Raw genomic sequence first — 114627 nt, forward strand, 5'->3', positions numbered from 1 at the left:
GGCGATCCGGCCGTCGCGGACGTCGACCTGGAAGACGCTGTCGACCTTGCCGTCGACGAGGGCGATGAGCGCCGGGGCGCCGTTGACCTCGGCGAAGCGGTGCTCGAAGGTCTCCTCGGCACCCTCGGCGACGGCGACCAGGAAGCGGCCGATCTTGTCGGCGGTCTCCATGATCCGCAGCGGTGCCTTGGACTTGCCGCCGCTGTCGCCCACGAGCCGGACGTCCGGGGCGAGCAGGGCGAGCAGTCCCTCCAGGTCGCCGTTGGCGGCGGCGGCGAGGAACCGCTCGGTGAGGTCGCGGCGTTGGGCCGGGTCGACGTCGTACCGGGGGCGGCCCTCGTCGACGTGCTTGCGGGCGCGGCCGGCCAGTTGGCGGACGGCGGCCTCGCTGCGGTCCAGGACGGCGGCGATCTCGGCGAAGGGGAAGCCGAAGGCCTCGCGCAGCACGAACACCGCGCGTTCCAGCGGGGAGAGGGATTCGAGGACGACGAGCAGGGCGAGGGAGACGGAGTCCGCGAGCAGGGCGCGTTCGGCGGTGTCGGGCACGGCGGGGCCGAAGTCGGTGACGATCGGCTCGGGGAGCCACGGACCCACGTAGGACTCACGGCGGGACTGCGCCTGACGGAGCCGGTCGAGGGCGAGCCGGGTGGTGATCCGTACGAGGTAGGCGCGGGGCTCGCGGACGCCGCCGCGGTCGTCGGCGGTCCAGCGCAGCCAGGCGTCCTGCACCACGTCCTCGGCTCGGCGGCGCGTCCGAGCATGCGGTAGGCGACGCCGGTGAGCAGGGCGCGGTGTTCTTCGAAGACGTCGGTCGGGTCCATCAGTGTCTCGGTCGGCACTCCCCCATCCCAACCGACCCGCGGATCCCTGTCCAGTTCCGGCCGCGGGTCTTGAACTCGAGGCTACTCACCGGTAATTGTTGCTGACAGGGTGTCTCGGAAGTGTCCGTACGACAGGGAGCTGCCATGTCCGCACAGATCTCGTTCGCCGTGGAGTCCACGGGCGGACCGCGCACGGTCACCGTGACGTACGAGCGGCGGGGCACCGGCGCGCCCCTGCTGCTGCTCCACGGGATCGGGCACCTCTGGCAGGCCTGGGAGCCGGTGATCGACGTCCTGGCGACCGAACGCGACGTCATCGCCGTGGACCTGCCGGGCTTCGGCGCCTCCCCCGCGCTCCCCGAGCCGCTGGCGTACGACCTGAGCACGGTCGTGCCCGTGCTCGACGCGTTCTGCGCGGCGCTCGGCGTCGAACGGCCGCACGTGGCGGGCAACTCGCTCGGCGGTCTGCTCGCCCTCCAACTCGGCCGCGAGAAGCTGGTGCGTTCGGTGACCGCCCTCTCCCCCGCCGGCTTCTGGTCGGAGGGCGAGCGGCGCTACGCGTTCACGACGCTGCGCGCGATGCGGGGCGCGGCGCTCGCGATGCCCGTGCCCCTCATCGAGCGCCTCTCCCGCAGCGCGGCCGGCCGCACCGTCCTCACCAGCACCATCTACGCGCGGCCCGGGCGCCTCTCACCCGACGCCGCGGTCGCCGAGACCATGTCCCTGCGTGCGGCCACCGGCTTCCACCAGACCCTGGCGGCCGGACGCACGGTCACCTTCACCGACGACGTCCCCGCCGTGCCGGTCACCATCGCCTGGGGCAGCCGGGACCGGCTGCTCCTGCGCCGTCAGGGCGTGCGCGCCAAGCAGGCCATCCCCGGCGCCCGCCTGGTCCGGCTGCCCGGCTGCGGCCACGTCCCCATGAACGACGACCCCGCGCTCGTCGCCCGGGTGATCCTGGACGGCAGCGCCGGCTGAGCCGTCGTCGGCCCGGCCGCCCCCGAACAGGCCGGTGCCGAGGGCCGCTCCGGCCCCCACCAGGAGGCTGCCGGCGGCCTGCGCCGGGCCGAAGGAGCCGTGCGCGACCGCGGCCGCGGTCAGCGCCGCGGCCACCGGGATGGCGCCGGTGAACAGGGTGGCCCGCTCCATGCCCATCCGCTGGACGCCCATGTAGAAGAGGACGAATCCGACGACCGTCGCGAGCGCGGCCTGCCACACCAGCGCGCCGGTCTCCGCCGCCGTCGGCACGCGCAGGGCGGCCGTCCCGTCGGCGAGGAGCGCGAGCGCCGCCGACTCGACGGCCGCGAGGCCGCACACCACCGCGGTCAGCAGCTTCGGGCCGAGCGGGCGCAGCACCGGCACCGCGAGGACGGTGAAACCCACCTCGCCCGCGAGGGCGGCCACCGACCAGCCGAGACCGGCCGCGTCGGTGCGGCCCCAGCCCTGCACGGTGAAGGCCCCCGCGGCCACGAGCACCGCCCCGTACAACACGGCCCGGGTGGGCCGGCGGCCGTCGGTCAGCGGCACCAGGACGGCGACCACGACGGGGGCGCAGCCGACCAGGACGCCGGGCACGGCGGGCTCGGCGGTGCGTTCGGCGGCGAGGACGGCGAGGTTGAAGCCGACCATGCCGACGGCGGCGAGCAGGGCGAGCCGGAGCCACTGCCGGACGGTCAGGACGCGCAGCGGGGCGAAGCCGCCCCGGCCGAGCAGCGGCAGCAGGAGCAGACAGGCGGCGCCGTAGCGCAGCGCCTGGCCGCCCGCGTACGGGTAGGCGCCGAGCAGGCTGTTGGCGGTGAAGGAGGCCCCGACGAGGGCGTAGGCGACGGTCACGAGGAGCGCGCCGCGCAGGGAGTTCGCGTTCATGCCTCCGACGCTAGGAACCGAACGGCCGCTGGTCGGGGTCCACTTGCGTGGCGCCATCGGGGACCACTTCCCCAACGAGCCGTCCACCACCGAGCCATGGCCACCCTCGCCTGCCTCCGGCCATGGCTCCCCTGGCTTCCGGACACGACCTGAAGCCGAAAGGGCGCCAGGCCCGGAACTTCGGCCCGGGCGCCCTTCCGTCCGTGCGTGGGCGTCAGGGCGCGGAGGTGGTGTTCGCCGCGGGTGTGCCGGCGAGGATCATCTCCTCCACCGCTTCGTACCGCATGCGCTCGTCGGCCGGGTCACGTTCGTGGAGCACCGTGCCGAGCCAGCCCGCGAGGAAGCCCAGCGGGGCCGAGAGGATGCCCGACGTGGTGAACGGGAACCAGTTGAAGTCCTGGTCCGGGAAGATCGCCTGGGGCGATCCGGACACCAGGTTGCTGCCGGTCATGAGGATGAACGCGGAGGCGCTGCCCACGACGAGGGTGCAGAGCAGCCCCGTACGGGAGTAACGGCGCCAGAAGAGGCTGTAGACGAGGGCCGGTGCGACCGCGGACGCGCCGATGCAGAACGACAGGGTGAGCAGCGCCTGAAGGTTCAGATGCCGTGCACCGGCGGCGATCGCGATCGCCACGAACCCGACGCCCGCCGCGGCGGTCCGGGCGATGGCCATCTCCGCGGAGCCCTTCGGTCGCGCCTTGCGGCGCAACCCGTGCGTGACGACGTCGTGCGCCAGGGTGTTGGCGCAGGCGAGGGTGATCCCGGCGACCGAGGCCAGAAGGGTGAGGAAGACGGCCGTCGACACGGCCGTGAACAGCAGGGTCTCGACGGTCGTCGGGTCCGTGCCCATGACGGCCTGGCTGACCATGAGGAATGCCGTCTTGCCCTGCGGGTCGCCGGCGACGATTCCCTGGTGGCCGACGATCGCCGCCGCGCCGAAGCCGATGACGGCGATCAGCAGACAGGTCACGACGACGGTCGAGACGGCCCAGGACATCGAGCGCCGCACGGCCGCCGCGCTGCGCGCGGTGAACATGCGCATGGTGATATGCGGCAGCACCGCGGCGCCGAGCACGACCGTCAGCTGAGTGCTGATCATGTCGAGCGCGTCGCCGCCGAACTGCAGACCGGAGGCGAGATAGGCGTCTCCCGCCCCGCTGCCGCGCTTGGCCGCGTCCAGCAGGGAGGGCAGGCTGAAGTCGAAGCGGTTGAGGACGAGCGCGGCGATCGCGAGGGACGCGCCGAGCAGGGCGACGGTCTTCACGATCTGGATGAAGGCGGTGCCCTTCATGCCGCCGATCGCCGCGTACGCGATCATCAGCAGGCCCAGGAACACGATCGCCCCGGTCTTGAAGCCGTCGGAGTCGAAGCCGAGGACGACGGAGAGGAGATCGCCGGCGCCCGCGAGCTGGAAGACCACCAGCGGCAGCAGTGCGGTCAGGGTGACCGCAGCCGTGGTGATCCGCACGGCGGGGCCGGGGTGTCGCCGGGTGAAGACGTCGCCGATCGTGAACCGGCCGGCGTTACGCAGCGGTTCGGCGAGCAGGAACATCATCAGGACCAGCGAGAGCACCGTGCTCAGGGCGAGCGTGACGCCGTCGTAGCCGACGAGCGCGATGATGCCGATGGTGCCGAGCACGGTGCCGGCGGAGATGTAGTCGCCGGCGATCGCGAGGCCGCTCTGCACGGGGGAGAGCGAGCGGTAGCCGGTGTAGAAATCGCCCAGGTCGTCACGCTCGGGGCTGGTCATCACGCACAGCAGCAGCGTGACGGTGATGACCGCGATGAACGCCAGCAGCGACATGGTCTGGGCCTCGGAGCTGAAGCCGGTCATGCGCGCGCACCTCCGGTGGGCCACACGGGACGGCCGGAGTGGCTCTGGCGCTCCGGCCGGGGCGCGGCTGCCGATGCCGCCTGCTCGGCGCGTTCGCGGAGCGCCGCGGCGAGCGGGTCGACGCGGTTGCGCGCCATCCGCTCGTACAGCGCGCTCGCAGCCAGCGCCACGGGCAGCTGGAGGAGCCCCAGAACCAGACCGGTGGTGAGACCACCGGTGATGTTGCCGGTCATCACCGAGGGGGCGTAGCCGGACAGGAGAAGGAAGAGGACGAAGTAGCCGAGCGCGGTGAAGGTGGCGACGCGGCGGAGCCTGCGGTAAGCAGATCCGAGCCGGCGCAGGTCGTCACGATCGTGGGCGGCGGCGGGCGGTTGCGGCTGGGGGGAGGCGCCCCAGGGCTGCTGCGCGGAGTCCCAGCCCTGCGGCAAGGAGTCCCATGTCCGCGGGGCCGAGTCCCAGGCTGCCGGTGGATCGGTGTCCCAGGAGGGCGATCCACCCTCCCTGGACCGCGACGCCGCGTCGTGACGGTGCCACCCGGCATTCTGGTGCCGGGGCGGGGGCGGCGGGTCGGGGAAAGGCTGGTGGTATGACATCGATCTTGCTCCTTGCCGCCCCGGGGGGAACGGGCGGGTGGCGCTGGTGGTCCGCGTACGTTACTCATGGGTAGGGCTCTCGCGTAAGGGGATTCCGACCGCTCGGTATGTCGGTTCGGTGACGATCCTGTGCGCGTTGGCGACGAAACCGGCGGAAACCCCCGCGTGAATCGTTCCGCAGGCCGTGGGCGACTCTCGGGCCGCCGTCCCCGGGACCGGTCGCCGAGGGCACCGGGCTGGAGCCGAGGGCACCGGGCCGGACCGGGAGGAAAAGCGCTCCGGATGCGCCGACCGGAGCGGTCACTGTCGAGATTTCCGCTGCCCCGGACCGGTCCCGGATCGGCGCACCCCCTTGTACTCACTTGCCCCCTTCGGCCCCGGTCCGGCCCCCGGGTAGGCTCCGCGCCGGACGGTCCGGCGAGCGGACGAGGGGGGACGGGACTCATGCGCGGGCATCCGGCCTGGGAGCTGCTGCTGCCCGCGGCGGCGGCGCCGCCGCGGCGGCGCGGGCGGTCGTTGCGGGAGGCGCTGCGTGAGGCGGTCCGGACCGGCCGGCTGGCGCCCGGCACCCGGCTGCCGTCGAGCCGGGCGCTCGCCGCCGACCTCGGCGTCTCCCGGGGCCTGGTGACCGAGGCGTACGAGCAGCTCACCGCCGAGGGGTACCTGCGCAGCGACCGGGGGTCGGGCACCTGGGTCGGCGGGGTGGCCCGGGCCGCGGCGCCGGGCGTGCGGGACCTGGCGCCACGCCCGCCGGGCACGCGGGTCGACTTCCGTCCGGGGACGCCCGACCTGTCGATGTTCCCGAGGTCCGCGTGGGGCGCGGCCCAGCGGGCCGTCCTGGCCGAGCTGGAGCACCGGCAGCTCGGCTATCCCGATCCCCGCGGCCTGCCCGGACTGCGCAGCGCGCTCGCGGCGCTGCTGGCGCGCCGGCGTGGGGTGGTGGCCGATCCCGAGCGCCTGGTGGTGTGTTCGGGGGTGGCGCAGGCGACGACGCTGCTCGGCTTCGCGCTCCACGCGCGCGGGCTGCGGACGGTGGGGGTGGAGGATCCGGGGAGCCCGGAGCACGGCAGGCTGTTCGCCGCGACCGGCCTGGAAACGGTGTGGCTGCCGGTCGACGAGGAGGGTCTCGTACCGGGTCCGCTGGCCGCGTCCGGGGTGCGGGCGGCGGTGGTGACACCGTCCCACCAGTTCCCGTCCGGGATCGCGTACACGGCGGGGCGCCGGGCCGCACTGCTCGACTGGGCCCGGTCGGTGGACGGCTTCCTCCTGGAGGACGACTACGACGGGGACTTCCGCTACGACCGCGCGCCCGTGGGCGCGCTGCAGGGGCTCGATCCGGAGCGGGTCGCCTACGCGGGCTCGGTCAGCAAGTCCCTCGCCCCCGGGCTCCGGCTGGGCTGGATGCTGGTGCCGGAGGCGCTGCTCGACGAGGTCGTGGAGCGCAAGCGGACCATGGACCTCGGCAATCCGGCCCTCGACCAGGCCGTGCTCGCCCGCTTCGTGGCGGACGGCGGTTACGACCGTCAGCTGCGGCGCTGCCAGCGCGCCTACCGCGAACGGCGGGACGCCTTGGTCGCGGCCCTGGAACGGCACTTCCCGGGCACGGAGGTGACCGGCATCGCCGCCGGACTGCACGTCATCGCGCGCGTGCCGCCCACGTACGGTCCCACGACGCGCTTCCTGGAGCGGGCGCGCGCGGCGGGGGTGGCGCTGCGCCCCCTGGAGGACTACGGCACGGCCCGCTTCACCGACACCGACCCGGTCCACCTGGTCATCGGCTACGCCCATCTGACGCCGGGTGACATCGCCCGGGGCATCGGTCTGGTGGCGGAGGCGTACGGGACGGGGCGGGGGCGGGACGGGGGGTAGGGGCGGGACGGGGACGGGACGGGGGGTAGGGGCGGGACGGGGGCGGGGCCAGGACAGGGGGCGGGCCCAGGACGGAGGGCGGGCCCAGGACGGGGGGGCGGGGCCGGGACAGGGGGGCAGGGCCGGGACAGAGGGACAGAGCCGGGACACGGGCGGGCTGTGATGGGGGTGGGGCCGTGGCGGGAGCCGGGCCGGGGGCGCCCCGGCCCGCAAGCTGAGGCCGGCCCCTGGGGCGCGGGAGCGGTGGGCCCCGCCGACATCCTGAAGTGCGGGAGCTGTGCGCCCCGCCCGCATTCTGACGCCGTCTCACGGGCGCCGCAGCGGTGCGCTCCGACCCCCGTCGTGATGCCGGCCGGCGTCACCTCGTCGGCGCCCGGGCGTTGTTCACGCGGGGTTGGGTTGCGCGCCTTCCCCGGGCGCTAGGCATGGGTGCGGTCCGTCCGATCAGCCTTGGAGGCGCTTCGATGTCCCAGCCCATGCCCGGCCCGTCACCCGCCCGCCGTACGGTCCTGCGCGGATCGCTCGCCGCCTCGGCCGCCGCTCTGACCGTCGGCGGCGGCGCGTTCGCGAGCCCGGCGTTCGCCCTCTCGGGGCGCCCGTCGGCCGCGTGGGGCGTGCAGACCGGTGACGTCACCGCGCACTCGGCCCTGCTGTGGGTCCGTTCGGACCGGCCGGCCCGGATGATCGTGGAGACCTCGGCCGGCGAGTCGTTCCGCCGCGTCCGCCGCCACTTCGGACCGCTCCTGGGCCCCGAAACCGACTTCACGGGCACCACCGCGCTGCGCGAGCTGCCCGCCGGGGAGCAGATCCACTACCGCGTCACGCTCGCCGACCCGGACGACCCGCGCCGGACCGGCGAGCCGGTCGTCGGCACCTTCCGCACCGCTCCGGCGCGGCCCCGGGACGGGGTGCGCTTCCTGTGGTCCGGCGACATCGCCGGACAGGGCTGGGGCATCAACCCGGACATCGGCGGCTTCCGCGTGTACGAGGAGATGCGCCGGCTCGACCCGGACTTCTTCCTGTGCAGCGGCGACACGATCTACGCGGACGGGGTCATCCAGCCCAGCGTGACGCTGCCCGACGGCCGGATCTGGCGGAACGTCACCACGCCCGAGAAGTCGAAGGTCGCCGAGACGCTGGACGAGTACCGCGGCAACTTCCGCTACAACCTCCTCGACCACCACGTACGCGCCTTCAACGCCCAGGTGCCGTCGATCGTGCAGTGGGACGACCACGAGGTGCGCAACAACTGGTACCCCGGCCAGATCCTCGACGACTCCCGCTACACCGAGAAGAACGTCGACGTCCTCGCGGCCCGCGCCTCCCGCGCGTTCGCCGAGTACTTCCCGGTCTCCACGCTGCACGCGCGCGCGGGCGAGGCCCGGTCCGAGGGCCGGATGCACCGGGTGGTGCGCTACGGGCCGCTGCTCGACGTGTTCGTGCTGGACATGCGGTCCTACCGCAACGCCAACTCGCCGGGCCGGCAGGCGGACGACACCGTCGGCATCCTGGGCGCCGAGCAGCTGGAGTGGCTCAAGCGCGAGCTCGGCCGGTCCCGCGCGGTGTGGAAGGTGCTCGCCGCCGACATGCCGCTGGGCCTGGTCGTCGCCGACGGCGCCACGGACTTCGAGGCGGTCGCGCAGGGCGACCCGGGCGCTCCACTCGGCCGCGAGCTGCAGATCGCCGAGCTGCTGCGGTTCGTCAAGCACCGTCGTATCACCGGCACCTTGTGGCTGACGGCCGACGTGCACCACACCTCAGCGCAGCACTACGCGCCGGAGCGCGCGGTCTTCCAGGACTTCGCGCCCTTCTGGGAGTTCGTGTCGGGCCCGCTGGCCGCGGGCGCCTTCCCCGCCAGCCGGCTGGACGCCACCTTCGGCCCGGAGCGGGTCTTCGTGCGGGCGCCGGAGCGGGCCAACCTGTCGCCGATGGAGAGCCCGCAGTACTTCGGCGAGGTCGACATCGACGGCGACAGCGGGGAACTGACGGTCCGCCTGCGCGCCGAGGGCGGAACGGTGCTGTTCTCGCAGGTGCTCCGGCCGGGTCGCGTCGGACAGTAGCCGGGCGGGGGGCCGGGGGCCTGGGGACCGGCCCCAAGGGCGTGGCGGCCGAACGGCGCGGTGGCCCCGCGGGCCGGCCCGAACGGCCTGGTGGGAGGGGATCCCGGCCGATTGTCAGTGCCCGGTCCTACGGTCGTTCCCATGACGCGATCCGTACAGGCGCTCGCCTACGCACGCCCGTCCGCCCTGGAGCCCGTGGGCTCCGGGCGGCTGCTCGGCCTGGAGACCTCGGGGGGTCTCACGCCGCGAGGCGCCGAGGCCCATCCCCGGTTCTTCTCCGGCTTCCTCACCTCGCCGCAGGTCGCCGCGCGGGGGCTGCTCGCCGTGGCCGACGTGGCGGCGGCGCGCTACCACCAGCGGATACGGCCGGGTTCGCTGGACCCGGTGGTGACCGGGAACGGCGACCGGCTGCGGTTCGAGTCCTTCTCGGGCTGCGGCGGGGTGTACGCCCGGCTCGACGTGCTGAGCGCGGGTCTGGACGGGTCGGAGACCGGACACGGCACGACGAACGTGGACGTCAACAACCCGTTGCGGGAGGCGCTCTCGCGGCTCACGGGGGACGATCCGCTGCATCTGCGGGTCGGTCCGGAGGAGCTGGCGGTGACCACGCTGGACGGCCCGGTCGTGGAGAAGAAGGTGCCGTTGCCGGACCGTTGGCTGCGCGGCTTCGCGGAGGCGCAGGTCTCCTCCGCCGGCTTCGACCTGCGGGCCGAGCTGTCGGGGGCGGAGGCGGTCCGCTTCCTGCGCTCGCTGCCGCGCTCCCCGGCACGGGGCCGGGGCCCGCTGTGGGTGGTGCAGTCGGGCCGGACGCTGCGGCCGACCACGCGGCCGGTCGCGGGGGCGGTGTGCCTGGCGGGGCCGGACCGGCTGATCGCCCTGGAGCGGGTGCTGCGGCACGCGACGGCGCTGCGGGTGTACGGGCCGGTGCCGGACGGCAGGCCCGCGCCGAGCGCCTGGGAGGTGGAGCTGTCGGGAATGCGGCTGACGTTGACCCTGTCCCCCGACCCGGCGCGCGGTTTCTCCGGCGAGGGCGGCGTGCTGGAGGCGCTCGCCACGGAGGAGGCGGCCCAGGACGCGGAGCTGATCTCGGTGCTGCTGGCCTGGGAGCCGCGGATCGACCCGGCCGACCTGGCCGAGCAGTCCGGACTCTCCGTCGACCGGGTGCGGGCGGCCCTGACCCGGCTCGGCACGGCGGGACGCGTGGGCTACGACGTGGCGGACGCGGCCTACTTCCACCGCGAACTCCCCTACGACGCGGACCGCGCCGAACGGCACAACCCGCGCCTGGTCGCCGCCCGGAGGCTGGTCACGGAGGGCGCGGTGGCCCTGGACGGCCTGCTGGCCTCGGTGACGTCGGGCGAACGGCGCTATCAGGTACGCGAGTCGGAAGGCGGGCGGCTGAGCTGCACGTGCACCTGGTGGGCGGAGTACCGGGGCCGTCGGGGCCCGTGCAAGCACGCGCTGGCGGTGCGGATGGCACGGCGGGGCGCCGTGGCGGAGACGACGGGGGTCGCGGCATGACGAACGTGATGACGACGGGTACGACCGGGCCGGCGAGGACGGCGGAAGTGACGGGGGCGCCAGAAGTGACAGGGGCGACGGGAACGACGGCGGCGACGGAGATGACGGAGGGCGCGGCCGGGGAGCTGCTGGCGGCCGTGCGCGCGGGCCGGCACGGAGCGGTGCCGGGGCTGCTCCGGCGGCTGGACGCGGCCGGCCGCAAGACGGTCCTCACGGAGCTGAAGGAGCTGCGCAAGGAGGTGCGTGGCTGGGACTGGAACCGGTGGAACGAGCAGGTGGAGGCGCAGCGCGCGCTGCGGGTGGCGGGGGCCGGGTGCCACACGGGCGCCGCCGCGGCGGCCGCCTGGATCGCCTCCCGTGACCTGGCGGGCTGGGGGCGGAACGCGAGCGACGACCTGCTGGAGGTGCTGGCGGACCGGGAGCCCGCGTGGCTCGCGGACGTGGCACGGCGGCTGGCCGAGCGGCCCGCGGTCGCCGACGACGACTACGGACTGGTGCACGGCCTGGTGGTGCGCTCCGGCAGTCCGGCGCCGGCCACGGAGGCGTATCTCCGCGGCTGGACCCGTGAGATGACGGACGCGCGGCTGCTGGAGCGGCTGCGCTCCGACCCGCAGACGCCGGTGCTCGTGCCCCGCGTCCTGGAGCTGACCGAGACGCCGGACCGGCTCACCTGGTCGGTGGGCCCGGAGGCGCCCACGCACTGGCCGACCGCGCTGAAGACGCTCGCCGACGAGGGCGTCCTGGACCGGGCCGTGCTGGTCGAGGGCTGCGTCGCCCGGCTGCTGCGCGGCGGGCGGCCGCGCGACCTGCGCTTCCCTCTGACGCTGCTCCAGCTGCTCGGGACGACCGGCGAGGAGCGGCGCGGGCGGGTGCCCGACTGGCTGGGCATGGTGGCGGACGCCCCGTCGCCGGTGGCGGCGTACGCGCAGGAGGTCCTGGCGGAGCTGGCGCTCGACGGCGGGCTCACGGTGCCGCAGCTGGCGGAGATGTCCGGCGCCGTGCTGTTCCGCACGGAGAAGAAGCTGGTGCGGGCGCAGTTGACGCTGCTCGGCAAGGTGCTGCGGCGGGAGCCGGGGGCGGCCGAGGAGCTGCTGCCGGTGGTCACCGACGTGTTCGGGCACGAGGACACGGCGATCCAGGAGCGCGGCCTCGCCCTGGTGGGACGTCACCTGGCGGGGGTGGACGAGCGGGTGCGCGAGGAGCTCGCCGGTGCGGCCGAGCTGTTGAGCCCGGTGCACCGGGCGGCCGCGGTGGAGCTGTTCGGCGGGGCGGCGGTCGTCGACGCCGGTCCGTACGAGGAGGTCCTGCCGCCCGTGCCGGAGCCGCGCCCCCTCGCGCCGGCGGCGGAGACGGTCGCGGAGCTGATGGAGGACCTGGTCACCCTGGCCCGGAATCCGTACGAGTCCGTCGAGGACTTCGAGCGGGCCCTGGACGGCGTCGTCCGCCATGCCTACCGGGACCGGGAGGCACTGGCGGCGGCCGTGCGGGAGACCTTCGCGGGAGAGTACTGGCTGGAGCGCCAGGATCATGTGGTCCGGAGTTCGGAGGGCGTGCTCACCGTCCTCGCCGCGCTCGTCGGCGGGGTGCGGCCGGCCCAGCTCGACATCGCCCGCAGGCGCCGTTTCCAGGCGCCGGGGTGTGCGCACGAGGCGCTGAACAGGGCGGTCGACGTCCGCTCGTGGGAGGTCGCGTGGCTGATGGCCACGGCGGCGCCGGTGCCGTTCCTGCTCGCCACCCCCACGCTGCACACCGGGGCCGTCGATCCGCTGGTGCTGGTGGAGCGGCTGCGGGAGTACCGGGACGCCGGGGTCGAGCCGTTGCCGGTGGATCTCGCCCAGGCGCTGCTGCGGGTGCGGAAGGCCGACCCGTCGGCGGCGCGGGCCGCGAGGGAGGCGGCGGGGCTCGGCACGAGGGCCGGTGCGCGGCTCGCGGACTGGCTGACGGCGGCGGAGTCCCTCGCCCCGGGGCTGCGGTTCCTCGCCAGGAGCGAGGACAGCCGGTCGAGTTCGTGGTGGCTCGCGGACCGGCTGGTGCTCGCGGTACGGGAGCACCGGACGATCAGGAAGGAGTTCCCGCCCGCGTTCCACTGGCTGGGGGCGGAGCCGACGGAGTCCGCGCGCGGGTGCGGCAGGTATCACTGGTCGGCGCTGCGTCCACTCTGGCCGGGGGTGCTGCCGGACGACCGGGAGACCCTAGGGGCCTGGCTGCTGCCGTCGCTGGCCGGCGCGGCCGAGTGCGAGGAGCGCGGTGCGGCCTGGGGTCTCACGGCGCTCGCCGAGGCGGACGGTCCGGCCGGTCCGGCCGTCCATCTGGCCCTGGCGATAGGACTCGGCTGCCGGCACGCGGAGGACCGGCTGACCGCCGTGGACGCGCTGCTCGTTCTCGCGGCGCGGGGGGACCTGGATCCGGCGCTCCTCGCCGCCCGGCTCTCCGACCTGGTCGCCGAGGGTACGGTGAAGCCGAACCGGCTCGCGGACGCGGTCCGTACGGCGGCCTCGACGGGGGCGTACGCCACGGTGTACGCGGTGCTCGCCGCGCTGCTTCCGGGTCTGTTCAGGGCGCCGAAGGCGGTGCACGGGACGGGGGAGCTGGTGGCGGTGGCCGCCGAGTGCGTGGAGCGGTGCGGGGCCTCGGGGGAGCCGGCGGGGCTCGCGGAGACGGCGGCGCGGGCGGGTTCCTCTCAGCTGGTGACGCAGGCACGTCGACTGCTTGCCGCACTCGGACAGAACGCCGATCAGACTCCTTCAGAAGGGGCCGAAATCGGTCACTAGGCGCCCAGATCGGCACTTAACCCGTCGGTCACAAAGCGTTCGTGATCACGCAACACCGCTGGGTCACAGTGAGGTCATGACCGACATGACGCCCACGAAGAACGCCCGCCGCGCCCACCACTGGCGGCACGACCTGATCGAGCTCGCGGCCCTGTTCACCGCCGTGGTGGTGGCCGACACGATCGCCAAGACGGTCGTCAAGGGACACGACGGCCCCTACCTGCTCGTGTTCTCGGCGATCGCGCTGGTCGCCACCGCCGCGTTCCACACGTGGTGGGCCCGTCGGCACAGCCATGCGCCGCCCGCCGACGATCCCGGCGGCAGCGGGGACGCCCCGCTGCCGCCGGCCGTCCGTTCCGGCGCCGACTCCACCCCCGTGTCGGCCGGCACGGTCCTGTGGCGGATGCGGACCACGGTCCGCGACACGCCGGGCAGCCTCGCCGCACTGTGCACGGTGCTCGCCCGCCACGGGGTCGACATCCTGACCCTGCAGACCCATCCGCTCGCCGAGGGCACCGTCGACGAGTTCCTGCTCCGCGCGCCCGCCGCGCTCCAGACGAGCGAGCTGACCCGGGCGATCGCCGCCGCCGGCGGCAGCGACACCTGGACCGAGCGGGCCGACGCCCACGACCTCGTGGACACCCCGACCCGGGTGCTCGGACTGGCCACCCGCACCGCGCTCGACGCGGCCGAACTGCCCCTCGCCCTGCGCCAGCTGCTCGGCCGCTGCACCATCCACTCCGTGCCGCCGGTCTCCCTCAGCGGCCGGCCCACCGGCGAACCCGCCCCCGTGGAAGGGGTCCTCGAGGAGAGGGTGATGCGGCTGCGCGACCCGAACGGCGGCACGATCGTCGTCGAGCGGCCCCATCTGCCCTTCACCCCCACCGAGTTCGCCCGGGCCCGCGCCCTGGTCGAACTCGACGCCCGGCTCGGTCCGCGCATCCCCCGCAGCAGCGACGTGTTCACCCTGCCCGAGGGCAACGAGATCACCGTCCGCCGCGCCGACCAGCGCGACCTGGCCGCCGCGCGCGCCATGCACGACCGCTGCTCCGCCCGCACCCTCGGCCGGCGGTACCACGGCCCCGTCGGCGACGCCGACCGCTACCTCGACCACCTGCTGAGCCCCCGGTTCGGCCGCACCCTCGCCGTGCAGACCGCATCCGGCCGGGTCGTCGCCCTCGGGCACCTGCTGTGGGACGGCGACGAGACGGAGGTCGCCCTCCTCGTCGAGGACGACTGGCAGCGGCGCGGCATCGGCTCCGAACTCCTCGGCCGGCTCGTGGCCCTGGCCGAGGAGGCCGGCTGCGACAGCGTCTACGCGGTGACCCAGTCCTCCAACACCGGCATGGTGGCCGCCATGCGGGCGCTGAACCTGCCCCTCGACTACCAGATCGAGGAGGGCACCCTGGTCATCACCGCCCGCCTGACGAGCCGGCCGGCCGCGACGCCTGGCACGACCCCGGCGGCCGCCCCGCAGAAGGCGCCGGACACCTCCGTGAACGCCGCCACGGACGCCGCGGCGCCCCGCCGGACCGGGCGCTGAGGGCCGCCGCTCCCGCGGCGGAGGGGCACCGGGCGGTGACCTGGAGAGCACCCCGAACGGTTACCCGGCGGTAGCGCGAAATCGCCCTGCCGAGTTCGGCCATTGGCCGGTTCCGGCGGGCCGGACACGGGCGAAGCCCCCGTTCCTCGCCCGTCGCGAGATGACGACGCCGTCCTCGGACACCCGCTGCGACGGAATCCGGCCAATCTCCGGCCGGGGGCGACGCCCTGTCATCCGGCCGGGTCGGGCCGGTCCGGCGGGAACTGATCGGGCCGCGCGCCGGGCGGGCAGGGAACCGCCCGGCGTCCCGGGCGCTCCGCTCTCCCGGCGGGCCCCACGCCCCTCGGCCCGGGCGCCCGCCGCGAACCCGGCCGACCTGCGGCGACGCACGCCGGTCGGGTCCGCCGTGCGGCCCGGGCCGGCTTGGGTGGAGCCCCGTCCGGACGTCGGGCGAGGGGCGTGCGGAGCACCGCCCGCGCCTGTTCCGGGCGCTCACTTGTCAGCCGAGTGAGCTCGGTCGTGGTGACGAGCGGACCATGGACGGGTCAGGATGAGCGTCATGCCAGAGACTTCCCGCACCGCACTTCCCCGCCAGGTCGCCGACGACTACGTCGACGCGCTCATCGAACTCGACCCGATCACCGGTACCTTCCTGGGAGTCCACGAGAGCGCGGGACGGCTGCCCGACTTCTCCCCCGCCGGCCAGGAGGCCCTCGCCGAGCTGGCCCGGCGCACGCTCGCCCGGCTCGACGAGGCCGAGCGGCTGCCCGGCGCCGAGGACGAGGCGGAGCGGCGCTGCGCGCGGCTGCTGCGGGAACGGCTGTCCGCCCAACTCCTGGTGCACGAGGCGGACGAGGGCCTGTGTACGGTGAGCAATCTGCGCTCGCCCGCGCACAGCGTGCGGATCTCCTTCACGATGCTGCCGACGGCGACCGCCGCGGACTGGACGGCCGTCGCCGCCCGGCTCCGCGCGGTCCCGGCCGCCCTGGAGGGCTACCGGGCCTCGCTCGCGCTCGGGCTCGAACGCGGCATGCGCGGCGGCCCCCGGGCCACCGCCACGTTCGTCGGGCAGCTGACCGAGTGGGCGGGCGCGGGCGGCGCGGGCCAGGACGGTACGCCCCGGGGCTGGTTCGAGGGATTCACCGACGGCGCCGAGAAGGCCGGCGACACGGTCCACGAGGAGCTGCGGGCCGAGCTCGCGGCGGCGGGCGCGGCGGCGGACCGGGCCGTGGTGGCGCTGCGGGACTGGATGCGCGACGTGTACGCCCCCGCGGTGGCCGGCGCCCCCGACACGGTGGGCCGCGAGCGCTACCGCCGCTGGTCGCGCTTCTTCAACGGCACCGACCTGGACCTCGACCAGGCCTACGCGTACGGCTGGTCCGAATACCACCGGCTGCTGGGCGAGATGAGGCGCGAGGCCGACCGGATCCTGCCGGGCGCCGACCCGTGGGAGGCCCTGGCCCACCTCGACGAGCACGGCACCCACATCGAGGGTGTGGACGAGGTCCAGGCCTGGCTGCAGCAGCTGATGGACGAGGCGATCAAGTCGCTGGACGGCACCCACTTCGAACTGGCCGACCGGGTGCGGCAGGTGGAGTCCCGCATCGCACCGCCGGGCGGCGCCGCGGCCCCGTACTACACCGGCCCCTCGGAGGACTTCTCGCGCCCCGGCCGCACCTGGCTGCCGGTGGACGGGCAGACCCGGTTCCCGGTCTACGACCTGGTGTCGACCTGGTACCACGAGGGTGTGCCGGGCCACCACCTGCAGATCGCGCAGTGGGTGCACGTCGCCGACCGCCTCTCCCGCTACCAGGCGACGATCGGCAAGGTCAGCGCCAACACGGAGGGCTGGGCGCTGTACGCGGAGCGCCTGATGGACGAACTGGGCTTCCTGCCCGACCCGGAGCGGCGGCTCGGCTATCTGGACGGCCAGATGATGCGGGCCTGCCGGGTGATCGTCGACATCGGCATGCACCTGGAGCTGGAGATCCCGGCGGACTCCCCGTTCCACCCCGGCGAGCGGTGGACGCCCGAGCTGGCGCAGGAGTTCTTCCAGCGGCACAGCAGCCGGCCGCCGGCCTTCGTGGAGAGCGAGATGACGCGCTACCTCTCCGTCCCCGCCCAGGCGATCGGCTACAAGCTGGGCGAGCGCGCCTGGCTGCTCGGCCGCGCCAACGCGCAGGCGGCGCACGGCGAATCCTTCGACGCGAAGGCGTGGCACATGGCGGCGCTGTCGCAGGGGCCGCTGGGCCTGGACGACCTGGTGGACGAGATCTCGCGGCTCTGAGCGGGCCGGGGAGGGGGTTCCGGGCGGAATCACCCGCTCTCCCCCTCTTTCGCCTGTTCCGTATCGTGGGCGGACCCCGGGAGGCGCTTGCACTCCCGGGGTTTTTTCTGCAGGGTCACGCCCATGACCAGCGGATACATCCCGGACGCCACGGACTGGCGGATTCTCGATGCCCTCCAGGACCAGGGGCGGGCCAGCTTCGCCGAGCTCGCCCGGGCCGTGTCCATGTCGCCGTCGGCGGTGACCGAGCGGGTGCGGCGCATGGAGGAGGCCGGGGTCATCGCCGGCTACACGGCGGTCGTCGACCAGGAGCGCCTCGGGCTGCCGATCCTCGCCTTCATCCGGCTGCGCTACCCCAACGGCAACTACAAGCCCTTCCACGACCTCATCGACGCCACGCCCGAGGTCCTGGAGGCGCACCACGTCACCGGCGACGACTGCTTCGTCCTGAAGGTCGCCGCCCGGTCGATGAGGCACCTGGAGGAGATCTCCGGCAAGGTCGGCGCGCTCGGCTCGGTCACCACCAGCGTCGTCTACTCCTCCCCCCTCCCCCGCCGCCCGATCAGCCGCTGAGCCTGGCCGGCGGCCGATCAGCCGCTGAGCGCCTCCCCGCCGGTCCGCAGCCGCACCGCGGAACCGTGCCGGGCCTTGACCACCTCCAGCTGGGCCGGGATGCGGCGGCGCAGGTCGCCGACATGGCTGACGATGCCGACGCTGCGGTCGCTCTCGCGCAGCGAGTCCAGGACGTCGAGGACCTCGTCGAGGGTCTGGTCGTCGAGGCTGCCGAAGCCCTCGTCGATGAAGAGGGTGTCGAGCCGGACCCCGCCGGCCTCGTCGGTGACGACGTCGGCGAGGCCGAGGGCGAGCGCTAGGGAGGCGAAGAAGGTCTCGCCGCCGGACAGCGTCGCGGTGTCCCGCTCGTTGCCCGTCCAGGCGTCGACCACGTGCAGGCCGAGGCCGGCCCGCCGGCCGCCGCTGCGGGCGTCGGAGTGCACGAGCGTGTAGCGGCCGGAGGACATGCGCTGGAGCCGGGCGGTGGCCGCGGCGGCGACCTGTTCCAGGCGGGCGGCGAGGACGTACGACTCCAGGCGCATCTTGCGTTCGTTCTCGGCCGAGGTGCCGGCCGTGAGCCCGGCGAGCCGGGCCACCCGCTCGTACTCCTCGCGGAGCGGGCCGAGCCGGCGGACCTCGGCGTCGGCCTGCCGGGACAACCGGTCCAGCGCGCCGACCCGTTCGCGTACGGCGGCGAGCGCCGTGTCGGCCTCGCGCAGCACCCGCGCGGCGGCGGCGTGCGCGGCCTCGGCGGCGGCCGGGTCGGCGGGCGGCAGCGCGGCGGCGGCCGCGGTGGCGGCTTCGCCGAGCCGGTCCGCGACCGCGGCGGCCTCGGCCTGCCAGGCGTCCACGCGCTGCTGGTGGGCGCGGCGCTCCGGTTCGTCGAGGAGAGCGGCGGCGGCCTCGGCCGGGGTGGCGAAGCCGGCCCTGAAGGCGGCGTCGGCGAGCCGGTCGTCGGCCTCCTTCAGGCCGCGCGCCGCGAGCTCCGCGGTCCGCACGGCCTCGGCGGCCTCCGTCAGCAGCGCGATCCGCCGCTCCAGGAGCGTCGCGTGGGCGGCGACGCTGCCGGACTCGCCGCGGGACCGCGCCAACTCGGCCTCGATGGCGTCCTGCTGCTGCTCGAGTGCCTCTCGTCGCGAGGTCCGCGCGGCCACCCGGGTCTCGGCCTCGCGCTGCGCGCCCACCCGCTCCTCGTGCTCCCGCTCGGCCCGGGCGAGCTCCTCACGGGCGGCATGGGTCCGGGCGGCGAGCGCGTGCGCCTCGGCCTGCTCGCGGGCGAGCTCGTCGACCACGCGCGCGAGCTCGGCGACGGTGGGCTCCTCGGGGGCCGCCTCCGCGTCCACGGCGCCGGTGCCGCTCTCGCCCGTCGCCCGGCCCGCCGTCGTCTCCTGGCGCGCGGTCTCCCAGGCCTCCGCGGTGGCCGCGACGGCGGTCTCCGCGGCCGTGCGGGTCTCGTCGGCCCGGGTGTACGCGGCGTAGGCGGCGTCCTCCGCGGCGCGGTCGACGTGGTCGGCCGTGGCGCGGGCCGGGTCGGGGTGGCTGGCCGAGCCGCAGACCTGGCAGGGGGTGCCGGGTTCGAGGGCGGCGGCGAGCTCGGCCGCGATGCCGCGCAGGCGGCGGGTCCGGACGTCGAGCCAGTGCTCGTGGGCCTCGTTGCGGCGCTCGCGCGCCTCCGTCAACCGGGCGCGGGCGGCGTCGAGTTCGGTGGCGAGGGCGTCGCGGCGGCGGGCGGCGGCGAGGCGGCGGCGGGCCGGTTCGAGGCGGCCGGCGAGCTGTTCGGCGCGGGCGGTGGCCTCCTGGGCGGCCTCGACGCGCCGCTGGAGTTCGGCGCGGTGCGGCTCCCAGTCGGCCAGCCAGGCGGCGGCGTCCTGGAGGAACTCCTCGTCCGCGCGCGCCTCGCGGTCCAGGGCGGCCCGCTCGGCGGCGATCTCCGCGCAGCGCTGCTCGGCGCGGCGGGCGGCCTCCAGGCCGCCGAGTTCCTCACGCAGGCGCCGCTCCACCGTGGAGAGGTGTTCGGCTCCGGCCTCGGCCAGGTCGGGGGGCAGTACGGCGCGGGCGCGGTCGCGGGCCTCGTTCGCGGTCCGGAGGGCGCGCTCGGCGTGCTCGCGCAGGCCGAGCGCGGGGGCGACCCGGTCGGCCTTCAGGGAGCGGTCGAGGGCGGTCTGCCAGGCGTCGCGCTCCGGGCGGCGGGCGGCCAGCTCCTCGCGTCGGCGCAGCGCGTCGGCGTGCCGGGCCTGGCGCTCGGCGAGTTCGCGCGCGGCGTCGAGCGCGGCGCGGGCGGCGGCCTCGCGCCGTTCGGCGGCGGCCAGGCGCAGTCGGGCGATGTCGTGGGCCTCGCGGGCGTCGGTGCGGGCGAGTGCGGCACGGATCTGCACGGCCTCGGCGAGGCCGGGCTCGCCCGGGCGCTGCTCCGGCGGCGCGCCGCGGGTCCCGGCGGCCTCGGCCATCCGGTGGGCGAGGGCGAGGAGCCGCTCGTCGCCCTCCCGGACCTCGTGCTCGGCGGCCCGGCGCAACTCGGCCAGGCGGTCCTCGACGGCCGCGAAGCGGCGGGTGTCGAAGAGCCGGCCGAGGAGTTTTCCGCGGGCCTCGGCGTCGGCGCGCAGGAAGCGGGCGAAGTCGCCCTGCGGCAGCAGGACGACCTGGCAGAACTGGTCGCGGCTCATCCCGAGGAGCTGGGTGATCTCCTCGCCGATCTCCTGGTGGGAGCGGCTGAGCCCCTTCCAGGTGCCGGTCCCGGCGTCGTACTCGCGCAGCGTGCTCTGGGCCTTCTCCGTCGTGAAGCCGCCGCCGCGCTTCTTGGGGCGCAGCTGCGCCGGGCTCCTGGTGATCTCCAGGCGCCGCTCCCCCACGGTCAGTTCGAGGGTGACCTCGGTGGTGGTGCCGACGGGGGCGTGGTCGCTGCGCAGGACGGTCCCGGGGCTCTGGCGGGCGCCGGGGACGGCGCCGTAGAGGGCGAAGCAGACGGCGTCGAGGACGGAGGTCTTGCCGGCGCCGGTGGGTCCGTGCAGGAGGAAGAGCCCGGCCGACGACAGCGCGTCGAAGTCGATCTCCTGGGGGGTGCCGAAGGGCCCGAAGGCGGAGATCGTCAGGCGGTGGAGCCTCACCGGCCGCTCACCTCGCGCTCCGCCGCGTCGACGCGCACGGCGTCGAAGGCGCCGTGGAGGACGGCGCGCTCCGCGCCGTCGGGGCCGGCGCCGCCGCGTACGTGGGCCACGAAGTCCTCCGCGATCTGCTGGTCGCTGCGGTCGCGCAGGCGGGTGGCGTAGGAGAGGAGCGGGTCGTCGTCGGTGCGCTCCGGCTCGAAGACCAGGTTGAGGGTGTGCGGGAAGCGTTCGGTGAGCCGGGCCATGGGCTCGGCGGGCCGCACCGGGTCGGTGAGGGTGGCCTCCACCCAGGCCTCCTCGTGGCGGGTGAGCGCGGGATCGGCGAGCAGGTCGTCGAGCCGGCCGCGGATCCGGGCGAGCGGGCGGGGCACGGGGCAGTCGACGCGTTCGGCGGTGTCGACCGCGCCGTCGGCTCCGAGCTCGATCAGCCACATGGTCTTGCGGTGGGTGGTCTCGGAGAACGAGTAGGCGAGGGGCGAGCCGGAGTAGCGGATCCGGGGGGTGAGGGTCTGGCTGCCGTGGAGGTGTCCGAGGGCCACGTAGTCGACGCCGTCGAAGACTCCGGCGGGGACGGCGGCGACGCCGCCGACGGTGATGTCGCGCTCGCTGTCGCTGGCCTCGCCGCCCGCGACGAAGGCATGGGCGAGGACGACGGATCGGGTGCCGTCGGGCCGGGTGGCGAGGTCGGCGCGGACCCGGTCCATGGCGGCGGCGAGCACGGACTCGTGCGCGGCCTTCTCGGCGCCGAACCGCTCGCGGACCAGGGCGGGTTCGAGATAGGGCAGGCCGTAGAGGGCGACGTCGCCGTGGGCGTCGGTGAGCAGGACCGGGGTGCCGATGCCGGCCGGGTCGGTGCGCAGGTGGATGCCGGCCCGCTCGATGAGGCCGGCGCCGACGCCGAGGCGGCGGGCCGAGTCGTGGTTGCCGGAGATCATGACGGTGGGCACGCCCGCCTCGGCGAGCCGGTGCAGGGCGGTGTCGAAGAGCTCGACGGCGGCGAGCGGGGGCACGGCCCGGTCGTAGACGTCGCCGGCCACGAGGACGGCGTCCACCTCGCGCTCGCGCACCGTCGCCACCAGGTGGTCGAGGAAGGCGGCCTGGGCGTCGAGCAGGGCGACCCGGTGGAAGGAGCGTCCCAGATGCCAGTCCGACGTGTGCAGAAGCCTCATGATCCGGGAGCGTATCGGTGGGGTACGACAGCGCGGGTGGCGGTCGGCGCCGTCTCAGGCATCGCCGTACGCCTCCCCGCCCAGTTCGAAGCTCGCCTCGCCGGCCGTCGCGTCGGCGAGCCAGGCCGTGAAGTCCGTCACGTCGGCGTCGGGCAGTCCGATCTCGATGGTGACGGCGGCGCCGTAGCTGACCTCCCGCACGGACCGGCCGGTGGACCGCAGGTCGTTCTGGAGCCTGCCCGCGCGGTGGTGGTCGACGGTGACGGTGGCGAGCCGGTAGCGGCGCCGGGTGACCGTGCCCAGCGCGTCCAGGGCCTCGCCGACGACTCCGCCGTACGCGCGGATGAGGCCGCCCGCGCCGAGCTTCACGCCGCCGTAGTAACGGGTGACGACGGCGGCGACGTAGCGCATCTCGCGGCGCAGGAGCATCTGGAGCATGGGGACGCCCGCGGTGCCGCCGGGTTCGCCGTCGTCGGAGGCCTTCTGGACGGAGGCGTCGGCACCGATGACGTACGCGAAGCAGTTGTGCGTGGCGGTCGGGTGCTCGCGGCGGATGCGGGCGACGAACGCCTGCGCCTCCTCCTCGGTGGCGGCGGGCGCGAGCGCGCAGATGAAGCGCGATCGGTTGATCTCGGTCTCGTGGACGCCCTCGCCGGCGAGCGTGCGGTACTGCTCCTGCATCCCGACAGCCTATGCGCCCGGCCGGCCCGCTCCGTCCGGGGCGGGTCCCGCGCGCTGCCGGTCCGGGCCGGGAATGACCGACGGTCACGGATCGTTCACCAGGACGACCGCGTGGTTCACGCACGTACGGATGTCACGGAAGGCAGCGGCACATGAGCGTCGAGACCAGGACCGCCGAGACGGAGTCGGAGACCGTCCGCAGGATCCTCACCGAGAGCGGCGACACGTGGGCGATCGTGGGCCTCTCCGGCAACCGGGGGCGGGACGCCTACAGGATCGCCGCCCTGCTGCAGCGCTTCGGCAAGCGGATCGTGCCGGTCCATCCGAAGGCGGAGACGGTGCACGGCGAGCAGGGGTACGCGAGCCTGGCCGACATCCCCTTCCCGGTCGACGTGGTCGACGTCTTCGTCAACAGCGGCCTGGCGGGCGCGGTCGCGGACCAGGCGGTCGCGATCGGCGCCAAGGCGGTCTGGTTCCAGCTCGGCGTGGTCGACCCGGAGGCGTACGACCGGACCCGGGAGGCCGGCCTGGACATGGTCATGGACCGCTGCCCGGCCATCGAGATACCGAAGCTCAGCTGACGCCGGGCGGCTCCGGGGCGGGCTCGAGGCCGAGCCCCTCCAGGACGACGGCGCCCGGCAGCTCGGCGAAGGCCTTGCCCGGCAGGATGATCTTGCCGCGCCGCCGCCCGCTGCCCACGAGCACCCACTCGGTGTCCACGACGGTGGCGTCCACCAGGACCGGCCAGCCCTCGGGCAGGCCGAGGGGCGTGATGCCGCCGTATTCCATGCCGGTGTCCCCGGTGGCGACGTCGATCGGCGCGAAGCGGACCTTGCGGGAGCCGAGCTGCTTGCGGACGGCCCCGTTGACGTCGATCCGGGTGCCCGAGCGCACCACGCAGGCGGCCAGGGTCGTGCTCTCGCCGCGCTTGCCCGCCACGATCACGCAGTTCGCGGACTCGTCGAGCAGCCGCTGCCCGTAGTGCTCGACGAACACCGCCGTGTCGGCGATGGCCGGGTCGGTGTCCACGTAGAGGACGGATTCGGCGGGGACGCTGCCCCGCCACGCGCGGACGGCCGCGGCGACGGGCGCGGTGAGCAGGTCGAGGCGGTCGAGGGCGGGTCGGACGTCGGTGAAGTCTCCGATGGGTGCGCGCATACCGGCACGCTAACAAGTCCGCGCCGGAAGGCGGCTGTTCGTCTCAACGGGCGGGCGGTGCCGTACGGGCAGGGGGGTGCGTGGGCGGTGCCGTACGGCCAGGGGTGCGCGGACGTGCGTGGGGTGCGTGGGCGGCCTCAGCGGGCGGGCGGGATGGACACGGCCATCGTCATCTCGACCGTCTCCTCGCCCTCGTTGCGGTAGGCGTGCGGCACGTTGCTCTCGAAGACGGCGGAGGTGCCGGCCGGGATGAGGTGCTCCGCGCCGTCCACGACGAGGGTCAGCGTGCCCTCCGTGACGTGCAGGAGCTCGGTGGTGCCGTCGGGGTGCGGGTCGGAGGCGCTGCCGTCGCCGGGCATCAGGGTCCAGTGCCACAGCTCCAGCGGGCCGCGGGCCTCGGTGCCGGCGAGCAGCGTGGTGTGGCTGCCGGTGGAGGTGGACCACATGCGCACGGCCTGGTCCGGCGGCACCAGACGGACGTGCGAGCCCTGCTCGTAGTCGAGGAGGGTGGTGATCGAGACGCCGAGCGCGTCGGCCAGCTTCACGGTGGTGCCGACGCTCGGGTTCGTGCGGGCCTGCTCGATCTGGATGATCATGCCGCGGCTGACCCCGGCCCGGGCGGCGAGCGCGTCGAGGGTGAAGCCGCGCTCGTTGCGCCAGCGCTTCAGGTTCCGGGCGAGCGACTGGGTGAGCTGGTCGAGGTCCGACACATTCCGTCCAATATTGTGAATGACAGAGTTCAACAGGCTGTACTACCGTGTGGTGCACCCGATTGTTCATTGCACTGTACTGCGAGGCACCACCGATGACGGCACTGACGGCGTTGTTCGCCCTGGCCACCAGCCTGCTCTGGGGTCTGGCCGACTTCGGCGGGGGGCTGCTCACCCGGCGCTTCCCGGCCCTGACCGTCGTCGTGGTGTCCCAGAGCATCGCGGTCGCCGTCCTCGGCACCGTCGTCCTCGCCACCGGCGCCCTGAGCGAGGCGGGGCCCCTGCTCTGGTACGCGGTCGCGGCCGGCGCGGTCGGCCCGGCCGCGATGCTCGCCTTCTACCGGGCGCTCGCGCTCGGCCCGATGGGCGTGGTCTCCCCGCTCGGCTCGCTCGGCGTCGTCGTGCCCGTGGGCGTCGGCCTTCTGCTGGGCGACCGCCCCGGCCTCCTCCAGTTCGCCGGCATCGCGGTGGCGATCGTCGGTGTGGTCCTCGCGGGCGGCCCCGAGCTGCGCGGCGCCCCGGTACAGCGCCAGGCGGTGCTTCTCACGCTCGTGGCGGCCTTCGGCTTCAGCGCGGTGATGGCCCTGATCTCCGAGGCGTCCACCAGCCTGACCGGGCTCTTCCTCGCCCTGTTCGTGCAGCGCGTCACCAACGTGGCCGTCGGCGGCGGCGCCCTGTGGCTTTCCGTCCGGCGCGGCGGCCGGGTGCTGCCGGAGGACGGCGGCGGGGTACGGGGCGTGGTCGCCGCTGTGACGATCGCCGCGGTCCTCGCGAGCCTCTACCCGGTGGTGACGGCGCTGGCCGCCCGCGGCGTCCTCAAGGAGCGCCTGAGGGCGGTGCAGGCGGCGGGCGCGGGTCTGGCCTTGGTGGGCACGGTCCTGCTGGCCACGGGCTGACGGGACCGGACGCTCCGGGGGTCGGCGGCGCCGCATCCTCGGCCGCCTGCCCGCCCGCGCCCGGCCCTCGGCCCGCGAGCCCGCCCGTCCCGCACCCTCGGCCAGCGAGCCCGCCCGTCCCGCACCTTCGGCCCGCGAGCCCGCCCGTGCCCGGCCCTCGAGCCGGGCCGGTTTCAGCCCTCCCGGGCGGCCAGGTCGTGAGCGCCGTCGCGACCGGCGACGTCGGCACGGCTGACGTCGTCACGGCCGACGCCGTCACGGCCGGTCGGACCGTCGGGTCCGGGCGCGCGGTCGAGTTCGTCGAGCGCGCCGAGCGCGTCCGGGTCGAGCGCCGCGAGCGCGGCCAGCTGCTCCGGGGTGATGCCGTCCGGGATCGGCCTCGGCGCGGGGGTGCGCAGCGGCGGCTGCCAGCCCTGCTCCGGGTCGTAGGAGCGGACCACCTTCGCGGGCGCGCCCGCGACCACGGAGTGGTCGGGCACCTCGCCCCGTACGACCGCTCCGGCGGCCACCACGACGTTCCGGCCGAGCCGGGCGCCGGGCAGGATCACGGCGCCCGTGCCGAGCCAGCAGCCGGGGCCTATCTCGACCGGTGCGGAGCGCGGCCACTGCCGGCCGATGGGCACGTCGGGGTCGTCGTAGCTGTGATTGGTCGAGGTGATGTAGACGTACGGCCCGCAGTAGACGTCCGAGCCGATGGTGATCGGCGCGTCGGCGATCACGTGGCTGCCGCGGCCGAGGACGACCCCGTCCCCGAGGGTGAGCACGGTGTCCTTGCCGAGGTCGAGGTCCGGCAACATGCCCGCGGTCAGCGTGACCTGCTCGGCGATGATGCAGCAGGCGCCGATCTCGATCCACGGCTCGCCGAAGACGGAGCCCTGGGGGAAGGCGAGCCGGGTGCCCTCGCCGATCCGGCGGAACCGCAGCCGTCCCGGGTGCTCGGCGGTGACCGCGCCGGCCTGCTGGATCCGGCGCCAGCCGCTCTGCAGGGCGCGGGCGACGACACGGCGTCGCCAGGCGGTCAGCGATGAGAACGTGTTTCTGTTCCGGGGCACCCGGACACCGTAGTCGGCGGTGTCGTCGATGATCGGTTCGGTGCGCTGTGATGTCCGTCATGGGCCCCGACTAGTCTTCCGCCCGAGGCGTGACGGAGCGAAGGAGCGAAGCGATGGCAGAAGCAGTGCCGGGGGCACTGATCAAGGGCGTCGGCGGCAAGGAGCCGAAGGTCGACCCGACCGCCTTCACGGCGCCGACCTCGGTCGTGCTCGGCGAGGTCACCCTCGGACCGCGCGCCAGCGTCTGGTACCACGCCGTGCTGCGGGCGGACTGCGGCCCCATCGAGATCGGCGAGGACGCCAACGTCCAGGACAACTGCACGGTCCACGTCGACCCCGGCTTCCCGGTGTCGATCGGCGCGCGGGTGACGGTCGGCCACAACGCCACCGTGCACGGCTGCACGATCGAGGACGACGTCCTCGTCGGCATGGGCGCCACGATCCTCAACGGGGCGCGGATCGGCGCCGGTTCCCTGGTGGCGGCGCAGGCGCTGGTCCCCCAGGGGATGGAGGTGCCGCCGGGCTCGCTGGTCGCGGGCGTGCCCGCGAAGGTGCGGCGCCCGCTGACCGAGGAGGAGCTGGCGGGCATCCGGCTCAACGCCGAGATGTACCTGCACCTGGCCAAGGGCCACGCCGAGGCCTTCGAGAACTGAGACCGGAGGGCGGTCGGCCTGGGGGGCGGCGCGCTTGGGGGCGGCGGACCGGCCAGGGGCCCGCAAGGCCCTGGCCCGTCTGCGGCTCTCCCTGACCGGCCGCCCCTCGCCGGGACGGCCGCCGGGACGGCCCCTTTTCGCCCGCCCTCAGTCGGCCGTGGCCTCGGCCGGGGCCGGGACCGGGGCCTCGGAGCGGGCTTCGGCCGCCGCCGCGGCCTTCTTGGCCCGGCTCTTCAAGACCAGCATCGAGGCGAGTCCGATGAGGACCGCGAGCACGAGGCCGAGCCACGAGAAGCGCTTGAGCCAGGCCTCGGCGACGATCCCCACGGAGTAGATGACGGCCGTGGTGCCGCCCGCCCAGAGGATGCCGCCGAAGACGTTGGCGATGAGGAACTTCCAGTACGGCATGCGCAGCACGCCCGCGAGCGGGCCGGCGAAGATCCGCAGCAGGGCGACGAAGCGGCCGAAGAACACCGCCCACATGCCCCACTTCTCGAAGGAACGCTCGGCGAGGCCGATGTTGGCCTCGCTGAAGTGCTTCGGGAACCTCTTGCCGAGTCTGCTCAGCAGCGGCCGGCCGCCCTTGCGGCCGATCGCGTAGCCGATGGAGTCGCCCACGACGGCCCCGACGCTGGCGCAGGCGCCGAGGACGTACGGGTCGATGTGGCCGTGCTGCGAGGCGAGCAGGGCCGAGCTCACCAGGACGATCTCGCCGGGCAGGGGGATGCCCAGGCTCTCGACCCCGATCACCACCCCGACCAGTGCGTAGACGGCGACCGCGGGGATCGTCTCCAGCCATTCCTGGACGTGCACGCGGGTTCCTCTCCCGGGTCGGCGATCGAATGCGGGCAGGGTACCGCGAACACGGTAAGCGGCCGCTAAGCGCCCACCCGGGCCCGGGCCCGCAGCCGGAGATCGCGGGAGGAGGCCCCGACCCACACCTCGCGCTCCCCGGTGCCGAGCACCCAGTCGTGCCGGGCCCGGTCCCACGACGACAGGGTCCGCGCGGCCACCGGCACGGTGATCCGGCGTCGCTCGCCCGGGGCGAGCTGGAGGCGCCGGTAGCCGGCGAGGAGGCGGCGCGGCTGGTCGAGGCCCAGGGCGGCGAGGGCCGGCGACGGCCCGGCGTAGACCTGGGCCACCTCGAAGCCGGTGCGGTCTCCGGTGTTGGCGACGGTGAAGGTGACGTGCAGCCCGTCGCCGTCGGGGACGACGCTCAGCCGCTCGTAGCCGAAGCTCGTGTACGAGAGGCCGTGCCCGAACGGGAAGAGCGGCGTGACGTCCTCGGCGTCGTACCAGCGGTGGCCGACGTGGATCCCCTCGCCGTACTCCTCGATGCCGCCCTGCCCGGGGTAGCGGCCGGGGTCGCCGGCCGTGGGGTGGGCGGTCTCGGAGCGCGGGAAGGTCTGGGTGAGCCGGCCGCCGGGGTCGATGTCGCCGAACAGCACGGCGGCGGTGGCGGGGCCGCCCTCCTGACCCGGGTAGTACATCTGGAGCACGGCGCCGGTGGCGTCCAGCCAGGGCATGGTGACGGCCGACGAGGTGTTCAGGACCACGGTGGTCCGCGGGTTGGCGGCGGTCACGGCCGCGACGAGGGCGTCCTGCCGGCCGGGCAGCGCGAGGCCGGTGCGGTCGCGGCCCTCGGTGGCGTCCTCGTAGGCGAAGAGCACGACGCTGTGGGCGACGCGGGCGGCGGCGACCGCTTCGGCGACATCGGCGGCCCGGTGGGCGCCACTGGTCGCGCGCAGCCGGACGACCTGTCCCCCGCCGCCGCCCCGGGCGGTCACGGTGAGGCGGTGGGCGCCGGCCGTGAGGCGGCGGTCGGCGCGGCGCAGCTGCAGTCCGTCGGCGGCGCGGCCGCCGATCCCGCCGAAGACGTACGCGCCGACGGTCCCGTTCGCAGGGAAGAGCTCCGCGCCGTCGAGGGTCACCGTGGGACGGCTGCCGCCGTAGTGGACGAAGAAGCTCCAGTCGTCGTCGGCCGTGGTGGTGAAGGTGCCGTCGTAACTCCAGGTCTCGCCGGCGGCGACGGTGACGGCGTCGAGCGGGTCTGCGGTCCCGGCGGGTGCCCCGGCGACGGGCAGCGGCCTGCCGTAGACGTCCTCGCCGAGCGCGTGGGTGACGGTGGCGTCGTCGCCGGCGCGGGCGCGCAGGGCGTCGAGCGGGCTGGTGGCGGTGTCGGGAACGACGTGGGCGCTGCCGCCGCCGCTGACGAAGGGCACCGCCCCGCTGGGGCCGATGACGGCGATCGAGCGGGCGGCCGGACCCGTGAGCGGCAGCGTCCGGCGCTCGTTGCGGAGCAGGGTGGCCCCGGCGGTGGCGACACGGCGCGCGAGGCGGGCTCCGGCCGCGGCGTCCCGCTCGGCGCGGGTGGCGGCGCTCTTCCCGTCGAGGAGGCCGAAGCGTTCGCGTACGGCGAGGACGCGGCGGACGGCGGTGTCGACGGCGGCCTCCTCGATGCGGCCGTCGCGCACGGCGCGGCGCAGGGCGGCGCCGTAGTAGGCGCCGCCGGGCATCTCCATGTCGCAGCCGGCCGTCACGGCGGCCACGGTGGAGTGGACGGCGCCCCAGTCGCTCACGACCCAGCCGTCGAATCCCCACCGGTCGCGCAGGACGGCCGTGAGGAGGGCGCCGCTCTCGGTGGCGTGGACGCCGTCGACCTTGTTGTACGCGGCCATGACGGCGCCCGCGCCGGCGGCGACGGCCGCCTCGAAGGCGCGGAGTTCGGTCTCGTGGAGGGTCTGTTCACCGGCCCGGACGTCGACCGTCATCCGGTCGCGTTCCTGGTTGTTGAGGGCGAGGTGCTTGACGGCGGCGATCAGGCCCTCGGCCTGGATGCCGCGGACCTCCTCGGCGGCGAGGTCGGCGGAGAGCAGCGGGTCCTCGGAGAAGGTCTCGAAGTTGCGTCCCGCGTACGGGGTGCGGATGAGGTTGACCATCGGCGCGAGCAGTACGTCCTGGCCGAGGGCGCGGCCCTCGCGCCCGAGGACGCGTCCGTAGGCACGGGCGAGTCCGGGGTCGAAGGCGGCGGCGAGCATGACGGGCGCGGGGAGCGCGGTCGCGGGCGTCCGGACCCGGACTCCGGCGGGGCCGTCGGCGAGGCGCAGCGCCGGGATGCCGAGGCGGGGGACGCCGGGCACGTAGCCGGCCTGCCCGAGTCCCTCGGGGTCGGTGGCGCCGTGCAGCAGGGCGGTCTTCTCCTCGAGGGTGAGCTGGGCGAGGAGTGCGTCGACCCGTTCGGCGGTCCGTGGGGCGACGGGCCGGCCGGTCCGCTCGGCGTGCCGGGCGGGTGCGGCGGCCGCTCCGGCGGCGCCCGGGGGGACGGCGGTGAGGGCCGCCGCGCCGGCGAGGGCGAGCAGCAGCCGGCGCCGGGAGACCCGGCGGGGGGCGGGAGCGGTGGCGGGCTCGTCGTGGTCCGGGACAGGTGCGTGGGGCACGGCGGCGCTCCTTCGAACCGGCACGATTCCGGCGATCATGCGTTGATCGCACTATGCGTGACGGTCCGTCCGTTTCCTCGCCGCCGTGCCGAAGGCGCCGCGCGGGCCGGGGGCGCCGCGCGAGCCGGGGGCGCCGCGCGAGCCGGGGGGCGCCGCGCGAGCCGGGGGGCGCCGCGCGGGCCAGAGCCGCGCCCTGCGGGCCACTGGGGCACCGCGCCGCGCCGTCCCGGGATCCGGGGTCCGGGATCCGGGATCCGGGATCCGGGATCCGGGATCCGGGATGAGGAGTCAGGAGTTGGGGCGCAGGGTCCAGACCACGGTCATCTCGCCGGTGACGGCGCCGTCCGCGCGGGTGATGTCGATCTTGACCGGGAACTCGGGGCGCTGACCGGCGTCGAGCTCGGCGACGACCTCGGCGGCCGGGCGGCCGAGGGTGGCGGTCGCCGTGACGGCGCCCATCGCGAGCTTCTTGTAGCCGATCTCGGCCCTGACGGCGAGCGGCACGGCGCGGCCGAGCTGGTCGCCGAAGGCGGCCAGGACGATGGCGCCGCTGGCGGACTCGGCCAGGGTGAACATGGCGCCGGCGTGCGGGCCGCCCACGTGGTTGTGGTAGTCGGCCTGGTCCGGAAGCTCCACGACGGCGCGCTCGGCGGTGGTCTCCACGAACTTCAGGTTCAGGGTCCGGGCCATGGGCACGGTCGCGGCGAGCATCTCGCCGACGTTCATCTGTTCTGCGCTCATGGGCCGTGATGTTACCCACGGGTAGCAGTCTTCGCCATCCCCGCACGGGGGCGGCCGTGGCAGGGCACGGGCCGCACCTCTATCGTTACTGGCCATGTGGCCAGGACAGCAGCCGCCCGGGGGCGAGCAGAACCCGCAGGACCAGAACCAGAACCCGTACGCACAGCCGGGTCAACAGCCCGGTTACGGGCAGCCGAATCCGTATCAGCAGCAGCCGCCGACCCAGCCGGGGTACGCGCAGCCGAACCCGTACCAGCAGCAGCCGACGCAGCCCGGCTACGGGCAGCCGAACCCGTACCAGCAGCCGACGGTGCCGCAGTACACGGTGCCCGGTCCCGTGCAGCCGGCCGGCGGTGACGGCGGGAAGAAGAAGCAGACGACGCTGGTGGCGATCGTCGCCGCGGTGGCCGTCCTCGCGGCGGCCGGTGTCGCCGGCTACCTGGTGATCGGCAAGGACGACGACAAGAGCGACCAGGCGGGCGACCCGAAGCCGTCGCAGTCGGCCCCGACGACGCCCGGCACCTCCTCGTCCCCGCCGCTCGACAACCCGCGCGACGGCGCCGGTCACCAGCCGACGATCCCGGGCTGGAAGGTCGTCTACAACCCGAAGTACGGCACGCTGTTCGACGTGCCGCCGGAGTGGGAGCTGTCGAAGCCCGGCGTCGTCACGTTCTTCGAGGACGAGAAGAAGGGCGACGGCTCCCCCGTCGTCACGATGTCCGCGCCCGCGCACCTCAAGAGCAACTGGTGCGCGCTGGACACCGACAAGAACGGCACCGAGGAGACCTGGGGCCTGAGCACCGCCGGCACCAAGGGCGGCCAGGGCGCCAAGGACACCGCCGAGGCGGCCTTCAACGAGGCCGGCAACTGGGTGTGGGCGGGCTACGCCCAGCACATGCCCAAGGGCACCATCAAGATCACCAAGGCCGTGCCGTACACCACCACGTCCGGTCTCCAGGGCAGCATGGCCACGGCCGTCGCCCCCAACATCAAGAAGCGCAACAAGTGCGAGTCGGACGGCAAGTCCTTCGCCTTCTCCTTCAAGAACGCCAAGGGCGACTTCTCGTCCTTCGTGCTCTATGCCGCCAAGGGTGTGAAGGACGAGCTTCCCGACGCCACCATCAAGCAGATCGTCTCCACCGTGCGACTCGCTCCCGAGGCCCCGGAGTCGTCCTGATCCGCGACCGCGTACCCGCTTGGGCCGGGCGGAACTACCTGCTGCTGACCGCCGCCGCGATCGTCACCAACCTGGGCACCCACGGCGCCCTGATCGCGGCGGCGTTCGCCGTCATCCAGTCCGGCGGCGACGGCGGCGACGTCGGCCTGGTGGCGATGGCCCGCACCCTGCCCCTCGTGCTGTTCCTGCTCGTCGGCGGCGCCGTCGCCGACCGGGTGCCCCGGCACCGGGTGATGGTCGCCGCCAACGCCCTCAACTGCCTGTCGCAGGCGGTCTTCGCCGTCCTCGTCCTCACCGGCGAGGCACGGCTGTGGCACATGATGCTGCTGACCGCGCTGTGCGGCACCGGCCAGGCGTTCTTCAACCCGGCCGCCGAAGGCATGCTGATGTCCAGCGTCGACGGCGAACAGGTCAGCCGCGCCTTCGCCCTCTTCCGGATGGCGATGAACGGCGCCGGCATCGGCGGAGCCGCGCTCGGCGGCGCCCTCATCGCGGCCTTCGGCCCCGGCTGGGTGCTCGCGATCGACGCGGCCGCCTTCGCCGTGGCGGGCGCGCTGCGCGCCTTCCTCGACGTCCGGCACGTCCCCGAGCGCGCGGCGGGCGGCGGGCTGCTGGCCGATCTGCGCGAGGGCTGGGACGAGTTCGCCGGGCGTCCGTGGCTGTGGTCGATCGTGGCGCAGTTCGCCGTCGTGGTCGCGCTGGTGGGCGCGGCGGAGTCGGTGTACGGACCGCTGGTCGCCCGCGACGAACTGGGCGGCGCCCGGCCCTGGGGCCTGGCGCTCGCCGCGTTCGGCGTGGGCACGCTGGGCGGCGCGATCCTGATGGCCCGCTGGAAGCCCCGCCGGATGCTCCTCGTGGGCACCCTGGGCGTCTTCCCGATCGCCCTGCCGTCGGCGGCCCTCGCCGTCCCGCTCGACGTGGTCGGCCTCTCCGTGGCCATGTTCGTGAGCGGTGTGGCGATCGAGGTCTTCGGCGTGTGCTGGATGACGACGCTGCACCAGGAGATCCCGGAGGAGAAGCTGTCGCGGGTCTCGGCATACGACTGGTTCGGCTCGACGGCCATGCTCCCCCTGTCCACAGCCCTCGCGGGCCCGGCGGAGACCGCCTTCGGCCGCAGCGAGGCCCTGTGGGGCTCGGCAACCCTCATCGTCCTCGTGACGGCCCTGGTCCTCCTGGTCCCGGACGTACGCAACCTGACACGGCGTACGAAGCAGGTGAGGGGCTCGGAGGGGGGCGGGGCGGCGGCACCGCAGGGCGTGGACCCTGGGGCGGACGGTGTCGGCTCAGCCGATGCCGAAGGCGCCGTTCGGGGGTGCGGGTGACGGCACGGCCTCCGTGTCCCGCACCGGCCGCGCGTCGCCGGTGAGCCGGGCGAGGTCCGCACCCCACTCCACGCGGGCCGGGAAGGCGTCGCCGGCCGTGCGGCGGGCGAGGCCCGCGGTGTCGATCTCCCGGTCCGAGGCGACCAGCACCGCGTTGCCGAACCGGCGGCCGCGCAGCACCGCCGGTTCGGCGATCAGCGCGAGCTCCGGGAAGACCGCCGCGAACGTGGCGAGTTGGGAGCCGAGGAAGGCGAAAGGCGCCCCGTCCGCGAGGTTCGCCGCGTAGGTGCCGCCCGGACGCAGGACCCGGCGGGCCTCCCGGGCGTACTCGACCGAGGTGATGTGCGCCGGCACCCGCGAGCCGCCGAAGACGTCGGCGACGATCAGGTCGGCGGAGGCGTCCGGCGCGGCTTCCAGCCACGCGCGGGCGTCCGCGCCGTGCACCGCGATCCCCGAGCCCTCCGGCAGCGGCAGGTGCTCGGCGACGAGGGCGAGCAGCCCGCGGTCGGCCTCGGCCACCTGCTGCCGGGAGCCCGGCCGGGTGGCGGCGACGTAGCGGGGCAGGGTGAGCGCCCCGCCACCGAGGTGCACGACGTCCAGCGGGACGCCCTCCTCGGCGGCGTGGTCGACGACGTGGGCGAGCCGCTGGGCGTACTCGAACTCGAGGTGCGTCGGGTCGTCGAGGTCGACGTACGACTGGGGCGCGCCGTCGACCGTGAGCAGCCAGCCCCGCTCGATGTCCACGTCGGGCATGAGCCGGGCGGTGCCGTGGTCGACGTCACGGATGACGGGAATGTGCTCGTTCACGCCCTCATTGTGCCCACAGGGCCGCGACCGCCCGCGTGTGGGCGGCGGCCTGGGCCCGGCCGGCCCGGGCGGCCGGGGCGCGGCGGGCGGGGTCGAGCAGATTACGGCCGAAGGCCTTCCTCGACTCCGCGTCGGGGGTGATGACCTCGACCCGAGCCCCTGCCGCGGCCAGGGCGGCGCCCTGCGCGGCCGGGGAGAGGATCACCTTGTTGCCGGTGCGGCTGGGCGCGATGACGACGACGCTGTCGTACCCGGCGGCGAGGTGGGCGTTGGCGGTGGAGTGGAGCCCGCCGTCGATCCACCGGCGTCCGGCGAGCTCGACGACCGGCCAGACGCCGGGAACGGCGCAACTGGCGGTGACGGCGTCGACGAGGGGAACGCCGGCGTCGCGGTCGAACGCGGTGAGTTCGCCGGTGTCGGCGTCGACGGCGGTGACGAGCAGCCGCCGCTCGGGCCAGTCGGCGGCGGGCCCGAGCCGGTCGGCGACGACGTCGCGGCGGGCGGCCGGGGAGACGGTGGCGGCCGCGCTCGCGAGCCGGCCGAGCTTGCGGCCGTACGCCTCGGGGGTGCGTGACCCGAGCACGGCGAAGGCGTACTTGAGGATCCGGCCGGGTCCGAGGCGGGCGGGCAGCTCGCCGGCCGGCTCGGCCGACTGGCTCTCGTAGAGCGCGTCGAGCGAGAATTTCCCCGACGCGAGCTGCGCGCCGACGACCGCGCCGGCGGAGCTTCCGACGATCAGATCGGCGTCCGTCAGATCCGTCCCCGCCTCGGCGAGGCCCCGCAGGATCCCGATCTCCCACCCCGCACCGGTCAGCCCACCGGCGCCCAGTACCAGTGCCGTACGACGACTCGCGGTCTCGTTCATGAGCAGAGTCTGAACCACGACCACAACCGCCCACCTACGCGGGCCCCGGAACGCTCCCCTCCACGCGGACGCTCGTCCAAACCCGCACCGAGCGACGGACCGCCCAGACGGCCGAGCCTCCGCAACCCCGATGGTCCCGGGCCCGTGCTCACGGAAACGAGCGCGGCCGAGGACGGGGCAGGCACGCGGCGCGGCAGCGCCCCGCCCAGGGCAGCGCAGCGCCCCGCCCGGGGCACCGCCCCGCCCGGGGCACCGCGCCGCCCGGAGGCACCACCCCGCAAGGGGGCAGCGCTTCCCAAGGGGGCAGCGCCCCGCAAGGAAGCTGCGCCCCTCCCCGGCCGCGCCCCCGACCTGGCCCGTCAGAGGACCTCCGTCACCGTGCCCGCGCCGATCGTTCGGCCGCCCTCGCGGATCGCGAAGCCGAGGCCCGGCTCCAGGGGTACGGGGCGGCCGAGGTCGACGGTCATGGTGACCGTCTCGCCGGGGCGGGCGACGGCGGGTTCGCCGAGGTCGACGGCGCCGACGACGTCCGCCGTCCGCAAGTAGAACTGCGGCCGGTAGCCCGTCGTGACCGGCGTGCTGCGGCCGCCCTCGCGGGCGGACAGCACGTACACCCGCGCGGTGAAGCGCCGGCGCGGCACGACCGTGCCGGGCGCCGCCACGACATGACCCCGGCGGACCGCTCCGCGCGGCACCCCGCGCAGCAGCAGCGCCACGTTGTCGCCGGCCTGCGCCGACTCCATCGGGCGGCCGAAGGTCTCGACGCCGGTGACGACCGTCTCGCTGTCCGGGCCGAGCAGTTCGACCCGGTCGCCGACGCGGACCGTGCCGCGCTCGACGGCGCCCGTGACGACGGTGCCGCGGCCGGTGATGGTGAGCACGCTCTCCACCGGCATCAGGAACGGCCCCTCGACATACCGCTCCGGCACCGGCACGTACGTGTCCACCGCGTCGAGCAGCGCCTCCACGGACGCCGTCCACCGCGGGTCGCCCGCCAGCGCGCGCAGCCCGGAGACCCGGACCACCGGCACGCCGTCGCCGCCGTAGCCGTGCGCGTTCAGCAGCTCCCGTACCTCCAGCTCGACCAGGTCGGCCAGTTCGTCGTCGGCACCGTCCGCCTTGTTGAGGGCGACGACGATGTGGTCGACGCCGACCTGCCGGGCGAGCAGCACGTGTTCGGCGGTCTGCGGCATGATCCCGTCGAGCGCGGAGACGACGAGGATCGCCCCGTCGAGCTGGGCGGCTCCGGTGACCATGTTCTTGATGTAGTCGGCGTGTCCGGGCATGTCGACGTGCGCGTAGTGCCGGGTGTCGGTCTCGTACTCGACGTGGGCGGCGTTGATGGTGATGCCGCGCCGCGCCTCCTCGGGGGCCCGGTCGATCCGGTCGAAGGGCACGTACGTGGTGGGGCCGCCGGTGCCGCGCTCGCTGAGGACCTTGGTGATGGCGGCGGTGAGGGTGGTCTTGCCGTGGTCGACGTGGCCCATGGTGCCGATGTTGAGGTGCGGCTTGGTGCGCGCGTACGCCTGCTTGGGCATGGCTGAATCGCTCGTTTCGGTGCTCGAAGCGTGTGTGGGGACCCCAGGGCCGAACCGACCCTCCCCCTGTGGGGTCCGCCGGACGGTCCGGGAAGGGTCAGCTTCGGTCGCCGCCGAGCCTCGCGAGAACGGCGAGAACGGTGAGGCAGGTCGGGCCGGTCACGCCGGGCATGCCGGTCACGCCGGGCGGGCAGGTCAGAACGTTCGCGACGGCAGCCTTCGGCGCGTCCGCTGCTGCGGACGGCGCTGCGAGGAAGGCGTACCGGGACATGCCCCGATCATGGCCGCCCGGGCGTCCCGCCGTCGACCGAATTTCGGGGCCCTCAGAGGTTCTTGAGGGCCTCGCGCACCGAGAGCGGTGAGAGGCGGGAGGTGTTCTCGGCGACGAAGGCGCGTACCTCGCCTGGCGCGGTCTTTCCGTATTCGCGCAGGCTCCAGCCGATCGCCTTGCGGATGAAGAAGTCCGGGTGCCCGGAGCGCAGCAGGCAGTACGAGAACAGCCGCTCGGCGTCGGTGGCGGACTTGTAGCGGAGCTGGTGGAGCAGGGCGGTGCGCGCGACCCACAGGTCGTCGTCGGCGATCCACTCGTCCATGCGGGCGGCGAGCGCCGGGTCGGCGGCGACCAGTCCGCCGACGACGTGGGCGGCGAGGTGGTCGACGGTGTCCCACCACGGGACGGTGGTGACGAGGGTCCGGGCGACCGGCAGGAAGTCCGACGAGCAGCGCTTCACATGGCGGCGCAGGTAGTCGACGGCGAAGTAGTGGTACTCCCGCTCGGGCAGCGCGAAGCAGCGCAGCGCCACGGCAGTGCAGTCCGCCTCATCGGGGGCGGGCAGGCCGTCGAGGACCGTACGGGACAGGACGCGCCGCTCAGGGGTCCGCAGCCCGAGGAAGGGGGCGACGCCCTTCATGTACGCGATCATCTCCTGCGCCCGGAACGGGTCGCCGGCGGCCGGGTAGACGTCCGTCAGCCGGGCGAGCACGGTGTCGGCGAGGGTGCTCTCGGGGACGGCGGCGGGCGCGGAGGCGGTCACGGCCTCACCTTAAGCGGGGAAGGCGGCGCGGGGCAGCGGGGCAGGGAGCGGCGGGGCGGCAGGGCGCCGGCGCGGCTGGGCGGCAGGGCGGCAGGGCGGCAGGGCGGCAGGGCGGCAGGGCGGCAGGGCGGCAGGGCGGCAGGGCGGCAGGGCGGGAGCGCCGTCGGCATGGCGTGCGTTACGGCGATCACCCGTCCTTGTCGGTTAATCTCCCCGGATGCTCCTCTCGCCCAAGGCCCGGCTGACGTATCTCGCCGTGATCCTGCTCTCCGCGGGCGTGTCGGTGCTGCTCTTCGAGCCGCAGCGGCTGCTGTCGGCGGGCTGGCCACCGCAGTTGAGCGGCGCGGGCGCGGTGCTGGTCTTCGGGCTCGCGTACGGCGTGTGCACGGCGGCGCTGGTGCCGCGGCCGATCCTCAACCTGGCGGCGGGCGCGCTCTTCGGCACCCAGGCGGGCTTCGCCGCGGCGCTCGGCGGGACGGTCCTGGGAGCCGGCCTCTCGTTCGCGCTGGGCCGGGCGCTCGGCCAGGAGGCGCTGCGCCCGTACGTCCGGGGCCGCTGGCTGAAGGCGGCGGACGGGCAGCTGAGCCGGCACGGTTTCCGGTCGATGCTGGCGATCCGTCTCTTCCCCGGAATGCCGTTCGTGGTGGCGAACTACGCGGCCGCCGTGTCCCGGATGCGGTGCCTCCCCTTCCTTCTGGCCACCGCCCTCGGCTCCGTACCGAACACGGTGGCGTACGTGGTCGCGGGGAGCCGTGCCACCTCGCCGACCTCCCCCGCCTTCCTCGTCTCGACCGGCTTCATCGTCGTGTCGGCGCTGGCTGCCGCGGTGGTGGGCTGGCGCAAGCGACACCGGCTGACGGGCGCCGGCGCCCCGCCGGGTTCGAAGCCGAAGCTGGAGGCGGAGGAGGCGGCGCAGCCGAAGCTGGAGGCGGAGCCGGAGGTCGTGCCGGCCGGGGCCGGCGCCGGCGCGGGGGCGAAGGCGGGGGTCACTGCGGGTCCGGGCGCGAGCGGCAGCTGACTCCGGGAGTTCGGTCGGGTCCGAGCCTCGGCCGGGCCCGCCCCGTCAGCTCACAGCGCTTCGACGATCATCGCGTTCGCCAGGCCCCCCGCCTCGCACATCGCCTGGAGCCCGTACCGGCCGCCGCGGGCCCGTAGCGCGTGTACCAGGGTCGTCGTCAGGCGGGTGCCGCTCGCGCCCAGGGGGTGGCCGAGGGCGATGGCGCCGCCGTGGACGTTGACCTTGGCCGGGTCGGCGCCGGTCTCCTGCTGCCAGGCGAGGACGACGCTCGCGAAGGCCTCGTTGATCTCGAAGAGGTCGATGTCGTCGAGGGAGAGCCCGGCGCGGCGCAGCACCTTCTCGGTGGCCGGGATGACGCCGGTCAGCATCAGCAGCGGGTCGGAGCCGGTCACGGCGAAGCCGTGCAGCCGGGCGAGCGGGCGCAGCCCGAGGGCGCGGGCGGTCTCGGCCGCCATGACGAGGACGGCGGAGGCGCCGTCGTTGATCGGGCTGCTGTTGCCGGCGGTGACCGACCACTCGATCTGCGGGAAGCGTTCGGCGAAGCCGGGGTCCTCGAAGGAGGGCCGCAGGCCGGCGAGGATCTCCGGCGTGGTCGCGGGCCGCACCGACTCGTCGCGGCGCACGTCCCCGTACGGCACGACCTGGTCGTCGAAGAGGCCGTCCGCCCAGCTGCGCGCTGCCTTGGCGTGCGAGGCGGCGGAGAACTCGTCCATCGCCTCGCGGCCGATGGACCACTTGGCGGCGATGAGCTCGGCGCTGATGCCCTGCGGCACCAGGCCCTCGGGGTAACGGGCGGCCACCCCGGGGCCGAAGGGGTCGGCGCCGGGCGGCACGTTGGACCACATGGGGACGCGGCTCATGGACTCGACGCCGCAGGCCACGACGATGTCGTAGGCGCCGGACATGACGCCCTGCGCGGCGAAGTGCACGGCCTGCTGGGAGGAGCCGCACTGCCGGTCGACGGTGGTGGCGGGCACCGTCTCCGGCAGTCCGGCGCCGAGCCAGGCGTAGCGCGTGGTGTTCATGGCCTGTTCGCCGACCTGGTCCACGGTGCCGCTGATGACGTCGTCGACGAGGGCGGGGTCGATGCCGGAGCGGTCGATCAGGGCGCGCAGGGTGTGCGAGAGCAGGGCGACGGGGTGCACGTCGGCGAGGGACCCGCCGGGCTTGCCCTTCCCGATCGGGGATCGCACCGCTTCGACGATGACGGCGTCACGCATGACACGTCTCCTACCTGGAGAGTTGGAAATCTGGACCAACACTTACCGGTAACATAGCCCAGTTAGTTGGATTCTCAAACCCTGCCGGGAGCCGTTGCCTTAGTCTTGGCCCATGAAGGCCGCGCCCCGTCCCTGCTCGATCGCCGACACCCTCGCGCTCGTCGGCGAGAAGTACTCCCTCCTCGTGTTGCGCGAGGTCTCCCTCGGCGTCCGCCGCTTCGACCGGATCGCCCGGAACACCGGCGCGCCGCGCGACATCCTCACCGCCCGCCTCAAGCGGCTCGTGGAGGCGGGGATCCTGGAGAAGGTCGCGTACAGCGAGCGGCCCAAGCGCTACGAGTACCGGGCCACCCCGGCCGGCGAGGAGCTGGGTCCCGTCCTCGTGACCCTGATGGCCTGGGGCGACCGCCACCTGAACGCGGAGGCCCGGCCGGTGGTCCTGGAGCACAGCTGCGGCGAGGTGCTGAACCCGCGCGTCGTCTGCGGGAGCTGCGGAGAGCAGGCCGACCGCGCGAACCTGACGTACCACGTGCGCGCGCCGGGCTGGACGACCACGGGTCCCGTCGAGGGCTGAGCCCCTGTCACAGGGCCGGCCATGAGCGGCTGGGCACCGACCCCGGGACATGAGCGGCTGAGCCCGCCCCCACCCGGGGGACGTAGGCGGAAGGGCCCCACCCCAGCCCAAGGGACCTGGGGGGCTGAGCCCGCCCCCACGAGGTCCCGCGCCCCGGCGCCCCCGCACCCGCCTCCCGTATCCCCGCCCCGCCCCGCCCCGCCTCGCCTCGCCTCGTGTCTCGCCGGAACCCTCGTCCCCGGAACCCCGCAGGCGATCTCGTAACTTCGGGAATGTACGCTGCGCACCGACCGCACGACCACACACGTACATTCGGGACGGCCCTGGCCCCATGAGTTGGTTCGAATCATTCATCCTCGGACTCGTCCAGGGGCTGACCGAGTTCCTTCCCATCTCCTCCAGCGCGCATCTGCGGCTCACCGCCGCGTTCGCCGGCTGGCAGGACCCGGGGGCCGCGTTCACGGCCATCACCCAGATCGGCACCGAGACCGCCGTCCTCATCTACTTCCGCAAGGACATCGCGCGGATCGTGTCGGCCTGGTTCCGGTCGCTCTTCGACAAGGGGATGCGCGGCGACCACGACGCCCAGATGGGCTGGCTGGTCATCGTCGGGTCGATCCCGATCGGCGTCCTCGGCGTGACCCTCAAGGACCAGATCGAGGGCCCGTTCCGCGATCTGCGGCTGACCGCGACCACCCTCGTCGTGATGGGCGTCGTGCTCGGCATCGCCGACCGGCTCGCCGCCCGTGACGAGATAGGCGGCCGGCACCGCGCCGTCCGCGTGCGCAAGTCGCTCCAGGACCTCGGCGTACGCGACGGCCTGATCTTCGGCGTCTGCCAGGCGATGGCCCTGATCCCGGGTGTCTCCCGGTCCGGCGCCACCATCTCCGGCGGTCTCCTCATGGGCTACTCCCGTGAGGCCGCCGCCCGCTACTCCTTCCTGCTGGCCATCCCGGCGGTGCTCGCCTCCGGCGTCTTCGAGCTCAAGGACGCGACCGAGGGCGGCCACGTCTCCTGGGGTCCGACGATCTTCGCGACGGTCATCGCCTTCGGCGTCGGCTACGCCGTGATCGCCTGGTTCATGAAGTTCATCACCACCAAGAGCTTCATGCCCTTCGTGATCTACCGGATCGCCCTCGGCATCCTGCTCTTCGTCCTCGTCGGCGCCGACGTCCTGAGCCCGCACGCGGGTGAGTCCGCCGGCTGACCTTCCGCCGTCCCGGTCCGTTCCGGATCCGCCGCGCGCACGCCCCTTGGCCCCGTGGCCGCACTGCCCGACACTGATCCGATGACACAGCGTGTGGACCTCGCCACCGTGATGGACCGGCTCGCCATCGACGATCTGGTCACCGGCTACGCGGTGGCCGTGGACGATTCCGACTGGGCCGCCTACCGGGCCCTGTTCGCCCCGGAGGGCCGCGCCGACTACCGCGGCTCCGGCGGGATCGAGGGGCCGGCCGACGCGGTCGCCGACTGGCTCGCCGAGACGATGCGGCTGTTTCCGGTACGCCAGCACCTCATCGTCAACCGCCGGGTTCGCATCCAGGACCTCGGCGGCTACCCGGGCGACACCGCGACGGTGCGCGCCGACTACGCGAACCCGATGCGCTTCGAGTCCGGCGAGGACTTCGTGTGCGGCGGGCGGTACACCTTCACGCTGCTGCGCACGGACGGGGGCTGGCGGTTCCGCTCGGTCGTGGTCGAGGAGAAGTGGCGCCGGGTGTGAGCCGCCCCGGTGCGGTTCCCGGAACCGGTTCCCCAGAGCCGCGCCCCGCCGACCAGCCCCCCGAAGCCCGTCCCCCGAACGCCACCCACCCCGACCCACCGGCCCTCCCCGACCCGCCCCACCGCGCCCCTTTCGCCGTCCCGGCGTCGCGTCGGTCCGGTCGGTGGGGCCGGGCGCGCGCACACTGGAGGCGACCCCAGGAGGCAGGGCATGCGCCACCCGTCCGTCGCCCGGTCCGCGCTCGCCGTCGGCCTCGGCGCGCTGCCCGCGCTCGCCTTTCCCGCCCCCGGTCTGTGGTGGTGGGCGTATCTCGCGCTCGTCCCCTGGCTGCTCCTGATCCGTTCGGCGCCGAGCCCCCGCCGGGCCGGCCTGGACGGCTGGTGCGGGGGCGTCGGCTTCATGCTGGCCGTGCACCACTGGCTGCTGCCGAGCCTCCACGTCTTCCTGCTCCTGCTCGCCGTGCTGCTCGGGCTGCTGTGGCTGCCGTGGGGACACCTGGTGCGGGCGATGCTGGGCGGCACGCCGTCACCGGGCCGGGCCGCGGCCGCGCTGGTCGTCATCCCCTCCGGCTGGCTGATGGTCGAGCTGGTGCGGTCCTGGCAGGGGTTGGGAGGTCCGTGGGGGTTGCTCGGGGCAGCCGAGTGGCAGGTGCCGGCCGCGCTGCGGCTCGCCTCGGTCGGCGGGGTCTGGCTGGTGACCCTGCTCGTGGTCGCCGTCGACACCGCCCTCGTCCTGCTGATCGCGGTGCCCCCGCTGCGCCGTACCGCACTGGTGGGCCTGACCGGCTGCGGCCTGGTCGTCGGGCTCGCCTGGTGGGGCGCCGCGCCGCCGCCCGCCGCGGGGACGGTGCGGATCGCGGTGGTCCAGCCGGGTGTGTACGACGGGTCGGGTGGCGCCGCCCGGCGCTTCGACCGGGCGGAGGAGCTGACCGGGGCGCTCGCCGGGCAGCGGCTCGACCTGGTGGTGTGGGGCGAGAGCAGTGTCGGTGCGGACCTGCGGGCGCGGCCGGACCTCGCGGCCCGGCTCGCCGCGCTCGCCCGCGCCGTCGACGCGCCGGTGCTCGTGAACGTGGACGCGCGCCGCTCCGACCGGCCGGGGATCTTCAAGAGCGCGATCCTCGTCGGCCCCGGGGGCCCGACCGGCGGGCGCTACGACAAGACGCGGCTCGTCCCCTTCGGCGAGTACGTGCCCGCGCGGGCCGTGCTCGGCTGGGTCACCTCGGTCGGCAAGGCGGCCGGTGAGGACCGCCGGCGGGGCACGGAACCGGTGGTCCTGACGCTGCCCGACGCCGCCGGCCCGGCCGGACGCGGCCTGCGGATCGGGCCGCTGATCTGCTTCGAGACGGCCTTCCCCGACATGAGCCGGCGGCTCGCCCGGGACGGCGCCGACGTGCTCGTCGCCCAGTCGTCGACCTCGACCTTCCAGGACAGCTGGGCACCGGCCCAGCACGCCTCGCTCGGCGCGCTGCGGGCGGCGGAGTCGGGGCGTCCGATGGTGCACGCGACGCTGACCGGGATCAGCGCCGCCTACGGGCCGGACGGGCGGCGGGTCGGCCCGGTGCTGGGCACCGGGGAGAGCGCCTCCGCCGTCTACGAGCTGCCGCTGCCGACGGGCCGGACGCTGTACGAACGACTCGGCGCGTGGCCGCTGTACGGGGCGCTCGTGGTCGTCGCCGCGGTGTGCGTGGCGGCGTACCGCGAGCGGCTCAGGACGCCTGGGCGAGGGCCTCGCGGACCACGCGCTCGCACAGCTCGTGGGTCAGCAGGGCGTCCCGGGCGCTGAGCGGCCGCCCCTCGCGTACGGCGTCGAGGAAGCCGACGACGGCCTGCTCGATGCCGCGCTGACGGGCCACCGGCACCCAGTCGCCGCGCCGGCGCACGGTCGGCTGGCCCTTGTGGTCGACGATCTCGGAGAGGTTGACCACCTGGCGCTTGGTGTCCTGGCCGGAGACCTCGAGGATCTCCTCGGTGGATCCGTTCAGCCGGTTCATGATGCCGATCGCGGTGAAGCCGTCGCCGGACAGCTGGAGGACGACGTGTTCCAGCAGCCCGCCGCGGACCCGGGCGCGCACGTCGGTGTGCTCGACGTCGCCGGGGAGCAGGAAGCGCAGGGTGTCGACGACGTGGATGAAGTCGTCGAGGACGAAGGTGCGCGGGTCCTCGGGCAGGCCGATCCGGTTCTTCTGCATGAGGATCAGTTCGCGCGGGTGGTCGAGGCACTGGGCGTAGCCGGGGGCGAGCCTGCGGTTGAAGCCGACGGTGAGGCTCACGCCCGTCTTCTCGGCGAGGTCCACGAGGGCTTCGGACTCGGCGTAGTGGTAGGCGAGCGGCTTGTCGACGTACGTGGGCACGCCGGCCTCCAGGAGCCGGGTGACGATGCCGGCGTGCGCGGAGGTCGGGGCGTGCACGAAGGCGGCGTCGAGGCCCGCCGAGAGCAGCGAGTCGAGGTCGCGGTGCCGGCGCGCGGCGGGCACGTGGTAGGTCTCGCCGACCTCGTCCAGGGTGGCCGGGGTGCGGGTCTGGAGGTGCAGTTCGACCCCGGGAAGGGTGGACAGGACGGGCAGATAGGCCTTGCGCGCGATGTCGCCGAGTCCGATGCAGCCGACCTTCACGGGGTCTCCTTCTGGTTCGTGGTGCCGGGAGTTCGCGCCGGTCAGCTTACGATCGCCGCCGCGCCGGCGATCGGCGGGGACCAGTCCGCGATGCCGTCGAAGCCGCGCAGGACGAGCCCGGGGCCGAAACGGGACACGGCGGTCATGGCCGTGTCCCGCAGGGCGACGGCGGGACGGGCGGAGAGCAGCGCGAGGCGGCCGGCGTGGGCGGCCTTGCGGACGATCGCGGTGGTGCGCGGCAGCCGGTCGGCGGTGTACGCGGCGAGCGCGGCCGGAACGGGCAGGCCGCCCGCGTGGTGGGCGAGGACGACGGCGTCCTCGACGGCCTGGTTGCCGCCCTGGCCGAGGGTGGGCTGCATGGCGTGGGCGGCGTCGCCGAGCAGGGCGGTGCGGCCGCGGTGGAAGGCGGGCAGCGGGTCGATCAGGTGGTGCACGTCGTGGCGCAGCACCGCGCTCTCGTCGGCGGCGTCGAGGATCGCGGGGACGGGCTGGTGCCAGTCGCCGAAGAGGCGCAGGAGTTCGGCCTTCTCGCCGTCGCGGGCGTGGGCTCCGGCGGGCGCCGCGGCCATGGCGTACGCGTAGACGCGGCCGTCCTTGAGCGGCTGGCTGCCCCACAGGCGGGCGGGGCCCCAGGTCTCGTGCGGGGCGAAGGGGCGCTCGGGGGCGGGGACGACGACCCGCCAGGTGGTGAAGCCGGCGTAGCGCGGGCCGGGGTGGTCGGGGAAGAGGTCGGTGCGGACGGCGGAGCGGATGCCGTCGGCGGCGACGACGAGTTCGGCCTCCAGCTCGCCGTCCGGAGTGGTGACGCGGGCGGGGCGGTGGGTGTCGCCGGGGTCGGTGAGCGCGGCCGGGGTCGCGGTGGCGACGGTGCCGGCGGGCAGGGCGGCGGTGAGGAGGTCGACGAGGGTGGCGCGGTGCAGCAGGACGAGCGGTCCGCCGAAGCGGGCGGCGGCGGCCCGGGCGTCGGTGCGGCAGAGCCAGCGCCCGTCGGGGCGGCGCATGCCGCCGTCGCCCTGCCAGGCGGCGAGGTCGCGGATCCGGTCGCCGAGGCCGATGACGTCGAGGGCGCGCAGGGCGTTGGGGGCGAGCGCGATGCCGGCGCCGACCGGGGCGAGGCCGGTGGCGCGTTCGACGACGGTGACGTCCCAGCCGCGGTCGCGCAGGGCTATGGCGGCGGTGAGACCGCCGATGCCGGCTCCGACGACGACGGCGCGGTGCTGTTCCATGGCTCCCCCTCGGGGACGACAGGAGCGGTGCGGCAGTAGCCGTCCGCCCCACGTGGGACTACAGGTGTAGTGAGCTCGTTCACCGTACTACAGCTGTAGTTCGCTGGGGAAGGAAGGGCTCGATAGGTTGTCCTCATGACCGCAGCACCGGCCGCCGACGCCCCTCCGACCCGCGCCGACCGCATCGGCGATGCCGCCCTCGACCTCCTCGTGGAGCGCGGGATGCGCGGGCTGACCCATCGCGCCGTCGACGAACGGGCCGGCCTCCCCCAGGGCTCCACGTCCAACCACGCCCGCACCCGCCAGGCCCTCCTTGAGACCGCCGTCCGGCGCCAGGTCCAGCGTGAGGCGGCGGTCCTCGCCCCGCACGAGCTGCCGGCCGCCGATACCGGGCCCGAGGCCCTGACGAACGCCCTCGCGCTCGCCCTGCACCGCTATCTGACGGACCACCGGACGCTGCTGGTCTCCCGTTACGAGCTCGCCCTGGAGGCCACCCGGCGACCCGAGCTGCGCTCCTTCTTCGACTCCGCCGGCGCCGTCTTCCACGGCCCGCTGATCGCGATGATGCGCGCGGCGGGCTCCTCCGCGCCCGAGCGGCACGCGCTGTCCCTCATCGCCTGGTGCGAGGGGCTCATGTTCTCCTGCACGGCCGGCTCCTTCCACGCGGCCGTGCCGAGCCGGGATGAACTGCGCACCGGCTTCGACGAGCTGCTGCGCGGCATGCTGGGGGTCGCGCGGGACTGAACCGGCGTCAATTCCCTGGCCACGGGAGCGGGTCATCGGCGACGATGCCGGGCATGACTGCCGAACGCATCACCTCCACCCCGCGCGTCGACCCCGGCACCCTCACCGGCGAGCGCGCGGCCCTGGAGGAGTGGCTCGACTTCCACCGGGCCACCCTGGCCATGAAGTGCGAAGGCCTGGACGAGACCCAGCTGCGCACCGCCTCCGCCCCGCCCTCCGACCTCACCCTGCTCGGTCTGGTGCGGCACATGGCCGAGGTCGAGCGCGGGTGGTTCCGCAAGGTCCTGGTGGGCGACGATCCCGGCTGGATCTTCTGCACCCCGGAGGACCGCGACCGGGACTTCCACGTCACCGACGAGGACACCTGGGAGGAGGCGTACGCGGCCTGGCAGGGCGAGATCGCCGTGGCCCGGGCCAACGCCGCCGAGCGCGAGCTCGACGACGTCGGCGCCGGGAAGCACCGCACCGGGGAGACCTTCAACCTGCGTTGGATCTACCTGCACATGATCGAGGAGTACGCCCGCCACAACGGCCACGCGGACCTCGTCCGGGAACGCATCGACGGCGCCACCGGCGACTGACCGGCCGGGCGCGCCCGATCCGGGACCCCGGTGCGGGCTGCGCGTGCGGGACCGGCCGGCGGGCCGGTCAGCCCGGCACCGGGGTGATCACTCATGCGGGGCATTCCCCGCGAGTAGGGGCGCACCGCGGCACCCGCGACCAGCAGAGTTGCGCGGGTGCATAAAACCGGAACCACAAGGACGCTGCTCGTCGGAATGGCCATGGCCGCGCTCACGGGCTGCGTCGCGGTCGAACCGCCGGCGACGGCCCCCGCGCCCCCGACCGGACGGGCCGCCGATCCCGCCGGCCAGGACGTCGCACCGCAGATCGTCCAGGGCCCCGCCCGCGAGGCCCTGGAGGCGGCGATGCCCGATCCCCCGGCGCCCGCGCCCCGGTCGCCCGTCGAGCGGCCCGCGCCCGGCGGGTCCGGGACCGCGCACCCGCGCCGTACGGAGCAGCCGCACCCCTCCGCCGTACCGCGTCCCCGCCCGCCCCGGTACCCGGACGTCGTCCTGCCCGAGCTCCCGCACGTGCCCCGCGACCGGGCCGACGTGTGCGCCCTCGGGGAGTCGTACGGCGGCTGGAGCCCGCACAGCGAGCAGGCCCGGATCTGCCGGGGCGGCTAGGGCCTGTCGTCGAACTCCCGCCTGCCCCGCGGGCCACGACAGGAGTTCGACGCCACCGGGGCGTGTCCCCCGGACGTCGTGAGAGCGGGTGCCCCGGACGTCGTGAGCCCGGCGCGATCCGAGCGGCACGCCCGGGCGTCCCGGGGAGCGGGTCGCGAGCCCGGCCCGACGGGAGGACGCGTCCTACGGACGCCGGCCTCGCAGGCGCAGTTCCAGGCGCTCGATCGCGGCCCGCACCCCGTTGCCGTACCCGTCGTCGTCGAGGCCCTCGGCGGCGACGCGGGCCCGGTCCAGATGGACCCGGGCCGCGTCGGGGCGGGCCAGCTTCACGTAGTCGGCGGCCAGGTTGAGGTGCAGCGAGGGGTAGAGGGCGCGCAGCGCCGCCGCGGAGTGGTGCCGGGCGAGCCGGTCCTCGTCGAGGCCCTCGGCGGCCGTCAGGGCCCGCAGGTCCCAGGCCAGCTCGGTGTCCGGGTCGTCCTGGGCGTCCGCCATGTAGTGCGCGAGCGTGCACCGGTGCAGCGGGTCGCCGTCCGGTCCGAGCTGGTCCCAGATCGCGCCGAAGCGATTGCGGGCCTCTTCCCGGTCGCCGCCGTGGAGCAGCATCATCGCCTGCCCGATCCTGGTCATGACGGCGTCGTCCGACACCTGCTGCCCGGTCACTACGGCCTCCACGTGCTGTCCTCCCGGGCCCCTCTCGGCGAGGGACCGGGTCCGACGCTAGCCCCCGCCGCGCCGGATCCGGGCGAGGCTCAGCCGAGGTCCGGGATGCGCCAGTCGATCGGCTCGTGTCCCTGGGCCGCGACGGCCTCGTCGATCTGGGTGAACGGGCGGGAGCCGAAGAACTTCTTCGCCGACAGCGGGGAGGGGTGGGCGCCCTTGACGACCACGTGCCGCTCCTCGTCGATGAGCGGCAGCTTCTTCTGCGCGTAGTTGCCCCAGAGGACGAAGACCGCCGGATCTGGGCGGCCGGCCACGGCGGTGATCACCGCGTCGGTGAACTTCTCCCAGCCCTTGCCCTTGTGCGAGTTGGCCTCGCCGGCGCGGACCGTGAGGACCGCGTTGAGCAGCAGGACGCCCTGCTCGGCCCACGGCATCAGATAGCCGTTGTCGGGGATGGCGTGGCCGAGCTCGGCCTGCATCTCCTTGTAGATGTTGCGCAGCGAGGGCGGGGTCTTGACGCCCGGGCGGACGGAGAAGCACAGTCCGTGGCCCTGGCCCTCGCCGTGGTACGGGTCCTGGCCGAGGACCAGGACCTTCACCTTGTCGAACGGGGTGGCGGCGAGCGCGGCGAAGACCTCCTCGCGCGGCGGGTAGACCGGCCCCTTGGCCCGCTCCTCCTCGACGAACTCGGTGAGCTGCTTGAAGTAGGGCTTCTGCAGCTCCTCGCCGAGGACGCCGCGCCAGGACTCGGGCAGCATGTCGGTGTCGGTCACGTCAACAACCTCCGGTGGGCTTTCGTTTACTCCGAACGAGAACCTACCGGGGACCACTGACAACGCCGTCGGCCGCCCGGGTCCCGCGACCCCCTACCAGCTGGTGCGGCGGCTGAGCTCCCACATCTGCATGACGGTCTGCGGGTCGAGCGCCCGCTCGCCGCCGGCGATGTCCTCGCTCGCGGCGATGTAGAGCTTGCCCTGCCACAGCGGCAGCAGCCGGACGTCCTGGACCATGATCTCCTGCGCCTCGGTGAACTCGTCCGTGACGGCCGCGCGGTCGCTCTCCCGCCGGGACTTGGGGAGCAGCTCGTCGGTGATCCGGGGGCTGACGTACGGGGTGCCGAGGACGTTCTCCTTGCCCACGAAGGGGGCGATGAAGTTGTCCGGGTCCGGGAAGTCGGGGAACCAGCCGCGGCCGAAGACCGGGTACTGGCCCTTCTGGTAGCCCGCCTGGAACTCCTTCCACGGCTTGCCGTGCAGGGTGACCTCGAAGAGCTCGGACTCCTCCAGCTGGCGCTTGAGCTCGGCGAACTCGGGCGCGGTCGAGGAGCCGTACCGGTCGGTGGTGTACCAGAAGTCGAGCTTGACCGGCTTGGTGATGCCGGCGGAGCGCAGGATGGCCTTGGCCTTGGCCTTGTCCGGCTGCCCGAAGCGGTCGTAGAACTTCGTGGTGTGGCCCGCGATGCCCTTGGGGACCATCGAGTACAGCGGCTCCGCGGTGCCCTGGTAGACCTTGTTGACCAGTTCCTCGCGGTCGACGAGCTGGGCGATGGCCTTGCGGACGGGCAGCTTGGCGACCGAGTCGTCGTCCTTGGTGTTGAAGACGAGGTAGCGGATGTCGGCGCCGGTGGACTCGACCAGCTGGAGGCCCTGGTTCTCCGGCTTGTCGTTCTGGAGCTCGACGACCTCGGCCGCGGTCAGACCGCGGTAGGTGGCGTCGATGTCCTTCTTCTTCAGGGCCGAGACCATCGCCTCGGACTCCTTGAAGTACCGGATGGTCACGCCGCCGTTCTTGCGGTCGGCGAAGCCTTTGTAGCTGGGGTTGCGGGTCAGCTCGGCCTTCTCGCCCTCGGTGTACGAGTCGAGGACGTACGGACCGGAGCCGATCAGCTTGCCGTCCTCGCGGATCTTGTCCGCGGGGTACTCGGCCGGGTCGACGATCGACATGGCCGGGGTGGCGAGGATGAAGGGGAAGGTCGCGTCCGGGCGGTTGAGCCGGAAGACCACCGTGCGGGGGTCGACGACCTCGACCTTGTCGAGCGAGCCCAGCATGCCGTTGGGACCGCCCTTGTGGTCGATCGTGCGGATCCGCTCGATCGAGTACTTGACGGCCTCGGCGTCCAGCTTGTGCCCGTTGGAGAAGGTGAGCCCGTCGTGCACCTGGCACTCGAAGACCCGGCTGGAGGAGCCCTGTTTGAACTGGCAGTCCGCGGCGTCCGACTGCGGACTCGTACTACCGGTCGGGAAGCTCACGAGCGTCTGGAAGACATTCCGGAAAAGCTCCCAGGAATTGTCCCAGGCGGCGGCCGGATCGAGGGTCGTGGGAGAACTCGTCGTCCCTACGACGATTCTCTGTTCCGCTGCGGATTCACCGTCCGAAAACACACTGCATCCGGACAGGAGGGATATGGACGCAAGGGCTGCAGCGGCCTGCAGACTGGTCCGGTTGAACACGTGCACGCTCCTCGTTCAGCCTGGGATCGGCAGACGATACCGCAGCGCCCCGCCAGGTCAATCGTCCGCCCGGGCGGGGCACTCAAGGCATTCGTCGTATAACCGGGGCCAAACCGGTCAATAAATCAGGGAAGTGTCCGGATACCGGTCACCCGACACCGGCGTTCAGGAAAATGCCGCCGTCGACGACCAGCGTCTGACCGGTGATCCAGTCCGACTGGGACGACGTGAGGAAGGCGGCCGCGCCGCCGATGTCCGACGGCTCGCCCAGCCGGCCGAGCGGGTACGGGGCGGCCGCCTCGGCCTCCCGGCCCTCGTAGAGCGCGGCGGCGAACTTGGTCTTCACGACGGCCGGCGCGATCGCGTTGACCCGGACCATCGGCGCGAATTCGTGCGCCAGCTGGAGGGTGAGATTGATCATGGCCGCCTTGCTCATTCCGTAGGCGCCGATGAACGGCGACGCGGAGATGCCGGCGATCGAGGCGATGTTCACGATCGCCCCGCCGTGCTCCTTCTGCCACGCCCGGTAGGTCTGCTGGGCGAAGCCGAGCGCCGAGACGACATTGGTCTCGAACACCTTTCGCGCCACCCCCAGGTCGAGCTCGGCGATGGGGCCGAAGACCGGGTTGGTGCCGGCGTTGTTGACCAGGTAGTCGACCCGGCCGAAGGCCTCCATCGTGGCCTCGACCGCGGCGGCCTGGTGGGCCTCGTCGTGCGCCTTTCCGGGCACCGCGATGACCCGGTCGGCGCCGAGCCGCTCCACGGCCGCCTTGAGGGCCTCCTCGCCCCGTCCGGTGATGCACACCCGGTCACCGCGGGCGACGAGGGCCTCGGCCACTCCGTAGCCGATGCCCCGGCTCGCGCCGGTGACGAGGGCGACCTTGCCCGAGAGCTCGGGCAGCTCCTTCGTGCTCATGTACGTGAACTCCTCCGCGCCGCAGGTCAGTTGAGCGGTCCGCCGGCCACGTACAGGACCTGGCCGGAGACGAAGCCCGCGTCGTCGCCGGTGAAGAAGGCGATGGCGTTGGCGATGTCCTCGGGCGTGCCGACGCGCTGGACCGGGATCATGGTGGCGGCGGCGGCCTGGAACTCCTCGAAGCCCATGCCGACGCGCTCGGCGGTCTGCGCGGTCATCTCGGTGACGATGAAGCCGGGGGCGACGGCGTTGGCGGTGATGCCGAACTTGCCGAGCTCCTTGGCGAGGGTCTTGGTGAAGCCCTGCAGACCGGCCTTGACGGCGGAGTAGTTGGCCTGGCCGCGGTTGCCGAGCGCCGACGAGGAGGAGAGCGAGACGATCCGGCCGAAGCCCGCGTCCACCATGTGCTTCTGGCAGGCCTTGGCCATCAGGAACGCGCCCTTGAGGTGCACGTTCATCACGATGTCCCAGTCGGACTCGGACATCTTGAAGAGCAGGTTGTCGCGGAGCACGCCCGCGTTGTTGACGAGGATCGTCGGGGCGCCCAGCTCGGCGGCGACCCGGGCGATCGCGGCCTCCACCTGGGCGCTGTCGGAGACGTCGCAGCCGACGGCGAGCGCGGTGCCGCCGGCGGCGGTGATCTTCTCGACGGTGTCCTTGCAGGCCGCCTCGTCGAGGTCGAGTACGGCGACGGCGCGGCCCTCGGCCGCGAGCCGGATCGCGGTGGCGGCTCCGATGCCCCGCGCGGCACCCGTGACGACGGCTACACGCTGCTCGGTGGTGGACATGCTGGTTCTCCTCGCCCTTGGTTCGTCCCTGGATACGGTCCGTACCCCGCGAGCCGCCCGCTCTCCCCGGACACCCATCCTGGCCGGAGATGAGCGACCGCTTAGTATCGACCGCAGGACGAGACGCTAGAAGCCCTGGCACCCGGTGTCAACGGCCCACCGGGTGCACCGGATCACTCAGCGCACGAGAAGATCGAGCAGGCGCTCCACCTCGGCCTCGGGGTCGGCCGTCAGACCGGTGTGCACCGGGCCGGGCTGCACCACCGTCGAGCGGGGCGCGATCAGCCAGCGGAAGCGCCGTCCGGCGTCGTCCCGGGCGGCCTGCCCGGCGGCCTCGCCGCCCGTGCAGACCCCCTCGACGGCGTGCAGCGCGGCCCGGACGCCGGTGACGTCCGCGCCGGGGTCGAGCGCGGCCAGCTTGGCCTCGTCCAGATGGGTGCGGGCCGCCACGAAGGAGCGGGCGCGGCAGTAGACGACCACGCCGGCGTTGAAGCACTCGCCGCGCTCGACGCGGGGCACGACCCGCAGCAGCGCGTACTCGAAGACATCGCGGTCGGTCACGGGGTGCTGTCCTTCTCGGGGGCGTCCTGGGCGGCCTGCGGCCGGGGGGCGAGGCGTTCGGCGAGCCAGCCGGGCGGCTGCTGGGGGCGCCGGTCGGTGCGCGGACCGAGCGTGATCCGCTCGTGGATGGTGGCGGCGCGCGGCAGCAGGGCCTCCACGTAGGCGGCCCGCAGCTCGTCGGTGCTCGTGAAGCCGGGTTCGTCCACCAGCCACTCGTCGGGCACGTCCGCGGCGATCTCGGTGAGCAGCTCGCGGGTGACCAGCGGGGCGAGCTCGGCGGCCGCCGCGGCGACGTCCGGCGCGAACGGCGCGAGCGCGTGGTCGGAGGCGTCGTAGGGCTTGGCGGCGGACGCCTGGGCGCCGGGCCAGTTGTGGTGCCAGATCATGGTGGCGCCGTGGTCGATGAGCCACAGTTCGCCGTGCCAGACCAGCATGTTCGGATTGCGCCAGGACCGGTCGACGTTGTTGATCACCGCGTCGAACCAGACGACCCGGCCGGCCTCCTTCGGGTCGACCTCGTAGGCGAGCGGGTCGAAGCCGAGCGAGCCGGGCAGGAAGTCCATGCCGAGGTTCAGCCCGCCGCTCGCCTTCAGCAGCTCCTGCACCTCCTGGTCGGGCTCGGAGAGTCCGATGACGGGATCGAGCTGGAGGGTGACGAGCTCCGGCACCCGCAGCCCGAGGCGGCGGGCGAGCTGCCCGCAGATCACCTCGGCGACGAGGGTCTTGCGGCCCTGCCCGGCGCCGGTGAACTTCATGACGTAGGTACCGAGGTCGTCGGCCTCGACGATCCCGGGGAGCGAGCCGCCCTCACGCAGGGGCGTGACATAGCGGGTCGCTGTCACTTCGGTAAGCATCCGCCCAGGCTATCCGGCCGCCGGTCCTCATGATCAGCACGTCGGCGAGGCCCGTACCGTCGTGGTGTGCGGCAGCCCGCCGCCCGCCGGCCGGACCGCGCCGTCCCGCCGGACCGCCTTCCGCCTGCCCGGCCCGGCAGGTCGGGGGCGTATGGTCGGCTTATGGCTGTCCGGTGTACTGCGCGGACGGATACGTGAACGGTGTCCGTCCCCGGTGAGAGGCTCGACGCCGCAGACCTGCTGGACAGGTTGCTGGCCGATACCGTGCGCCGCACCGGAGCGTCCGCGGGCGGGATCTATCTGCTGGACGAGGCCTCGGGGACGCTGGGCCTCGCGGTGATCTGCGGCGTACCGGTCGAGGTGGCGTGGCCGTGGCTGCGCCTTCCGCTGACCGCGTCCGTCCCGGTGAGCGACGCGGTCCGGGAGAACCGGCTGGTCTGGGTGGGATCGCAGGACGACATGGCCCGCACCTATCCGCGCGCCGCCGCGAGCCTGCCCTATCGCTTCGCGCTCGCCGCCGCCCCGATGCAGGGCAGGAGCCGGTGCCTGGGCGCGCTGCTGCTGCTGTGGCCCGCCAGTCACCCGGCCGCCCCCACCCGCCGGGAACGGAGCCACATCGGCTCCGCCGCCCGGCGCGTCGCCCATGCCCTGGACGAGGCCGCCGTACCGCCCGTCGTGCCCGAGCAGCCCCGCCTCGTCCAGCTCGGCGAGGTCGGCCGCTCGCACGGCGGCCTGTCCCCGCAGGCGGCGGTGGACTACGTCGAGCGCCTGCCCGAGGGAGCTCTCGGCATGGACCTGGAGGGGCGGATCACCTTCCTGACGGCCTCGGCGGAATCCCTGCTCGGCGCCGGGTCCGGCCGACTGCTGGGCACCCGCCCCTGGCAGTCCCTGCCCTGGCTGGACGACACGGTCGTCGAGGACCACTACCGCACCGCGGTCATCAGCCGGGACCCGGTCGCCTTCACCGCGCTGCGGCCCCCCGACACCTGGTTGCGCTTCCAGGTCTACCCGGACGTCAGCGGCATCAGTGTCCGCATCACCCCGGCGACGGCCCAGGAGGACGACCGGCCGGCGGCCACCAGCGCCTCCCGGCCCACCGGTAGCGCGGGCTCGCGCACCGCGCAGACCGGGCGGTTGTACCAACTGGTGCACCTGGCCGCCGCGTTGACCGAGACGGTCGCCGTCCGGGACGTCGTCGAGCTCATCGCCGACCAGGTGCTGCCCGCCTTCGGCGCAGAGGGCCTGGTCGTCTCCGCGGCCGACGCCGGCCGTCTGAAGATCACCGGATACCACGGCTACGACCGGCGGACCATCGACCGACTCGACGGTCTCCCCCTGGACACCGACCTCACCCCCGCGGGCAAGGCCCTCGCCGACGGCGTCCCGTCCTTCTTCGCCGACCCCGAGGAGATGGCCCGCCGCTACCCCCACGCGCCGCGGATCAGCGGCAAACAGGCGTGGGCCTTCCTGCCCCTGGTGATCTCCGGCCGCCCGGTGGGCTGCTGCATCCTCTCCTACAACGAGCCCCGGTCCTTCAGCGCGGACGAACGCGCCGTGCTGACCTCCCTCGCCGGGCTGATCGCCCAGGCCCTGGACCGCGCCCGCCTCTACGACGCCACCCGCGACCTCGCCCACGGCCTGCAGCAGGCCCTCCTGCCGCGCAGCCTGCCGGCCCTGACGGGACTCGAGACCGCCGCCCGCTACCTTCCGGCCAGCCACGGCATGGAGATCGGCGGCGACTTCTACGACCTCATCCGCATCGATCCGACCACGGCCGCGGCCGTCATCGGCGACGTCCAGGGCCACAACGTGCCCGCCGCGGCACTGATGGGCCAGGTCCGCACCGCCGTCCACGCCACCGCGGGCGCCCCGCCCGACCACGTCCTCGCCCGGATCAACCGCGTCCTGGCCGACCTGGAGACCGACCTGCTCGTCTCCTGCCTGTACGCGCACATCGACCTCGAACGCCAGGAAGCCGTGGTGGCCAGCGCGGGCCACCCACCGCCGCTCCTGCACCGTCCCGCCTTGCCGCCGCTCGTCATGGAACTCGACCCCGGCCCGCTGCTCGGGGTCGACCTCGGCATCCCCTACCCGCTCACCGTGCTGCCCCTCCCCCCGGGCACGACCCTCGCCCTGTACACCGACGGTCTGGTCGAGGCTCCCGGCACCGACATCGGGCGGATCGCCGACGGCCTCGCCCAGCACCTCGGCCGGCACAGCGGGGAAGGTCTCGATCGCCTCATCGACCTCCTCCTGGAGCAGGCCCGCCCCACGGGCCACTACACCGACGACATCGCCATGCTGCTGCTGCGGACGGGTTCCCCGCCCGCGTGAGGAGGGAAGAGATGGCGGCCCCGGCTGCGCGCCCGGCCACCTTCAGGCCGGCGAACCAGCTACGGCGCCCGCGTCCGCCGCGAGGTGCGGCGGACGCGGGTCACGCGGGTCGAACGGGTCACGCGGGTCGAGCGGGGCCGGCGCATCGCCGGGCCGCGGTCAACAGGGGTTGACGGTGAGCCGGAACGCGGTGGTGTTGCGGATGTCCTGCGCGTTGCCGCTGGTGCGCAGGCAGTTGATCGTCGCCTCGCCGACGGCCGGGCCCTGGCCCGGTTCGGGGAGTTCGTTGGCCCAGACGCCGAAACCGGACTTGGCGTCCCAGGCGTCGCCGCTCTTGCGGGCGCCCGTCACGGAGATGTCGGTGAAGACGGTGTCCTTGACCGGGTTCTCGGGCTGACCGCCCGTGTACTTCGTCTGGAACATGATCCCGCTGTAGGTGGGGTCGACGATGTCCACGTGGTTCACCCGGATTCCCTGGAAGACCTTCGAGGCCGAGAAGAGCCAGATGCCGGGGAAGGTCTGGTTCCCCCAGAAGTGGCCGCCGGCGCGGACGACCGAGACGTTCTCGAAGGTCGTCGGCCCGGTCCCGAAGCCGTTCATCGGGTAGCCGAAGTCGAGCGAGGAGATGGTGATGCCGGAGTAGACGAGCGTGTCCGCGATGTGGATGTTGCGGAAGGTGTTGTCGTAGCCGCCGTAGACGGCGACGCCGGCGGCCCGCCAGGTGAGGGTGGTGGTCAGGTTCTCGTACACGTTGTTCTTCATGTCGGCGCCGCCCGCGTCGATCGCGGAGAACAGCGCGAAGCTGTCGTCGCCGGTGGCGCGGGCGTCGTTGTTGGTGACGAGGTTGTCGGTGGATCCGTTGGTCATGTTGACCCCGTCGGCGAACAGGTCGCGGATCCGGGAGTTCCTGATGGTGACGCGGTCGGTGTTGGCGCCCCAGTAGAGGCAGACCATGTGCTCGTTCCAGATGTCGTCGATGACGATGTCGGAGACGTTCGCGAGGTCGAAGACCTTGCCGGGGCCGTCGATGCGCGAGGTGTAGTTGCCGAAGTAGGCGAAGCCCTTGAAGAGCGAGCCCTTCGCGCTCGCCTCGGCCCGGAAGCCGATGTCGGTGTTGTCCTGGGTCGTGGGTGCCTGGAACCGGGTGTACCAGGGGCCGGCGCCGACGACTTTCACGGCCTTGCCGTAGACCTGGAACTTGCTCGACGTCTGGTAGTCGCCGGGCGGCAGGTACACGCCGACGAGCGTGCCCGTGGTGTCCATGCGGACCTTGTCGAGGGCGTTCTGCACGTCCTGGTGGGTGAAGCCGGCGGGCACGGTGTACGCTGCGGGGCCCGGGTTGGCCGCGGGGGCGACCTGCTCCAGGTTGACGAAGTCGATCGCGTAGGTGCTGGTGTTGGCGGCGTCCTTCTGGAGACGGATCCGGCTGCCGGCGGGGACGGTCTCGCCGAGCATCAGGTGCGCCTCGTCGTAGACGTGCCGCGGGGCGCCCGCGCCGGGTGAGTTGCCGGGCGCGGCCTCGGCACCGTACAGCCAGGCGTACTTCGAGGTGAGCGGCAGTGCCTTCTTGAAGACGCCGTCGACGTAGACGTCGATCGTGGAGTCGATCCCGCCGCCGCCCGCGGCGTCCGGGATGGAGAAGCGGGTGACCAGGGTGTTGGTGGCGGCGCGGGTGGTGAACTCGACGTACTCGCCGGTCGCGTCGAGGCTGACGGCCTTGCGGCCGGACGCCTCGCCGGCCAGGTCGCCCACGGTCCGGTTGGGGCCGAGGACGGTGGCGCCGCCGCCGGTCGTGCCGTCCTCCGCCTCGTACATGTCGTACGGCATGTGGGCGCCGCGCCCGACGAACAGCGGCTGGGTGGAGGTGTTGTCGGCCCGCTTGACCGGCGGTTCGGCGCTGTCGGCGGCGAGGACGGTCCGCACGGTGTACGTGCCGTCGGCCGCGGTCCACGGGCCGAGGGTCACGACGGCCGAGGCGCCGGGCGCGAGCGTGCCGCCGTGGGTGGCGGTCAGGGTCTTGACCGTGCTCCCGCGCTGGTCGAGCAGGCTGAGGGTGACGTCCTGGGCGCCGGAGGCGGTGGGCTGGTTGCCCTGGTTCTTCACCGTCACCTTGAAGGAGACCGTGTCACCGGCGGAGGGACTGGACGGGGTGGTCGCGACGGAGGTGGCGACCAGGTCGGAGCCGGCGACCGGCTTGACGACGAGGGCCGTGGGGCTGGTGAAGGTGTTGTTGGTCTCGTTCTGCTCGATGACCGCGTTCGTCTCGTCGGCGACCGCGCTCAGCTCGTACGAGCCCGCCTCCCGGGTGCCGAGGGAGGCGGTGACGGTGGCCTGGGCGCCGGCCGCGAGGGCGCCGACGTCGGCGGTGGCGACCTTGGTGCCGCCGAGGCGCAGGGCGAGCCTGCTCGCCGGGGCCGCGGCCGGGCCGTCGTTGCGGACGGTGGCCGTCACGGTGACGGGATCCGACTCGACCGGGGCGGCGGGCGCCGTGGTCAGGCCGGTGACCACGAGGTCCGGGTTCGGCGCGGGGACGCCGATCACCTGGAACTCGGCGAGCTGCCCGGCCGGGGCGCCGGAGTTGGCGGTGAACCTGAGCTGGACGTCGGCGGCGCGGGCGGACACCGGGACGGTGACCGTGTTGCCGCTCGCCGGGTCGAAGGCGTAGCTCTTCGCGGGGACCAGGCCGGTGTAGCCGGAGGCGTTCTGCTCCCTGCCGAGGACCTCGATCGTCTGGGTGCGGGCGGACCAGGCGGTGTCGGGGTTCAGCTTGAGGACGAGCCGGTCGACGTCGGCGTTGGCACCGAGCTTGACGGTGAGGGTGTTCGGATAGCTGCCGCCGGCCCCTTCCCAGTAGGTGGCCGTGTCGTTGTCGTCGGCGTTCGCGGCGACGTACGTGTGGACCGTGGAGGAGGCCTCGATCGGCTTGCCGACGGCGAGGTTGGAGCCGGTTCCGCCGCTGCCGTTGCGGGTGACGGTGTCGCTGTCGCCGGACCGGTTGCCGGCGGCGTCCTTGGCGCGGACGCGGTAGGTGACCGTGCTGGTCGCGGGCTGGGTGTCGGTGAAGGTCGTGACGTCACCGGCGACGCTCTGCCGCAGGACGTTGTTCGCGTAGACGTCGTAGCCGGTGACGCCCACGTTGTCGGTCGAGGCGGTCCAGGTGAGCTTGATCTGACCGCTGCCGGGCTCGGTGTACGCCAGGTTCGCGGGGGCGGTGGGCGCCTGGGTGTCGCCGGCGTCGCCGACGCGGGTGACGGTGTTGCTGTCGCCGGACTGGTTGCCGGCGGCGTCGCGGGCCCGTACGCGGTAGGAGACGGTCTGGTCGGCCGGCCTGCTGTCGGTGAACGTGGTGACGTCGGCGGCGACGGCGGTCAGCAGGGTGCCGTTGGCGTAGATGTCGTACCCGGCGACGGCGACGTCGTCGGTCGAGGCGGTCCAGGTGAGCTTGATCTGACCGCTGCCGGGCTCGGTGTACGCCAGGTTGGTGGGCGCGGTGGGCGCCCGGGTGTCGCCGGTGGCCGGGCCGTAGACCTCCAGCTCGGCTATCTGGGCGGCGGGCTGCCCGGTGTTGGCGGTCACCAGGACGCGGACGAAGCGTGTGGTGGTGGAGTCGAGGGAGATCGTCACGGTGTTGTCGTGCGCCGCGTCGAACGCGTAGGCCTGGGCTGCCGTCAGGTCGGTGTAGGCGGTGCCGTCGGCGCTGCCCTGGATCTTCAGGGTCTGGCTGCGGGCGCCCCAGCCGGCCGGCAGCTTGAGCACCACGCGGTTGACGGCGAGCGAGGAGCCCAGGTCGGCCTCCAGCCATTGCGGGAACGCGTTGTTGGCGCTCTCCCAGTAGCTGGAGCGGTTGCCGTCGTTGGCGTGGGGGGCGGCGTACACCTCCGTGTGACTGCTGGCCCGGAGGGTCTTGCCGGCCGCGAGGTTCGTCGAGGACTCGCCGGCGGCGTGCACTTCGAGCTCGGAGAGCTGGGCGGCCTGCCAGCCCGTGTTGGCGCTGACGGCGACGCGGACGTAGCGGGTCCGGGTGGCCGGGAAGGCGACGGTGACGGTGTTTCCGGAGCCGGGGTTGAAGGTGTAGGCGGCGGAGCCCTTCAGGGTGGTGAAGCTCGTGCCGTCGGCGCTGCCCTGGATCGCGAGGGTCTGGGTGCGGCTCTCCCAGCCCGCGGGAAGCTTCAGGACGACCTCGTCGACCCGCTCGCTGCCGCCGAGGTCGGCCTGGACCCACTGGGGCAGGCCGGTGCCGGCGCTCTCCCAGTAGGAGCTCTGGTCGCCGTCCGTGATGTTCGCGGCGGCGTATCCGCTGTGGGCGCTGCTCGCCGACGCGGGGTCGCCGAGCGCGATGTCGGGTCCGCCCGCGGCGTGGGCGGTCATGAGGGGACCGCCGAGCGCCAGCAGGCTCGTCGTGATCGCGGCGCTGAGCCACCGTGATCTCCAGGTGGGGGTCGTCATCGTTCCTCGCATTTCTGATGTCGTGGAATGCGGACGGTGCGGGGGTTCCGGGTTGGTGGGCTCCGGTCGGGGATCCGTTTCGGTGGTCAGTTCCTGCGGATCACGAAGGGGGAGCCGGCTCGTAGCCGGCGATGAGGGTCTGTCCGGAGCAGGGCAGCGGATCGTGGAGGGCGACGGAGGCGCCGAGGTCGACCTGGACTGGAGGAGCCCAGCACGACTCCATCAAAGGATGGCGACGTCGCGTCGATTTCTTGAGTAGATATGTGACTCACTTGCAACGTCGAGGTGACAGGTTTCTACTGCCTGCCGTGTTTGTCAACGATCCCGTCAAGTCCCCGACACAGAACGGCGATTGAAACGCCGAACGGCACCGGTGTCCTGGCCACTGCGAGGAGCGGGGACACCGGTGCCGTTCGGCGACGCGGCTGGGGCATGGAAAGAGGGTGGGGGATGGGGGCGGAGCGACGGAGCGGGCGGGTGACGGAGCCTCAGAGGGTCACTCGGCGGGCGGCGGCGCGGTCGAGCCGCGCACCACGAGCTCGGGCTCGAAGAGCAGCTCGCCGGGGTGTGCCGCGCTCCCCTGGATCTGCGCGCCGAGCAGGTCGACCGCCGCGCGCCCCATCGCCTCGATCGGCTGCCGGACGGTGGTCAGCGGCGGCTCCGTGCAGGTCATGAACGCCGAGTCGTCGAAGCCGACCACCGACACGTCGGCGGGAACGGACAGCCCCCGTCGGCGGGCGGCCCGGATGGCACCGAGGGCGAGCGGGTCGCTCGCGCACACGATGCCGGTGACCCCGCGCTCCAACAGACGGGTGGTCGCCGCCTGGCCGCCCTCCAGGGAGAAGATCGACCGCTCCACCAGCTCGTCCGCCCAGGTCATGCCCGCTGCCTCGGCGGCCACCCGGGCGGCCGCCAGCTTGCGGCGCGAGGGCACGTGGTCGGAGGGCCCGAGGACGAGGCCGATCCGCTCGTGGCCGAGCGAGGCCAGGTGGCGCCAGGCCTGCTCGACCGCGACCGCGTCGTCGCAGGCGACGCAGGGGAAGTCAAGGCCTTCGATGGAGGCGTTGACGAGGACGACCGGGATCTTGCGCTCGGCGAGCTGGTGGTAGTGCTCGTGCGGGGCGTCGGCCTGCGCGAACAGGCCGCCGGCGAAGATGACGCCGGAGACCTGCTGCTGCAGCAGGAGGTCGACGTAGTCGGCCTCGGACACGCCGCCCCTGGTCTGGGTGCACAGCACGGGGGTCAGCCCCTGCTGGGCGAGCGCTCCCCCGATGACCTCGGCGAACGCGGGGAAGATCGGGTTCTGCAGCTCGGGGAGGACCAGGCCGACGAGCCGGGCGCGCTCCCCGCGCAGCTGCGTCGGCCGCTCGTATCCGAGGACGTCCAGGGCCGTGAGGACCGACTGGCGGGTCGCCTCGGAGACCCCGGGCTTGCCGTTGAGGACACGGCTGACCGTCGCCTCGCTGACCCCTACCTTCTTCGCCACCTGAGCAAGTCGTCGCGTCATGAACGCAAGCGTAGCGCAAGAAATGCAAGCCAGTTGCAGTGGAAAGCGAATCCTTCGGTGTCCGAAGGTCAGGGGCCGACGGCCGAGGACCGCAGCCACGCCGCCGTGTCCGGCGGGAGGGTCCCGTCGGGTCCGAGCGGGCCGCTGGCGAGCAGGAGAAGGTCGTGCGGGGGCAGGGAGACGGGCGAACCGGAGAGATTGACGACGCACAGCAGGCCCTCGGGCCGGGCGAAGGCCAGGACGTCCTCCCCCGCCGGCAGCCAGTCCATCGGCCCGTCGCCGAAGCCGGGCTCGGAGCGGCGTAGCCGCAGCGCCTCGCGGTACAGCGTGAGCATGGAGCGGGGGTCGGCGCTCTGGCGGTCGACGGCGTAGTGCGCCCAGTCGGCGGGCTGCGGCAGCCACGGCTCGGCGCCGGTGCCGAAGCCGTACGCCGGTGCCTGCGCCTCCCACGGCAGCGGGACCCGGCAGCCGTCGCGGCCGGGATCGGTGCCCCCGGAGCGGAAGTACATGGGGTCCTGGATGCGGTCGGCGGGCACGTCCGCCTCGGGCAGGCCCAGTTCCTCGCCCTGGTAGAGGTAGACGGAGCCGGGCAGGGCCAGGGTCAGCAGCGCGGCGGCGCGGGCGCGGCGGGTGCCGAGGGCGAGGTCGGTGGGGATGCCGAAGCGCTTCTTGGCGAAGTCGAAGCCGGTGTCCTCGCGGCCGTAGCGGGTGGCGGTGCGGGTGACGTCGTGGTTGCACAGCACCCAGGTGGCGGGCGCGCCGACGGGGGCGTGCTCGGCGAGGGTGCCGTCGATGGCGCCGCGCAGCCGCCCGGGCTCCCAGGGGCAGGCGAGGAAGGTGAAGTTGAAGGCGGTGTGGAGCTCGTCGGGGCGCAGGTAGCGGGCGAAGCGTTCGGGGTCGGGCAGCCACACCTCGCCGACGAAGACGCCGCCGTAGGTGTCGGCCACGGCGCGCCAGGAGCGGTAGATGTCGTGGAGTTCGTCCTGGTCGATGTACGGATGCGGGTCGACGCCCTCCTCGAAGTCGGCGAGCGCGGGGTCCTTGGCGAGCAGGGCGGCGGAGTCGATGCGGACGCCGGCGACGCCGCGCTCGAACCAGAAGCGCAGGACGTCCTCGTGCTCCTGGCGGACGTCGGGGTGGGCCCAGTTGAGGTCGGGCTGTTCGGGGGCGAACAGGTGGAGGTACCACTCGCCGTCCGGGACGCGGGTCCAGGTGGCGCCGGCGAACTGGGAGGGCCAGTTGTTCGGCGGGAGTTCCCCGTTCTCGCCGCGCCCGGGCCGGAAGTGGAAGCGCTCGCGCTCGGGGCTGCCGGGTCCGGCGGCGAGCGCGGCGCGGAACCAGGCGTGCTGGTCGGAGACGTGGTTGGGGACGATGTCGACGATGACGCGGATGCCGATCGCGGCGGCCTCCGCGATCAGTTTCTCGGCCTCGTCGAGGGTGCCGAAGACGGGGTCGATGGCGCGGTAGTCGGCGACGTCGTAGCCGCCGTCGACGAGGGGTGAGGCGTACCAGGGGGTGAACCACACGGCGTCGACGCCGAGTTCGGCGAGGTAGGGCAGTCTCGCCCGGACGCCCGCGAGGTCACCGGTGCCGTCGCCGTCGCCGTCGGCGAAGCTGCGGGGGTACACCTGGTAGATGACGGCGTCGCGCCACCAGGCGTCGGTGCGGGGCGCGTGAGGGGCTGCCACAGGTCGTTCCTTTCGGGCAGGGAGGGTTCTTCGCCGCCGTCCCGACGGCTGCGGGGCGGTGGGACGGGACGGCGGCGAAGGCTTCGGGGAGGCGCCCGGCACGAGGGGCCGGGTCGGGCGGGCCGGGACGGGGCGGGGCGGGCCGGGCGGAGGTCAGCCCTTGAGGCCGCCGGCGGTCAGGCCGCTCATGATGTTGCGCTGGAAGAGGAGGAAGACGATCAGGGTCGGCACCGAGGCGATGGTCAGCGCGGCGATGAGCACGTTGACGGGGACGCCGTTGGACAGCGAGTAGATGCCGACGTTGAGGGTCTGCCGGGCGGGGTCGGGCAGGGTGAGCATCGGCCAGAGGAAGTCCTTCCAGACGCCGACGACCGCGAAGATCGACACCACGCCGAGGATGGGGCGGGAGATCGGCAGCACGACGGACCAGAGGATCCGCAGGGGTCCGGCGCCGTCCAGGGAGGCGGCGTCGAGGAGTTCTCGCGGGATGGAGTCGAAGAAGCGCTTCAGCAGGAAGATGTTGAAGGCGTTGGTGACGGACGGCAGCCAGATCGCCCAGGGCGTGTTGAGCAGGTTGCGCTCGACGACCGGCACGTCGAGGACCGTCAGGTACTGGGGGACGACGAGCACGGTCGCCGGGATCATCAGGGTGGCGAGCATCATGCCGAGGATCGCCCTGCCCAGGAACGGGCGCAGCTTGGACAGCGAGTACGCGGCCGCCACGTCGAGGACGAGCTGGAAGACGAGGGCGCCGAGCGCGTAGTACAGGGTGTTGAGGAGCAGGGAGGAGAGGTCCATGACCTCCCAGGCCCGGCTGTAGTTGTCCGGGGCGAAGCTTTCGGGGACCAGGGTCGGCGGGGTCCGGACGACCTCCTGGGCGTCCTTGAAACCGCTGGAGGCCAGCCAGTACAGCGGCCCGATGAAGGTGAGGGTGAAGCCGGCGACGACGAGGACGAAGACGGTCCGGTAGAGCGCCCGGCCCCTGGGCCTGGCGAGGACGGCCGGCGAGATGAGTGTGCGTGTGGACATGGTCGACTCCCCTGGCCTACGCGTCCTCGGCGCGGCTGAGTTTGACGTACACGGCCGAGAACCCGGCGAGCAGGACGAGCAGGAGCAGGCCGAGCGCCGCCGCGGCGCCGTAGTTGTTGAAGTTGAAGGCGTACTGGTAGATGAGGTACACGACGGTGGTCGTGGAGCCCTCGGGGCCGGCGCCGCCGGTGAGCAGGAACGGTTCGACGAAGACCTGCATCGTCGCGATGACCTGCATGAGGAGCATCAGCGACAGGACGAGCCGGGTCTGCGGGACGGTGACGTGCCAGATCTTGCGGAACAGGCCGGCGCCGTCGAGCTCGGCCGCCTCGTACAGCTCGCCGGGTATGCCCTGCAGGGCGGCGAGGTAGATGAGGGTCGCGCCGCCCATGTTCATCCAGGTGGAGGCGATGACCACGGAGAGCATGGACAGGTCGGGGTCCTGCAGCCATTGCTGTTCGGGCAGGTGCAGGAAGCGGAACAGCTCGTTGAGGAGCCCGTACCCCGGGTCGTAGAGGTACTTGAAGAGCAGCACGGCGGCGACGGGCGGCAGCATCACCGGCAGGTAGACCAGCAGCCGGAGGTACGCCTGGCCGTGCCGGAACTCGTTGATGACCACGGCGACGACGAAGGGCACCGCGAAGCCGAGGACCAGCGCGAGGACGGTGAACAGCAGGGTGTTGCGCCAGGCCTGCCAGAACGCCGGATCGTGGAAGACGGTGACGAGGTTGTCGAGGCCGACCCAGGTCGTCCGGCCGCCCTCGGTCTTCTGGAACGCGAGGAGGAACTCCCGGATCATCGGATACCAGGAGAACACCGTGAAGCAGAGCACGGCTCCGATGAGGAAGCCGTGGGCCGTCGCATGGCGCTTCAGGCTCCTGGCGAAGGAGCCGCCGGGGGCCGGCGGGCGCTGTGCTCGCGGCGTGGGAGGGCGGGGAGCTCCCGCCTTGCTCGGGGTCAGGCTCGGGGCCGACATCGTCGCTCCTTGGTACGGGACTGCCGTTTCTGCCGCCGGGCGGGGCGACCGGGGGCCGGACGCCCCGCCCGGGCCGGTCACTGGTTGGCCAGGACCTGGTTGACCTGCGCCTCGGCGGTGGACAGGAGCTTGTCGATGTCGGCGTCCTTGTTGGTGAGGATGCCGGACATCACGGTGTCGAGGACCTTGTAGATCTCCTGGGCCTTCGGCGGCTCGGCCTTGCCCGGGACCGGGTTGTCCATGAAGGTCCTGAAGTTGGCGACCGGCATGGTGGCGTTGGCCAGGCGCGCCGCGTCGTCCTTGGTCTTGGACTCGTTCTGCCAGAAGTTCGGCTGCGGGACGCCGACGGGGAGCTTGTCGGCCTTGGTGCGCGCCCAGTCGAACTGTCCCTTGCCGAGGGTGAGGTTCTTGAAGTTGAGCCAGGCGATCGCGGCCTTGATCTTGTCGCCGGAGATGCCCTTCTTGATCATGTAGTTGTTGCCGCCGGCCAGGGTGTTCCTGCCGCCGGGGATCGGGCCCATGCCGAAGTTCTCGTATGTCGCGCCGAGTTGCTGGACCATGTACGCGATGTCGTCGGGGGCGGCGAGGAACATCCCGAGCTTGTCGGTGGCGATCTGCTTCTGCAGGTCGCCCCACTGGAGCAGCTGGGTCTTGCCCATGCTGTCGTCCTCCCAGCGCATGGCGTGGAGAGTGGCGGCGACCTCCCTGCCGGTCGCGTTGTTGAAGGCGGCCTTCCGGCCGCTCGCGTCGACGATGTCGCCGCCGCGGCTGTACATCTGGGCGGTGAAGTGCCAGCCTCCGGTGTTGCCCGCGCTGTACTCGCCGAAGCCGGCCGTGCCGTTGCCGAGGCCGGCGATCTTCTTGGCGGCGGCGCGGACCTCGTCCCAGGTGCGCGGCGGGTTGTCGGGGTCGAGCCCGGCCTGCCGGAAGAGCTTGCGGTTGATGAGCAGGCCCATCGTGTAGTTGCTGGTGGGCAGTCCGTAGAGCTTGCCGTCGTGCTTGAGCGAGCCGAGGACGTCGGGGTCGATGTCCTTGAGCAGCGGCACGGTCCGGTCGGTGACGTAGGCGCTGATGTCGGCGGCGCCGTCCTCGGACAGCACCTGGGGCAGGTCGGTGAAGTAGGTGTAGAAGACGTCCGGCTGGGACTTGGCCTTGAGCATGGCCGTGAAGCGCGGCGGCTCCAGGCACTGGCCGGGGGTGGAGCGGCCCTCGATGGTGACGTTCGGGTACGTCTTGTTGAACTCGGCGACGTCCTCCTTCCACTCCTTGAGCTCGGCCGCCTTCGCCGCCGGTGGCATGCAGTCGATGGTGAGCGTCACCTTCGTCCGGGGGTCCAGCGGGGCGGACGGGTCGGTCGATCCGCTCCCCTCGGCACCGCCGCCGTCGTCGCTGCTGCTGCTGGTGCCGCAGGCGGCCAGCGCGGTCAGCGTGAGCGCGGAGACGAGGGCGACCGCGCTGGCGCGGCGAGTACGGCGGAGCCGGGCAACTCTCATGGGTGGTCCCCTTCGGGCATGGCGTGGAGGAGGCCCCACCGTCCGTGCGGGTGCGCTGTGGGGCGGGCCACACTCAACCACCGACGACAAGCGGACGCAAGATATCGCGCCGATTTCGCAATTGCTCGACAATCCAGAGTCGTCAAGCCACCAGACACCAGCCGCCCGGACGCCAGACGCACGCCGCACACGCCCGACGGCGCCATCGCGTCGAGCGATGGCGCCGTCGATCGGGTTTCGCTGGATCGGATCAGGGGTCGATGACCACCGTGCAGGTGTACGTACCGGGCTCGAGGTCCCGGAACGTCTCCGAGGTGTCGTCGTAGACACCCGGGGTGGCGTCGGCCGGTGTCGCCGTCAGGTCGGTGCCGGCCTGGGCGCAGCTGATCTTCGACTTGGTGCCGGGGCCCTCTCCGTTGTCCACCTGCGGCTGGAACGAGACCGTGATGTTGGACAGCGGCGTGTTCCGGAAGGTGACCGCCTCACCGACGTACGGGGCGTCCGTGCAGGTCGCCGCGTTGTTCACGAGCACCGTCTTGTCGGCCTCGCCGTGGTAGCCGACCGGCGTGACCTCGTGCACGGTGTGGTTGCCGAACTCCAGGTTGTCGAAGCAGACCTTGCCGCTCGCGTTCGTCGTCTTGGTGACGCCGTCGATGGTGAACGAGACTCCCGGGTGGGGCTGGTCACCTGCTCCCGCGTTGGCGTGCTTGCGCAGCTTCGTGATCTCGATCGCGCCGCGCTGCCTCGGGTCGACGAAGGTGAGCGGCACCGTCTGCTCGGCGTTCACCGTGATGGCCTGGTCGGGGGCCGGGTCGTGGCCGGCCGGCACGACCGTCTCGTGGACGATGTAGTTCCCGGTCGGCACGTTGGGGATCGTGCACACGCCGTTGGTGTCCGTGGTGCACTTCAGGGTGGTGACGACGTCCTCCGCTCCGCGCGGGAGGGTGAGCGGGGCGTTGTTCTCGTACAGGGTGAACTCGGCGCCCTGCAGCTCGACGTCGCGGTCGTCCGTCTTCAGGATCTGGACGCTGCCGCAGTTGGATACGGAGATGTTCGACGGCGGGATGAAGTCCTTCAGGGCCGCGGTGAAGCTGTCCGACGAACGGCTCTTGAGGTAGGCCGAGCCGAGCCTGGCGCAGGTGCCGTTGCTGGGCAGGAGCGCGCTGAGGCGGACCGAGGCCTCACCGAAGGTGCGGGGGCTGAGGGAACCCAGCGGGCCGCCCTCGACCGCGGAGATCGCGCTGGTGTTGATCGAGCCGGTGGCGTCGCCGGCCGAGGAGAGGTCCTCGGGCGCGCTCCAGACACCTCCCGACGTCCACCGGCGCAGCCTGATCGTCGGCCGGGTGCCGCCCTTGTCGAGGTCGTAGGTGATCAGCAGGTCGCCGACCGTCCGCATGGGGGTGACCCCGTTGGCACTCTTGACCCGGCTCTGGTTCAGCTCGAAGTCCATGTTCGTCGTGCCCGAGGGGTCCTGCACGCGGGTCCAGAACAGGTGGAGGAAACCGTCGCTGGTGTTCCCCTCCTGGTAGACGCCGAAGTACCTCAGATCGCTCTTGTTCGGGGGAACACCGCCGGCGCCGAGCGTGGGCACGGCGGTGTTCTCCTTGGTGCCCTCGGTGAAGGCGCTGTCCTCGCCGCCGATCAGGGTGTCCTGGGTGCGGATCTCGGAGACGTTGTTCCAGTCGAGGTCGCCCATGACGTCGACACGGAGGTTGGCGTCGGCGTCGATCTCGAAGTCGCTGCCGGTCAGGCTGGGCGGCGGGGCGTCGGCGCTGGCGAAGGTCGTCGGCAGGAAGCCGGCGGTGAGCAGGGCGGCGGTGGCCGCCAGCCGGAGAGCGGCTGAGCGTCTGCGGCGCGGTTGCGCGGAAGGCGTCACTGCGGATTTCTCCTCGTGCGAAAAGGAAGCCGAGCACAGGGCATGTGCTGACTGCGCGTCAGGAATAGCACCACGGACGCGCCCGTTTCGCCGGACGCGGGCCGCCGCGCCGGGAAGGAACGCAAAGCGCTCCTCCGGCCGACGGCCGGAGGAGCGCTTTCTCCTACAAGGCGAAAATGACGGAATTCGGCCAGGGCGGTCACGCTCGCGGCGGGCCTCGGCGCCCGCGTGCCCCGTCCCGGAAACGGCAACAAAGATTGCCCGGGTCTTCGGCCGCCCGCACCCTGGCGGCGGAGGTGATCGCCATGACCGGCGCCCAGAACCACAACCAGGACCGAACCTCGTACGACGTCATCGTGATAGGCGGCGGGGCGGGCGGACTCAATGCCGCGCTCGTGCTCGCCCGGGCCCGCCGCACCGTAGCCGTCGTCGACTCCGGTGAGCCCCGCAACGCCCCCTCGGCCCACATGCACAGCTTCCTCTCCCGCGACGGCGTCCCCCCGCACACCGTGCTGGAGGCGGGCCGCGCGGAGATCGCGCGCTACGGCGCGGTCCGGATCGAGGGCCGGGTGGACCAGGTGGAGGCCGGGGAGACCGGCGGTTACCTGGTCCGCCTGGAGGGCGGCGCGAGCCTCGACGCCCGGCACGTCGTCCTCGCCACCGGCCTGCGCGACGACCTGCCCGAGATCCCGGGCGTCCGCGCCCTGTGGGGCGAGGACGTGCACTTCTGCCCGTACTGCCATGGCTACGAGGTTCGCGACCGGCCGATCGTCGTGCTCGGTGTGCACCCCGCCTCCCCCGGCCAGGCACTGCTGCTGCGCCAGTGGTCGCCGCACGTGGTGTACGTCCCGCACAGCCGGCCCCTCGCCGACGAGGAGCGCGAGCGCATGGACGCGCGTGGGGTCGAGGTGGTCGAGGGACCGGTGTCCACCCTCCTGACCAAGGACGGACGGCTGCACGCGGTGGAGCTCGCCGACGGCTCGACGGTCGAGTGCGCCGGGGTGTTCCTCTTCCCGAGGATGACCCCGAACGACGGGGCCTTCGACGGCCTCGGCTGCGCGAAGGACGAGCAGGGCTGGCTGGTCACCGACCGGGCCGGACGCACCAGCAGGCCCGGCCTCTGGGCCGTCGGCAACGTGGTGGACCCGCGCGCCCAGGCCGTCACCGCCGCCGGCATGGGAGCCGCGGCCGCCTTCGCCCTCAACCACGACCTGGTGGACGAGGAGATCGAGCGCGACCTCGCCGCGCACCGCGCCGCAGCCGCGCACCGCTCCGCAGCCGCGGCCCGCTCCCCCGAGGCAACCGTCCCCGCGTCCTGAGCGGTGGGCGGTGGGCGGTGGGAGACTGGCGGTGGGCAGTGGCCGGCGCCGCCTCCCCCGGCCGCCTCCCCCGGGCCGCCGCCTCCCCCGGCCGCCTCCCCCGGCCCCGCCCACGCCCCCGTCCCCGCCCACGTGACCCGGCCCACGCGCCCGCCTGCCCGCCCCGGCTACGTGCCGGAGGCGGGCGTCCGGCGTGTCGGCCGGGCACGGACGTGCATGCGCTCGCCCTGGCGCCCGAAGAGGCTCAGGACCTCGACCGGGCCCTCCCCCGTGCTGCCGAACCAGTGCGGCAGCCGGGTCTCGAACTCGGCCACCTCGCCCGGGTCGAGCACCAGGTCGTGGTCGGCCAGGACCAGCCGCAGCCGCCCGGAGAGCACGTACAGCCACTCGTAGCCCTCGTGGGTGCACAGCTCCGGGGTGTCCCGGCTGGCCGGCAGCACCATCTTGTAGCTCTGCAGCGGACCGGGCTGACGGGTCAGCGGCAGCACCGTGTTGCCGTTCACCGCGTGCGGCTTGAGGCGGACGCGCGGGTCGCCCACCTCCGGGGCGCCGACCAGTTCGTCGAGGGGGACCTGGTGGGCCTGGGCGATGGGCAGCAGGAGTTCGAGACTGGGGCGGCGCTGTCCCGCTTCGAGGCGGGACAGCGTGCTCTTGGAGATTCCGGTGGCCTCCGACAGCGCGGCGAGGGTGACACCACGAGCGGTGCGCACCCGCTTCAGCCGGGGACCGACCGCGGACAGGGCCTGGGTGATGGTCGGTGACTGGTCCATGCCGTACATCAGACCGACCGGTCCCCGAAGTCGCAAACGCCGGTGCTGTTTTCGGACGGTGCCCCGCACCGCGTGTCGCGGGGCGGGGCACCGGGGCCAGGAGGGTTCAGAGGCCGAGGGACCGGCCGATCAGCTCCTTCATCACCTCCGTCGTCCCGCCGTAGATCGTCTGCACCCGGCTGTTGGCCCACTCCCGGGAGATGGTGCTCTCCTTCAGATAGCCGTAGCCGCCGTGGATCTGGAGGCAGCGGTTGGCGATGTCGACCTGGAGCTCCGTGGTCCACCACTTCACCTTGGCCGCGTCCGTCACCGAGAGCCGGCCGGCGTTGAGTTCGGCGACGCAGTGGTCGAGGAAGACCTGCGCGATGGTCAGCTCGGTGTCCATCGTGGCGAGCTGGAAGCGGTTGTGCTGGAAGCTGCCGATGGTCTGGCCGAAGGCCTCGCGGGTCCTGGCGTACTCGAGGGTGTCCGCCAGCATCCGCTCGGCCGCGCCGACCGCCACGGTGGCGATGCTCAGCCGCTCCCGGGGCAGCCCCGCCATCATGTAGGCGAGTCCGGCGTTCTCCTTGCCGATGAGGTTCCCGGCCGGCACCCGGCAGGCGTCGAAGAACAGCTCGCAGGTGTCGCTGGCGTGCCAGCCCAGCTTCTCCATGCGCCGCCCGCGGGTGAAGCCGGGCGTGTCGCGCTCCACCACGAGGAGGCTGATGCCCTGGGCGCCGCGCTCGGGCGCGGTCTTGGCGGCGACCACGACGACGTCGGCGTTCTCGCCGTTGGTGATGAAGGTCTTCTGCCCGTCGAGGACGTAGGAGTCGCCGTCGCGGACCGCGGTGGTGCGGATGTCGGCGACGTTGGAGCCGGCGTCGGGCTCGCTCATCGCGATCGCCGCGATCAGCTCGCCCGAACAGAGGCCGGGCAGCCAGCGCTTGCGCTGTTCCTCGGTGGTCCGCTCGGCGAGGTAGGTGGCGATGACGTCGTTGTGCGCCACGAACCCCGGGGCGGTGGCCCGGGCCCACATGATCTCCTGCGAGAACACCGCCGGATAGCGGAAGTCGGGCTCGCCGCCCCCGCCGTACGCCGGGTCCACGCCGATGCCGAGCAGCCCCGCCCGGCCGGCCTTGCGCCAGACCTCGCGGTCGACGATGCCCTCCCGCTCCCAGCGGTCGTGGTGCGGCAGGACCTCCCGGCGGAGGAACTCCCGGCAGGTGACCCGGAACTGCTCGTGCTCGGCCTCGTACCTGCTGCGTGCCATGCGCTCACCCCTTCCCGGGGTCGATGTCGTCGACGACGGTGGTCAGGGTGTCCTCGGGGCGCTGGACGGCCGCGAAGTGGCCGCCGTCGATCTCGACCCGGCGGGCCGGGGCCGAGCTGTGCGCGGCCCACTGCCAGACCTTGTCCGGCGGCGCGTGGACGTCCTCGCGGGCGCCGATCAGGGTGAGCGGGAAGTCCACCCGCAGACTCGCGGCCTCGGTGGCGAACTCGGCCCGTACGGCGTCGTCCTCGCGGAGCATCCGCAGCAGGATGCGGCTCATCGTCGGGTCGGCGAGCACGGCGGCCGGGGTGCCGCCGTCGGCGGCCGTTCGGGCGAGCAGCTCCTCGTCGGGTACGGAGTCGAGCAGCGGCCCGGGCCGCTGGAGCCGGGGCGGGACCGCCCCCGACAGCACGGCCCGTTCGGGTGCCACACCGACCTGGCGGGTCACCTCCGCGGCCACCGCGAGGCTCGTGGTGGAGCCGAAGCTGTGCCCGAAGGTGGCCCAGCGCAGGCCGGGCGTCCGCTCCCGCTCCGCCAGCAGATCGGCCACGACCTGCCGGGCCATGCACCGGACGAGGGCGTGGAACCCGGCCGCCCGGCGCTCCTGACGGCGGGTGCCGCGGCCCGGCGCGTCCACGCCCCGGACCAGGAGGTGGGGCTCGCCGAGCGCCTGCCAGCCCCGGTAGACCAGGGAGGTCGCCCCGGCGTGCGGGAAGCAGTAGAGCCGCACCGGAGGCCTTGATACGGGGTGCACGGTCACTCCTTGGTGCTCCGGGCCAGCTTCTCGGCCAGCATGAGGGTGGTCAGGTTGGTGGGCGCGCTGGGGATGGCGGGGAAGAGCGAGGCGTCGGCGATCCGCAGGTTCTCGGTGCCGTGCACCCGGCCCTCCTGGTCGGCGACCGCCCACGGGTCGGTGTCCGGCCCCATCCGGCACGAACCGGCCGCGTGCCAGCCGGGGTTCATGATGTGGCGCACACCGCTGCGGACGACGCCGTCGTTGGCGATCATCCGGTCGCTCCAGAACTGCGTCCCGGTCAGCCGGCTCGACAGGCCGGGCGAGCGCAGGAGGCTCCAGGCCCGGCGGACTCCGTGGCACAGGCGCTCCACGTCCTCGGGGTCGGTGCCGATGCCGAGCTCGATGACGGGCGCGGCGTACGGGTCGGCGCTGTCGAGGAAGACCCGTCCCCGGGAGCGCGGCCGCAGCAGCATCACCGAGATGCCGACGACCAGCGGCCAGCCGAGCCGGTCGACGAAGCCGGGGATGGTGTGGCTCTCCACGTTGTTGAGCAGCCCGACCTGGACGTCCACGTCGGCGTCGAAGCCGCTGCTCGTCCGGGCGGCGACCTGCCGCCAGGGCAGTCCCGGGGTGCACACCCCGTCGGCGGGCCGGGACCAGATGACGACCGAGGGGTGGTCCACCAGGTCCCGTCCCACGCCGGGCAGGTCGGCGACGGGGGTGATACCGAGGGCCGCGAGCAGTCCGGCGGCGCCGACGCCGGAGCGCTGCAGCACGACGGGGGTGCCGACGGCCCCGGCGCTGAGCACGACGTGCCGCGCCCGGATCCGGGTGAGCGCGCCGTCGAGTTCGGCCTCCACGCCGACGGCCCGGTTCCCTTCGAACAGCACCCGGGTGACCCGGACGCCGGTGCGCAGGTGGAAGCCGGGCAGGTCGCGGACGCCGGCGAGGAAGGCGGTGGCGGCGTCGACGCGCTCGCCGTCCACGGCGTTGCCGGGGATGGGCCCGACGCCCGCCTCGACGCCGGCGTTGAGGTCGGACAGGTCGGTGACGCCCTGCTGGTTGCACTCCTCCCAGAAGGCGGCGTCCAGCGGGTGCACCCGCTCGCGCGGGGTGCGGTGGATCGGCAGCGGTCCGCTGTCGCCGTGCAGCGGGCCGGGGAAGTCGGCGTCGTTCTCGATGTCCTTGTAGAAGGGCAGCACGCGGTCCCAGGACCAGTCCGGGTTGCCGGCGGCCTCCCAGGCGGCGAAGTCGCGGGGCAGTCCGCGCAGGGCGATGGCGCCGTTGACGGCGGAGCCGCCGCCGACGACCTTGCCGAGCTGGTAGGGGAAGCGTTCCCACAGGGCCCGGGCCGGCACCCGGCCGCCCGCGGTCCCGGTGGTGTCCGCGGCCCCGGCGCGGCCCCGGACGAGGTCGTCCAGGCGGTCGCTGGTGCGCAGGTTGGCGCGGTAGTCCCAGTTGTGGCCGGTCAGGACGAGCCGTCCGGCGTCGGCGAGCGGGTGGGAGCGGTCGCGGGGCCGCGGCTGGTCCTCGCCGGCCTCCAGGAGGAGGACCGTCCCGGAGTCGCGGGCGGCGAGCCGGGCGGCGGTCACGGCTCCGGCGGAACCCGCTCCCACGATCACGTACTCCCATTCACGGACCGTCGCGACGGGGTCGGGGGTGGTGGTCACGCTGCGGACTCCTCGACGGGTGCGATCAGTTCGGCGAACGAGGCGATGGAGGCGTTCATGAACAGCCCCTCGACCATCTCCTGCTCCTTGTCGGCCCCGATGCCGAACTCGGTGCGCAGCAGGGCGAGCAGGCCGACGGCGTGCAGGGAGTCGCCGCCGATGTCGAAGAAGCCCTCCTCCACGCCGAAGTCGCCGTGGCCGAGCTGCCGGGACCAGAGCGTGAACAGGCGCTCCTCGACCCGGCTGCGGGGCGCGACCCGCGCGGCGGCGGTGTCGGATTCGTCGTTCCACGGTGTGGGCAGCGCCTTGTGGTCGATCTTGCCGTTCGTGGTGAGGGGCAGGGTGTCCAGGATCAGGAAGCGGCTGGGCACCATGTAGGCGGGCAGCAGGGCGGTGAGCGCCTCGCGCAGCGCGGCCGGCTCCGGTTCGGCTCCGGGCTCGGGGACGACGTACGCGGCGATCTGCCGCTGTCCGGTACGGGCGTGGGCGGGCGCGGTGACGAGTGCGGTCCGCACTCCGGGCCGGCGGAGCAGGGCGGCCTCGATCTCGCCCAGCTCGACCCGGTAGCCGTTGATCTTCACCTGGAAGTCCTCGCGGCCGAGGATCTCGATGTCGCCGCCGGGCAGATAGCGTCCGAGGTCGCCGGTGCGGTAGATCCGTTCGCCCGTGACGGGGTGGACGAGGAAGCGCTCGGCGGTGCGCTCGGGGTCGCCGAGGTAGCCCTGGGCCACGCCGGTGCCGCCGATGTGGATCTCTCCGGTGACGCCGACCGGGGACGGTTCGAGCCACTGGTTGAGGACGTGCGTGGTCTGGTTGGCCAGCGGCTTGCCGTAGGGGATGCTCGCCCAGTCGGGGCGGACGTCCTCGATCGGGTGGTGGATCGACCAGATCGAGCCCTCGGTGGCGCCGCCGAGGCTGATCACCCGCATCGCGGGGATCTTCTCCCGGATGCGTTCCGGCAGGTCCACCGGGATCCAGTCGCCGCTGAGCAGGGCGAGCCGCAGCCGGCAGCCGCGCGGAACCGCCCCGTCGCCGAGCGAGTCGATCCACATGCGCATGGGCGCGGGCACGCTGTTCCAGATGGTGACGCCGTAGCGGCCGACGAGCTGGGACCAGTGGGCGATGTCGTGGCCGCGGGCCGGGTCGGGCACGACGACGGTGCCGCCCGCGCCGAGGACGCCGAAGAGGTCGTAGACCGACAGGTCGAAGCCGGTCGGGGCGAGGGCCATGGTCCGGTCGTCCGCGCCCACGGAGAAGCGCCGGTTGATGTCCTGCACGGTGTTGGCGGCGTTGCGGTGGCTGATCATCACGCCCTTGGGCTCGCCGGTGGAGCCCGAGGTGAAGATGACGTAGGCGAGGTCGTCGTGGCTCTGCCGCGCCTTCGGCCGCTCGGCGGAGCACGCCCGGGTGGCCTCGTCCTCGGCCGTCAGGACGGTGACTCCCGCGGGCCAGGTGAGGGTGTCCCGCAGCTCGGGTTCCGTCACCACGGCCCGCACGGAACATCGGGTCAGCAGCTTCAGACGCCGCTCCTCGGGCAGTTCGGGGTCGACGGCCACGTAGGCGGCGCCCGAGTGCAGCACGCCGAGCAGCGCGGAGAACTGGGCGGCACCCGGGCGCATCGACACGGCGACGATCTCGTTCGGCTCGGCGCCGGGCCCTTCGAGCAGCCGGTGCGCGATCCGGTGCGCGTCCTCGGTGAGCCGGCGGTACGTGGTCTCCGTGCCGGGCGTGACGACCGCGACGGCGTCCGGGCGGCGCTCGGCGGCGTCGGCGACCAGCTCGTGGAGGAGCGCCGGCGGGATGTCCTCGGCCGTGGCGTTGGCCCGCTCCCGTTCCTCGGCCTGGGAGGCCGGCAGCGGCACGATCCCGCGGGTGGCGTCCCAGACCGCCGGGTCGTCGACGAGTCGGTCGAGCAGCGCCAGGTACGCGTCGAACATGGCCTCCAGGGTGCCCTCGGGGAACAGGCCCTCGACCGCGTTCCAGTTGACGGAGAGCCGGCCGTCCCGTTCGAGGATCTGGTTCTCCAGCCACACCTGCGGGGTCCGGCTGTGGTCGTGGACCAGTTCGCCGAAGGCCTCCAGGCGGCCGCCGTCGGCGGCGCCGAGCGTGCTGGAGAAGACCACGGGCATCGAGGCCCGGCCGTCGTCCCTGCGGCGGGCCAGGTCACGGAGCACGCGGATGCCGCCGTACGTGGAGTGCGCGAGGTCCTCCAGGGCCCGCCGCTGCAGGTCCTGGGCCCGCGTGGCGAAGGTGTCCTCGGCCCGGCCGCCGACGGCGAGCAGGCTCGGCGCCAGGAAGTCGCCCATGATCTCGTCGAGTCGCGGGTGCAGTCCGAGCCGGTGGAACTGGGTGACGGTCAGGGTGAACTCCTGGCGCCGCGACCAGGTCCGCACGACCTCCGCGTACGCCGCGAGCAGCAGGCCGGACGGGGTGAGCCCGTGCCGGGCGGCCGCCTCGCGCAGCGCCGTCCAGCGCTCCGCCGGGAGCAGCGCCCGGTGCCGTACGAAGCGGGGGGTGCCGAGCTGTTCGGGCGCGACGGCCAGCGGCAGCTCGGGCGCGGGGGGCAGCGTGTCGAGGCGGTCGGCCCAGTACGCGGCGGCCTCCTGGCCGAGGGTCGCGTCCCGCAGTTCCTCCTGCGCGAGCACGTAGTCGCGGAAGGAGAGCTCCGGCGGTTCCGCGGGCCGGGCGGGCTCGTCGTAGCAGCGGCGCCATTCGCCGAGGAGGCGGTGCAGTCCGTGCATGTCCAGGAAGAGGAGGTCGACGGCCAGGTGCAGCCGGATCCGGTCGCCGTCGAGGAGCGTGACGCGGATGTCGAACAGCGGCGCCCGGTCCACGGGCAGCACCTGTTCGGTCAGCTCGGCGCGGATCCGGTCGATCGCGGCGGTCCGCTCCTCGGCGCTCCGGCCGCGCAGGTCCGTACGGCGAATCACGTACGGCGTCACCTCGTCGGCGGGAAGGACGCGCTGGGTCTGGTCGGGGCCGGCCACCGTGCGCAGTGCGTCGTGGCGGGCGACGACCTCGCGCAGGGCCTCGGTCAGCCGGTCCAGGTCGAGCGCGGGGCAGTCGAACTCCAGGTAGTACTGGCTGGAGACGCCGCCGAGTTCCAGGCCCCTGTGGCGGCCGATCAGATAGGCCTGCTGGATGTCGGTGAGGGGGAACGGTTCGTGACGGTGCTCCGGCCGCGGTTTGAGATCGGGCAGCCGGGTGTCGTCGAGGCGGGGGTGGCCGGCCCCGCCGCGCAGCTCCGCGAAAAGATCCTCCATCGTGGTCCGCCCCTTTTCGTCAGATGCCCTGGTGGGCTTTCGAATTCCTATCCGGAAACGGAGGTTAGGAGGGGCGACAAACGGCCTCAATACGGTCCGACCGTAGGGACGACCGTAGGGTTTGGACCGCGCTCGACCGCCGCTGGACCCGAGGCCGACTCCCCTGCCGCGAGCGGGACTTGGCCCTTGACCGGCGGCGGGAGCGCGGCGACATCATCGGGACATGGGAATTCGGAACTCCCCGGCGCCGCCCGGGAAACGCATACTTGTCGGTGCCACCGGATCGATTGCGGTGACCCGGCTTCCGGCCTATGTCGAGGCGATGCGCCGGCAGATCGCGGGCAGCACGTTCACGGTGCTGCTCACCCACACCGCCACGTCGTTCCTTTCACCCGAGAGCGTCGCGCTCTTCGCCGAGCGGGTGGTGCACGGGGAATCCCCGGCGGACTGGCCGACGGACAAGCCGTCCCGGCTCGCCGGCGACCACGACATCCTGGCCGTGCTGCCGGCCACCGCCCACACGCTGGCCGCCGCGGCGGGCGGCGCGGCGCCCAACCGGCTGATGACGGTGGCGCTCTCGGTGGACTACCCGGTCGTCTACTTCCCGGTCATGGGCGCCACGATGTGGCAGAAGCCGGCCGTCCGGCGGAACGTCGCGCGGATCCGGGAGGACGGCGGGCTGGTCAACGAGCCCGAGTGGCACGACGGTTTCGACCCCACCACGGGCACCGTCAGCCACCACCCGGCGCTGCCCTCGCCGGAGACGGTCGCCACGGTGATCGACGACCTCCTCGCCAAGCGGCACTGACCCGCACACCCGTCGAAGAGGCCCCGCCGGATCCGGCGGGGCCTCACGCTGCTGCGGGGAGCGGGTCAGGAGGCGATGGCGGTGGCCTCGATCTCGATGAGGAAGTCGGGTTCGGCGAGGGTGGCGACCCCGACCAGGGTGGTGGGCCGGACGACGTCGGCGCCCAGCCGGGCCGCGGCGCGCTCGGCGCCGGCCGTGATGGCCTCCCACTTGTCGAGCGACCAGTCCACGACGTACATGGTCAGGCGCAGGACGTCGTCGAAGGAGGCACCGGCCGCCTCTAGGCCGGTGGCGATGTTGAGGTAGATCTGCTCGGTCTGGGCCGCGAGGTCCCCCATGCCGACCGGCTCGCCGTCGGCGGTGCGCGGGGTCTGGCCGCTGAGGAAGACCACCCGGCTTCCGGTGCCGACGGCCAGCTGCCGCCAGCCGTACGGCTTGGGGAGGCCGGGCGGGTCGATCGCCTCGACTGCCATGGCACTGTCCTTTCTCGAGGTGTCCGGTGTCCTGCGGTGGGAAGCGGGAGGGCGGAAGGGAGGGAGCCGGTCAGCTGTTCTCGCGGCAGGTCGCGTAGTACTTGCGCAGCAGGCTGACCAGCTCGGGGTCGAAACGGGAGGCGAAGAGCAGCTCGGCCGGCGGGGTGAACTCCGGGTCGAGCTCGTTCGCCCACGCGAGGGTGGCCGGGCGCAGGTCCATCTCGATCCACTGGTGCCACTCGACCGGGATCGTCCAGTCCTGCTCGTAGCCGATGCCCATCTGGTGGTCGATGAGGACGTCGACGATCTCCTCGCGGGTGCCGGTCCTGAGGGGCTGGCGCAGCGGGGCGAAGCGGTCCAGCTCGGTCCGGTGCGGTTCGCCGAGGATCCGGGCGGCGAAGTCCTGGGCGAGCAGCGGGGAGAGGTGCAGGCCGTCGCGGTACGTGCCGGTCATGATCCACAGGCCGTCCATGCCGCCGTGGCCGAGCAGCGGGAAGCCGTCCATGGAGACGGGGCGGTTGCCGACCTGGACCTTGGCGACGTCGCTGTTCCAGAGGTTGCGGCGGACCTGGCGGTGGGCGCACTGGAGGAGGAAGACCAGGTCGCGCATCTCGGCGGTGTCGCGCGGCTCCACGGAGATGACGTTGGTGGCGCCGACGTAGACGTGGCCCTCGCCGCGGGGGACGACATGGAGACCGCAGGCGAAGGAGCGGTTCGGGGTCCGGATGACGCTGTCCGGCCTGGTGCCGTCGGCGGTCCTGATCAGGGAGGAGACGCCGTAGCCGCTGACCAGGCGCGGGACGCGGGAGCCGATGGGCAGGCTGTCGAGCAGCTCCTGGCTGCGCGCGCCGGCGGCCAGGGTCACGTGGTCGGCGCTGATCGTGCGCCCCGAGGTGGTGACGACGCCGGTCACCCGCCCGCCCTGGTGGACGACACGGGCGGCGAACTCGGGGACGAGGGTGGCGCCGGCCCGGACGACCGCCTGCTCCAGGCGTTCCAGGAGGGCGGCGGCGTCGACGGCGTGCTCGCCGGGTATGTGGAAGGCCTTCAGGGGGCGGGAGATCGGCTCGGCGTCCACCCAGTCGAGGTCGGTGGGCTCGACGTCCTCGAAGGGCTCGTCGTACCGGGTGAGTTCGGCGCGGATGGCCTGGTAGTTGGCGTCGTCGATCTCGGCGGTGCCGATGGTGTTGAGGATGACGGTGGTGCCGTCCGCGGTCTTGACGGGGGCGCCCTCGGTGTCCGCCTCCAGTTCGGCGAGCCACTGCGGCCACAGTCGGGTGGCCTCGATGCCGAGTTCGAGCTTGGCGCGGCCGTGCTCGGTGGCGAGCAGCGAGGTGGTGACCTCGCCGAAACAGCCGAGCATGGCCCCGGCGGCCGCCGATCCGGCCCAGGGCCGGTGTGGCTGCCCGAGTACGGCGACGCGCTGTCCCCGCTGTGCCAGGACCCGGGCGAGCGAGAGTCCGAGGACTCCGTTGCCGGCGATGACGACGTCGAAGCCGGTGCCGTTCGCGTTCCCGTGGGAGCTCATGACATTCCCTTCTTCCGGGGCGGTCGTGTCCGCCCGGTCGTGGATGAGTTCGTCCGAACCGGTGCCGGGTCAGTGGCGCAGGAACTCGTACATCGTGAAGTCCATGTCGACGACTCCGCTCTCGTCGGTGTGGGCCGCGACCGCCGGGGAGGCGGGGAAGTCCGCCGCGGGCAGTCCGACGGACTCGCTGCGGTAGCGGTGGCCCTCGAATCCTGCGTCGGCGGCGGCCCGCAGCATCTTGTCCGGGTTGCCCATGGCCTCGCTGGTGCCCAGGTAGACCCGCCCGTTCGGCGCCAGGTGGGACCGCACGTCGCGGAAGAAGCGGCGCACCATCCCGTATCCGGGGTCGAAGACGGCCCGCTCGATCGGGCCTGCGTAGGGGCGGCTCTCGGGCGCCTCGATGAAGGGGGTGTTCCAGAAGACGAGGTCGAAGGGCTCGGCGGACTCCAACGCGTCGAACAGGTCGCTCGCCAGGGCCGTGACCCGGTCGGCCACCCCGTGCCGGGCGGCGTTGCGGCGGGTGTTCTCCGCCGCGGCGGGGTTGATGTCCAGGGCGACCACGCGCTCGGCGCCGCGCTGTGCGGCGACCACCGCGGAGAGGCCGGCGCCGCAGCCCATCTCCAGGAAGCGGACGCCCTTCTCGTACGGCACCCACGAGGCGAAGAGTGCGGGGCCGGGGTCCGTGTAGGGCGGGAACACCTCGGGGAGGAGTTCCCATTCCTGGTCGAGCAGCGTGAACGTCGTCTGCGTCGGCCGGTCCGGGCTCTGGATCTGCGAGACCACCCAGTTCCCGAGTTCGTAACCGAGTTCGTTGTCCATGTGATCCTCCTTGAGGGAGCGGTCGGAGGAGTTCCGGGGGAGAACTCCTCCGCCGCTCGGTCTTCGGACGGGGGGACGTCGAGCGCGGACCGTGGAGCGGGAGGGGCGAGGTCAGTTCTCGCCGCTCTTCGGGTTCCGCGCCCGGTTGCGGGCCATCGTCCGGTCGACGAGGACGACCGGGACGGTCAGCAGGGCCAGGCCTGCGCCCAGCCAGGGGATGGAGGTCAGTCCGGCTCCGGCCCCGAGGGCGACGCCCGCGAGGACGGGGACCAGGCTGATGCCGAGCTGGAACATGGAGACGGCGGTGGCCCCGGCGAGCGTGGGCGCGTCGGCCGCCACGGTGAACACCCGCCCGTAGACGGCCGGGTTGAGCACGAAGCCGGCGACGCCGAGGAGCAGGACCAGGACGATCACCGCGATCGGGTGGCCGCCGAGCAGGGCGAGCAGCACCGAGGTGACGAGGATGCCGCCGGCTCCGACGAGGAGCGCGTGGTGCGGGCGCCCGTCGGCGATGCGGCCGCCGATCGACAGGCCGATGAAGGCGCCGATGCCGAACAGGACGAGGATCGGGGGCACCCAGACGGAGTCGACCCCGGTGATGTCCGTGAGGAAGGCCGCCAGGTAGTTGTACGAGATCATGTACGCGGCGGTGCTGAGCAGGGTCGCCGCGTACACGACCCACAGCTGCGGCTGCCGCATCGTGCGCAGTTCGCGGCGCACGCTGGGCTCCTGGGCGGCCTTGGTCGTGGGGACGGCGACGGCCGTCGAGACCGCGCCGAGGACCGTGAGGGCGACCACCGCCCAGAATCCGCCCTGCCAGCCGGTGAAGTGGCTGAGGAAGGCACCGGCCGGGCCGCCGCCGACCATGGCGACGGACAGTCCGCTGACCACCACGCCGGAGGCCCGGGCGGTGCGGTCGGGGGTGACGAGTCCGATCGCGGTGACCGCGGCGACCGCCCAGAATCCGGCGTAGGCCAGACCGCACAGGAAGCGGGTGCCGATCAGGACGGAGAAGTCGTCGGTCACGAGGCCGATCGCCACACAGACCGCGAACACGGCCTGCGAGAGGACCAGCGTGGTCCGCCGCGGCCAGCGCAGGGTGAGGACCGCGAGGGGCGGGCCGCCGATGACCACGCCGATGGCGAAGGCGGAGATCAGCGCGCCGGCGGAGGAGAGCGAGATGTGCAGGTCGTCGGCGATGTCCGGGAGGACTCCGGCGAGCAGGAACTCGGCGCTGCCCATCGCGAACAGGCTGAACGCGAGGAGGTAGACCGCGAAGGGCAGCCGGTCGCTCGCCTTGCGGGGGGTGGCCTCGTGGGCTTCTGTCTGTACGCTCATCGGCTGCCGCCGAGGAAGCGGGGGGTGGTCGCGGGCATGGTCGAACTCCTTGTCCGGGGGCTTCGGGTGAGCGGATCAGGGCGGGTGTGCGCCGGTTCGCATGCTGGGACCGCGGGTGGCGGACGGACAACATTTGTTGCCGATACCGGGACGCGCGGGCGGCAACCGGCGGGGCCGCTTCCGGGCTCCGAACGCTCCGGCCCGCGGGTCAGTCATCGCCCGGGACGGCCTCGCCCCAGCCCCACTTCTTGATGGTGGTACGGCTGGACGGGCCGGCGTCCGGCTGGGAGTTCGCCATCGCCCGGCGGGAGCCGAACTCGATGTAGCCGACGAACGCCGAGCGGAACTCCGCGTCCTGCGGCAGGCCGACGACGTCCATGGCCTCCAGCATCAGTTCCACCCAGCGCGCCCGCTGCTCCGGCCTGATGCCCCGGCCGCGGTGCCGGGAGACCATGTGGGGGTAGCCGCCATGGTGCTCGGTGTAGCGTTCGGGGCCGCCGAGGACCTCGCCGAGGAAGGTCGCGACGTGCTGCGGGTGGTCGTCGTCCATGGCGCGGAAGAGCGGGGCGAGGATCTCGTCCTTCCGGACGCGCCGGTAGAACTCCTCCGTGAGCCGTTCCAGCGCCTCGGCGCCGCCGACCCACTCGTAGAGGGTGGGGGTCTGGTCCGTCACTGCGTCACCTCTTCTGTGGGTGCTCGGTGTGCCTGGTGCGGCGCGCTCAGGCCGCGTACAGATCGAAGGTCGGCGTCGGCGGGCCGCCCTGGGCGACCGTGTCGAGCCGGGGGTCGACCGAGAGCATCGCCTGGTGCAGGCGCTGCAGTTGCGGGGCGGGCTCCAGGCCGAGGTCCTCGATCAGCCGCCGGCGCAGCCTGCGGTAGAGGTCGAGGGCCGCGGCCTGCCGCCCCGAGCGGTAGAAGGCCACCATGGCCTGGGCGTACAGGCGCTCGTGGGACGGGTGCCGCTCGGTCAGTTCGACGAGCTCCGCGAGGAGTTCGCCGTGCAGGCCGAGGCGCAGCTCGGCGTCGATGCGGCGCTCGGTGGCCAGCAGCCGGCTCTCCTCCAGGGCGGCCGCGTGGATCCGCAGCGCCGACCCGGCCCGTACGTCCACGAGCACCGGTCCGCGCCACAGCGCCAGGGCCTCGCGCAACAGCCGGGAGGCCCGCTCGCTGTCGCCCTCCGCGAAGGCCGCGTGGCCGGCCCGGGCCGCCCGCCGGAAGGCGAAGGCGTCCACGTCCTCCTCAGCGGTCCGGAGCAGATAGCCCCCGGGTGCGGTGGCGAGCAGCTGCCGGGCGCGGGCCGGTCCGTCGGGGCCGCCGAGGGCGGCGGCCAGGGCGCGGCGCAGCCGCAGGACGTAGGTCTGGAAGGTGGTGTGCGCGCTGCGCGGCGGCACCTGTCCCCACAGCTCCTCCCGCAGGGTGGCCGTCGGCACGAGCTGCCCGGGGTGGAGCGCGAGGAGCGCCAGGATCTGGCGCGTCTTCGCCGCGGTGGGGACGACCGGTACACCGTTCGCCTCGGCGTGCAGCGGGCCGAGCATCCGTATCTTCACGCGTCCTCCGTCGTTCTTCCGTGCCCCGTCCGGATTCCGGATCGGCCGGGGCGGCCGCTCTGTGAAGGAACGTAGGAGTGCGGGCGTGAGGCCCTCAATACGGTGCGACCGTAGGGCTGACCGAAGAATCTGCGGCGGGGTGTCCTACGGTGCCGCGGACGGAGGGGAAACGGCCCGTGGCGGAAACGCCACGGGCCGTCCGAACTGCTAAGGAATTTAGGAGAAGAAGCGCGGAAGAAGGAGCCGAAGAAGCGCGGAAGAAGGCGAGGTGGCACCGCCGGGAAAAGCGTGTCACCGGCCGTTCGGAAGCGCATCACCGGCGATTTCGCGACGCATTCCGGCGCTCGCGGTCGACCGTTTCGGCGAGAGTTCGCCGCGGTACGGGAAGGGCGTCGGGCCTCAGGCCCGGACCCGGCACAGCCGGGCGGTGTGCACGGTGACCGCGGAGAGGTAGAACGCGTCCGGGCGCCACAGGATGCCGGTGCAGGCGTCCCCGTCGAGGAGCTGTTCGACGGTCAGCCGGTCGACGAGGTCGAGCCGCTCGCCGAGCTCGTCGAGGACGCGGCGCAGCCGGGTGTGCAGATGCCGGCGCGGGGCCAGCTCCAGCGGAGCCGGGAAGTCGATGAGGAAGGTGCGGGTGCCGGCGGGGACGAGCCCGGCGGAGGCCAGCAGGCACGGCCAGTCCTCGACCACGGAGGTGGCGCCCGGCAGCCCGGCCCGTCCGGCGGCGAACCGCTCCTCCAGGTGCGCGTCCAGGCGCGCCTGGAGGCCGGGCCGGCCGATGCCGATGTCGCGGGGCAGGAAGCGGGGCGGCAGCCCGCGTTCGGCGACGGCGAGCACGCCGCCGGGCCGTAACGCGGACGCCAGGCTGCGCAGGGCCGCCTGCTGGTCGCCGAGGTGACGGCAGACGTTGCCGGTCCAGACGAGGTCGGCGGGTCCGAGCCGGCTGAACTCCTCGGGCCGGTCGGCCCGGCGGGTGGTGATCCGCCCGGCCAGCCCGCGCTCGGCGGCGCGGGTCTCGGCCCGGGCGAGCAGCTCGGCGGACCGGTCGACGGCGACGACCTCGGCCTCCGGGAAGGCCTCGGCCAGGACGCAGGTGGCCGCTCCCGGCCCGCTGCCGACGTCGAGGATCCGGCGGACCGCCGCCGCGACCCGGTCCTCGGGTCCGAGCAGGCCGCGCAGCCAGTGCGCCGCGTCCGTCAGGAAGCCGGAGTGCAGTTCCGCCTCGTGCTCCGGCTCGGCACCGCAGGCCTCGTCGTCGAGGTCGTGGGCACGGTATGTGGGTGTCATACGGTCACCTCCGGCGGCCAGGATGTGGACGCCGCGTGGTGGAGGCAATTCCTGTTGCCGATTCCGGAACCGGTAGGCGGTGCCCGGCGGCCGCGGTCAGTACCCCGCCGCCGCGAGCAGCCGGCGCGCGGCCGGCGGGCGGATCAGGTCCCGCGCGAAGGTGTCGAGGAGCTCCCGGCGGGCGGTGAGCGGGAAGTAGTGGTCGCCGGGGAAGGTCTCCATGCGCAGCGCGCGGCGGGTGCACCGGCGCCAGCCGGCCAGGTCGGCCCCGGTGACGCTGCGGTCCCGCACCCCGCGCATGGCGGTGACCGGGCAGTGCACGAGGTGGCGCGGGTCGCGCCGGTACGCCTCCAGGACGGCGAGGTCGGCGCGCAGCGCGGTCAGCGCCCGGGCCGCGCGCCTGGGGTCCCGGGCGACCGGGGGCATCCGGCCGCGGTCGCGGAGCCGGCGGATCATCGTGGCGTCGGGGAGGTGGCCGACCGCCCGCTCGGGCACCGGCCGGTGCGGCAGACCGGAGCCCGACACGTACAACCGCTCGGCCACGGCGTCGTGCTCCCATTCGAGCCGGGCGGCGATCTCGTACGCGAGGAGCGCGCCGAAGCCGTGCCCGTAGAGCGCGAACGGCCGGTCGCACATGCGGGCCACGTACGGCATGATCTCGGCGAGCAGCGGCTCCTGGCTGCCGCACGGGCAGGTGCGCGGATGGCGCCCACGGCCGGGCAGTTCCACGGGAGTGACGACCACGGAGGGCCCGACGGCCTCGGCCCAGGGCCGGTACACGTCGGCCGAGGCGCCTTCGAAGGGAAGGCAGAACAGCCGCACGGAGTTGTCGCCGGTCATCGGCCCACCCGCGCCGCGAGCAGGCCGCCGGCCCGGGGCGGCGCCGGCGGGGTGCCGCCACGCAGGAGCACGCCGTACGCCTCGGCGGCCCGGTCGAGCAGCAGGAGGCCCGCCCGGCGGTCCATCAGCTCGCGGGGGTACCGCCAGGCGAAGGTCCAGGTGCGTTCGTCGCGCCGGACCAGGGTGGCGCGGACCGACTGCGCCCGGTCGAGCGGCAGTCCGACGGCGGACTCCCGGGCCAGGCGCTCGGCGAGGCGGGCGTCCTGCACCTCCGCGCGGGTGGCCCTCCAGTCGACGGTCTCCAGGCGGAAGCCGGGGCCGAGCACCGTCTGCCAGGCCTGTTCGTAGACCAGGGGCAGGAGGCCGGTCAGGGTCAGCACGAACTGCTCGGTGCGGCCGCCCTTCGCATCCGCCGGCGGGCCGGGGACGGGCCACGGCGGCGGGGCCGGGCGGACGGCCCGCAACGGGCGAAGTTCCTCACTGGTCGCGGTCACGCGAGCACCGTTCCTTCCGTCAGATTTCCGCCATTAGGCCGCGGGCGAATATGTCAGGTCCCGGCGGGACGATTTCCGGATGGCTCACCGGTCACCACCGAAATGCCGTGCAGACCGTACCCGTGCGGTACCGGCACGCAGCAATACGGTGGGACCGAAGCAATGGCCGAAGGAACACGCTTCGATTCCTTCGGGCGGAAGGGGTTGTACAAATTCGACAGGGGGCCGTGCTAGCGTCGGGGCGCATCAGAGGTGTACGCCGTTCACCGGTGATCGGGGGGTCGTGGTGGGGGGTTCGCATTGACCTCCACACCGTCTGAGGAAGCCCTTTCTGCCAGGGCGGAAACGACTTTGTCGTGACCGGAAGACGGCCTTGACGGCGCTGGTTCGGCGGCGATGTCCGCCCGGCCCGCCGTTTCGTCCGAGTCATTCACTGTTCAGGCAGGGAGGTGCAGGGCGGTGCCCCGGGAACTGTTCGGCAGGAGCGAGGAATCCAAGATCGTGACCGAGATGCTCGAGTCCGCGACGGCGGGCACGGGTTCGGTCGCGCTGCTGGAGGGAATCATCGGCACGGGCAAGACCTCGCTGCTGCGCTGGGCCGAGGAGACCGCCCGCGAACGGGGCATGGTCGTGTGCTCCGCCACCGCCTCCCCCACCGAACAGCGCTTCTCCCTGGGGGTCGTGCACCAGCTCCTCGGCACCCTGCCCGAGACGGCGCAGGGCTGGGAGCGCGCCTTCGCGTCGAGCGCCGCCACCGGCGACGGGCCCGCCGAGCCCGACTACCCGCTGCTCGCCGAGCTCTGCGCGGGCGTCGGCCGGGCCGCGCGCCGCGCCCCGATCCTGCTGACCGTCGACGGCGTCCAGCACGCCGACCGCAGGTCGCTGCTGTGGCTGGGCTTCCTCAGCCGCCGGCTCGACAACCTGCCGGTCGTGCTGCTCGCCACGAAGCGCTGCGGCGAACCGGCCAGCGACCAGCACCTCCTGGTCGAGTTCATGGAGGGCATCCGGCCCGACCACCACATCCATCTGCACGACCTCAGCCCGAGCGCCGCCTTCGACCTGGCGGCCGCGCTGTGCGGCCACGACCACGCCTCCGTGGGCGCCCTGGTCGCCGACACGGGCGGCAACCCCTACCTGCTCACGGAGCAGATACGGACCGTTCCGACGGCTCCCGGCGGCAGCGCGGCGGGCGGGACCGGACCGACCGCGGACACCGCCGGCCGGTCCCCGGCCGACCCGCCGGACGAACGGCTGCGCCTGCGGGCGGTCAAGGAACGCATCCTGTGCATGCTCCGCCGACTCGACCCGCACGGCCTGGAGATCGCCCGGGCGGCCAGCATCCTCGGCTCGCCCCTCGACCCCGCGCTCCTCGCCGACCTGTGCGGCGTGCCGACGGAGGACGCCTGCCGCAGCCTCTCGCGGCTCACCGAGTCGGGCCTGCTGTGCCCGCACGACATGACGTTCCGGCACCCCCTCCTCGCCGGGCTGCTCTACCAGGACATCCCGTGCGCGGAGCGCGCGGAGCTGCACCGGCTCGCCGCCCGCTCCATGTGGCGTCGCAGCGCCCCCTGCGAGGACGTCGCCGCGCACCTGCTGCGCTCCCACCGGCTCGACGAGCCGTGGATGGCCCGGCTGCTGCTGGACGCCGCGCAGGGCACGGTCGACCGCGACCCCGCGGGCGCCCGCCGACTGATCGAGAAGGCCGTGCTGCACGGCCTGCCCGACGAACTGGCCGCCCGCGCCGAGGGCCTGCGCATCCGGGCGCTCACCGCCCTGGACCTGCCCGCCTCCGCGCGGGCGCTCACCGCGCACGCCGCGGGACCGCTCGGCCCCGAGGAACGCCTCCGGGAGGCGCTGCGGCTCTCCGACATCCTGCTCCGGCTCGACGAGCCCGCCTGCGCCCGCGAGGTGCTGGAGAAGGCACGGGCGGCGCTCGGCCCCCTGGACCCGGCGGCCGCCGCGCGGCTGCGCGAGCGGCTCACCCATGTCCGACTCCACGAGGGCAGCTACCGGCCCGGGGCGCCGGACCTGCACGAGGCCGAGGGCGAGGACCGGCTGGAGCGGGTCCTGCTGCTGCGCACCGCCGCGGGCGACTCGGCGCAGGCGGTGCGGCGGATCGCCGACCGGTTCCTGGCCGTGCCCCGCGCCCCGTACGGCTCCCCCACCTGGTACCACGCGCTGCTCGCGCTGCTGTGGGCGGGCGACGTGGACGAGGCCCGGCGCCACCTGGACACCGAGGTGCGGCTGGCCCGCGCCGAGGGCACGGCGACCCGGATCGCCGAGGCCCTCGCCGTACGCGGTCTGGTGCAGTGGCACCGCGGACTGCTCGCGGAGGCCGAGGACGACGCCGTCCAGGCGCTCGAGCTGCTGACCCGGATCGGCGCCGCCCCGTACCACGCGGGGGCGCTGGCCCGGAGCGTGCTCATCGACGTGGCCCTGGAGAAGGACGACATCGCCGCGGCCGGCGCCCTGCTCGACGGGGCCCCGCCGCTGCCCGGGGACCAGCCCGTGACCTGGTGGCGGCTGCACCTCCTGCACAGTGCCGGGCGCGCGCTGGGCCGACTGGGTCAGGCGCGGCGGGGCCTCGCCCTGATCGCCCGCTGCGAGGAGGAGCTGAACCGCCGGGGCGTCGTCAACCCGGCGATCCTGCCCTGGCGTTCGACCCGGTCCGCGCTCCAGCTGGCGCTGCGCCACACGGCCGACGCCCGGCGCGCCGCCCGGGAGGAGACCGAGCACGCCCGCCGCTGGGACGCCCCCTTCGCGCTGGGCCGGGCGCTGGTCGCGCAGGCCTCGGCGAGCTCGGGGCGGGAGGCGCTGCACCTCGCCGACCAGGCCCTGGCGATCCTCGAGCCGGCTCCCACGCCGCTGCTCCTCGCCCACGCGCTGTACGCGGCGGGGCGGGCGCACCGGCAGGTCGGCAAGGCGCGTCGGACGCGCGAACTCCTGCACCGGGCGAACGAGTTGGGCATCTCGCTGGGTGCCTACGGTCTGGTGGAGGCGGTGCAGCGGGAGCTGCGGTACGCGGGCGGCCGGCCCGATCCGCGCAAGGACTCCACGGAGTCGCTCCTTACCCCCACCGAACGGCAGGTCTCCGAGCTGGCCGCGGCCGGCCTGAGCAACCGCGACATCGCGCAGCTGCTCAAGGTGAGTCTGCGGAACGTGGAGTCCCATCTCACCCACTCCTACCGAAAGTTGCGGATCAGCGGCCGGCACGAGCTGGCCAGGTACTTCCCGCCGGACGAGAAGACGCCGGCGGCCGCGGCGCCGGTGCTGCTCTACCAGCCCCGCGGCGCGGTCACCCCGCCGCCGCGGCTGCGGACCGGCTGACCCGCCCCGACGGCGCCGCCTCTCCGGCGCCGGCGCCGCCCGGGCCGACGTCCGCCCCGGCCCCCGCCCCGGCCCCCGTGCCGCCGCCCGTCTCGCCGTGCGGGGTCCGCGGCTGCGCGAACGCCCCGTCGAGCAGCGCCCGCAGCCCGGCGGCGAACCGCTCCTGGTCGCTCATCCCGGCCACGAGCGGCGCGACCCGGCGCACGGTCGGATAGTCCTCCGCGCCGTCCTCGCCGGTCCCCGCCTCCGGGCAGGGGGCCAGGCCCGGCGCACCGGCCCGGGCGGCGACCAGATGCCCGACCAGGTACTCCCAGATGGCGACGTGCAGGCGCGCGGCCTGCGCGTCGCTCATCCCGGTGCGGACCAGGGCGTCCAGGATGAACTCGGAGAGCCGCATCGAGGCGGCGCCGAGCACCCGCCCGTCGAGCATCTCGGCGGCGATCCACCCGTGCTCCTCCAGGACGCGGTGCGCGCTCTGCGCCGCCTCCACGATGGACGTCCGGGGGTCGTCGCCGGGGTCCGGCAGCTCGATCCGCCGGGACACCTCCGCGAACAGCAGAGACATCAACTCGCGCTTGTCGCTGACGTGTTTGTAGACGGCGGCCGGGGCCTTGCCGAGTTCGCCGGCGAGCTTGCGCATGCTGAGGCCGGCCGCGCCCTCGCGCTCCAGCAGACGCAGCCCCGCCGCCACGATGTGCGGACGCGTCAGCGGCTGCATCGCACGCTCCGAGGTCGGGGGCATGGGAGCGACATCGTCTCGCACCGAGGCGGCCTCCGGCACGGAAACGGAGGCAACGAAACATGACTGTCGCGTTCGCCGCGGACCGCCGACCGGTGGACCGCCCCGCCCCCCGCTCTGCCGGACATGCCGGAAGCCCGGCCCCCACCATCGCGGGACCGGGCGACCGACGGCCGTACGGGCTGGTCAGGCGCCGCGACGGCCGGGCCTGAAGCCCGCCTTGGCGGTGCCGACGATCGCGAAGGCCAGCACGGCCAGGGCGAGCAGCACCCACGGGAACGAAGTGGCGCCGGAGGACTCCAGGAGGAGACCGCCGACCACACCGCCGCCGGCGACGGCCAGGTTGAAGATGGTGACGAGCATCGACTGGGCCACGTCGGCGCCGTCGCCCGCCGCGTCCGCGATGGCGGTCTGCAGCAGTGTGGGCGCGCCGCCGAAGGTCAGGCCCCAGGCGACCACGCCGACGACCACGGCGACCGGCGACGAGTGGCCGATGCCGAGGACCAGGGAGGCCGCGGCGAAGCCGGCGAGGCTGACGAGGGTGAGGACGCGCAGCCTGCGGTCCACGTACATGCCGGTCAGCCAGATGCCGACGATGGCGGTGGCGCCGAAGACGAGCAGCATCACGTCGACGCGCTCACCGAGGCCGGCCTTGCTCAGGAACGGGGAGATGTAGGTGTAGAGGATGTTGTGGGCCAGGATCCACAGGAAGATGACCGCGAGGATGGGGCGGATGCCCGGGGTCACGAAGATCTCGCGGATCGGCCGGCGCTGCTCGGCGGCCTGTCCGGGGAAGTCCGGGACCAGCAGCCGGACCCAGATCATCAGGGCCAGGGCGACGCCCGACATGATCCAGAAGACGCCCTGCCAGCTGGTGACGGAGCCCAGGTACGTGCCGAGCGGCACGCCGGCGGTCAGCGCGATGGGCTGGCCGACGCCGACGACGGCGAGGGCACGGCCCTGCAGGTGCTCGGGCACCAGCCGCCGGGCGTAGCCGGCGAGCAGGCCCCAGATCACCCCGGAGGCCATGCCGGCGACGAAGCGCGCGCCGAGCGTGATGCCGTAGTGGGTGGACAGGGCGGTGACGGTGTTGAAGACGAACAGGCCGCCGACGGCGCACAGCAGCAGCGGCCGGCGCCGGACGCTGCGGGTCGCGGCGATCACCGGGATCGCGGCGAGCACGGAGCCGATGGCGTACAGGGTGACGAGCTGGCCCGCCAGTCCTTCGGACACGTCGAGGCCCTGCCCGATCTGCGGGAGCAGACCCGCGGGCATCGTCTCGGTCATGATCGCGAGGAAGCCCGCGGCGGTGAACGCCAACAGTTTGAGGATGGGCAGCCGTTCCTCGGCCGGCGCCTGGTGGGGGCGCAGTGCGGTTGCGGTCGCTTCGCTACTGCCAGTGCTGGTCACGGAGTTCTCCAGTTTGTCGCGGCCCGCCGGTCGGGACGGGCCGCGGCCATCGGTCAGGGTGGGGGCGGTGCGGCGGAAGGGCGCCGCACCGCCGGGTGGGCGGCGGTCGGTCAGTGCTCGGAGAGCAGCGAGCCGTGGCCGTGGACGCGGTCCTGGATGCCGTTGCTGCGCAGGGCGTGCCAGTACAGGACGGTGTTGTTGGAGATGACGGGCTTGCCGATCCAGAACTCGGCGAGGGCGGCGACGCGCGACATGGCGACGTTGGTGCCGACCTGGACGACGGCGTCGATGTCCGGACCGTCGATCTCCTTGACGACGTCGCGGAGTTCGGTCTCGGAGACGTGCGAGATCTTCGCGGGGCTCGGCATGCCGAGGCCCTGGATGCGGACGACGTCGTAGCCGCTGTCCTTGAAGAAGCGGCTGACGGAGTCGTCGCCGACGGGCAGGTACGGCGTGATGACGGCGATCCTGCGGGCCTCGTAGACGCCGAGGGCCGCGTTGATCGCGTCCGGGCTCATGACGACGGGCAGGCCGCCGGCGGCCTCGCGCAGGGAGGCGAGGACGCGCTCGTGGGAGTCCGGGCCGTCCCAGTAGCTCTCCGGGGAGACGCCGATGATCACGGTGTCGGGGCCGCAGCTGACGACGCTCCTGATCGCCGGGTGGGTGGAGTTGCGGATGCTGTGCATCACGTGGTCGAAGCCGGGCTCGTCGACCATCGAGTCGTCGCCGATGACCATGCGGCCGATGTGGTTGGTGACCTGGTGCGGCCGCAGGGCCTCCAGCTCGGGCTGGGCCGAGGTGTTCGTGGAGGGGACGACGACGCCGACCTTGAGTCGGGGGCCGAGGGAGTCGGTCATTGCGGGTGCCTCTCAGATGTCTCGGGTGGTGGACCGGGTCACGCGGAGCGGTAGTCGGGCGCCTTGATCAGCCGGTCGCTCCGACCGGTGATGCGGGGCTCGAAGACCTGGTCCTGCCAGTCCTTCCGGTCCACGGGGTGCAGGGAGATCGAGACGGCTCCGTCGTAGGTCGCGAAGTGCTCGACCACGACGTCGGACAGGGCCCTGGCCAGCCGGTCCTTCTGCTCGTCGGTGAATTCCCGGTCGTAGTAGGAAATGTCCACGTGCGGCATGGAGGGGTCTCCAGGTGTGGGGCGGGTGAGGGGGGTTACGCGCCGAGCCGGGCGCGGATGGCGGCCACCAGTTCGGCGACGCCGCGCTCCTTGAGGACGCTGTAGTGGTCGCCTTCCAGGTCGACGACCGTCACGGGCGCGGCGGAGTAGCCGGAGCTGCCCTCGATGAACGCGTAGTCGTCGCCGCTCGCCTTGAAGAGGGTGACCGGGGTGTCCAGCCGGCGCTCGCTCAACTCGCGGAAGTTGTAATCGAATTCGTAGGTCTCGCCGACGATGCGGGTGATCCGGCGGATCAACCGCTCGTCCAGCGCGGGTATGCGCTCGTGGACGAAGGCGACGAAGCTGTCCTCGTCCTTCGCGGCCGCCAGGCAGTCCTCGACCTCGGGGCCGCTGATGGAGCCGGCGAAGACCGAGTGGAGGATGGTGACGTAGGCGGGGTTGGCGTACGAGGCCTCCCGGCCGTGGCGCTCGGCCTCGGCGGCCCGCACCTTGGGGTTGCCGGGGCACAGCAGGAGCAGCTGCTCCACCTTCTCGCCGGCCTGCTCCAGCTGCCAGGCCGCCTCGAAGGCGACGCGGGCGCCGAAGGAGTAGCCCCACAGGAGGTAGGGACCCTCGGGCTGGATCCGCCGGATCTCGGCGACGTCCGCCGCGGCCATCTCCTGGACGGTCGGGTAGGGCTCCTCGCCCTCGTTGATGCCGTACGCCTGGACCCCGTAGAAGGGCCGGCCGAGGCCGGCTTCGCGGCCGAGCAGCCGCAGGTTCATCGGGTAGCCGCCGAGGCCGGGCCAGCAGAACACCGGGCTGGCGATGCCCTCGGCGCCCTTCGGGGTGTCGTCGTGCAGCCGGACCAGGCGCGAGACGGGCACGGCGGAGCCGTCCGCGATGCGGGCGGCGAGGTCGCCCAGCTTCGGCGCCTCGAAGACGATCTGGAGCGGGAGTTCGGTGCCGAACTCGCGGTTGATCCGGTTGACCAGGGCGACGGCGGTCAGCGAGTTGCCGCCGGCCGCGAAGAAGTCGTCCTCGGTCGAGACGTCCTCGTACTTGAGGGCGGTGCCCCAGACGTCGGCGAGCCACCGTTCGTGGGCGGTCGCCGGGGCGACGTAGGGGGCGCCGCTGCCCGCGGCCCGTACCTGCTCGTCGGCGGCGAGGGTCTTGGCGTCGACCTTGCCGTTGGCGGTCAGGGGCAGGTCGTCCATGACCAGGACCCGGTTGGGGATCATGTAGTCGGGCAGGAAGCCGGCCAGCTCGTCCTTGATGATCTCGGCCGGGCCCTTGGTGTGGACGGCGTCCTCGTTCATGCCCTCGCTGAGGATCTGCTCCTCGCTGACCCGGCCGCCGAGGAAGAAGTACGACGGGCCGGTCTCGGCGCCGATGGACGCGAGGATCTCGTCGATCCGCCGCGCGGCGGGCAGCGGGTTGCCGGTCTTGGAGCTGTAGCCGGAGGACATGAAGCCGAGGGCGAGTCCGTTGCGCTGGAGGTGGTGCAGCTTGGCCCCCATCGCGATGTACTCCAGCCAGGGCTCCGCGGCGCGGCTGACGGCCGTGATGCCGAAGGAGGCCCGGTCGTAGACGGACTGGTTGATGGCGATGACGTGGCGGCGCTGGACCAGCGCGTCCGAGACGTGTTCGAACTCGCCGTCGGCGTACCGGTAGTGGCCGCCCGGCAGGTCCGCGACGCGGCCCGGATGGGCCTGGACGTAGATCTCGGTCGGGTCCTGTCGGGGCTCGCCGTCGTTCGGGTGGATCTCGAAGGTGCCGAGGTAGTAGTCCTCGTCGACGACGTCGAGCCGCTCCTTGACGGCCGGGGTGAAGCCGGCGGGCCGGATGGTCAGCCCGTACTCGGGCAGCACCTCCTCGAAGACGCCGAGCATGTGCCCGGTCTCGAACTCCAGGACCTCGAGGATGTTGTTGGCGTAGACCGGCTCGATGGCCCGCCTCTTGCCGAGGAAATGCACCTTGAGCGCGGGGCCCGTCATGTCCGTGCCGGCGATCCGCACCAGGCTGTGGTCGAGCGGGTGGTGGTAGTGGACGCCCGGCTCGATCCCGGCGACGCCGCTGATCTCCAGGTACATCTGGGTGGCGTACAGAGCGCCCGGCGAGGCGTAGGAGTACTTCGGCAGGAGGCGCTCGGCGCTGCGGAACGCTCCGAACCAGCGGAGCAGTTCTCCCAGTTGGTCGAGGGAGAGTTCGTCGAGCCCGCGGGACAGCGGGGAGACCGGCGGCGGTGCGAGCAGCCGCCGGATGTCCTCGCGGCCGACCTCGCCGCCGTCGTAGAAGCGGTAGGTCTTGCGGGCGAAGGTCTCGCGGCGCTGCCGCTCGGTGGCCTCGCGCCCGGGCAGCTCGAGCACCGGCCGGCCGGCCAGCTCCTCGGCGTCGCGCAGACCCGGGTTGGACAGCTGCGCCTTGACCTGGAGCTTGCTGGCCTTGGACTGGTGGTGGCCGCCGTGGTTGCCCTGGTCCATCAGGGCCGCCTCGCGCGGGTTGAGTTCGATGCAGGCCACCAGGTTCTGGAAGCCGGTGCGCGGGTCGTCGGTGACGACGGCCGCCGCGCGGCGGACCCAGGCGTGCTCCTCGATGGCCAGCGAGATCTCGTCGAGCTCGACGCGGTAGCCGCGCAGCTTGACCTGGTTGTCGGCACGGCCGACGCAGGTGATGGTCCCGTCCTCGTTCCAGTAGGCGAGGTCGCCGGTCTTGTAGAGGCGCTCGGTCGGGACGAAGGGCGACGGGATGAATCGTTCCGCCGTGAGGTCCTCGCGGTGCAGATAGCCGCGGGCCAGCTGCACACCCCCGATGTAGAGCTCCCCGGTGGTGCCGATGTCGACCGGCCGCAGCTCCTCGTCGAGGATGAAGCAGGGCGTGTTGTCGACGGGGACGCCGATCGGCACCGAGCCGGCGCCGTCGCCGAGCAGGTCCGGGTCGACCAGGCACGCGGTGGCGTTGATGGTGGTCTCGGTGGGGCCGTACAGATTGACCAGCGAGACCCACGGCAGCTCGGTCAGCAGCGAGCGGGCGAGCCGCTGCGAGAGCGCCTCGCCGCCGGAGAACACCCGGCGCAGGGTGGTGCAGGAGCGGAACTCCTCCAGGTCCACCAGGGCCTGGAGCAGGGTGGGTACGCCCTGCAGCGTGGTGACCTCGTGCCGGTTGACGGTGGCGACGATCGCCTCGGGGTCGCGGTAGATGCCGGGCGCGCCGACGACGACCGTGGCCCCGGCGGCGGGCGCGAGGATCTCCCACTGCGCCGCGTCGAAGCTCATCGGGGTCTTCTGCAGGACGGTGACATGGCTGCCGAGGTGGCCGAAGGAGTGCATCCAGCGCAGCTGGGACACGATGCTCCGGTGCTCGATCATCACGCCCTTGGGCCGGCCGGTGCTGCCCGAGGTGTAGATCACGTACGCGAGGGAGTCGGGGCGGGGGCCCGTCCCCCGGGGGTCGCGCTGCCGCGGGACACGCGCGGTCTCGGCGGGGCCGGCGGCACCGACTCCCCCGACTCCGCAGTGCGGAACGCCGTCGAGCGGGGCGTCCGGCAGGTCCGCGGGCGTCACGATCCGGGTGCCGGCCGGGGCGATGGCGGCCAGCCGCTCCCGCAGGTGCTCCTGGGTGACGATCACCCTGGTGCGGCTGTCCTCGATCATGTAGCGGAGCCGGTCCTCGGGGTACTCCGGGGACAGCGGCAGATAGGCGGCCCCGGCGAAGAGGATGCCCCAGGCCCCGGTCATGAGGTCCAGCGACGGTTCGGTGTAGAGGCCGACGCAGTCGTCGACCGACACGCCGAGCCCGTGGAGGTGGACGGCCAGCCGGCCACCGGACTCGGCGAGCTGACGGTAGGTGAGGCTGCGGTCGTCGGAGACGACCGCTACGTCCTCGGGCCGCGCCGTGACCTGCTGCTCGAGCAGGCCCGGCAGGCAAGCCCCGTCTTCCAGGCGTAAGCCGTAAAAGGGCGCGACGGACTGAACGGGTGCCAAGGTGATCCCCCATGCAAATGATGTCGGTGCCCTCGTCGGAGGGCTCTCCCCCGTGTCCGCCCGGGTCGTTCGACGAGCGGACCGGGCCGTCGCGGCGCACCGGCGGCGGGGGGTGGTCGGACTCCCGCGCCGAAGGGGCCTGTACGGGTGCCCCAGGTGGTTCCCGGGACACTCGGTGCCGCGTCGACGACTTGAGGTAATCACACCTTCGAGCAGGGCGTCACGCCGGTCCATCGAATTTTAACAATCGTTCCAGAACTGCTAACCTGTCGACATGTCACCTCGCCCCCGGGGCTTCGACCTCGACCACGCACTGGACGCGGCGATGGCCACGTTCTGGGACAAGGGGTACGCCGGAACGTCGGCCCAGGACCTCGTGGACAGCACGGGACTCGGCCGCGGCAGCCTCTACAACACGTTCAACAGCAAGCGCGGACTGTTCGAGGCGGCGCTGCGGCGCTACGACACCGAGTGGACCAGCCGACTGACGAGACTGCTCGAAGAGGGCGAGGAGCCGGCCCGCGACCGCATCCGTTCGGTCCTGCTGAGCGTCGTCGACGAGGAGACCGCCGACGCCCCCGAACACCGCGGCTGCCTGGTGGTGAACACCGCGATGGAGATGGCCGGGCAGGATCCGGAGATCACCGAGCAGGTCCGCGCCACCTTCGCACGGATGCAGACGGCACTGAGTGTCTGCATCGAACAGGGGCAGCGTGACGGCTCGATGCCGCGGCACCAGGAGCCGCGGACGCTCGCGGTCTTCCTGCTCAACTCGATGTACGGACTGCGGGTGCTCGGCAAGGTCGGCGACCGCGCGACCCTGCTGTCCCTCGTGGACCAGATCCTGCCGCCCGCGCCCCCGGAAGCTCCCTGACCCACCACATGGCCGGCACCCCAGGTGTCGGCCTTCCTTTTCACCCTCGTTCTGGAACGCCGATTCAAATTCCGGTCATGAACCCGCCATGATCCGGTCACGCACCCGAAGGAATCGAAGGAGGAACGGCGATGCCCTTCGCCGTCCACGTGCTCGGCCTGAGCGTCTTCTGCATCGGGACCACCGAGTTCATGATCTCCGGCCTGTTGCCCGACCTCTCCCGCGACCTCTCGGTCTCCGTGCCCGCCGTGGGCTGGCTGATCTCCGGCTACGCCCTCGGCGTGGTCGTCGGCGGCCCCGCCCTCACCGTCGCCACCCTGCGCGTCAACCGCAAGAAGGCCCTGGTGTGGCTGCTGCTGCTGTTCGTCCTCGGCCAGACCATGGGCGCCCTCGCGCCCGGTTACGGCGTGCTGCTGGCCGGCCGGGTCGTCGCCGCGCTCGCCCAGGGGGCCTTCTTCGGCGTCGGCTCGGTCGTGGCCGTGGAGCTCGCGGGCCCCGAACGGCGCGGCCGCGCCCTGGCGATCATGTTCGCCGGCCTCACCGTGGCCAATGTCGTGGGCGTCCCGGCGGGGACCTTCCTCAGCCAGCACGCCGGCTGGCGCGCGAGCTTCTGGGCGGTCGACGCGCTGGCGGTGCTCGCACTGCTCGGCGTCCTGTTCCTGGTACCGCGGCGGCCGAACGGCCCGTACGCCGGGGTCCGCGCCGAGCTCGCCGCCTTCCGCAACCCCCGGGTGTGGGTGGCCCTTTCGACCTCCATGCTCACCCAGGCGGCGATCTTCTGCTGCTTCAGCTATCTGTCCAAGCTCTTCACCGACGTGAGCGGCTTCACCGAGGCGGCCGTACCGCTGCTGCTCACCCTGTTCGGAGTGGGCTGCTTCGCCGGCAGCCTCGTCGGCGGCCGGTTCGCCGACCGTCATCCGCTGCCCAACCTGTACGCGGGCATCGCGGCGATGGTCCTGGTGCTCGCCCTCCTGGCGGCCACCGCCCACCTCAAGGCGGCCACCGTGGGCGCCGTGCTGGCCTTCGGCCTGGCCGCCTTCTCCATCAACCCGGCGCTCCAGGCCCAGGTGATGCGCGAGGCCGGCGACGCTCCGACGCTCGCCACCACCACGAACACCTCGGCCTTCAACCTCGGCAACACGATCGGCCCGTGGGTCGGCGGCAGCGTGATCGGCGCCGGCCTCGGCTACACGGCACCCGTGTGGTCCGGCGCGCTGCTCGCGGTGGCGGGCCTCGGCACGGCGGCGCTCTCGGGCCTGCTGACCCGCCGGGGACCGGCCTCCGCGGCGGCGGCCGTCGTCGCGCGGTCCGCCCCGCGTCAGGAGGCCGGCACCCCGTGACCACCCTCCAGGCTCAGCAGATTGCCGAGGAGACCGGGGAAGCGCCGCTCGAAGTCCGGCCGCAGGCGCAGCGACATGCCCGTGCCGGTGCTGCGCTGGACGATGAGCCCGGCCTCGCGGAGCACCTTCCAGTGGTACGAGCGGGTGGACTTCGCGCCCGGCACGTCGAGCGCGGTGCAGGCGACCTCGGCGTCCGGGGTGCGGGCCAGCCGGACCACCACGCCGCGCCGGTGCCGGTCGGCCAACGCCGCGTACACGGCGTCGAGTTCGACGGTGTCCAGCGGGGGATGGAACAGCTCGACCGGCATCGCGGGACCTCTCGGAGGCGGACAGGTGACAGAGACGGCCGGGACGCGTTGTGGGCCCGGTCGCGCCCTGCCTAAGGTAGCCCGGTACGAATTTTTTCGAACCTCCCGGCCTCCGCACGACCTCCGGAGCGCCGGCCTTCGTACAGCCGGCCCGCGCTCCCGCGCTCCCGCGCTCCCCCGCGCCCGCGCGAGCCGCGCGCCCACCCGCCGAACCACTCTCCAGGAGTCCCGACATGACCTCCGCACAGCCGGTCATCGCAGTCCTCGGCACCGGCATCATCGGTGCCCCCGTCGCCCGCAACCTGGCCAGGAGCGGCTTGACGGTCCGCGCCTGGAACCGCACCCGCGCCAAGGCCGACGCCCTCCTCTCCGACGGCGTCACGGTCGCCGACACCCCGGCCGAGGCCGTCGACGGGGCCGACGTGGTCCTGACCGTCCTGAACGACGGCCCCCGCGTCCTGGAGGCCGTCCGGGCCGCAGCCCCGAAACTGGCCCCGGGCACCGTCTGGGTGCAGGTCAGCACCGTGGGCGAGGCCGTGGACGAGCTCGCCGCCTTCGCCGACGAAGCCGGCCTGGTCTTCGTCGACGCCCCCGTCCAGGGCTCGCGCCAGCCCGCCGAGCTGGGCAAGCTGGTGGTCCTCGCCGCCGCCCCGGAGAGCGTCCGCCCCACCGTGCAGCCGCTGTTCGACACCATCGGCTCCCGCACGGTCTGGGTCGGCGAGGACGGCACGAGCGGCGCCGCCAGCCGCCTGAAGCTGGTCCTCAACACCTGGGTCGGCGCCCTCACCCACGGCGTGGGCGAGGCCCTCTCGCTCGCCGACGGGCTCGGCGTCGACCCGCGGCACTTCGTGGACGTCGTCTCCGGCGGCCCCCTGGACAGCGGCTTCTTCCAGGGCAAGTCCGCCGCGATCCTGAACCGGGACTGGACCCCGCAGTTCTCCGTCGACAACTCGGAGAAGGACGCCCGGCTCGTCCTGGAGGCGGCCGAACGCGTCGGCGTCCGGCTCGACACCACCGAGGCCGGCCACCGGCGCTTCCAGCGGGCCGCCGCCCAGGGCCACGGCGACAAGGACATGGCCGCGGCCTGGTTCGCCGGCTTCGACGCGTAACCCGGAAGGACGGGGAAGACCCGCCGTGTTCCACGAACGCACCACCGTCCTCGTCGTCGGCGGCGGCCCCGTCGGGCTGCTGCTCGCCGGAGAGCTGGCGCTGCAGAACGTCGACACGCTCGTGCTCGAACAGCACGAGCGCGTCCGGGACAGCCCGCGCGCCGGCACCCTGCACGCCCGCAGCGTGCAGTCCCTGCTGCGCCGGGGCGTCCTGCGGCTGCCCGTACCGGGCCGCCTCGACCTCCGGCAGCGCACCGGCTTCCACTTCGCCGGACTGCCGCTCCTGACGATCAGCAGTCCCACGGCCGAGGGGCCGCCGATCTTCCACCAGCCGCAGTCCTCCCTGGAGCAGGCCTTCGAGGTGCGGGCCCGCTCCCTGGGCGCCGACGTGCGCCGGGGATCGGTCGTACGGCGACTGACCGAGCACGCCGACCGGGTGGAGGCCGAGGTGCTCGCCGCCGACGGCGCCGTCCGCGTCCTGGTGGCCGACTGGGTCGTGGGCTGCGACGGAGCACGCAGCACGGTGCGGGAACACGCGGGCTTCCCCGTCACCACGACCGAGCCGTCCTTCAGCGGCGTGATCGGTCTGGTGCGGCTGACCGACCCGGCCGACGCCCCCGGTGGCTGGGCGCGCGGCCCCGAGGGGTCGACCCTGATCAACGTCAACCCACGCGGCCACAGCCGGGTCCTGACCCACGACTTCACCCGCCCCTTCCCCGACCGGCGCCGGCCGGTGACCCTGGAGGAGCTGAGCGCCACCGCCGCCCGGGTCCTGGGCCGCGCGCTGCCGATGCGGGACCTCGTGTACGGCTCCCGCTTCAGCGACTTCACCCGGGTCGCGGACAGCTACCGCTCCCCCGGCCACGGCCGCGTCCTGCTGGCCGGCGACGCGGCGCACGTGCATGCGCCGCTGGGCGGTCAGGGCCTCAACACCGGCCTCCAGGACGCCTTCAACCTGGGCTGGAAGCTGGGCCTGGTGGCCCGCGGCGACGCCCCGGCCACCCTCCTGGACACCTACACCGACGAGCGGCGCGCGGTGGCCCTGACCGTCGTCGCCAACACCCGCGCCCAGGCCGCCCTCATGGATCCCCGGCCGCAACAGGAGCCGCTGCGCGCCCACTTCGGACGTCTCATGGAGGTGCCGGAGGCCCGCGCGGCGACCGCCGAGGAGATCAGCGGCCAGAGCATCCGCCACCCCCGGCCGGGCACCGACCCGCTCACCGGGACCTTCCTGCCCAACCACACCTTCCTGACCCGGGAGGGCCCGCGCAGCACGGCCGAGCTCCTGGAGGACGCCACGCCCCTGCTGCTGCTCGCCGAGGACGTCACGGCCGTGCCCGAGGAGCTCCTGGACGGCTGGCCGCCGGACCGGCTCCGTACGGTACGGGTCGGCCCGGCCGACGCGGACGGCACGGCGCTCGGCTGGCGCGCGGTGCTGTGCCGCCCGGACGGCTATCTGGCCTGGGCGGCCGGTGACACGGAGCCGGACCCGGCCGAGCTCGCCGGGGAACTGGCGCGCTGGCTGGGCCCGGCGAGATCGCCCGCGGGGGTGCGTCAGGGATAGGACACGACCGTCGAGGGGACGGTGGCGGTGCCCGAGGTGGCGGCGCCGGTGTCGTTGATCACGTGCTCGTACTGCCCGTTCCCGCCGAGGGAGACGACGAGCAGGCTGTGGAACCGCACGCCGGGCCGCACCGGGGCGCGGAAGCCGTGGTCCTGCCGGATCGTCGGGTCGACGTTGTAGTAGCAGTAGCTGCCGAGTCCCCAGCCCTCGTGGGTGGTGACGGAGTCGTCGACGCGGTAGGCGGCGTAGCCCCTGACCGGGCCGTTCTGGACGGCGGCCTGGTTCGGGGCGTCGTAGGCCTTCTCGTTCTGGAAGAAGATCGTGCGCCCGCGCTCGCCGTACCACTCGACGTCGTACTTGTTGAAGTGCTCCACGAACAGGCCGGTGGCGAGCACGTCGTCGCCGTGCACGCGGACGCCGTAGTCGGCCCGGTTGACGTCCCAGCCGACGCCGTCGCCGTGGTCGGCGCGCCACACCCAGGTGTGGTCGACGATCGTGTCGTCGTTGTTGACGACCATGGCGGTGCCGGCCTTCCCGGGTCCGGCGCCGCCGACGCGCAGGTACACGTCCTGCACGGTGGTCGGGTTCGCCGCGTGGTCGGCGGACGCGCCCTGCGGGCCGATCTCCAGCAGCGTGGGCGAGTTGACGGGACCCGCGTCGATCAGGAGGCCGGCGAGCCGGACGCCGTCGACGTCGCCGACGCGCAGCGCCGTGACGCCGTTGTCCGGGACGATCGTGGCGAGGCCGAGCCCGAGGACGATCGTCCCGGGCCGCTCGATCTCGACGGTGCGGTCGACGTGGTACACGCCCGGGGTGAAGAGCAGGTGAAGGCCCTGGGCCACGGCCTGGTTGAGGGTGGCGGCGGTGGCGCCGGGCCGCACCACGTAGAAACGGCTGAGCGGGATCGCCTCGCCCTGCGGGGTCCCGGACCAGCTGACGCCCCGGGCGTTCGTCCGCTTCGCCGGGGAGAAGACCTTGAACTCCCCTCCCTCGTAGAAGAGGAAGGGCTTTTCGCGCGAGACCGGCGTGGTGTCGAGCGTCGTGTACTTCGGCTCGGGGAAGGCGGTCGCGGGGGCGCCCTCCACTCCTGAGAAGACCTGGTTCCAGACGGAGTTGGACCAGCCGCCGATCGCGCTGTCGCGCGTGTACCACTGCTGCTGCGAGTAGTTGCCGACCTGTCCGTCGATCCGGCTGTCGGCGATGTAGCCGCCGCTGGCCCAGCCGTATCCGGTGGGCGCCAGGTTCAGTCCGCCCCTGACGTGCATCCGGCGGAAGGACGAGGCCTGGGAGACGGCCCAGCGGTCGGTCCCGTTGACCGGGTTCAGGGCCAGGTTCTCGGCGGAGCGCCAGAAGTTCTGGGTGGCGTTGCCGTTGAACCAGCCCGCGTCGACGGTCACGTCCCCGTTGATCGTGGTGTCGTCGGGGCGCAGGCCGAGACCGGCGATCTGGGTGTAGAAGCCGATCTGCGCGTTGATCCCGTCGTACGTGCCGGGCTTGAACAGGAAGGCGTGCCGGCCGGTGCCGAACTGGGCCGACTCCTGCTGCCGGAACACCTCGTCCAGTCGCGCCTGGATGCCGGGGGTCGAGGGGTCGACGACGTGCACGTTGGGCCCGAGGTCACCGCCGCCGGGCAGGGCCGGGCCGCCGGCCCCGGTGCCGTACACCTGGAACTCCCAGAGCGAGTAGCCCCATCCGGTGGCACGGGTCAGGCCCTGCAGGCGGACGTAGCGGGCGGTGCCGGAGACGGGCAGGGACTCGCTGCCGCCGGATCCCGTGGTGGTGGCGTAGGCGGTGGACCAGGTGGTGCCGTCGGTGGAGGTCTCGATGCGGTAGGCCGAGCCGTAGGCCGTCTCCCAGCGCAGGTCCACGCGGCTCAGGGCCGCGGGGCCGCCCAGGTCGACCTGGATCCACTGCGGGTCGGCGAAGGCGCTGGACCAGCGGGTGCCGAGGTCGCCGTCGACGGCGGCGGTCGCGGGCGTCCCGCCGTTCTCCTGGCTGGACGCGGTGACGGGCCGCCCCTGGGAGAGCAGGACGGGCGCGGCCTGCGCCGCGCCCGCCGGGGCGAGCGCGAGCAGTCCGCCGAGCAGGGCGGTGACCAGGCCGAGGATCCGGGTGCGGGACCGGCCCGGCGGTCGGGAGCGGGACGGGGCCGTGCGGGGAGTGGGGCGGTACATGGCGGCTCCTTCTCGGTGGGGGGAGGTGCGGGTCAGCCGGCCTGTGCCCGGTGGGCGCGGATCAGGTCCGCGTACCGCCGGCCGCTGGCCTTGACCGTCCGGCGCTGGGTCGCGTAGTCGACGTGGACCAGGCCGAACCGCTTGTCGTAGCCGTAGGCCCACTCGAAGTTGTCGAGCAGGGACCAGGCGTAGTAGCCGGCCAGCGGGACGCCCTTGCGGAGGGCGCGGGCGCAGGCCGCGAGGTGCTGCTCCAGGTAGCGCGTGCGGTCGGGGTCGTCGATCCGCCCGTCCGGGCCCGCGCTGTCGGGGAAGGCCGAGCCGTTCTCGGTGACGTACAGCCGGCGCACGCCGTACTCCTCGGTGAGCCGGAGCAGGAGGGCCTCCAGGCCGCCGGCGTCCACCGGCCAGTCCATGCCGGTCCGGGGCACCTCGGGCCGGCGGACCTCTCGGGCGTACGGAGCGGGGCCGGCCGGGTCGTCGGCGACCGTCACGGGGAAGTAGTAGTTGAGCCCGTGCCAGTCGAGGGGCGCCGCGATGGTCTCCAGGTCGCCCGCGCGCTCCGGCAGTTCGATGCCGTACAGCTCGCGCATGTCGGCGGGGAAGCCGCGGCCGTAGACCGGGTCGAGCCACCAGCGGTTGGTGTGTCCGTCGGCGCGGACGGCGGCGGCGACGTCCTCGGGCCGAGTGGTGGCGGGCTCGACGGTGGAGTGGTTGGTGACCAGGCCGACTCGTGCTCCTGGGGCGGCGGCGCGCACGGCGGCGGTGGCGAGTCCGTGGCCGAGGAGCAGGTGGTACGAGGCGCGGACGGCGGCCGTCAGATCGGTGAGGCCCGGGGCCATCCGCCCCTCCAGGTGCCCGATCCAGGCCGAGCAGAGCGGTTCGTTGAGGGTGGCCCACCGGGTGACCCGGTCGCCGAGGCGGCCGGCGACGACGGAGGCGTAGTGGGCGAAGTGCTCGGCGGTGGCGCGTTCGGTCCAGCCGCCCCGGCTCTCGCGGGCGCGGTCCTGCAGGGCCTGCGGCAGGTCCCAGTGGTAGAGGGTGACCGAGGGGCTGATCCCGGCGTCGAGCAGGGCGTCGACGAGCCGGTCGTAGAAGTCGAGTCCGGCCGCGTTGACCGGGCCGTCGCCGCCGGGCAGGACGCGGGGCCAGGCGACGGACATCCGGTAGGCGTCCGTGCCGAGCTCCTTCATCAGGGCGATGTCCTCGGGCCAGCGGTGGTAGTGGTCGCAGGCGGTGTCAGCGTGGTCGCCGTGGTCGATCGCGCCGGGGGTGTGGGCGAAGGTGTCCCAGATGGAGGCGGCGCGGCCGTCCTCGGCGACGGCGCCCTCGATCTGGTAGGCGGAGGTGGCCGTGCCCCAGGAGAAGTCGGGCGGGAAGGCGCCCAGGTCGAGGGGCGCGGGGGTACTGGCGTCGGACACGGAGTTCCTTTCGGGAAAGCGGGACTGACGTGGCGTCACTTGACCGCGCCCGCGGTGAGGCCGGCGACGAGGTAGCGCTGGAGGAGGAGGAAGCCCGCGACGACGGGGACGCTCACCACGAGGGAGGCGGCCATCACCTGGTTCCAGTACACGTCGTTCTGCGACGCGTAGCCCTGCAGGCCGACGGCGAGGGTGCGGGTGGTGTCGTTGGTCATGACGGAGGCGAAGAGGACCTCGCCCCAGGCGGTCATGAAGGCGTAGACGGCGACCGCGACGATGCCGGGGACGGCGGCGGGCACGATGACCCGGAACAGCGCGCCGACCGGTCCGCAGCCGTCCACCCTGGCGGCCTCGTCGAGCTCGCGCGGGATCGAGTCGAGATAGCCGATGAGCATCCAGATGGAGAAGGGCAGGGAGAAGGTCAGATAGGTGAGGATCAGTCCGCCCCGCGAGCCGAAGAGGGCGATGCCGGTGGCGTTGCCGATGTTGACGTAGATGAGGAACAGCGGCAGCAGGAAGAGGATGCCGGGGAACATCTGGGTGGACAGCACGGTCACGGTGAACACCCGCCGGCCGCGGAAGTCGTAGCGGCTGACCGCGTAGGCGGCGAAGACGGCGACGGTGACGGAGCAGACGGTGGCGGCGCCCGCCACGATCACCGAGTTCACGAAGTGGTCGGCGAGCGGGACGGTCCGCCAGATGTCGGCGTACGGACGGAGGGTGAGCCCGGAGGGGAACCAGCGGAAGGCGCCCGAGACGTCCTGGAGCGGTTTCAGGGAGCTGGACACCATCACGTACACCGGCAGCAGGACGAAGCCGGTGAGCAGGGTGAGGACGATCCGCCGGGTCCAGAGGAAGGACCGCGGCGGCGCCGTCGGGGAGTCAGCCACGCCGGGGCCTCCGTCCGCGCGAGGTGAGCAGCAGGTAGCCGCCCGTGACGACGAGCAGGAAGAGCAGCAGGAGCACGGACATGGCCGAGCCGGTGCCGAAGTTCCACGTCTGGAAGGACGACTGGTAGATGTGCAGCGAGATGAGGTCGGCGGCCTCGGGGGCCGCCCGGCCGAAGAGGACGAAGGGGGTGTTGAAGTCGTTGAAGGTCCACAGGAAGAGGACGAGGACGAGGACCTGGTTGACCGGCCGCAGGGACGGCAGCGTGATGTGGCGGATCTGCCGCCAGCGCCCGGCGCCGTCCAGGGCGGCGGCCTCGTACATGTCCCGGGGGATGTTCTGCAGTCCGGCCAGCACGGTGAGGAAGGCGAAGGGCCAGCCCTTCCAGACGGAGACGGTGAGCAGGGCCCAGAAGCTGTTGTCGCCGATCAGCCAGAAGGCGCGGCTGTCGCCGATGCCGAGCTGGTCGTGCAGGACGTGGTTGATCAGGCCGTTGTCGTGCTGGAACATGAACGCCCAGGTGATGACGGCGGCGTAGACGGGCAGCGCGTAGGGGACGAGGAAGAGGGTCCGCAGCAGGGCCCGGCCGCGGAAGTCGTCCTGGAGCAGGATCGCGGCGGCGGTGCCGAGCAGCCAGCACAGCGCCACGGACACCAGCGTGAACAGGCAGGTCGTGCCGAAGGACGCGAGGAGGGACGCGCCGACGGCCCCGTCGAAGTCCACGGAGACGGCGTAGTTGTCGAGACCGGCCCAGGGGGCGGCGGTCCAGTCGCGGACGAAGAACTGGGTGAGCTGCTTGAAGCTCATGACGACGCCCATGAGCATCGGCACGAGGTGGACGAGGAGTTCCAGGAGCAGCGCGGGCAGCAGCAGGAGGTACGGCAGCGCGGGGCGCCGGCGGCGGGCGGGCGCCGGGGTCGCGCGGGCGGCGACCCCGGGGCGCGCCCCAGGGGTGACGGTCAGGGTCATGGCGGGGCCGCGGCTACTTCTTGGGCATCTGCTGCTGGGCCTTGTCGAGCTTGGCGCGCACGGACTCGGTGGTGACCGGGCGGCCGGCGGCGGCGTCGGCGAACAGCTCCTTGACGGCGGTGCCGACGACGGTCTCGAACTGGGATTCCTCGGGGACCTGCGGCAGCGCGGCGGCGCTCTTGGCGAGGGTGTCGCGGATGACGGCGAGCGCGGGTCCGGAGAAGGCGGGGTCCTGCTGGGCGGACTTCACGGGCGGGACGGAGCCGTAGGCCTGGTTGAGGGTCTTCTGTTCGGCGTCGCCGGTCATGAACTTCACGAACTTCAGGGCGCCGTCGCGGTTCCGGGTGTTCTTGAAGACGGCGATGTTGATGCCGGCGACCATGGAGTTGATCGCGGTGCCCTGGCCGGGGGTGCCGGAGGGGACGGGGGCGGGGGCGACGCCCCACTCGTCGGGGGTCATCCCCTGGGCGGCGAAGGTCTGCGCGGGGGTCTGCCACAGCACCATCGCGGTGCGGTCCTTGGCGAAGTCGCTGAGGGACTGGTTCTGGGCGTACTCGGCGTTGCCGGGGGCGACGATCTTGTGGGCGGCCATGAGGTCGACGTACTGCTTGACCGCGGCGACGGCGCCGTCGTTGGTGAAGTCGGCCTTGCCGTCGGGGGTGAAGAAGTCGGCGCCGTGCTGCTTGCCGAGCACGAAGACGTGGTGGATGTTCTCGGCGAGGTTGGCCCCCTCGACGCCGAGGGCGGAGTGCCCGTCCTTGGCGAGCTTCCGGCCGGCCTCGGTGAGCTCGTCCCAGGTGGCCGGCGGCTTGGCTATGCCGGCGTCGGCGAACATCTTCTTGTTGTAGTAGAGCGCGTAGGCCATGGAGTAGAGCGGCACGGCCGCCGGGTCCTGGCCGGGGGCGCCGGTGGAGCCGAGCGCGGAGTCGACGAACCGCTCCTTGCCGCCGATGGCGGCGAGGTTCTTCTCGTCCCAGGGCAGCAGCGCGCCGCCGGCCTGCAGGGAGGCGCTCCAGGTGTTGCCGATGTTGAGGACGTCGGGGCCCTGGCCGGAGGTGGTGACGGTGAGGATCCGGTTGAGCAGGTCGGACCAGGGCACGACCTCCAGCTTGACCTTGATGCCGGTCTCCTTCTCGAACCGGTCGAGCTCGGGCTGGAGGATCTTCTTGTCGGCCTCGACGCTCGGACCCTGGTTCGACGCCCAGTAGGTGAGGGTCCTGGGCTCGGAGTTCGAGCCCGAGCCGTCGGGGGCGGTGCCACCGCCGCAGGCGGTCGCGGTGAGGGCGAGGGAGAGGGCGACGGCGCCGGTGACCGCGGCTCTGATTCTGCGCATGACTCCTCGTAACCCTTTCGAGGGAGGCTTAATTTAGGACGTGAGTTAAACTCCAAGGGAAGGGCGCGTCAAGGCTTCGCGCCGGGTGTATGTTGCACTTCGGAGCTGACGAACTGGGGGTACGGTGCGAGCGACGAATGGCCGCACGGTGCGTGACCTGCGGCGGGAGAACCGCACCGCGGTGCTGCAACGGCTGTACTTCGACGGCCCGACGAGCCGGCTCGCGCTCGGCCCGGCGACCGGCCTGAGCTCCGGCTCGGTCAGCAACGTCGTCGCCGAACTGGTCGCCGAGGGCCTGGTCGAGGAGGCCGGCAGCGTGGACTCCGCGGGCGGACGGCCCCGCACGCTGCTGCGGATCAGCCCGGACAGCGGCTGCATGATCGGCGTGGACGTCGGCGAGACCCGGGTCCGGATCGAGCTCTTCGACCTCACCCTCACCGAACTCGCCCGCACCGAACGCCCGTTGGCGGTCGACAGCAGGGAGCGCCACGACCGCTACGAGGTCGGTGTCGTGGTCGGGCACATCCGCGACGGCATCGCCGAGGTGCTGCGCACCGCGAACATGCCCGCCGACCGTCTCCTCGGCGTCGGCGTGGGCGTCCCCGGCATCGTCGCGCACGGCACGGGAGAGGGCGGCGCGCGGGGCGAGGGCACGGGCGGCGCGCGGACCGGCGGCACGGGGGGCGAGGGCTCGGGCCGCGTCCCCGGCGCGGGCCCGGGCGGCGGAGCCGGGGACACCGCGGGCGGGGCCGTCGTGCACGGCCAGACCATCGGCTGGGACGCCGTGCCGCTGGAGCGGCTGCTGCGCGAGGCCGTCGACCTGCCCGCCGGGGTCCCGTACCGGATCGACAACGGTGCCCGCACCCTCGGGCAGGCCGAGCTGTGGTTCGGCGCCGGGCGCGGAGCCGAGAGCGCCGTCTTCGTGCTCTTCGGCTCGGGCGTCGGCGCCTGCGTCGCCACCGACCCGCTGGGTCCCGGCCGCGCCCTCGAGTGGGGCCATCTGACCGTCCGGGTGCGGGGCCGCCGCTGCCGCTGCGGCGCCCTGGGCTGCCTGGAGGCGTACGCGGGGGCCGAGGCGCTCCTCGAACGCTGGCGGGAGGCCGGTGGCCGGCCCCCGGCCGGGGCCGACGAGGAGACCGCCCTCACCGCGATGCTGGCCGCCGCCTACCCCGGCGCCGGCTCGGGCGCCGCCCCCGACACGGCGGCGCTCGCCGTCCTGGAGGAGACCGCCGAGTACCTCGGCGCCGGCTTCGCCGACCTGATCAACCTCTTCCAGCCGGAGCGCATCCTCGTCGGCGGCTGGGCCGGCCTCCAGCTCGGCAGCCGCTTCCTCGACACCGTCCGGGAGCACGCCCGCGCGTACGCGCTGCGCTACCCGGCCGCCCGGGTCACCATCGGCCTCGGCACCCTGGGCCCGGAGGCCGTCACCATCGGCGCCGCCATCCTCCCGCTGGCCGACTTCTTCGCCCGCGGCGGCCGCCGCGCCGAGACCGGAGCGGAACCCCAGGAGAACCGGCAGCCCGCGTGGACGACGACGGTACGGGAACGCACGGCGCACTGAGCCCCCGGGCGCTCGGGCGGGCCGCCGAACCCTGGCCCCGCGTCGGCGTGGTGGGCCCGCCCGTGGCCCCTCGGTGCACCGGGCGCCCCCGGATCCCGTCTCCGAGGCGCTCGTCCCTCCGCCCGGCGGCGCCCACGGCGTGGATTGCGTCGCTTGTGCGTCGTACGGTGGAGGCATGTCCGACGTGACGCACGGGATGACGACGGGGGCGGTGGCGCGGCGCCTGGGGGTCGCGCCGACCACGCTGCGCTCCTGGGACCGCCGCTACGGCATCGGCCCGGCCGCCCGCGAGGACGGCCGGCACCGCCGGTGGACGCCCGAGGACGTCGCCGCGCTGGAGGCGATGTGCCGGCTGACCTCCGCCGGGGTGCCCCCGGCGGAAGCCGCGCGGGCGGCCCGGGCGGTCCGCGACGACGGCACGGCGCCGAAGCGCCCCGCGGCGGCGCCGCCCGGCCCGGAGGACGGCCAGCCGACCCCGGTGGGCGGCCCGCCGGCCCCGGTGGGCGGCCCGCCGGCCCCGGTGGGCGGCCCGCCGGCCCCGGTGGGCGGCCCGCCGGCCCCGGTGGGCGAGCCGCCGACCGACGTCCTGCGCCGGCTGAGCCGCGGCCTCGGCCGGGCCGCCGTCCGGCTCGACGGCCCGGCGATGGACGCCCTCCTGCAAGAGGCCCTGGCGGCCCACGGCCTCGTCACCACCTGGGAGGGGGTGATGGCACCCGCCCTGCACGCGGTGGGCCGCAAGTGGGCCTCCTCCGGGGACCGTTACGTCGAGGTCGAGCACCTGCTGTCCTGGCACGTGTCGACCGCCCTGCGGCGGGCGGCCGTCAGTGGCCCTCCCGGCGCGGCAGCAGGGTTCGGCGCGGCAGGTACGCGCGGCCGGAGCGGGATGGTCGGGACGGACGGCCGACCCGAACCGGGCCGCGAGGTCGGGACGGACGGCCGACCCGAACCGAGCGGCGAGGTCGGGACGGCTGACGGCTCGGCCGGGCCGCCCGGCGCGCGACGCGCGACCGGCCCGTCCCCCACGGCCCGTGCGGCGCGGCCGCCGGTGTTGTTGGCGTGTACGCCCGCCGAGCAGCATGGCCCTGGAGGCGCTCGCGGCCGGACTCGCCGAACGCGGTGTGCCGACCCGGGTGTTCGGTGCCGCGGTGCCCGCCGAGGCCCTGGACGCGGCGGTGCGGCGCTCGGGACCGGCCGCCGTCGTGCTGTGGTCCCAGACGCGCTCCACCGCGCACCACCCGCTGGCACAGCACGTCGCGGCGACGGCCTTCGGCCTCCGCGGAGCCCGTACCGCTCCGCTGCTCGTCCTCGCGGGCCCGGGCTGGTCGGGCCGCACCCCGGCCCCCGGCACGCACCGCCCGTCGGGCCTGCGCCCAGCCCTTGACCTGATCTCCCGGCTGTACGGGGAACCGGGCATGACGGACGACGAGGGCCGGCCCGCCCCCGCGCTCCTCAACCCGTGACAGCGGCCGCGGTCAGGCTTCGGCGCAGGCGCTGGAGGCCTCGGCGCGCATGGCTCTTCACGGTGCCGAGCGGGAGGCCGGTGCGGTCGGCGATCTCGGTCTGGGTCAGCTCGCCGAAGTAGGCCAGGGCCAGCACGTCGCGCTGGACGCGCGGAAGCCGGGCGAGTTCACCGACGACCACCATCCGGTCGAGGACGCGCTCCTGCGCGCCCTCGGTCACATCGCCCGCCCCCACCGGGCCGACGGCCGCGACCTCCGCGACGAGTTCACGTCGGCGGGTGCGGGCCCCCAGCGCGTCCGCGGTCTTGCGACGGGTGATGCCGACGAGCCAGCCCGGCACGGTGCCCCGCTCGGGGCGGAAACCGGCCCGCCCGCGCCACGCGGCGGCGAAGACCTGCTGGGCGACGTCCTCGGCCTCGCGGGGATCGCCCAGGGCCCGCGCGGCGAGCGTGTGGACCAGGCGCCCCCAGCGGCGGTGCGCCTCGCCGAGGCACTCCGCGTCGCCCCGGGCGATACCGAGCCCGATCTCCTCGTCCGCGAGCTCCCCTGGGTCGCGGGCGGTGCCGCGCTCCTCGGCGGTGGCAGTCATGACGGCTCCTTCTCGGCCGGGGGTGGACGCCCGGAAGGGCTTGCTCCCGGCGTCCGTCCTGCCTTCAGCCTCGGGCCGCAGGATCGGGGGCTCCACTCGCGTCGGTCGTGCGTCGAATCGCAGCACCGGCTGTAGCCCCCGAACTCCCCCTCCCTTCCTCGCTCCCTCCCTGCATCCTCTGGCCTGCCCCTCCCTCCTCCCCCAGGGCGTCCCCCTCCGACCTCCCCGCCTCCCCCCTACTCCCGCTGCCCCCTCACCTCTCCCTCGCCGCCCGGAACCGTGCCAGCCCGTCGGCGAGCCCGATCACCGGATCGGGGTAGTCGACGGCCGCCCGGTCCAGGCCGGTGAGCCGCCACGGTTCGTGCACCTCGGGCACGGCGAGGC

At 73.5% G+C, this 114627-nt stretch carries 90 protein-coding genes and 5 pseudogenes (2 of these 95 cut by a window edge); 32 read left to right on the plus strand and 63 right to left on the minus strand.

Annotated features, from left to right (window positions below; genetic code table 11):
- A pseudogene (gene sigJ, locus ACIGXE_RS14215) lies at positions 1-821 on the minus strand (RNA polymerase sigma factor SigJ) (it extends 54 nt beyond the left edge of the window).
- A gap of 144 nt (positions 822-965) precedes the next feature.
- Between sigJ and ACIGXE_RS14220 the strand changes: the two are divergent.
- Complete coding sequence (locus ACIGXE_RS14220) at positions 966-1799, plus strand: alpha/beta fold hydrolase (RefSeq protein ID WP_399746943.1); 834 nt, start codon at positions 966-968, stop codon at positions 1797-1799.
- A 99-nt stretch (positions 1800-1898) separates the two neighbouring features.
- On the opposite strand, the pseudogene ACIGXE_RS14225 reads toward ACIGXE_RS14220, so the two are convergent.
- From ACIGXE_RS14225 to ACIGXE_RS14235, 3 genes and pseudogenes are all read right to left on the minus strand, one after another.
- A pseudogene (locus tag ACIGXE_RS14225) lies at positions 1899-2744 on the minus strand (EamA family transporter); the annotation flags it as partial.
- Positions 2745-2901: 157 nt separating this feature from the next.
- Entirely contained in the window at positions 2902-4521 is a 1620-nt protein-coding gene (locus ACIGXE_RS14230; RefSeq protein WP_399746945.1) for a cation acetate symporter, read from the minus strand.
- Positions 4518-4949 carry a DUF485 domain-containing protein gene (locus ACIGXE_RS14235; protein ID WP_399746947.1) on the minus strand — a complete coding sequence of 144 codons (432 nt, stop codon included), beginning with the start codon at positions 4947-4949 and terminating at the stop codon, positions 4518-4520. Before ACIGXE_RS14235 ends, ACIGXE_RS14230 begins: the two co-directional genes overlap by 4 nt.
- A 609-nt stretch (positions 4950-5558) precedes the next feature.
- Between ACIGXE_RS14235 and ACIGXE_RS14240 the strand changes: the two genes are divergently transcribed.
- The 7 genes from ACIGXE_RS14240 to ACIGXE_RS14270 all read left to right on the plus strand — a co-directional run bounded on the left by ACIGXE_RS14240 (position 5559) and on the right by ACIGXE_RS14270 (position 17738).
- Complete coding sequence (locus tag ACIGXE_RS14240) at positions 5559-6983, plus strand: PLP-dependent aminotransferase family protein (protein WP_399746948.1); 1425 nt, start codon at positions 5559-5561, stop codon at positions 6981-6983.
- Between the two features lie 464 nt (positions 6984-7447).
- On the plus strand, positions 7448-9043 hold the full coding sequence (locus tag ACIGXE_RS14245; RefSeq protein WP_399746950.1) for an alkaline phosphatase D family protein: 1596 nt from the start codon (positions 7448-7450) through the stop codon (positions 9041-9043).
- A gap of 141 nt (positions 9044-9184) precedes the next feature.
- The gene (locus ACIGXE_RS14250; RefSeq protein ID WP_399746952.1) at positions 9185-10564 is read left to right on the plus strand and encodes an SWIM zinc finger family protein; all 1380 of its coding nucleotides are present in this window, start codon (positions 9185-9187) and stop codon (positions 10562-10564) included.
- A gap of 65 nt (positions 10565-10629) precedes the next feature.
- Positions 10630-13335, plus strand: coding sequence for a DUF6493 family protein (locus ACIGXE_RS14255; protein ID WP_399746954.1), 2706 nt, complete (start codon positions 10630-10632; stop codon positions 13333-13335).
- 85 nt (positions 13336-13420) lie between these two features.
- Positions 13421-14878: a GNAT family N-acetyltransferase gene (locus ACIGXE_RS14260; RefSeq protein ID WP_399747143.1), complete on the plus strand. Its 1458-nt coding sequence runs from the start codon at positions 13421-13423 to the stop codon at positions 14876-14878.
- A 559-nt stretch (positions 14879-15437) separates the two neighbouring features.
- Complete coding sequence (locus ACIGXE_RS14265) at positions 15438-17165, plus strand: DUF885 domain-containing protein (RefSeq protein ID WP_399746955.1); 1728 nt, start codon at positions 15438-15440, stop codon at positions 17163-17165.
- Positions 17166-17288: 123 nt separating this feature from the next.
- Positions 17289-17738, plus strand: a complete 450-nt coding sequence (locus tag ACIGXE_RS14270; protein ID WP_399746957.1) for an Lrp/AsnC family transcriptional regulator — start codon at positions 17289-17291, stop codon at positions 17736-17738.
- 17 nt (positions 17739-17755) lie between these two features.
- On the opposite strand, the gene ACIGXE_RS14275 is transcribed toward ACIGXE_RS14270, so the two are convergent.
- The 3 genes from ACIGXE_RS14275 to ACIGXE_RS14285 are packed head-to-tail and all read right to left on the minus strand — an operon-like array spanning position 17756 to position 22671.
- The gene (locus ACIGXE_RS14275; RefSeq protein ID WP_399746959.1) at positions 17756-20821 is read right to left on the minus strand and encodes an AAA family ATPase; all 3066 of its coding nucleotides are present in this window, start codon (positions 20819-20821) and stop codon (positions 17756-17758) included.
- Positions 20818-21990 (minus strand): exonuclease SbcCD subunit D, encoded by a 1173-nt coding sequence (locus tag ACIGXE_RS14280; RefSeq protein ID WP_399746961.1) that lies wholly within the window; start codon positions 21988-21990, stop codon positions 20818-20820. Before ACIGXE_RS14280 ends, ACIGXE_RS14275 begins: the two co-directional genes overlap by 4 nt.
- 54 nt (positions 21991-22044) lie before the next feature.
- Entirely contained in the window at positions 22045-22671 is a 627-nt protein-coding gene (locus tag ACIGXE_RS14285; protein ID WP_399746963.1) for a YigZ family protein, read from the minus strand.
- A gap of 152 nt (positions 22672-22823) precedes the next feature.
- On the opposite strand from ACIGXE_RS14285, the gene ACIGXE_RS14290 reads away from it, so the two are divergent.
- The gene (locus ACIGXE_RS14290) at positions 22824-23252 is read left to right on the plus strand and encodes a CoA-binding protein (protein ID WP_399746965.1); all 429 of its coding nucleotides are present in this window, start codon (positions 22824-22826) and stop codon (positions 23250-23252) included.
- On the opposite strand, the gene ACIGXE_RS14295 is transcribed toward ACIGXE_RS14290, so the two are convergent.
- Together ACIGXE_RS14295 and ACIGXE_RS14300 are read right to left on the minus strand one after the other, a co-directional pair.
- Positions 23245-23829, minus strand: a complete 585-nt coding sequence (locus tag ACIGXE_RS14295) for a YbaK/EbsC family protein (RefSeq protein WP_399746967.1) — start codon at positions 23827-23829, stop codon at positions 23245-23247. The genes ACIGXE_RS14290 and ACIGXE_RS14295 overlap by 8 nt on opposite strands.
- A 137-nt stretch (positions 23830-23966) precedes the next feature.
- Positions 23967-24539 (minus strand): helix-turn-helix domain-containing protein, encoded by a 573-nt coding sequence (locus tag ACIGXE_RS14300; protein ID WP_399746968.1) that lies wholly within the window; start codon positions 24537-24539, stop codon positions 23967-23969.
- 104 nt (positions 24540-24643) lie between these two features.
- On the opposite strand from ACIGXE_RS14300, the gene ACIGXE_RS14305 reads away from it, so the two are divergent.
- A complete protein-coding gene (locus ACIGXE_RS14305; protein WP_399747145.1) occupies positions 24644-25435 on the plus strand; it encodes an EamA family transporter in 792 nt (263 codons plus the stop codon).
- A 323-nt stretch (positions 25436-25758) separates the two neighbouring features.
- Here ACIGXE_RS14305 and ACIGXE_RS14310 read toward each other — a convergent pair.
- Positions 25759-26487, minus strand: a pseudogene (locus ACIGXE_RS14310) (acyltransferase); the annotation flags it as partial.
- A 113-nt stretch (positions 26488-26600) separates the two neighbouring features.
- Between ACIGXE_RS14310 and ACIGXE_RS14315 the strand changes: the two are divergent.
- Positions 26601-27140, plus strand: coding sequence for a gamma carbonic anhydrase family protein (locus tag ACIGXE_RS14315; protein WP_399746970.1), 540 nt, complete (start codon positions 26601-26603; stop codon positions 27138-27140).
- 147 nt (positions 27141-27287) lie between these two features.
- Here the strand turns inward: ACIGXE_RS14315 and ACIGXE_RS14320 are convergent, their stop codons facing one another.
- The 3 genes from ACIGXE_RS14320 to ACIGXE_RS14330 form a co-directional block, all read right to left on the minus strand.
- On the minus strand, positions 27288-27953 hold the full coding sequence (locus ACIGXE_RS14320) for a DedA family protein (protein ID WP_399746972.1): 666 nt from the start codon (positions 27951-27953) through the stop codon (positions 27288-27290).
- Positions 27954-28018: 65 nt separating this feature from the next.
- Positions 28019-30577, minus strand: a complete 2559-nt coding sequence (locus tag ACIGXE_RS14325; protein WP_399746973.1) for a glycoside hydrolase family 3 C-terminal domain-containing protein — start codon at positions 30575-30577, stop codon at positions 28019-28021.
- Positions 30578-30865: 288 nt separating this feature from the next.
- Positions 30866-31303, minus strand: coding sequence for a DUF4442 domain-containing protein (locus ACIGXE_RS14330; RefSeq protein ID WP_399747147.1), 438 nt, complete (start codon positions 31301-31303; stop codon positions 30866-30868).
- A 109-nt stretch (positions 31304-31412) separates the two neighbouring features.
- Here ACIGXE_RS14330 and ACIGXE_RS14335 point away from each other — a divergent pair, with 109 nt between their 5' ends.
- Positions 31413-32495, plus strand: a complete 1083-nt coding sequence (locus ACIGXE_RS14335; protein WP_399746974.1) for a hypothetical protein — start codon at positions 31413-31415, stop codon at positions 32493-32495.
- Entirely contained in the window at positions 32492-33817 is a 1326-nt protein-coding gene (locus ACIGXE_RS14340; RefSeq protein WP_399747149.1) for an MFS transporter, read from the plus strand. The genes ACIGXE_RS14335 and ACIGXE_RS14340 overlap by 4 nt, the downstream gene beginning before the upstream one ends.
- On the opposite strand, the gene ACIGXE_RS14345 is transcribed toward ACIGXE_RS14340, so the two are convergent.
- From ACIGXE_RS14345 to ACIGXE_RS14365, 5 genes are all read right to left on the minus strand, one after another.
- Complete coding sequence (locus tag ACIGXE_RS14345; RefSeq protein ID WP_399746976.1) at positions 33779-34624, minus strand: spermidine synthase; 846 nt, start codon at positions 34622-34624, stop codon at positions 33779-33781. The genes ACIGXE_RS14340 and ACIGXE_RS14345 overlap by 39 nt on opposite strands.
- A gap of 4 nt (positions 34625-34628) precedes the next feature.
- Positions 34629-35489, minus strand: coding sequence for a patatin-like phospholipase family protein (locus ACIGXE_RS14350; RefSeq protein WP_399746978.1), 861 nt, complete (start codon positions 35487-35489; stop codon positions 34629-34631).
- Positions 35490-35848: 359 nt separating this feature from the next.
- On the minus strand, positions 35849-37027 hold the full coding sequence (tuf, locus tag ACIGXE_RS14355; protein WP_399746980.1) for an elongation factor Tu: 1179 nt from the start codon (positions 37025-37027) through the stop codon (positions 35849-35851).
- A 97-nt stretch (positions 37028-37124) separates the two neighbouring features.
- Positions 37125-37298 (minus strand): hypothetical protein, encoded by a 174-nt coding sequence (locus tag ACIGXE_RS14360; protein WP_399746982.1) that lies wholly within the window; start codon positions 37296-37298, stop codon positions 37125-37127.
- A 52-nt stretch (positions 37299-37350) separates the two neighbouring features.
- Complete coding sequence (locus ACIGXE_RS14365; protein WP_399746984.1) at positions 37351-38061, minus strand: DNA alkylation repair protein; 711 nt, start codon at positions 38059-38061, stop codon at positions 37351-37353.
- Positions 38062-38278: 217 nt separating this feature from the next.
- Between ACIGXE_RS14365 and ACIGXE_RS14370 the strand changes: the two genes are divergently transcribed.
- On the plus strand, positions 38279-39079 hold the full coding sequence (locus tag ACIGXE_RS14370) for a TVP38/TMEM64 family protein (RefSeq protein WP_399746986.1): 801 nt from the start codon (positions 38279-38281) through the stop codon (positions 39077-39079).
- 50 nt (positions 39080-39129) lie between these two features.
- Here the strand turns inward: ACIGXE_RS14370 and ACIGXE_RS14375 are convergent, their stop codons facing one another.
- Positions 39130-40299: a thiolase family protein gene (locus ACIGXE_RS14375; protein WP_399746988.1), complete on the minus strand. Its 1170-nt coding sequence runs from the start codon at positions 40297-40299 to the stop codon at positions 39130-39132.
- 112 nt (positions 40300-40411) lie between these two features.
- Between ACIGXE_RS14375 and ACIGXE_RS14380 the strand changes: the two genes are divergently transcribed.
- From ACIGXE_RS14380 to lnt, 4 genes are all read left to right on the plus strand, one after another.
- A complete protein-coding gene (locus ACIGXE_RS14380) occupies positions 40412-40873 on the plus strand; it encodes a winged helix-turn-helix transcriptional regulator (RefSeq protein ID WP_399746989.1) in 462 nt (153 codons plus the stop codon).
- 331 nt (positions 40874-41204) lie between these two features.
- The gene (locus tag ACIGXE_RS14385; protein ID WP_399746991.1) at positions 41205-42080 is read left to right on the plus strand and encodes an undecaprenyl-diphosphate phosphatase; all 876 of its coding nucleotides are present in this window, start codon (positions 41205-41207) and stop codon (positions 42078-42080) included.
- 81 nt (positions 42081-42161) lie between these two features.
- A complete protein-coding gene (locus tag ACIGXE_RS14390; protein WP_399746992.1) occupies positions 42162-42599 on the plus strand; it encodes a nuclear transport factor 2 family protein in 438 nt (145 codons plus the stop codon).
- Positions 42600-42809: 210 nt separating this feature from the next.
- The gene (gene lnt / locus ACIGXE_RS14395; protein WP_399746994.1) at positions 42810-44381 is read left to right on the plus strand and encodes an apolipoprotein N-acyltransferase; all 1572 of its coding nucleotides are present in this window, start codon (positions 42810-42812) and stop codon (positions 44379-44381) included.
- Here the strand turns inward: lnt and ACIGXE_RS14400 are convergent.
- Together ACIGXE_RS14400 and ACIGXE_RS14405 are read right to left on the minus strand one after the other, a co-directional pair.
- A complete protein-coding gene (locus ACIGXE_RS14400) occupies positions 44305-45210 on the minus strand; it encodes a Gfo/Idh/MocA family protein (RefSeq protein WP_399746996.1) in 906 nt (301 codons plus the stop codon). The genes lnt and ACIGXE_RS14400 overlap by 77 nt on opposite strands.
- A gap of 41 nt (positions 45211-45251) precedes the next feature.
- Entirely contained in the window at positions 45252-46436 is a 1185-nt protein-coding gene (locus ACIGXE_RS14405; RefSeq protein WP_399746998.1) for an FAD-dependent monooxygenase, read from the minus strand.
- 135 nt (positions 46437-46571) lie between these two features.
- Between ACIGXE_RS14405 and ACIGXE_RS14410 the strand changes: the two genes are divergently transcribed.
- From ACIGXE_RS14410 to ACIGXE_RS14420, 3 genes are all read left to right on the plus strand, one after another.
- Entirely contained in the window at positions 46572-47180 is a 609-nt protein-coding gene (locus tag ACIGXE_RS14410; RefSeq protein WP_399747000.1) for a TetR/AcrR family transcriptional regulator, read from the plus strand.
- Positions 47181-47224: 44 nt separating this feature from the next.
- Complete coding sequence (locus ACIGXE_RS14415) at positions 47225-47761, plus strand: DinB family protein (RefSeq protein WP_399747002.1); 537 nt, start codon at positions 47225-47227, stop codon at positions 47759-47761.
- A 201-nt stretch (positions 47762-47962) separates the two neighbouring features.
- A complete protein-coding gene (locus ACIGXE_RS14420; protein ID WP_399747004.1) occupies positions 47963-48367 on the plus strand; it encodes a hypothetical protein in 405 nt (134 codons plus the stop codon).
- A gap of 183 nt (positions 48368-48550) precedes the next feature.
- Here ACIGXE_RS14420 and ACIGXE_RS14425 read toward each other — a convergent pair whose 3' ends face one another.
- From ACIGXE_RS14425 to ACIGXE_RS14455, 7 genes are all read right to left on the minus strand, one after another.
- On the minus strand, positions 48551-48994 hold the full coding sequence (locus tag ACIGXE_RS14425; RefSeq protein ID WP_399747151.1) for a hypothetical protein: 444 nt from the start codon (positions 48992-48994) through the stop codon (positions 48551-48553).
- A gap of 122 nt (positions 48995-49116) precedes the next feature.
- The gene (ung, locus tag ACIGXE_RS14430; protein ID WP_399747006.1) at positions 49117-49800 is read right to left on the minus strand and encodes a uracil-DNA glycosylase; all 684 of its coding nucleotides are present in this window, start codon (positions 49798-49800) and stop codon (positions 49117-49119) included.
- A gap of 93 nt (positions 49801-49893) precedes the next feature.
- Positions 49894-51477, minus strand: a complete 1584-nt coding sequence (locus ACIGXE_RS14435) for an ABC transporter substrate-binding protein (protein WP_399747007.1) — start codon at positions 51475-51477, stop codon at positions 49894-49896.
- A 148-nt stretch (positions 51478-51625) separates the two neighbouring features.
- Positions 51626-52393: an SDR family oxidoreductase gene (locus tag ACIGXE_RS14440; RefSeq protein ID WP_399747009.1), complete on the minus strand. Its 768-nt coding sequence runs from the start codon at positions 52391-52393 to the stop codon at positions 51626-51628.
- A 26-nt stretch (positions 52394-52419) separates the two neighbouring features.
- On the minus strand, positions 52420-53181 hold the full coding sequence (fabG, locus tag ACIGXE_RS14445) for a 3-oxoacyl-ACP reductase FabG (RefSeq protein ID WP_399747011.1): 762 nt from the start codon (positions 53179-53181) through the stop codon (positions 52420-52422).
- Between the two features lie 177 nt (positions 53182-53358).
- Positions 53359-53742 (minus strand): DUF3037 domain-containing protein, encoded by a 384-nt coding sequence (locus ACIGXE_RS14450; RefSeq protein WP_399747013.1) that lies wholly within the window; start codon positions 53740-53742, stop codon positions 53359-53361.
- Positions 53739-54596, minus strand: coding sequence for a HipA family kinase (locus ACIGXE_RS14455; RefSeq protein ID WP_399747015.1), 858 nt, complete (start codon positions 54594-54596; stop codon positions 53739-53741). Before ACIGXE_RS14455 ends, ACIGXE_RS14450 begins: the two co-directional genes overlap by 4 nt.
- Before the next feature lie 201 nt (positions 54597-54797).
- On the opposite strand from ACIGXE_RS14455, the gene ACIGXE_RS14460 reads away from it, so the two are divergent.
- Positions 54798-56930 carry a SpoIIE family protein phosphatase gene (locus tag ACIGXE_RS14460; RefSeq protein ID WP_399747016.1) on the plus strand — a complete coding sequence of 711 codons (2133 nt, stop codon included), beginning with the start codon at positions 54798-54800 and terminating at the stop codon, positions 56928-56930.
- A gap of 159 nt (positions 56931-57089) precedes the next feature.
- Here ACIGXE_RS14460 and ACIGXE_RS14465 read toward each other — a convergent pair whose 3' ends face one another.
- From ACIGXE_RS14465 to ACIGXE_RS14500, 8 genes are all read right to left on the minus strand, one after another.
- A complete protein-coding gene (locus tag ACIGXE_RS14465; RefSeq protein WP_399747018.1) occupies positions 57090-61376 on the minus strand; it encodes a discoidin domain-containing protein in 4287 nt (1428 codons plus the stop codon).
- A 100-nt stretch (positions 61377-61476) separates the two neighbouring features.
- Positions 61477-61599 (minus strand): hypothetical protein, encoded by a 123-nt coding sequence (locus ACIGXE_RS14470; protein WP_399747020.1) that lies wholly within the window; start codon positions 61597-61599, stop codon positions 61477-61479.
- A 273-nt stretch (positions 61600-61872) separates the two neighbouring features.
- On the minus strand, positions 61873-62883 hold the full coding sequence (locus ACIGXE_RS14475; protein WP_399747022.1) for a LacI family DNA-binding transcriptional regulator: 1011 nt from the start codon (positions 62881-62883) through the stop codon (positions 61873-61875).
- A gap of 68 nt (positions 62884-62951) precedes the next feature.
- Positions 62952-64571 carry a glycoside hydrolase family 13 protein gene (locus tag ACIGXE_RS14480; RefSeq protein ID WP_399747024.1) on the minus strand — a complete coding sequence of 540 codons (1620 nt, stop codon included), beginning with the start codon at positions 64569-64571 and terminating at the stop codon, positions 62952-62954.
- Positions 64572-64724: 153 nt separating this feature from the next.
- Entirely contained in the window at positions 64725-65600 is an 876-nt protein-coding gene (locus ACIGXE_RS14485) for a carbohydrate ABC transporter permease (RefSeq protein ID WP_399747026.1), read from the minus strand.
- A gap of 16 nt (positions 65601-65616) precedes the next feature.
- Complete coding sequence (locus ACIGXE_RS14490) at positions 65617-66576, minus strand: carbohydrate ABC transporter permease (protein WP_399747028.1); 960 nt, start codon at positions 66574-66576, stop codon at positions 65617-65619.
- Positions 66577-66653: 77 nt separating this feature from the next.
- Complete coding sequence (locus ACIGXE_RS14495) at positions 66654-68069, minus strand: ABC transporter substrate-binding protein (protein WP_399747030.1); 1416 nt, start codon at positions 68067-68069, stop codon at positions 66654-66656.
- 250 nt (positions 68070-68319) lie between these two features.
- On the minus strand, positions 68320-69945 hold the full coding sequence (locus ACIGXE_RS14500; protein WP_399747032.1) for a collagen binding domain-containing protein: 1626 nt from the start codon (positions 69943-69945) through the stop codon (positions 68320-68322).
- Between the two features lie 305 nt (positions 69946-70250).
- On the opposite strand from ACIGXE_RS14500, the gene ACIGXE_RS14505 reads away from it, so the two are divergent.
- Positions 70251-71264, plus strand: a complete 1014-nt coding sequence (locus ACIGXE_RS14505; RefSeq protein WP_399747033.1) for an NAD(P)/FAD-dependent oxidoreductase — start codon at positions 70251-70253, stop codon at positions 71262-71264.
- Between the two features lie 167 nt (positions 71265-71431).
- Here ACIGXE_RS14505 and ACIGXE_RS14510 read toward each other — a convergent pair whose 3' ends face one another.
- The 5 genes from ACIGXE_RS14510 to ACIGXE_RS14530 form a co-directional block, all read right to left on the minus strand.
- Positions 71432-72034 carry a helix-turn-helix domain-containing protein gene (locus ACIGXE_RS14510; RefSeq protein ID WP_399747035.1) on the minus strand — a complete coding sequence of 201 codons (603 nt, stop codon included), beginning with the start codon at positions 72032-72034 and terminating at the stop codon, positions 71432-71434.
- A gap of 106 nt (positions 72035-72140) precedes the next feature.
- On the minus strand, positions 72141-73283 hold the full coding sequence (locus ACIGXE_RS14515) for an acyl-CoA dehydrogenase family protein (RefSeq protein WP_399747037.1): 1143 nt from the start codon (positions 73281-73283) through the stop codon (positions 72141-72143).
- A gap of 4 nt (positions 73284-73287) precedes the next feature.
- Positions 73288-74037: a thioesterase II family protein gene (locus ACIGXE_RS14520; protein ID WP_399747038.1), complete on the minus strand. Its 750-nt coding sequence runs from the start codon at positions 74035-74037 to the stop codon at positions 73288-73290.
- 2 nt (positions 74038-74039) lie between these two features.
- Positions 74040-75689 carry a GMC family oxidoreductase gene (locus tag ACIGXE_RS14525; protein WP_399747040.1) on the minus strand — a complete coding sequence of 550 codons (1650 nt, stop codon included), beginning with the start codon at positions 75687-75689 and terminating at the stop codon, positions 74040-74042.
- Positions 75686-78952 (minus strand): amino acid adenylation domain-containing protein, encoded by a 3267-nt coding sequence (locus ACIGXE_RS14530; protein WP_399747044.1) that lies wholly within the window; start codon positions 78950-78952, stop codon positions 75686-75688. The genes ACIGXE_RS14525 and ACIGXE_RS14530 overlap by 4 nt, the downstream gene beginning before the upstream one ends.
- Positions 78953-79175: 223 nt before the next feature.
- On the opposite strand from ACIGXE_RS14530, the gene ACIGXE_RS14535 reads away from it, so the two are divergent.
- The gene (locus tag ACIGXE_RS14535; RefSeq protein ID WP_399747046.1) at positions 79176-79760 is read left to right on the plus strand and encodes a flavoprotein; all 585 of its coding nucleotides are present in this window, start codon (positions 79176-79178) and stop codon (positions 79758-79760) included.
- Positions 79761-79825: 65 nt separating this feature from the next.
- Here ACIGXE_RS14535 and ACIGXE_RS14540 read toward each other — a convergent pair whose 3' ends face one another.
- The 9 genes from ACIGXE_RS14540 to ACIGXE_RS14580 all read right to left on the minus strand — a co-directional run bounded on the left by ACIGXE_RS14540 (position 79826) and on the right by ACIGXE_RS14580 (position 88089).
- Positions 79826-80233, minus strand: coding sequence for a RidA family protein (locus tag ACIGXE_RS14540; RefSeq protein ID WP_399747048.1), 408 nt, complete (start codon positions 80231-80233; stop codon positions 79826-79828).
- 70 nt (positions 80234-80303) lie between these two features.
- Entirely contained in the window at positions 80304-81761 is a 1458-nt protein-coding gene (locus ACIGXE_RS14545) for an NAD(P)/FAD-dependent oxidoreductase (protein ID WP_399747050.1), read from the minus strand.
- Between the two features lie 69 nt (positions 81762-81830).
- Entirely contained in the window at positions 81831-82580 is a 750-nt protein-coding gene (locus tag ACIGXE_RS14550) for a methyltransferase (protein WP_399747052.1), read from the minus strand.
- A gap of 111 nt (positions 82581-82691) precedes the next feature.
- Positions 82692-83918, minus strand: coding sequence for a Cmx/CmrA family chloramphenicol efflux MFS transporter (locus ACIGXE_RS14555; protein WP_399747054.1), 1227 nt, complete (start codon positions 83916-83918; stop codon positions 82692-82694).
- 208 nt (positions 83919-84126) lie between these two features.
- On the minus strand, positions 84127-84591 hold the full coding sequence (locus ACIGXE_RS14560) for a group II truncated hemoglobin (protein ID WP_399747055.1): 465 nt from the start codon (positions 84589-84591) through the stop codon (positions 84127-84129).
- Positions 84592-84637: 46 nt separating this feature from the next.
- A complete protein-coding gene (locus ACIGXE_RS14565) occupies positions 84638-85465 on the minus strand; it encodes a BTAD domain-containing putative transcriptional regulator (protein ID WP_399747057.1) in 828 nt (275 codons plus the stop codon).
- Positions 85466-85864: 399 nt separating this feature from the next.
- Complete coding sequence (locus tag ACIGXE_RS14570; RefSeq protein WP_399747059.1) at positions 85865-86755, minus strand: class I SAM-dependent methyltransferase; 891 nt, start codon at positions 86753-86755, stop codon at positions 85865-85867.
- Between the two features lie 96 nt (positions 86756-86851).
- On the minus strand, positions 86852-87595 hold the full coding sequence (locus ACIGXE_RS14575) for a thioesterase II family protein (RefSeq protein ID WP_399747061.1): 744 nt from the start codon (positions 87593-87595) through the stop codon (positions 86852-86854).
- The gene (locus tag ACIGXE_RS14580; RefSeq protein WP_399747063.1) at positions 87592-88089 is read right to left on the minus strand and encodes a hypothetical protein; all 498 of its coding nucleotides are present in this window, start codon (positions 88087-88089) and stop codon (positions 87592-87594) included. The genes ACIGXE_RS14575 and ACIGXE_RS14580 overlap by 4 nt, the downstream gene beginning before the upstream one ends.
- A 459-nt stretch (positions 88090-88548) precedes the next feature.
- Between ACIGXE_RS14580 and ACIGXE_RS14585 the strand changes: the two genes are divergently transcribed.
- Positions 88549-91416 carry an ATP-binding protein gene (locus ACIGXE_RS14585; RefSeq protein ID WP_399747065.1) on the plus strand — a complete coding sequence of 956 codons (2868 nt, stop codon included), beginning with the start codon at positions 88549-88551 and terminating at the stop codon, positions 91414-91416.
- On the opposite strand, the gene ACIGXE_RS14590 is transcribed toward ACIGXE_RS14585, so the two are convergent.
- The 5 genes from ACIGXE_RS14590 to ACIGXE_RS14610 all read right to left on the minus strand — a co-directional run bounded on the left by ACIGXE_RS14590 (position 91385) and on the right by ACIGXE_RS14610 (position 98656).
- A complete protein-coding gene (locus ACIGXE_RS14590) occupies positions 91385-92134 on the minus strand; it encodes a TetR/AcrR family transcriptional regulator (protein ID WP_399747067.1) in 750 nt (249 codons plus the stop codon). The two genes, ACIGXE_RS14585 and ACIGXE_RS14590, sit on opposite strands and share 32 nt — an antisense overlap.
- Positions 92135-92341: 207 nt before the next feature.
- The gene (locus tag ACIGXE_RS14595; protein WP_399747069.1) at positions 92342-93565 is read right to left on the minus strand and encodes an MFS transporter; all 1224 of its coding nucleotides are present in this window, start codon (positions 93563-93565) and stop codon (positions 92342-92344) included.
- Between the two features lie 110 nt (positions 93566-93675).
- A complete protein-coding gene (locus ACIGXE_RS14600; protein ID WP_399747072.1) occupies positions 93676-94422 on the minus strand; it encodes an arylmalonate decarboxylase in 747 nt (248 codons plus the stop codon).
- Between the two features lie 38 nt (positions 94423-94460).
- A complete protein-coding gene (locus ACIGXE_RS14605; protein WP_399747074.1) occupies positions 94461-94685 on the minus strand; it encodes a tautomerase family protein in 225 nt (74 codons plus the stop codon).
- Between the two features lie 44 nt (positions 94686-94729).
- The gene (locus ACIGXE_RS14610) at positions 94730-98656 is read right to left on the minus strand and encodes an amino acid adenylation domain-containing protein (protein ID WP_399747076.1); all 3927 of its coding nucleotides are present in this window, start codon (positions 98654-98656) and stop codon (positions 94730-94732) included.
- 274 nt (positions 98657-98930) lie between these two features.
- Here ACIGXE_RS14610 and ACIGXE_RS14615 point away from each other — a divergent pair, with 274 nt between their 5' ends.
- Positions 98931-99530 (plus strand): TetR/AcrR family transcriptional regulator, encoded by a 600-nt coding sequence (locus ACIGXE_RS14615; protein WP_399747077.1) that lies wholly within the window; start codon positions 98931-98933, stop codon positions 99528-99530.
- A gap of 131 nt (positions 99531-99661) precedes the next feature.
- Complete coding sequence (locus ACIGXE_RS14620) at positions 99662-100870, plus strand: Cmx/CmrA family chloramphenicol efflux MFS transporter (RefSeq protein ID WP_399747079.1); 1209 nt, start codon at positions 99662-99664, stop codon at positions 100868-100870.
- Here ACIGXE_RS14620 and ACIGXE_RS14625 read toward each other — a convergent pair.
- Positions 100849-101178 carry an ArsR/SmtB family transcription factor gene (locus tag ACIGXE_RS14625; protein WP_399747081.1) on the minus strand — a complete coding sequence of 110 codons (330 nt, stop codon included), beginning with the start codon at positions 101176-101178 and terminating at the stop codon, positions 100849-100851. The genes ACIGXE_RS14620 and ACIGXE_RS14625 overlap by 22 nt on opposite strands.
- Positions 101179-101411: 233 nt before the next feature.
- On the opposite strand from ACIGXE_RS14625, the gene ACIGXE_RS14630 reads away from it, so the two are divergent.
- The gene (locus ACIGXE_RS14630) at positions 101412-102287 is read left to right on the plus strand and encodes an NAD(P)-dependent oxidoreductase (protein ID WP_399747083.1); all 876 of its coding nucleotides are present in this window, start codon (positions 101412-101414) and stop codon (positions 102285-102287) included.
- Positions 102288-102312: 25 nt separating this feature from the next.
- On the plus strand, positions 102313-103851 hold the full coding sequence (locus ACIGXE_RS14635; protein WP_399747084.1) for an FAD-dependent monooxygenase: 1539 nt from the start codon (positions 102313-102315) through the stop codon (positions 103849-103851).
- Here the strand turns inward: ACIGXE_RS14635 and ACIGXE_RS14640 are convergent.
- Genes ACIGXE_RS14640 through ACIGXE_RS14660 form a run of 5 tightly spaced genes read right to left on the minus strand, consistent with a single transcriptional unit; the run spans position 103842 to position 110633 of the window.
- The gene (locus tag ACIGXE_RS14640; protein WP_399747086.1) at positions 103842-106025 is read right to left on the minus strand and encodes a discoidin domain-containing protein; all 2184 of its coding nucleotides are present in this window, start codon (positions 106023-106025) and stop codon (positions 103842-103844) included. The two genes, ACIGXE_RS14635 and ACIGXE_RS14640, sit on opposite strands and share 10 nt — an antisense overlap.
- Before the next feature lie 32 nt (positions 106026-106057).
- Positions 106058-107443 (minus strand): GH1 family beta-glucosidase, encoded by a 1386-nt coding sequence (locus ACIGXE_RS14645; protein ID WP_399747088.1) that lies wholly within the window; start codon positions 107441-107443, stop codon positions 106058-106060.
- Between the two features lie 35 nt (positions 107444-107478).
- Positions 107479-108333, minus strand: a complete 855-nt coding sequence (locus ACIGXE_RS14650; protein WP_399747090.1) for a carbohydrate ABC transporter permease — start codon at positions 108331-108333, stop codon at positions 107479-107481.
- Positions 108326-109300: a carbohydrate ABC transporter permease gene (locus ACIGXE_RS14655; protein ID WP_399747092.1), complete on the minus strand. Its 975-nt coding sequence runs from the start codon at positions 109298-109300 to the stop codon at positions 108326-108328. Before ACIGXE_RS14655 ends, ACIGXE_RS14650 begins: the two co-directional genes overlap by 8 nt.
- Before the next feature lie 13 nt (positions 109301-109313).
- Positions 109314-110633, minus strand: coding sequence for an ABC transporter substrate-binding protein (locus ACIGXE_RS14660; protein WP_399747094.1), 1320 nt, complete (start codon positions 110631-110633; stop codon positions 109314-109316).
- A gap of 124 nt (positions 110634-110757) precedes the next feature.
- Here ACIGXE_RS14660 and ACIGXE_RS14665 point away from each other — a divergent pair, with 124 nt between their 5' ends.
- The 3 genes and pseudogenes from ACIGXE_RS14665 to ACIGXE_RS14675 form a co-directional block, all read left to right on the plus strand.
- Entirely contained in the window at positions 110758-112194 is a 1437-nt protein-coding gene (locus ACIGXE_RS14665) for an ROK family protein (protein ID WP_399747096.1), read from the plus strand.
- Positions 112195-112369: 175 nt separating this feature from the next.
- Positions 112370-113044, plus strand: a pseudogene (locus tag ACIGXE_RS14670) (MerR family transcriptional regulator); the annotation flags it as partial.
- Positions 113045-113221: 177 nt separating this feature from the next.
- Positions 113222-113654, plus strand: a pseudogene (locus tag ACIGXE_RS14675) (transcriptional regulator); the annotation flags it as partial.
- Here ACIGXE_RS14675 and ACIGXE_RS14680 read toward each other — a convergent pair.
- On the minus strand, positions 113644-114243 hold the full coding sequence (locus ACIGXE_RS14680) for a sigma-70 family RNA polymerase sigma factor (RefSeq protein ID WP_399747098.1): 600 nt from the start codon (positions 114241-114243) through the stop codon (positions 113644-113646). The pseudogene ACIGXE_RS14675 and the gene ACIGXE_RS14680 overlap by 11 nt on opposite strands.
- Before the next feature lie 253 nt (positions 114244-114496).
- A protein-coding gene (locus ACIGXE_RS14685) for a cryptochrome/photolyase family protein (RefSeq protein ID WP_399747100.1) crosses the window boundary here: on the minus strand, positions 114497-114627 show its final stretch. 1240 nt of this gene lie beyond the right edge of the window; the window shows 131 of its 1371 coding nt (coding positions 1241-1371); its start codon lies off the right edge, out of view — the gene reads right to left on this strand; it ends in the stop codon at positions 114497-114499.

The organism is Streptomyces sp. NPDC053431 (assembly GCF_044544925.1).
Classification (GTDB): Bacteria; Actinomycetota; Actinomycetes; order Streptomycetales; family Streptomycetaceae; genus Streptomyces.

What these genes read in the sequence shown, in the direction of transcription:
- ACIGXE_RS14250 (WP_399746952.1), top strand. Translation starts at nt 9,185, where the DNA reads ATGACGCGATCCGTACAGGCGCTCGCCTACGCACGCCCGTCCGCCCTG.
- ACIGXE_RS14260 (WP_399747143.1), top strand. Translation starts at nt 13,421, where the DNA reads ATGACGCCCACGAAGAACGCCCGCCGCGCCCACCACTGGCGGCACGAC.
- ACIGXE_RS14335 (WP_399746974.1), top strand. Translation starts at nt 31,413, where the DNA reads ATGTGGCCAGGACAGCAGCCGCCCGGGGGCGAGCAGAACCCGCAGGAC.
- fabG (WP_399747011.1), bottom strand. Translation starts at nt 53,181, where the DNA reads ATGTCCACCACCGAGCAGCGTGTAGCCGTCGTCACGGGTGCCGCGCGG.
- ACIGXE_RS14280 (WP_399746961.1), bottom strand. Translation starts at nt 21,990, where the DNA reads ATGAGGCTTCTGCACACGTCGGACTGGCATCTGGGACGCTCCTTCCAC.
- ACIGXE_RS14370 (WP_399746986.1), top strand. Translation starts at nt 38,279, where the DNA reads ATGCTCCTCTCGCCCAAGGCCCGGCTGACGTATCTCGCCGTGATCCTG.
- ACIGXE_RS14375 (WP_399746988.1), bottom strand. Translation starts at nt 40,299, where the DNA reads ATGCGTGACGCCGTCATCGTCGAAGCGGTGCGATCCCCGATCGGGAAG.
- ACIGXE_RS14330 (WP_399747147.1), bottom strand. Translation starts at nt 31,303, where the DNA reads ATGAACGTCGGCGAGATGCTCGCCGCGACCGTGCCCATGGCCCGGACC.
- ACIGXE_RS14240 (WP_399746948.1), top strand. Translation starts at nt 5,559, where the DNA reads ATGCGCGGGCATCCGGCCTGGGAGCTGCTGCTGCCCGCGGCGGCGGCG.
- tuf (WP_399746980.1), bottom strand. Translation starts at nt 37,027, where the DNA reads ATGCCCAAGCAGGCGTACGCGCGCACCAAGCCGCACCTCAACATCGGC.
- ACIGXE_RS14625 (WP_399747081.1), bottom strand. Translation starts at nt 101,178, where the DNA reads ATGCCGGTCGAGCTGTTCCATCCCCCGCTGGACACCGTCGAACTCGAC.
- ACIGXE_RS14555 (WP_399747054.1), bottom strand. Translation starts at nt 83,918, where the DNA reads ATGAGCGTACAGACAGAAGCCCACGAGGCCACCCCCCGCAAGGCGAGC.
- ACIGXE_RS14360 (WP_399746982.1), bottom strand. Translation starts at nt 37,298, where the DNA reads ATGTCCCGGTACGCCTTCCTCGCAGCGCCGTCCGCAGCAGCGGACGCG.
- ACIGXE_RS14265 (WP_399746955.1), top strand. Translation starts at nt 15,438, where the DNA reads ATGCCAGAGACTTCCCGCACCGCACTTCCCCGCCAGGTCGCCGACGAC.
- ACIGXE_RS14490 (WP_399747028.1), bottom strand. Translation starts at nt 66,576, where the DNA reads ATGTCGGCCCCGAGCCTGACCCCGAGCAAGGCGGGAGCTCCCCGCCCT.
- lnt (WP_399746994.1), top strand. Translation starts at nt 42,810, where the DNA reads ATGCGCCACCCGTCCGTCGCCCGGTCCGCGCTCGCCGTCGGCCTCGGC.
- ACIGXE_RS14530 (WP_399747044.1), bottom strand. Translation starts at nt 78,952, where the DNA reads ATGGAGGATCTTTTCGCGGAGCTGCGCGGCGGGGCCGGCCACCCCCGC.
- ACIGXE_RS14495 (WP_399747030.1), bottom strand. Translation starts at nt 68,069, where the DNA reads ATGAGAGTTGCCCGGCTCCGCCGTACTCGCCGCGCCAGCGCGGTCGCC.
- ACIGXE_RS14285 (WP_399746963.1), bottom strand. Translation starts at nt 22,671, where the DNA reads ATGCAGGAGCAGTACCGCACGCTCGCCGGCGAGGGCGTCCACGAGACC.
- ACIGXE_RS14350 (WP_399746978.1), bottom strand. Translation starts at nt 35,489, where the DNA reads ATGAACGAGACCGCGAGTCGTCGTACGGCACTGGTACTGGGCGCCGGT.
- ACIGXE_RS14420 (WP_399747004.1), top strand. Translation starts at nt 47,963, where the DNA reads ATGGCCGCGCTCACGGGCTGCGTCGCGGTCGAACCGCCGGCGACGGCC.
- ACIGXE_RS14425 (WP_399747151.1), bottom strand. Translation starts at nt 48,994, where the DNA reads ATGACCAGGATCGGGCAGGCGATGATGCTGCTCCACGGCGGCGACCGG.
- ACIGXE_RS14545 (WP_399747050.1), bottom strand. Translation starts at nt 81,761, where the DNA reads ATGAGCTCCCACGGGAACGCGAACGGCACCGGCTTCGACGTCGTCATC.
- ACIGXE_RS14620 (WP_399747079.1), top strand. Translation starts at nt 99,662, where the DNA reads ATGCCCTTCGCCGTCCACGTGCTCGGCCTGAGCGTCTTCTGCATCGGG.
- ACIGXE_RS14510 (WP_399747035.1), bottom strand. Translation starts at nt 72,034, where the DNA reads ATGGACCAGTCACCGACCATCACCCAGGCCCTGTCCGCGGTCGGTCCC.
- ACIGXE_RS14570 (WP_399747059.1), bottom strand. Translation starts at nt 86,755, where the DNA reads ATGACACCCACATACCGTGCCCACGACCTCGACGACGAGGCCTGCGGT.
- ACIGXE_RS14550 (WP_399747052.1), bottom strand. Translation starts at nt 82,580, where the DNA reads ATGGACAACGAACTCGGTTACGAACTCGGGAACTGGGTGGTCTCGCAG.
- ACIGXE_RS14380 (WP_399746989.1), top strand. Translation starts at nt 40,412, where the DNA reads ATGAAGGCCGCGCCCCGTCCCTGCTCGATCGCCGACACCCTCGCGCTC.
- ACIGXE_RS14540 (WP_399747048.1), bottom strand. Translation starts at nt 80,233, where the DNA reads ATGGCAGTCGAGGCGATCGACCCGCCCGGCCTCCCCAAGCCGTACGGC.
- ACIGXE_RS14505 (WP_399747033.1), top strand. Translation starts at nt 70,251, where the DNA reads ATGACCGGCGCCCAGAACCACAACCAGGACCGAACCTCGTACGACGTC.
- ACIGXE_RS14415 (WP_399747002.1), top strand. Translation starts at nt 47,225, where the DNA reads ATGCCGGGCATGACTGCCGAACGCATCACCTCCACCCCGCGCGTCGAC.
- ACIGXE_RS14405 (WP_399746998.1), bottom strand. Translation starts at nt 46,436, where the DNA reads ATGGAACAGCACCGCGCCGTCGTCGTCGGAGCCGGCATCGGCGGTCTC.
- ACIGXE_RS14455 (WP_399747015.1), bottom strand. Translation starts at nt 54,596, where the DNA reads ATGCTTACCGAAGTGACAGCGACCCGCTATGTCACGCCCCTGCGTGAG.
- ACIGXE_RS14270 (WP_399746957.1), top strand. Translation starts at nt 17,289, where the DNA reads ATGACCAGCGGATACATCCCGGACGCCACGGACTGGCGGATTCTCGAT.
- ACIGXE_RS14640 (WP_399747086.1), bottom strand. Translation starts at nt 106,025, where the DNA reads ATGTACCGCCCCACTCCCCGCACGGCCCCGTCCCGCTCCCGACCGCCG.
- ACIGXE_RS14390 (WP_399746992.1), top strand. Translation starts at nt 42,162, where the DNA reads ATGACACAGCGTGTGGACCTCGCCACCGTGATGGACCGGCTCGCCATC.
- ACIGXE_RS14230 (WP_399746945.1), bottom strand. Translation starts at nt 4,521, where the DNA reads ATGACCGGCTTCAGCTCCGAGGCCCAGACCATGTCGCTGCTGGCGTTC.
- ACIGXE_RS14315 (WP_399746970.1), top strand. Translation starts at nt 26,601, where the DNA reads ATGGCAGAAGCAGTGCCGGGGGCACTGATCAAGGGCGTCGGCGGCAAG.
- ACIGXE_RS14220 (WP_399746943.1), top strand. Translation starts at nt 966, where the DNA reads ATGTCCGCACAGATCTCGTTCGCCGTGGAGTCCACGGGCGGACCGCGC.
- ACIGXE_RS14615 (WP_399747077.1), top strand. Translation starts at nt 98,931, where the DNA reads ATGTCACCTCGCCCCCGGGGCTTCGACCTCGACCACGCACTGGACGCG.
- ACIGXE_RS14630 (WP_399747083.1), top strand. Translation starts at nt 101,412, where the DNA reads ATGACCTCCGCACAGCCGGTCATCGCAGTCCTCGGCACCGGCATCATC.
- ACIGXE_RS14465 (WP_399747018.1), bottom strand. Translation starts at nt 61,376, where the DNA reads ATGACGACCCCCACCTGGAGATCACGGTGGCTCAGCGCCGCGATCACG.
- ACIGXE_RS14295 (WP_399746967.1), bottom strand. Translation starts at nt 23,829, where the DNA reads ATGCGCGCACCCATCGGAGACTTCACCGACGTCCGACCCGCCCTCGAC.
- ACIGXE_RS14245 (WP_399746950.1), top strand. Translation starts at nt 7,448, where the DNA reads ATGTCCCAGCCCATGCCCGGCCCGTCACCCGCCCGCCGTACGGTCCTG.
- ACIGXE_RS14535 (WP_399747046.1), top strand. Translation starts at nt 79,176, where the DNA reads ATGGGAATTCGGAACTCCCCGGCGCCGCCCGGGAAACGCATACTTGTC.
- ACIGXE_RS14485 (WP_399747026.1), bottom strand. Translation starts at nt 65,600, where the DNA reads ATGTCCACACGCACACTCATCTCGCCGGCCGTCCTCGCCAGGCCCAGG.
- ACIGXE_RS14590 (WP_399747067.1), bottom strand. Translation starts at nt 92,134, where the DNA reads ATGCAGCCGCTGACGCGTCCGCACATCGTGGCGGCGGGGCTGCGTCTG.
- ACIGXE_RS14680 (WP_399747098.1), bottom strand. Translation starts at nt 114,243, where the DNA reads ATGACTGCCACCGCCGAGGAGCGCGGCACCGCCCGCGACCCAGGGGAG.
- ACIGXE_RS14575 (WP_399747061.1), bottom strand. Translation starts at nt 87,595, where the DNA reads ATGACCGGCGACAACTCCGTGCGGCTGTTCTGCCTTCCCTTCGAAGGC.
- ACIGXE_RS14440 (WP_399747009.1), bottom strand. Translation starts at nt 52,393, where the DNA reads ATGAGCACGAAGGAGCTGCCCGAGCTCTCGGGCAAGGTCGCCCTCGTC.
- ACIGXE_RS14660 (WP_399747094.1), bottom strand. Translation starts at nt 110,633, where the DNA reads ATGCGCAGAATCAGAGCCGCGGTCACCGGCGCCGTCGCCCTCTCCCTC.
- ACIGXE_RS14655 (WP_399747092.1), bottom strand. Translation starts at nt 109,300, where the DNA reads ATGACCCTGACCGTCACCCCTGGGGCGCGCCCCGGGGTCGCCGCCCGC.
- ACIGXE_RS14470 (WP_399747020.1), bottom strand. Translation starts at nt 61,599, where the DNA reads ATGGAGTCGTGCTGGGCTCCTCCAGTCCAGGTCGACCTCGGCGCCTCC.
- ACIGXE_RS14475 (WP_399747022.1), bottom strand. Translation starts at nt 62,883, where the DNA reads ATGACGCGACGACTTGCTCAGGTGGCGAAGAAGGTAGGGGTCAGCGAG.
- ACIGXE_RS14385 (WP_399746991.1), top strand. Translation starts at nt 41,205, where the DNA reads ATGAGTTGGTTCGAATCATTCATCCTCGGACTCGTCCAGGGGCTGACC.
- ACIGXE_RS14290 (WP_399746965.1), top strand. Translation starts at nt 22,824, where the DNA reads ATGAGCGTCGAGACCAGGACCGCCGAGACGGAGTCGGAGACCGTCCGC.
- ACIGXE_RS14515 (WP_399747037.1), bottom strand. Translation starts at nt 73,283, where the DNA reads ATGGCACGCAGCAGGTACGAGGCCGAGCACGAGCAGTTCCGGGTCACC.
- ACIGXE_RS14410 (WP_399747000.1), top strand. Translation starts at nt 46,572, where the DNA reads ATGACCGCAGCACCGGCCGCCGACGCCCCTCCGACCCGCGCCGACCGC.
- ACIGXE_RS14600 (WP_399747072.1), bottom strand. Translation starts at nt 94,422, where the DNA reads ATGACCGACTCCCTCGGCCCCCGACTCAAGGTCGGCGTCGTCGTCCCC.